We start from the raw sequence: 84,822 nt of genomic DNA on the forward strand, positions 1-84,822 counted from the left end.
CTGTTCCCTGATCATCCCGATAATCTGCGCCTCGGTGAAACGGCTTTTCCTCATGTCGTCTGCTCCTTCTCAGGTTGGGCAGACTCTACATCACAGCGAGGGAACTTCCGGGGGGCAGGTCACTGTGTGGCACAAATTTGCACAAGATGTTCTGGACTCGTTCTTGAGAACGAAGAAGCCCCGTCGCGCGGACTAACGCGAACGGGGCTGAATTCGAAGCGGGGCAGCTTCCAGAGCTCGATAACAGCACGACACAGGACGCCAATCAACGCCGAGCCAGTGTCAAACCGTATCAAGTCTTACCAGCACCCGCGCGCCAGCCCGGTTTCGTTGTGCGCGATTATCTCGCGCAGCCCGTCCGGGTAATTCTCCGCCAGGTACTCCACCGCCTCAGCCGAGAGCGTAATCTTGCACCATCCTGCGCAGTCATTCGGTGCGGCCTTTGACATCACGCACGGCGCCAGCGCGCCTAACCCAGTATGCCATGTGAACCAGCCGAGCTGCGAGATGCTAACCAACCACAGGCGAGACTGACACTGACTAACCCCTATCCGCGCCACGGCCTGCCGCCGGGTTTCGGGCAGAGACAGCCCTTCCATCGTCCAGTCAGCACAATAATTAGGCATATGCGTGAAATCTGACGTCCTTCGCCCCGGATTGTGTTGAAAACTGCTGCCCGACACGGCGGTTCGGTTCAGGTAGCGGTGAACACCTGCAACAGGATGGCCGTTTGACCACCGCCCTGACCATCATCGTCGTCGAGCAAGACCGCGAGCGCGCGCTGATGATCGTTGATGCGCTGCGCGAGGCGGGCGAGCATCGGGTGCAGGTCATCGGCTCTGGTGCCGGTCTGGCGCGCCGGGTTGCCGAACAGTGCCCCGATCTTGTGCTGATCGACGCGGGCGACCCGTCGCGCGATGCGCTGGAGGAACTGACGCTTGCCGCTGGCCCGTTGGAGCGGCCGGTGGCGATGTTCGTGGACCGCGCTGACCAAAGCCTGACCCGCGCCGCGATAGAGGCGGGGGTGTCGGCCTATGTGGTCGATGGGCTGAAAAGCGACCGCATCCGTCCGATTCTGGATGCGGCCATCGTGCGGTTCCATGTCTTTCAACGCATGCGTAGCGAGTTGGCTGCAACCAAGGCCGCGCTGGAGGAACGCAAGATCGTTGACCGCGCCAAGGGCCTTTTGATGCGCGCCAAGGGCATTGGCGAGGAAGAGGCCTACGCCCTGCTGCGCAAGACGGCGATGGATCAGGGCAAGCGGCTGGCCGATCTGGCGCAGGCGCTGGTAACGGCGGCGGACCTCTTGAAATGACCCGCACGCTTTCCCTCGGGTTCATCCCGCTGCTGGATGCCGCCCCCCTGATCGTCGCGCATGAGATGGGCTTTGCCGAGCAGGAAGGGCTGCGGCTGAACCTGCGGCGCGCGGCCAACTGGTCGCAATTGCGCGATATGCTGGATCTGGGCGCGGTGGATGCCGCGCATATGCTATCGGTCATGCCGGTGGCGCGCGCGCTGGGTCTGGGCAGCGGACACGGAGAGATTGACGTTCTGATGGTGCTGTCGCTGAACGGGCAGGTCATCGGGCTGTCAAAGGCACTGGCCGCCTCCACCCGCACCCTGCCCTTTGGCGACCCTCAGATTGGGGCCGCCCTGCCATCGGGCGAAATCTTGCGGTTTGGCGTACCGTTCCCGTTTTCGATGCATGCGCTGCTGCTGCACTACTGGCTGTCGCGCATTGCCCCTGACCTGGAAGTCACGTTGCATTCCATCCACCCCCCCCGCATGGCCGAGGCGCTGGAGGCGGGCGAGATCGACGGGTTTTGTGTCGGTGAACCCTGGGGCACGCGGGCGGTGCAGGTGGCGGGGGCACGGCTGATCCTGCCGGGATCGGCGATCTGGAGCCAATCGCCCGAAAAGGTGCTGGCCACCCGCAAGGGCTGGGCCGAAACCGAACCAGAGGTGGCGGGCGCGCTGATGCGGGCCATCTGGCGCGCCGGGGAATGGGCGGATGCCAACCGCGACAGTCTGGCAGAGCTGCTGGCGCTGCCACGCAACCTTGATACGTCATCTTTGCACATCGAACCGGCCCTGCGCGGACAGGTCTTACCTCTGGCGCGCGGGACAGAGGCCGCCGTGCCCCAGATGCTGGAGTTTCACGCCGGGCTGACCAATTTCCCCTGGCGCAGTCAGGCCGCCTGGATCGGCAACGAACTGGCCCAGCGCCACGGCCTGCCCCCCGGCCCGGCCATTGCAGCCGCGCGTACCACGTTTCGCAGCGACCTTTACCGGGTGCACCTTGGCCCGGCAGGCGCCCCCCTGCCCCGTAGTTCCGACAAGGCCGAGGGGCTGCTGCTGCGCGACGAATCGGTTCCGGCGGTTCTGGGCAGCCTGTCTTTGGCGAGAAATCGTTTCTTCGACGGCGCGGTTTTCGACCCGGCGCGCAGCATCTGACTATTTTTCAGGCACAAAGCTGCATCGCAGCAAAAAGACGACGGATCGCTTTGCATTTGCGGCAAACCGGCTTGACCGAATGGCACGCCTGACCGAATCCTGCCCTCAAGACGGAGCAATGGCGTTCCGTCGGTCCCCCTCCAAATGGACCCCAGGCAAAGCCGCCTGACCGCGTTGCGCACCTTTCGTGCCGATGCTGTCTGCGGCTTTTTTCGTTTTTCCAGCAAGGAACTGCCCATGCCACATCTTCGCAGCCTTCTTCTGACCGCTTCGCTTCTGGCGCTGCCCTTCGCGGCCCATGCCGAAACCCCCGGCATCGAGAAAGACACCCTGACCCTTGGTTTCATCAAGCTGACCGATATGGCCCCCTTGGCCATCGCCAAGGAAAAGGGATTTTTCGAGGATGAGGGCCTGACCGTCACGCTGGAGGCGCAGTCGAACTGGAAGGTTCTGCTGGACCGCGTGATCGCCGGGGAAATTGACGGCGCGCATATGCTGGCCGGGCAATCCTTGGCCTCGACCATCGGTTACGGCACCAAAGGCGCACTGGTCACGCCAATCTCGCTGGACCTGAACGGCAATGCCATCACCGTCTCGAACGCGGTCTGGGAGGAAATGAAGCCAGGCCTCAAGCTGGGGGCCGATGGCAAGCCCGAACATCCCATTGCCGCCTCGGCGCTGAAACCCGCGATCGAGGCTGCGGCAGATGCGGGCAAGCCCTTCTCGATGGGCATGGTGTTTCCGGTCTCGCCCCACAATTACGAACTGCGCTATTGGCTGGCGGCGGGCGGCATCAACCCCGGTTTCTATTCCGCCGATGACAATTCCGGCCAGATCGGGGCCGAGGTTCTGCTGTCGGTCACCCCGCCGCCCCAGATGCCCGCCACGCTGGAGGCAGGCACGATTGACGGCTATTCCGTGGGCGAACCCTGGAACCAGGCCGCCGTCGCCAAGGGCATCGGCGTGCCGGTGATCTCGGATGACGCGATTTTCCACAACAACCCCGAGAAGGTCTTTGGCCTGACCAAAGAGTTTGCCGATGCCAACCCCAACACCGTCATCGCCCTGACCAAGGCCATCATCCGCGCCCAGATGTGGCTGGATGAAAACAACAACGCCAATCGCCCCGAGGCGGTCGAGATTCTGTCGCGCAAGGAATATGTCGGGGCCGATGCGGGCGTAATCGCCAATTCAATGACCGGCACCTTTGAATACGAGGCGGGCGACAAGCGGGCCGAACCTGATTTCAACGTGTTCTTCCGTGGCAATGCGGCCTTCCCCTATTACTCCGATGCAGTCTGGACGCTGACCCAGATGCGCCGCTGGGGCCAGATCACCGAGGCCAAGCCCGATGCCTGGTATGCCGACACCGCAAAGTCGGTCTACCGCCCCGACCTGTTCAAGCAGGCGGCAGAGGCGCTGATCGCCGACGGCAACGCCAAGCCCGAGGACTTTGACTTTGACGCCGACGGCTACCGTGACGCCACCAGCGCCTTCATTGACGGCGTGTCCTTTGATGGCACGAAACCGAACGACTACCTTGCCAGCTTTGCCATTGGTCTCAAGGGCGAGGAAAAGGTCGAGAACGGCGAAGTCGTCAACTGATCCCGCCGGGGCACTCCCGATGCCCTCTGGGCGCCCCATCCTTTCCCAGCCTCCTGCCAGACCCGGACCCAGCCCATGACCTCGCTTGATCCCGCCACCTCTGCCGACCAAGGCGCAACCCGCGCCGCCCGCTCTGCCCGCACGCAGGCCATCATCGCGCGCATCGACAATTGGGCCAAGCTGCTTGGCCTTGCATGGATCGCCCCGCTGCTGCGCCTTGCAACGGGCGAAAACCCGCGTGCGCAGCTAAAAGACATCTGGCGTACGCTGCTGGTGCCTTTGGTTGCGATTGGCGTTTTTCTGACGCTCTGGGCCTGGGCTGCGCCCAAGGTTGAAACCTCGCTTGGCGCCATTCCGGGCCCCATGCAGGTGTGGGATCAGGTCGGCGTTCTGCATCAGGACGCGCTGGCCGAACACGCAAAAGAGGCGGCGTTTTACGAAAAGCAGGCCGCCAAGAACGCCGAGTTGATCGCCGCCGGCAAGGCCGATGAGGTCAAGACCCGCAGCTATGCCGGCAAGCCGACCTTTGCCGACCAGATCCTGACCAGCCTGAAAACGGTGTTCATGGGCTTTGTGCTGGCCACTTTGGTCGCGGTGCCGCTGGGCATCATGGCGGGTCTGTCGCCCACCGCCAATGCCGCCCTGTCGCCCCTTGTGCAATTGTTCAAACCCGTCTCGCCCCTGGCATGGTTGCCCATCGTCACCATGGTCGTCTCGGCGCTTTATGCCGGGGGCGAGGGCGGGCTGCCCAAAAACTTCATCATCTCGGCCGTGACCGTGACCCTGTGTTCGCTGTGGCCGACGCTGATCAACACCGCGCTGGGTGTGGCTACCATCGACAAGGATCTTGTGAACGTCGGTCGCGTGCTGAAGCTGGGCCTCTGGACGCGGATCACCAAACTGGTTCTGCCCTCGGCCCTGCCGTTGATCTTCACCGGGCTGCGGCTGTCCTTGGGCGTCGGCTGGATGGTGCTGATCGCCGCCGAAATGCTGGCCCAAAACCCCGGCCTTGGCAAATTCGTCTGGGATGAGTTCCAGAACGGCAGCAGCGACAGCCTTGCCCGCATCATGGTGGCGGTTCTGACCATCGGCATCATCGGCCTGCTTTTGGATCGCGTGATGCTGGCGCTGCAAACCCTGCTGACCTTTCAGGGCCGGAGGTAACCATGGCAATCCTAGAGTTTCGCAACGTCTTCAAAGGCTTTGGCGAGGGAACCTCTCGGTCCGAGGTGCTGAAGAACATCTCGCTTTCGGTCGAGGAAGGGGAGTTCCTTGCGATCCTGGGGTTTTCCGGCACCGGGAAATCCACCCTGATCAACCTGATGGCGGGCCTGCAAACCCCCGACCGGGGCAGCGTGACCTTCAAGGGTGCCGCCATTACCGGGCCGGGGCCGGAACGCGGGCTGGTGTTTCAGTCCTATTCGCTGATGCCCTGGCTGACGGTGGGCGGCAATGTGGCGCTGGCGGTTGACGCGATCCATGGCGCAAAGCCCAAGGCAGAGCGCGCCGCGATGGTGGCGAAATATGTCGCCATGGTCGGCCTGTCGCACGCCATCGCCCGCCGCCCTGCCGAACTGTCGGGCGGTATGCGGCAAAGGGTTTCCGTCGCCCGCGCCCTGGCGATGGAGCCGGAGGTTCTGTTGATGGATGAACCCCTGTCGGCGCTGGATGCGATGACCCGCGCCGATCTGGCCGATGAGATCGAGGGCATCTGGCGGCGCGACCAGAAGACTGCCGTTCTGATCACCAATGACGTGGATGAGGCCATCGTTCTGGCCGACCGCATTATGATTTTGAACCCCGATGGCACCATGGGGCGCGAATTCGCCGTCACCCTGCCCCGCCCGCGCGACAGGGGTGCCATGAACAACGACGCCACCTTTCAACACCTGCGCGCCACTGTCACGGCAGAGCTGATGGAGGTGGGCATGTCATCCAAGGTCGAGGTCACGCGCAACCTGCCCGCGCTGACCCCGCGCCACGCCCTGCCCCGCGCCTATGCCAAGGCCGCCGCCAGCCCGCTGGACGACCGCTATCTGCAATACTCGCAGCTTTCCAAGGTCTATGACACCGCCAAAGGCCCGCTGACCGTGGTGGAAAACTTCGACCTCAAGCTGAAAAAGGGCGAGTTCATTTCGCTGATCGGCCATTCCGGCTGCGGCAAATCCACCGTCCTGTCCATGACAGCGGGCCTGACCGGTATCTCGGGCGGCGCGATCAAACTGGATGGCTATGCGGTGGAAGGCGCGGACCCCGAACGCGCCGTGGTGTTCCAGTCACCCAGCCTCTTCCCCTGGCTGACCGCACGCGAAAACGTGGCGATCGGCGTGGACCGGGTTTACCCCACCGCCAGCCAGCCAGAGCGGCAAGAGGTGGTGGAATACTATCTGGAGCGCGTGGGTCTGGGCGATGCCATGCACAGGCTTGCCGCCGACATGTCGAACGGCATGCGGCAGCGCGTCGGCATCGCGCGGGCCTTTGCCCTGTCGCCCAAACTCCTCCTCCTCGATGAACCCTTCGGGATGCTCGACAGCCTGACGCGCTGGGAATTGCAGGATGTGCTGATGGAGGTGTGGAGCCGCACGCAAGTGACCGCCGTCTGCGTCACCCATGATGTTGATGAGGCGATCCTCTTGGCCGACCGGGTGGTGATGATGTCGAACGGCCCGCGCGCCACCATCGGCCAGATCACCGAGGTGAACCTGCCCCGCCCGCGTTCGCGCCGCGCGATGCTGGATCACCCCGATTACTGGCACTACCGCGCCGAAATTCTGAACTTCCTGCATGACCATGCGCATGGACCCACGAAACCGAAGGAAGCCGCGTGATGACCAAGAAGAAACTGGTGGTGATCGGGGCCGGGATGGCCTCTGGCCGGATGCTGGAACACCTGTTGGAGGGCGGCGGCCCCGAAAGCAAGAATTGGGATGTCACCCTGTTCAACGGCGAGCCGCGCGGCAACTATAATCGGCTGATGCTGTCGCCGGTGCTGTCGGGCGAAAAGACCTATGAGCAGATCGTCACCCATGACGACGACTGGTATGAGGCACAGGGCATCGCCTGCCGCTTTGGCGAACAGATCACCCAGATAGACCGGGAACGGCAGGTTGTCGTCTCAAAGGGCGGTGAGACGCCCTATGACGCGCTGGTCATCGCCACCGGCTCGGCCCCCTTCATCATTCCGGTGCAGGGCAAGGATCTGCCCGGCGTCTGCACCTACCGCGATCTGGAAGATACCAACGCGATGATCGCGGCCAGCCGCCCCGGTGCCAAGGCCGTGGTGATCGGCGGTGGCCTGCTGGGGCTGGAAGCCGCCGCTGGCATGGCCGCGCGCGGGGCCGAGGTGACGGTCATCCACCTGATGGGTCACCTGATGGAGCGTCAGCTTGACCCCTCGGCTGGCTACCTTTTGCAAAAAGACCTCGAACGGCGGGGCATCCGGGTGCATTGCAAGGGCGCGACCAAGGCCATTCTGGGCAAGGACCGGGTAGAGGCCGTGCTGCTGGACGATGGCACTGTCTATGACGCCGATCTGGTGTGCATGGCCGTGGGCATCCGCCCCGAAGTGCGGCTGGCCAATGATGCCCATCTTGAGGTGGGTCGCGGCATCGTGGTGAACGACCAGATGCAGACCAGCGACCTGGCGATTTATGCGCTGGGGGAATGTGTCGAGCATGAAAAGCAGCTCTTCGGCCTTGTCGCGCCGCTATACGATCAGGCGAAAATCCTTGCTGAAACGTTGAACGGCAATACGGCGGCCTTCCAGCCGGTGCAAACCGCGACCAAGCTGAAGGTGACGGGCGTTGACCTCTTCTCCGCCGGTGATTTCGCCGAGGGGCCGGGGCGCGAGGATATCGTGTTCCGCGATCCGGGCCGCGGTGTCTACAAGCGCCTGATATTGGAGGGCGACCGCCTGCTGGGGGCCGTCATGTATGGCGATACCGCCGACGGCTCGTGGTTTTTCGACCTGATCAAGCAGGGCAAGGATGTGTCCGACATCCGCGACACGCTGATCTTTGGCCCCGCCTTCGCCGCCGGGGGGGCCGCTGCAAACCCTTTGGCCGCCGTTGCAGCCTTGCCGCCTGAGGCAGAGATCTGCGGTTGCAACGGCGTCTGCAAGGGCAAGATCATTCAGGCGGTCGAGGGCGGGGCAACCACGCTGGACGCCGTGCGCGCGACGACCAAGGCCAGCTCTTCCTGTGGCACCTGCACCGGGCTGGTGGAAAAGGTCATGGCGCTGACGCTGGGCGACAGTTTCACCGCCAATGCCAACCCGCCGATGTGCAAATGCACCGACCACACGCATGAAGACGTGCGCCGGATGATCAAGGCGCAGGGGCTGAAATCCATCCCCGCCGTGATGCAGGAACTGGGCTGGAAAACTGTGGGCGGCTGCGCATCTTGCCGTCCGGCGTTGAATTACTACCTGCTGGCCGACTGGCCGCTGGAGTACCGCGACGATCGGCAAAGCCGCTTTGTGAACGAACGCAACCACGCCAACATCCAGAAAGACGGTACTTATTCGGTGGTGCCCCGCATGTGGGGCGGCGTCACCACCCCCGCCGAATTGCGCGCCATCGCCGATGCCGCCGACAAATACAACGTGCCGATGGTCAAGGTGACCGGTGGCCAGCGTATCGACCTGTTGGGCGTGAAGAAAGAAGATCTGCCCGCCATCTGGTCTGATTTCAACGAGGCGGGCATGGTGTCGGGCCACGCCTATGCCAAGGGCCTGCGCACGGTCAAAACCTGTGTCGGCGAACAGTTCTGCCGCTTTGGCACGCAGGATTCCACCGGCCTTGGCATCAAGCTGGAAAAGCTGCTCTGGGGGTCATGGACGCCCGCCAAGGTGAAACTGGGCGTTTCCGGCTGCCCGAGGAACTGCGCCGAGGCGACCTGCAAGGATGTGGGCGTGGTCTGCGTGGACAGCGGTTACCAGATCAGCGTCGCCGGTGCGGCGGGGATGGATGTGAAGGAAACCGAGCTTCTTTGCACCGTTCCGACCGAGGAGGAGGCGCTGGAGGTGATCGCCGCCTTCGCCCAGCTTTACCGCGAAAACGCCCGCTATCTGCACCGCATCTACAAATGGGTCGCCAAGGTCGGCCTTGACTGGTGCAAGGACCAGATCGCCGACCGCGCCACCCGCAAGGCGCTATATGACCGGTTCATGATCAGCCAGTCGGTCTATCAAACCGACCCTTGGGCCGAACTGGCCGAGCGCCCGGCGGATTGGGCCCCGATCAAGACCCTGACGCTGGAGGCTGCGGAATGAACGCCATGACCGGAACCTGGACGCTCGTCGGCCCGCTTGCCGACATTCCCCGCCAAGGGGCGCGGGTGGTGAAAACCCGGAACGGCTGCATCGCGGTGTTCCGCACCGCCGAGGATGAGGTCTTTGCCCTGAACGACAGTTGCCCCCACAAGGGCGGCCCGCTGTCCGAAGGCATCGTCCACGGCACCAGCGTGACCTGCCCGCTGCATGCCTGGGTGTTCGATCTGAACTCTGGCACCGCGCAAGGGGCCGATGTCGGGCAGGTGCCGACCTGGCCCGCGCGGGTCGAGGGCGGGCAGGTCTATCTGGACATCGGGCAGCTGGGGTAAACCATGCAAGAGATCCGCAGCACCTGTCCCTATTGCGGCGTTGGCTGCGGTGTCCTGCTGCGCCCAACGGCGGATGGGGTAGAGGTTCGGGGCGACCCGGATCACCCGGCGAACATGGGGCGGCTTTGCTCCAAAGGGTCGGCTTTAGGCGAAACCGTGGGGCCTGCGGGTCGTTTGGCCACGCCGATGATCGGCGATCAGGCGGTCGCTTGGGATCAGGCGCTGGACCTTGTGGCCACCCGCTTTGCCGACACCATCGCGCAGCATGGGCCGGAGTCGGTGGCGCTCTATGTCTCGGGTCAATTACTGACCGAAGATTACTATGTCGCCAACAAGCTGATGAAAGGTTTCATCGGCAGCGCGAATATCGACACCAATTCAAGGCTTTGCATGGCAAGTGCCGTGGCCGGGCACCGCCGCGCCTTTGGCACCGATACCGTGCCGGGCCTGTATGAAGATTTCGAGAAGGCCGATCTGGTGGTTCTGGTCGGTTCCAACATGGCCTGGTGCCATCCGGTTCTTTTCCAGCGGCTGGAGGCTGCGCGCGCCAGCCGTGGCACCCGCGTGGTGGTGATCGACCCGCGCCGCACCCCCACGGCCGAAGGGGCCGATCTGCACCTGCCCATCGCCCCCGGGGCTGATGCCGCGCTGTTCAACCTTGCGCTGGTCGAGGCCGAACGCCGGGGCCTGCTGGACCGCGCCTATCTGGCGCAGGTTGATGGGCTGGAGGCGACGCTGGAGGCCGCCCGCGCCACGGACCCCGCGATGACCGGGCTGACGCAGGGCCAGTTGCAGCAGTTCTACGACCTGTTCCTTGGCACCGAAAAGGTGATCACCGCCTGGTCCATGGGCATCAACCAGTCCGACAGCGGGTCGGACAAGGTGAATGCCATCCTGAACCTGCACCTTGCCCTTGGCCGTATCGGCAAACCCGGCATGGGGCCGTTTTCCCTGACCGGCCAGCCCAATGCGATGGGGGGGCGCGAGGTTGGCGGCCTTGCCAACATGCTGGCCGCCCATCTGAACATCGAAGATGCCGGGCATCGTGATGCGGTGCAGGGCTTTTGGGCCTCGCCCACCATGGCCGGCAAGCCGGGGCTGAAGGCGGTCGATCTGTTTCGCGCGGTCGAGGCGGGGCGCGTCAAGGCGCTGTGGATCATGTGCACGAACCCCGTCGTCTCGATGCCAGAGGCCGACCGCGTGGCGCGCGCAATCCAGAGCTGCGATTTCGTCGTGGTCAGCGACATGATGGCCGAGACCGACACCATGCGGCTGGCCGATGTGCGGCTGCCCGCGACCGGCTGGGGCGAAAAAGACGGCACGGTCACCAATTCCGAACGCCGGATCAGCCGCCAGCGCCCGTTCCGCAAGCCCGCCGATCTGGCACGCGCTGATTGGTGGCAACTGGCTCAGGTGGCGCGGCGCATGGGGTTTCAGGGCTTCAACTGGGAAACCCCGGCCGAGGTGTTTGCCGAACATGCCGCCCTGTCGGGTGTGGCAGGTGCCTTGGGCAGCGACTTCGACATATCGGACCATGCCGCGATCACCCGCGCCGAGTATGATGCGTTGCAACCTTTCCTCTGGCCCGCCAATGCGCGCAAGCAGGGGGGCCGCTTCTTTGCCGATGGCCGGTTCCACCACAAGGATGGCCGCGCCCGGATGATTGCCGTCACCCCGCGCGTGACCGCCGCCCCGATGATCCTGAACACCGGGCGGGTGCGCGACCATTGGCATACCATGTCGCGCACCGGCCTTGCCCCCCGCCTGAACCAGCACATGGCCGAACCGTTTCTGGAGGTGAACCCCGCTGACGCCACCCGGCTGGGCCTGCAAGCGGACGGTCTGGCCCGTGTGAGCGGCATGGGAGCCAGCGCCCTGCTGCGGGTGACGATCACCGACCGCGTGGCGCCAGGGCAGCCCTTTGCCCCCATCCACTGGACGGGCGAAACCACCAGCGCGGGCCGGGTTGGTGCCGTGGTCGAAGGTTCGTTCGATCCCGTCTCGGGCCAGCCCGCGCTGAAAAGCGGCGCGGTCAGTGTCGAGGCGGCAAAGCCCCTGTGGTTCGGCTATGCGGTGTCGGCCCGTGGCCTAAGCCCCAATTGCGCCTATTGGGCGCGGGCGATTCACGCCAAGGGGATGACCGCCGAGCTTGCCGGTTTTGACGAGCCCGAAGATTGGCAGGCCCACGCCCGCGCGCTGTTTTCCCTGTCTGACGAGGTTTCGGTGCAGATGGTGACCGACACGGCGCGGGGCCGGGTGCGGCTGGCCTTTCTGGCCGAAGGGCGGCTGGTCGCCGCGCTGTTCATCGACCGTAGCCCGGTGGCCCTGTCGCGCGCCCATGTCGCCAGCTTGCTGGGCGAGGAAACCTCCGGCGCGCTTTCGGGTCGCCCCGGCGCCGACCGGCCCGACCCCGGCCCGGTGGTCTGCGCCTGTTTCTCGGTGGGGATGAACACCATCGTCGAGGCCATTGCCACCGGCGCCTGCCTGACGGTGGCCGACCTTGGGGCGGCGCTGAAGGCAGGCACCAACTGTGGCGCCTGCCGCCCAGAACTGGCCGCCCTGATCACCCGCCACCGCCCCCAACTGCAAGAGGCCGCCGAATGAGCCTGCTGCCAGACCCCGCCCGCATGACGCCTCTGCCCCACCCCGGCCATCTGTCTTTGGTCGGGGCAGGTCCGGGGGCCGCTGACCTGATGACTTATCGCGCCGTCCGCCGTCTGCAACAGGCCGATGTCGTGCTCTATGACCGGCTGGTCAGCCCCGAGGTTCTGGACCTTATCCCCGCAACCATCCCGCGGCTGGACGTGGGCAAGGACTGCGGCAACCACCGCTGGACACAGGCCGATATCGACGCCCGCATCGCGGCAGAGCTGCGTCTGGGCCGCCGCGTCGTGCGGCTGAAATCCGGCGATCCGGCCATTTTTGGGCGGGCGGGCGAAGAGATTGCCATCGCCATGGCCGAAGGAGCCACCGTGGAAATTGTTCCGGGCGTCACCGCCGTTTCTGCGGCGGCGGCAAGCCTGTGCCAACCGCTGACTACACGCGGGCTGGCGCAGCGGCTGGTGCTGGCCACCGCCACCGACCATCGCGGCGATCTGGCGGCAACGCTGGCAGATGACTTTGGCCCCGGCACCACGTTGGCCCTTTATATGGCGATGACGCGTCTGGACCAGGTGGAATGCGCCCTGCTGTCCAGCGGCGCAGCACCCGATACGCTGGTTACCATCGTCTGCGCCTGTAGCACGCCACAGGAACAGCGCGCGGCCTTTGCACTGAAAGGACTGGCAAAGGCTGTGGCGCAGGCAGGCGATCTGCGTAACCCGGCCATCGTGCTGTTGACTTGGGGGCTGACGGCGGCGCAAGGCACCGCCCATGCCGCAAGGCTTCCTGCCATCGGCTGCGATCAGACCAAGCGATAAGGCCCCACCCCATCGCAATAAACCGCCCTTGGAAACAGGAGTGATCAGGCGGCTCACCTGTTGCTCGCGGCACCGAGGTGGGGGGCCTAGTGCCGTCCTGTCAACCAATTGCCGAATTTGGCGAAACGCGAGGGCGGAATGCCCAGCCGCGCCTCTCGCCCATCGGCGATACGCAGCAGGGAATACATGCTGTGAACACCCAGCCAGCGGAAGGGTTCCGGTTCCCACGCCCGCACCTTGCGATTGACCCACGGCAACCGCGCAAGTTCGGTATCGCGGTTCAAGACCAGATCGGCCAAGGTCCGGCCCGACAGGTTCGAGGTAGAGACCCCGACCCCGACATACCCCCCGGCCCAGCCGATGCCGGTCGCGGGATCAAGCCCCACGGTCGTACACCAGTCACGCGGCACGCCGATGACACCGCACCAGGCATGATCAATGGCGAAATCGCGGGTCATCGGGAAATGGGTATGCAGGATTTCGGTCAGCCGCCGGATCGTCTCTCCATCCGGCGCGCCGGAGTTGTCGAGTTTTGAGCCATAGCGGTAAGGCACCCCCCGCGCGCCCACGGTGATGCGGCCTTCACGCGTGCGTTGGCAGTAACAATAGGCATTGTTGAAATCACCAAAGATTTCATGCCTTTGCCAGCCTATTTCATCCCAGACATGTTGTGGTAGCGGCTGGGTCGCAATCTGCGCGGAATTGAGCGGCAGCCACTCCCGTTCATGCCCCGGCAGGGTGGCGGTAAAGCCTTCGGTGGCACGCAGGATGAAGCGGGCCTTGACCGTGCCGCAGTCGGTTTTCACCTGACCGGCGCTGAATTCGGTGACGGTCGTGCCCTCGACAATCTGCACGCCCATCCGCTCGACCACATCGGCCAGCCCACGCACCAGTTTCGCGGGCTGCACGCGGGCCACATCGGTCACGATCATGCCGCCAAGGATGCCGGGCACGTTGACCCGCGCCCGCGCCTCTTCGGCCCCGATCCCGAATGTGCGCTGATCTTCGCCCCAATGGCGGCGATGGGCCACCTCGGCCTTCAGCCGGTCCAGTTGCGCGGGGTTGGTGGCCACCATCAGCTCATCGGTGGGCAGGATGTCGGCGTCGATCCCCTCTTCCGCCGCCACGCGGATCACCTCGGCCACGGTGCCGTTCATCGCCTGCACCATCTGGCGCACCGGGCCTTCGCCCTTGTCCGCGGCATAGCGGACATGGCTCCACGCGAACCCGCCCGACAGCCAGCCCCCGTTGCGGCCAGAGGCACCAAAGCCCGCGAATTCCTTTTCAATGACAAGGATGTTCAGGCTGGGATCGGCTTTTTTCAGGTAATAGGCCGACCAGAGGCCGGTATACCCCGCGCCAATGATCGCCACATCCACCGTGGTATCGCCCCCCAGCGCCTTGCGCCGCGTCTTTGGCAGGCCGATGTCGGCATACCAGAAGGAAATATCACCGATCTTCTTGGGCTGGGTCATGTCGCACCTTTTGGGTTGCCCCATGATTGGCGCGGGGTTTGATCAAACGCAAGGATCAGACGGCGATTTCCCCTTCCAGCCATTTGCGAAACGATACCAGCGGCGCGCGGGCGGGCGTTGTGTCGGGCCAGACGAGGTAATACGATCCCAGCGCCTTGACCGCCCCCCCCCAGACCGACACCAACCGCCCCTCGGCCAATTCCCGCGAAATCAGGAACCGCGGCATCAGCACCAGCCCAAGGCCGTGAATCGCCGCCTGCGACATGGTGGAAAACTGATCGAACAGCATCGCAGGCGGGCGGGTTCCCGCCTCGCCATGATAGGCCAGCCAGCGCCCCCAATCGCCGGGGCGGCTTTCCAATTGCAACAGCGGGTGGTGCAGAATGTCGGCCGCGCGGGTCAGGGGCGCGGGCAAGAAACCGGGGGCGGTGACGGCGATCAGCTCTTCATCCATCAGCTTGAGATATTCGACACCGGGCCAGTCTTGTCGGCCATAGTGAATCGCGGCATCAAAGGCGGTGGTTGCGAAATCAAATGGTTTCAGCCGGGTGGACAGGTTCACCGTCACCTCGGCATGGGCTTGTGCGAACCGGGCCAGACGCGGGGCCAGCCAGTTCACGCCAAAGGCAGGCAGGATGGCCAGGTTCAGGCTGCCCCCCGTCGGATTGGCGCGAAGGGTCAGCGAGGCTTGGGACAGCGTCTGCAATGCACGCCGCGCCTCGGCCACGAAATCCAGCGCGGCGGGCGTCAGACGCAGGCGGTGCTTGTCGCGGATCAGCAGCGCCACGCCCAACTGCCCCTCCAGCACTTGCAACTGGCGGCTGATAGCGCCTTGTGTCAGGTTCAACTCTGCCGCCGCAGCCGAAGCAGTGCCCAGCCGCGCCACCGCCTCCAGCGCCAGAAGCGAGGGAACTGAAGGCAGATAGCGGCGCGCGAACATGAGTTTTCCTGATAATCTGTTGCGGTGGTTTCGTTGGATCATGCACCAGAATCGTGCGATACGCATCCCATACCATGACATTTCCACGGCGGAGGCAGAAATGGCCGATAAACCCAAGCTGAAAGCAAAAGACGCCCCCGATCTGGGCCGGTTCGACTGGGAAGACCCCTTCCGCCTTGATGCGCAACTGACCGAGGAAGAGCGCGCCCTGCGCGACGGCGCCCGCGCCTATGCGCAGGAAAAGCTGCAACCCCGCATCATCATGGCCTTTGCCGAGGAATCGACCGACCCGGCGATTTTCCGTGAAATGGGCGAGATGGGCCTTCTGGGCGTGACCGTGCCCGAGGAATACGGCGGCCTTGGCGCCAGCTATGTCGCCTATGGCCTGATCGCGCGCGAGGTTGAGCGGGTCGACTCGGGTTATCGTTCGATGATGTCGGTGCAGTCGTCGCTGGTGATGTATCCGATCTATGCCTATGGCAGCGAGGATCAGCGCAAGAAATACCTGCCCAAACTGGCGAGCGGCGAATGGATCGGCTGCTTTGGCCTGACCGAGCCGGATGCCGGTTCCGACCCCGCCGGGATGAAGACCGTGGCGAAGAAAACCGCCAATGGCTATGTGCTGAACGGGTCCAAGATGTGGATATCGAACGCGCCCATCGCCGATGTGTTCGTGGTCTGGGCCAAGTCTGACGCGCATGGCGGCAAGATCCGTGGCTTTGTGCTGGACAAGGGCACCAAGGGCCTGTCGGCGCCCAAGATCGGCGGCAAGCTGTCGCTGCGCGCCTCGATTACCGGCGAGATCGTGATGGAGAATGTGGAGGTGGGCGAGGACGCCCTGCTGCCCCATGTCGAGGGGCTGAAGGGGCCGTTCGGCTGCCTGAACCGCGCGCGCTATGGCATTTCCTGGGGTGTAATGGGCGCGGCAGAGTTCTGCCTGTCGGCGGCCCGCCAATATGGGTTGGACCGCAAGCAGTTCAACAAGCCCATCGCGCAGACCCAGCTTTTCCAGTTGAAACTGGCCAATATGCTGACCGAGATTTCGCTGGGCCTTCAGGCGTCGCTTCAGGTCGGTCGGCTGCTGGATGATGCCAATGCCGCACCCGAGATGATCTCGATCGTCAAGCGCAACAACTGCGGCAAGGCGCTGGATATTGCCCGCTGGTCGCGCGACATGCACGGCGGCAACGGGATTTCCGAGGAATTCCAGGTGATCCGCCACATGGTGAACCTGGAAACCGTGAACACCTATGAAGGCACGCATGACGTTCATGCGCTGATCCTTGGGCGGGCGATTACCGGGTTGCAGGCGTTTTTCTGACCCAATTTCCTTCGAGGACTTTTGGCCCGCGCCCTTGGTGCGGGCCTTCGCTTATGTGATCCACTCGCCCTTTCCCTTCCCCCTGCCCTCGCCTAGTGTCCGCGCCATGAGTCTGGCCCCTGCCCTTGATGAGATGCGTGCCCTGCTGGGTGACCGGCTGTCCACCGCCCCGGCGGTTTTGGCTCACCACGCCCAAAGCGAAAGCCATATCACCGCCCGCGCGCCCGATGCGGTGGCGTTTCCCCTCACGACCGGGGAAGTGGCCGCACTGGCGCGGATTGCGGCGGCTCACGCTGTGCCGTTGATCGGCTGGGGCGCGGGCACCTCACTGGAGGGGCATGCGCTGGCGGTGACGGGCGGTGTGACGGTTGATTTCCGTGACATGGCGGCGGTCATCGAGGTCAGATCCGAAGACCGGATTGCACGGGTCCAGCCCGGCATCACCCGGATGGCGCTGAACGCCTGGCTGCGCGATACGGGGCTGTTCTTTCCGGTTGATCCGGGGGCCGATGCCAGCCTTGGCGGCATGGCCGCCACGCGGGCCAGCGGCACGGCGGCGGTGGGCTATGGCACCATGCGCGACAATGTGCTGGGGCTGGAAATCGTGCTGGCGGGGGGCGAGGTGATCCGGACCGGATCACAAGCGCCGAAGTCTTCGGCAGGATACGACCTGACCGCGCTGTTTGTCGGGTCCGAAGGCACGCTTGGCCTGATCACCGAACTGACGCTGCATCTGCACGGCCAGCCAGAGGCGGTATCTGCCGCGACCTGCGGCTTTCCCAGCATGGCGGCGGCCGTGGATTGCGTGATTGCCACGATGCAGATGGGCATTCCCATGGCGCGGATCGAGTTTCTTGACAGCGCCACGGTTGCCGCCTGTAACGCCCATTCCAACATGGCCCTGCCCGAAACCCCGCTGCTGGCGGTGGAGTTCCACGGCTCACCCGCCGGAGTGCAGGAACAAGCGGAACGATTTGGCGAAATCGCGGCTGGCTTTGGGGCCGACGGCTTCCGCTGGGCCAAGGCCGAGGAAGACTGCCGCGCCCTGTGGAAAATGCGCCACGCCGCCTATCCGGCGATTCTGGCCAGCCGCCCCGGCGCAAAGGCCGTGATCACCGATGTCTGCGTGCCGATCTCAGCGCTGGCGCAGGCGGTTGAGGAAACGGCAGCGGATATTGCCGGCAGCCCGATTCCCGGCCCCATTCTGGGTCATGTCGGTGACGGAAATTTCCACGCCATTTTGCTGATTGACCCCGCGAACCCCGATGACCTGACAGCCGCCAAGGCGCTGGCCCACCGCATGGCAGAACGCGCGCTGCGGCTGGGCGGAACCATTACCGGCGAACATGGCATCGGCTTGGGCAAGCTGGGCCTGATGGCGGCCGAACATGGCGCGGCCTGGGGCGTGATGGACCGCATCAAGGCCACGCTAGACCCGATGAACCTGATGAATCCCGGAAAGATGGTGCCATGAACGGTGTGAACGAATGACTGGTGAAGAGTTCATCCGCGCCTTTGCGCAAGGCTTTGGGGCGGGCGACGCCGTCGCGCTGTCCACCCTGATGGCCGAGGGCGGCACCGCCCTGACCCTGACCGGCCAATGGGCCGAGGGCAAGGACGAGGTCGCAACCAGTCTGGCGGCCGAATTCGCCGGCATCTTTGCCCGCGCCCGCCTTGTCACCGGCAAGGGCAGCGCGCGGTCGCTGTTTCCCGGCTGTTTTCTGGTGCGCCAGCGGTTCGTGATCACCGGCGCAGTGGATGAGGCCGGGACCGACATTCCCCGGATCGGGGCAGTTCTGGTCGCGGTTCTGGGGCGCGATGGCGTTGAGAACCTGACCTTTTCGGCCCTGAGCTAAGGGTTACATCCCGAAGGCGCGATGACGGAACATGCCCTGTTCGATCATCCGCTCCCGCCGCTCCAGATCGGTGCGCGATACGGATTCGTTCAGATAGGCACGCTCGCGGTCTTCCACGGTTGGCGGAAGAAGGGTGTTAAGAAAAGATTTGACACGGTTCAGCATTGGAACCTCCTGATTTCTGCTCATGGGCTGAAAATAGGATGCCGCGACGCGGCATAGTAGTGCCGCAATTGCGAAATCCGCTATGCGCGCAGTGCAATAATAATACTAATAGCGCATAACTCTCAGGCGGAAAGCAGGGCCCTTGCCGCTTCCCGCGCCGCTTCGGTGATGCGGTCACCGGCCAGCATGCGGGCAATTTCCTCCACCCGCGCCTCTGGCGGCAGGGATGTGACGGTAGAAAGCGTCTGATTTTTCACAACTTTCTTTTCCACCCGCCAGTGATGCCCGCCCAAAGCCGCCACCTGCGGCGAATGGGTCACCACCAGAACCTGCGCCCGCGCGGCCAGCGATTTCAATCGCCGCCCCACGGCATCGGCGGTGGCGCCACCAACCCCCCGGTCAATCTCGTCAAAGATCAGGGTCATGCCGGGCGCCTCGCCGGTCAGGCAGACCTTGAGCGCCAGCAAGAAGCGCGAAAGCTCCCCGCCCGAGGCAATCCGGTTCAACGGGCCAGAGGGCGCGCCGGGATTGGTGGCAACGGTAAAGGTAACCGCATCCACCCCGTCCGGCCCCGGATCGGCGGTGGTGACCTCGGTGGCGAAAACGGCGCGCTCCATCTTCAGCGGCGCGAGTTCCGCCGCCATCGCCGCATCCAGCCGCTTGGCCGCCTCGCGCCGTGCCTTGGTCAGCCGCATCGCCTCGGCGGTGTATGCGCGATCCGCCTCGGCCACAGCGCGTTCCAGTTTCGCAAGCCCCTCAACGCCGCCGTCAATCGCCGCCAGCCTGCCCCGCAGCGTTTCGGCATGGGTGCCCAAATCATCGGGCAGCACGCCATACTTGCGGGCCAGCGCGCGGATGGCAAACAGCCTCTCTTCCAACGCCTCCAGTTCTGAGGGGTTGAAATCAAGGCTGCGCAGGGTGTCCTCCACCCCCGCCTCGGCATCCGAAAGCTCCAAAATCGCCCGGTTCAGCGCCGCAAGCGCCCCATCCAGCCGCCCCTCAGCCTTGTCAGACGCCCCTTCCAGCCAGCGCAAGGCATCGCGCATCGCGCCCCCTGCCCCGTCGGCCAGCGCGCCATGGGCGCGGGCGATGTCGGCGCGAATACGCTCTGCCCCTTGCATCAGGCGGCGGCGGGCATCCAGTGTGGCCTCTTCGCCGGGTTCGGGGTTAAGTTTGTCCAATTCCCCAACAGCATGGCGCAGGAAATCCTCTTCAGCCTGTGCCCGTGACAGGGCCGATTGCGCCGCTTCCAGCGCCGACCGCGCCTCGGACCGGGCGCGCCACAACCGGCGGGCCGGGCCTGTATCAATCTGACCGAAGGTATCCAGCAGCAGCCGATGCCCACGAGGGTTCAGCAGCCCCCGATCATCATGCTGACCGTGCAATTCCACCAGCGTATCAGACAGATCGCGCAACAGTTCCCCCGTGGCGCGACGGCCGTTGACCCAAGCCGTCTTGCGACCATCGGCGGTGTTGACGCGCCGCAGGATCAGTTCTCCCTCGGCCTCTAGCCCCGCCGCGTCCAGCACGGCAAACGCAGGATGCCCCGCAGGCAGCTCGAACACCGCCTCAACTTCACCCTGCGCGGCCCCCTGCCGGACCAGTTCGGCCCGCCCGCGCCAGCCCAGCACGAACCCCAAGGCATCAAGCAGAATCGACTTGCCCGCCCCGGTTTCGCCGGTCAGCACATTCAGCCCCGGCTGAAACGCCAAAGAAAGCCGGTCGATGATCAGCACATCGCGGATATCAAGCGAGACGAGCATTCGCCCCCCGGCTTACAGCCATTCGCCCCGGATCATCTGGCGGTAAACCTTGGCCAGCCAGCCATCGCCCTTGACCTTGGGTTCAAGACCGCGCCCCTTGAGCAGCTTGAAGCTGTCTTCATAGAACGGCGACGACTGGTAGTTATAACCCAGAATCGCCGCAGCGGTCTGCGCCTCATCCGTAAAGCCAAGCGCCAGATAGCATTCGACCAGACGGTGCAGCGCCTCGGCGGTATAGCTGGTGGTTTGGTAATCCTGCACCACGGTGCGGAAGCGGTTGATCGCAGCCGCGTAATTGCCGCGTTTCAGGTAATATCGCCCGATCTCCATTTCCTTCGCCGCAAGCTGGTCAAAGGCCATGTCGAATTTCAGCATCGCCGATTTGGCATATTCGCTGTCGGGATATTGCTCGATCACCACGCGCAGCGCTTGCAGCGCCTGGAAGGTCAGGCCCTGATCGCGGCCAACCTCGTCAATCTGGTCATAATAGGACAGCGCCAGCAGATACTGGGCATAGGCCGCGTCCTCATCGCCCGGATAGAAATCCAGATACCGCTGGGCGGCGTCGCGCGCCTCATCATATTTCTTGGTCTGATGCAGGGTATAGGCCTGCATGATCAGCCCGCGCTTGGCCCATTCGGTATAGGGGTAAAGCCGCTCCACCTCCTGGAAATAGCGAAGCGAGGCCTTGGGGTTCTTTTGAACCTCCAGCTCTTTCTCGCCCATCTCATAGATCTGCTCGGGCGTATAGCTGTCTAGCGGCGCCTCTTTGGTCTGCTTGCCGCCCAGACCGATCACGCTGCATCCGGTCAAAACCGACACAAGCAGCGCAGTGCCCAAGGCCTGCCGCAACGCACCCGACTTTACGACTGCCATCTTCCGCCTATCCATCTGCCTCGGGCGGTTCCATCCTTGAAGGCGGAACCTGCCAGTCACGGCCCTGACTAGCACAGAAAAATTCCGGGCGCAAAACGGGTTTGTTGCCCGAGCGGCGGTTTCGGCACCATGTTCGGGCACTGGGTCAGGCGCAAGCCGGAAGATCGGCGGCATGAACGCCCACGCCGGGCAGTTTTGCCCCGGTCTTGTTCGTCATATCCACCCAGGCCCAAGCGCCGGGCGTGGCAAAAAGCGCACGCAGCAAGCGGTTGGTCAGCGCGTGCCCCGCACGAATGCCGGTGTAACGGCCCAAAATGGGCCCTCCGGCCAGCGACAGGTCGCCCACCGCATCCAGCATCTTGTGGCGCACCGGCTCATCCTTGTGGCGCAGACCGCCGGGCGACAGAATCCGGTCGCCATCAAACACCACGGCATTTTCCAGCGTGCCGCCAAGCGCCAGCCCGCGCTCCTGCATAGCCACCACTTCGGCATTGCGGCAAAAGGTGCGGCTGTCGGACAGTTCGCGCACGAAAGCCCCGTTCGACATGTTCAGCCGCTTGGCCTGCTTGCCGATCGCCGCCTCGGCAAAGTCGATCGCAAAGTCGATTTCCAGCATATCGGCCGGTTCCAGCCGGGCGACGGCCAGACCATCGCGCACCTCAACCGACTTCAGAACGCGCAGCGCGCGCACAGGCTCATCCTGCGCGACGATCCCCGCCGCCAGAATGCCTGCCACGAAAGGCGCGGAAGACCCGTCAAGAATCGGAACCTCGGGGCCATCAATCTCGATCTCGGCGTTGTGAATCGCCGAACCGGCCAAGGCTGCCATGATATGTTCGATCGTCGAAACCGAAACCCCTGCACCATTGGCAATCAGGGTGCACAGCTTTGACGGCACAACCGTGTCCCAGCGGGCCGCGATGCGGGCATCCGCCACCACATCGGTGCGACGGAACCAGATGCCGTGATCCGCCGCGGCGGGTCGCAGAACCATGGTCACCGCAGCCCCCGAATGAAGGCCGGTTCCCTGAAAGATGGCAGCTTGCGCGAGCGTGTTCTGCACGGGCGTCGTTCCTGGTTCCTGCGTCTTGGCCAGCATGAATGCCGGTGCCATTTACCTAAGTTGAGAAGCCGTTTACCTCAACTCACTCTTTGTGACGGAATATGTCAGCGCCGCGGTGCGGCAAGCCATTGATATAAAAGAAAAAGCCCGGCACATGGCCGGGCTTGTTACAGTTTCTTGCGCCTGTATTTCAGTTGGCCTGACGGCGCAGGAAGGCGGGAATCTCGATCCGCTCCTGATCGGCAGACAGTTCCTGCTCATCATCGTAAGAGGTGACAGGGGGTTGCTGACGGGCGGGTGCAGCGGCGCGCTCGCCTTCGCCATGACCACCAGCCATGCGGCTGATCAGCCCGCCGATGCCAAAGCGCGGGCGCGTTTCGGCCGGTTTGGCGGCGGCGGGAGCAGCGGCGCGGGGCGCGGCAGCAGCAGGCGCTGCCGGACGGGCGGCGGCACCGGGATTACGCGAGACGGCGGCCTGCAACCGGGCCAGCGCCTCGGGTGATGGGGTGCCGGGGTTGCGCGGACGCGGGGCAACGAAGGTGCCCGGGTCGGTATCATGGCTGGCCGCCGGGGCCGGACGGGCCGCAGGCTGGGCTGCCGGTTGCGGGCGATAGGCGGGCGGCGGCATATCGTCAGCCGCAACCTCTTGCACGTCAACCTCGGGGCGGAAGGTGGCGGCGGGCATGTCATCAAACAGGCCGGGATCGTCGTTGACCTCAACCTCGATCACCTGCTCTGCCACAACCGGAGGCATCGCGCGTTGCAGCGTCATCGGCGCTTCGCGCTTCGGCTCTGGCTGATGCGCAGGCTTCAGCGGTTCGGCCATCGGGCGGCGGGCCACGGCGGGCTCTGCCCGGTTGGCCTGGCTGACATCGATGCCCGTGGCCACGACCGACACGCGGATCGCGCCTTCCATCGTGGTATCCAAGGTCGAGCCGACGATGATATTCGCCTCGGGATCAACCTTTTCGCGGATGATGTTCGCCGCTTCGTCCAGCTCGAAGAGCGTCAGGTCATGGCCGCCGGTGATGTTGATCAGAACACCCTTGGCACCATTCAGGCTGATCTCATCCAGCAGCGGGTTGGCAATCGCCTTTTCGGCGGCCTGAACCGCGCGGTCATCGCCCGATGCCTCGCCCGTGCCCATCATGGCCTTGCCCATCTCGTCCATCACCGCGCGCACGTCGGCAAAGTCGAGGTTGATCAGGCCGGGGCGCACCATCAGGTCAGTCACACCCTTGACGCCCTGATACAGCACGTCATCGGCCATGGCGAAGGCTTCGGTAAAGGTGGTGCGTTCATTCGCCAGACGGAACAGGTTCTGGTTGGGAATGATGATCAGCGTATCGACGACTTTCTGAAGCGCGGCAATGCCTTCTTCGGCTTGCTTCATGCGCTTGTTGCCTTCGAACTGGAAGGGCTTGGTCACGACGCCGACGGTCAGCACACCCAGCTCTCGCGCGGCCTGCGCGATGATCGGGGCAGCGCCAGTGCCGGTGCCGCCGCCCATGCCGGCGGTGATGAAGCACATATGCGCACCGGCCAGATGATCGACGATTTCCTCGATGGTTTCTTCGGCGGCGGCGGCGCCAACGGTCGGGCGGGCCCCTGCCCCCAGACCTTCGGTTACCTTGACACCCATCTGGATGCGGCTGGCCGATCTGGACTGTTGCAGCGCTTGCGCGTCGGTGTTCGCCACTACGAACTCGACCCCTTCAAGCTGCTTGTCGATCATGTTGTTCACAGCGTTGCCGCCCGCACCGCCAACACCGAATACGGTGATGCGCGGCTTCAGCTCTTCCTGCTGAGAGGTCATGATCAGGTTCAATGCCATCGTCTGTCCGCCTGTCCCTTGCACCCGCGGTCTAAAGCCGCGCCGTTACTGTCCCGCACTCTTGCTCCGGGCCGTCCCCGCCCGTTGCATATGCCGAATTACCAAACAGCTTACCCCGGAGCCGGAGCAAGGTCATCAAAAAAACGCTTCAACGCCACAAAATATGGGTGTTGAAGGTCCAATTTCAGCGGTATTTCGCCAATGGCGCAGGATATGGGGGTTACCAGTTGTCTTTGAACCACCGCATGGCGCGCTTGAGCGAGCGGGCCGGATAGCGCTCGGTCGGGATGTCGAAATCCCACCACTCGTCTTGCGGGTAGGCCGCAAACAGGCACAACCCCACAGCCGAGGAAAACGCAGCACCAGAGGCGGCTTGCGGCAGGCCCTGCACCCGCAACGGGCGTCCCATGCGGACGCGGTTACCAAGGATGCGGCTGGCCAGCCCGTCCAACCCCGGAATCTGGCTGGCCCCGCCCGTCAGAACGATCTGCTGGCTGGGCAGGCTGTCGAAACCGGCGGCATCCAGACGCACGCGCACCTCTTCCAGAATTTCCTCGACGCGCGGGCGCATGATGCCGATCAACTCGGTCCGGCTGACGGTGCGGCGGTCTTTTTCCCAATCGCCGCTGTCGCTGCCGATCTCGATCATCTCGCGGTCGTCCATGCCGGTGGCCTGAATGCCGCCATGCTTGGTCTTGATCCGCTCGGCCACAGCCATCGGCACTTGCAAGCCTTTGGAGATGTCGCTGGTCACATGGTCGCCGCCCATGCGCACGGCATCGGCAAAGATCATGTGCTTTTTCATGAAAATGGAAATGCCGGTCGCCCCGCCGCCCATGTCGATGCAGGCAGCACCCAGTTCCTGTTCATCTTCCACAAGGCTGGCGATGCCAGAGGCATAGGCGGAAGAGGCAATCCCCGCCAGTTCAAGGTCGCAGCGCTTGATGCAATAGACCAGGTTCTGGATCACGGACCCATCCACCGACAAAAGGTGCATATCGGTCGCCAGACGGTTGCCGATCTGGCCGCGCGGATCCCCAAGGCCAGAACGGTGATCCAGCGCAAAGTTCACCGGCTGGGCATGCAGCACCTCGCGCCCGTCGCCCAAGGGGGGAACGTCGCAGGCGGCCAGCACGCGGGCCACATCCTGCTCGGTCACCACGCTGTCCTGCAAATCCCACTCACCCGCCAGCCCATAGCTGCGCGGTTCAGCGCCCGAGAAACAGGCGATCACATGATCAACCCGCACATTGGCCATTTTCTGCGCCGCCTGCACGGCGGTGCGGATGGCGCGCTCGGTTTCATTCATCACCGCAATTTCGCCAAACCGCACGCCGCGCGACCGGGTGGTGGCCGCCCCGATCACCCGGAACGTCGATTGGCCGGCCATCGGGCCAACGCCGTCGCCATCGGCCTGTGTCTCGTACCCGTCGAACCGCAGCACAAGACAGGCGATTTTGGAGGTGCCGACATCCAGGATCGCCACCACACCCCGCTGGATCGCAGCACGACGCAAGGCACGCATGGCACGCTGGGTCTGGTAGAGGTCGGTCATAGGTCGCTCCCCGTCTTTTTCTTCTTGTCGTCGTCAATCAGGCCGCGCGCACGGCGCGCTTCGGTCAAGGCATTGGGTGAAAGGCGAATGGCCGGACGGGCCGCCACACGCAGGTCAATCGTGGTCACATCACGGGTCAAAAGATCATCTGCGGTGTTCATTTCCAGCAAGGCCACCAGCGCCTCGACCGGGCTGTCTTGCGGCAGCAGGATGCGCTGATCACGGTCCAGCACCATGTCCCAGCGCCGCTCTCCGACCCGCACCAGCCCGCGCATCCGGGGCAGCAGCGGACCTGCGGCATCAATCAGCGCCAGCGCCTCGATTGCCGAGGCGTCCGCCCCCTGCCCCGCAATCAGCGGCAAGTCGGGCCGGTCACCACGCGCAGCCAGCGCCGCAACCCGGTGGCCGGTGGCATCCAGCATCTCCAGCCGGTCAGGGGCCACGCGCCAGATCATCATCGGCTCGCGTTCCTTGATCACCACCTGCAGCACACCGCCAGAACGCAACGACAATTCCGCCGAAGCTACGGCGTCCAGTTCCTGCGCCTTGGCCCGCAGCGCCGTCATATCCAGATCAAAACTGGAGGCGGGCAGCTTGACACCCAGCCGCGCCCGCACCGCATCGGCCAGGTCGGGCGAGGCGCCTTCGATCGACATCAGGCCCACGCGAAATTCGGGCCGGGCCTGAAACTGGTCGCGGATATGGGCAAAACCGCCTGAAATCGCATCGCGGCGGCCCTGATCCATCAGGACAAGTCCTGCCACCATCGCAATCGCAAAGGCGGGCAGGCCCACGCGGAACGCCACACGGAACAAGGGCGTCAGCCACAGCCGCTGCATCTTGTAGGCCCAATAGGTGGGCGCCGGATCGCGGCGGAAGGGGGACCGGCCTAGCGGTTGCATGACGCGTCCTTTACCAGCCAGTCGCACAGTTCGGGGAACGTCACGCCACAAATGGCTGCCTGCTCGGGCGCCAGCGAGGTGGGAGTCATCCCCGGCTGGGTGTTGGTTTCCAGCAGGACCAGCCCTTGCAGGCCCCGCGCCTCATCCCAGCGAAAATCGGTGCGGCTCAGCCCCCGGCAGCCAAGGGCGCGGTGGGCGCGCAGGGCATAGTCAAGGCAAGCCTCGGTAATCTCTTGCGGAATTTCTGCGGGCACCACATGGCGCGACCCGCCGGTGGTGTATTTTGCCTCATAATCATACCAGCCGTCGGTGATGATATCGGTCACGCAAAGCGCGCGGTCACCCAAGACTGAGGTCGTCAGCTCCCGCCCCGGCGCATAGGTTTCCACCATCACCTCGGCGGGCATCGTTGCCGCAAGGCGCGGTGCATTGCTGCCCGGATGCACGATATAAACGCCGACGGACGAGCCTTCGCTATTCGGCTTGACCACATAGGGCGGCGGCAGAACGTGCCCCGCCTCCACCGCCTCGCGGCTGGCAATCACGCCTTGCAGGATGGGCAGGCCCGCAGCAGCGAAGGCTTCTTTCGCGCGCGCCTTGCCCATCGCCAAAGCCGAGGCCAGCACGCCCGAATGGGTATAGGGAATGCGCAGCCATTCCAGCAGGCCCTGCACGCAGCCATCCTCGCCCCAACGGCCATGCAGGGCATTAAAGCAGACATCGGGGCGAATTTCAGCCAAGCGCGCAGGCAGATCGGGGCCGCAATCGACCTCGACCACCTCATATCCCGCCACCCTAAGGGCCTGGGCACACTCATGCCCCGACGACAGAGAAACCTCCCGCTCTGCGGAAAGTCCACCCATCAGTACCGCCACTCGGGGGGCAGTCCCGCTCGACTTGCCCGCCATCACTGCCTCGCCCGGACCTTTGCGGCCCGTGATCTTGTTATTAGGGCAGACGTTCGCCTACCCGCATGATTTCCCACTCTAACGTGATACCCGCCTGTTGGAAAACCCTTTTTCGCACCTCTTCGCCCAAATCTTCCAGATCGGCGGAAGTCGCCCCTCCGGTATTGATCAGGAAATTCGAATGCTTGGGCGACATCTGCGCTCCGCCCCTGATGGCGCCCCGCATGCCGGCATCATCGATGACCTTCCAAGCCTTCAGCTCGTGGCTGTCATCGGCGCGCCCGGTGCTGGAATGACCCACAGGGTTGCGAAAGGTGGACCCAGCGCTGCGGTCTTTCGTCGGCTGGCTGGCGTCGCGCTTGGCGATTTGGTCCACCATCCGCGCCTCCAGCTCTGCCGGGTCGCCGGCTTGGGCGCGGAAGGTGGCGCTGACAATCACCGCCCCTTCGGGCAGGTCAGACTGACGATAGCGCAGGTTCAGCTCGGCGGCGGCAATGTCGCGCACCACGCCCTGCCGGGTGACGATGCGAACTGAAACCAGATTGTCGGCGACATAGCTGCCATAGCAGCCCGCATTCATCCGAACGGCCCCGCCAACACTGCCCGGAATGGTGCGCAAAAAGGTCAGGTCCAGCCCGGCCTCTGCCGCTTTCTTCGCCACATGTGCATCCAGCGCAGCCGCCCCTGCGGTCACGGTTTCCCCTGTGGTTTCAATGCCATTGAACCCGCGCCCCAGCCGGATCACCACACCACGAATGCCGCCATCACGCACGATCAGGTTACTGCCAACCCCCATCGGGAACACCGGAATGGCCGGATCAAGCGCGGCAAGAAATTCCGCAAGATCCGCCTCATCCGCGGGCTGGAACAGCCAGTCGGCTGGCCCGCCGCTTCGCAGCCAGGTCAGATCGGCAAGGGAACGGTTCGGCGTCAGCGCGCCGCGTGGGGTGGGAGGCATCGTCATCCTCGCGTTCTGCGGCGCTTTGCCGACCCACGCAAGTGGCTTTACTTCGGTGTGCGCTGCCTGGCACGCCAGCGCTGAAACAAATCAAGGAGCGCCCCCACACAAATGCGACACGACGGAGAGGCCAGCAAAGCCTTAGTTCCGCTCCTGCCAACTGGCAAGCGCCAGCCCCCGCAGCCACCGCCACAACCGGATCAACGGCCAGCGCAAAACACTGGCCCCGCCCACAAGGAAGGCCATCCCCCAAAGCGGGCCGCCCGTCAGTGTGATCCAGCCCAAAAGCGGCACACCCGCCGCAATCAGGGCGTAAGCCGCGCGCCAATGATGGTCACGGCTGGGCAGCATCGCCGTCAGATTTGCCGCGATCAGCCACAAAAAACTGCAAAGGATTGGCGCCATCATGGCTTGCCTGCCCCGAACAGGCGGCGGGCGAAATACCGCAGCGGATTGCGGAACATCGAGACGAAGGCGAATAGGCCGCCAACCGCCCAAGGCCAGCCATGCTCTGCCCCGATCCACAGGATCAGCGCCGGAGCCGCGATCAGCAAAGCGATGCCCGGCGCATATTGCATCCGCATCGGCAACATGGCCACGATGGCAGAGGCGACCACCCAGACGCAGCCAAGGATCAGCGGCAAGCTCATGCGCGCCCCCAAAGTACATTTGTACTAAATTTTTGGTTACCTTTTTTGTACAATAGCTTGAAGGATAAATCGCATAAGATTTCTGCGGAAAAAAATGTCATGCTGCCTGCCCCGCAAGCCGGGTCGGCAAGTTATTCGCCCAAGCCGAAATCGTGCCCGCGCCAAGGCAGACGAAGATATCGCCGGGCCGGGTTTGTTCCTTGAAAAGCCGGGCCAGATCGGCCTCGTCCATCACGGCCCGCGCATGACGGTGGCCATGGGCGATCAGCCCGGCGACCAGATCATCACGGCTGGCACCGGGGATCGGGTCTTCGCCCGCAGCATAAACCTCGGCAATGCCCACCACGTCGGCCTCATTGAAACAGGCGCAGAAATCATTGAAAAGATTAGACAAACGGCTGTAGCGATGCGGCTGATGCACCGCGATCACCCGCGCGCCGGGGGTGCCGGAAACCGCCTGACGGGCGGCCTTCAGCACGGCTGCAATCTCCACCGGGTGGTGGCCATAATCGTCGATGATCGAAACGCCGTTCACCTCGCCTACTTTCGTAAAGCGGCGGTTGACGCCGGCAAAGCCAGCCAGCGCTTCGCGGATTTCTTCCTTCTTCATGCCCAGATGGCGGGCAACAGCAATGGCCGCAAGGCTGTTTGACACGTTGTGATTGCCCGGCATGGGCAGGGTGCAGCCTTCAATAATCGAACCTTCGCCCTCGTTTTGCAGCAGCACATCAAAGTGCGCCTTGCCATTTTCGAACGTCAGGTTCACGGCGCGCACATCGGCCTGCGCGTTGAAGCCAAAGGTCGCCACCCGACGGTCGGCAATCTTGCCGACCAGCGCCTGAACCTCTGGGTGGTCGGTGCAGCACACCGCCAGCCCGTAGAACGGAATGTTCGACACGAAATCGAGGAAGCCCTTGCGCAAGGCTTCAATCGTGCCCCAATGCTCCATATGCTCGGGGTCGATGTTGGTCACGATGGCGATGGTGGCAGGCAAGCGGTTGAATGACCCGTCACTCTCATCGGCCTCAACCACCATCCACTCGCCCTCGCCCGCCCGCGCGTTCGACCCATAGGCATGGATCACCCCGCCGTTGATCACCGTGGGGTCGAACCCGCCCTTGTCCAGAAGGGTCGCCACCATGGTCGTGGTCGTGGTCTTGCCATGCGTTCCGGCCACCGCGATATTCGACCGCAGGCGCATCAGTTCGGCCAACATCTCGGCCCGGCGCACCACGGGCAGCTTTTTGCGGCGCGCCTCTTCCAGCTCGGGGTTGCCCTTTTTGATGGCGGAGGAGATCACCACCACAGCCGCCTCGCCGATATTCTCGGCGCGCTGGCCTTCATGGAACACCGCGCCAAGGCCAACCAGACGGTCGGTGATCTTCGATGCCTTCGAATCCGACCCCTGCACCCGATAGCCAAGGGTCAGCAGCACCTCGGCAATGCCAGACATGCCGATGCCGCCGATGCCGACAAAGTGGATTGGACCGAGTTCCAGCGGCAGTTTCGTGGCATTCATCGCATCACCCTTTATTCAAACCTTCAACCAGCGCGACCAGACGGTCGGTCGCATCCGGGCGGCCCTGCCCCAACGCATTCTGCGACATGTGCAGCGCCGCGCCCGGCTGGCCCAGAACCGAGGCCATGTGGTCCGCCAGCGTGGTGGCGTCAAGCGCCTTTTCCGGAATCAGCACCGCTGCCCCTGCGTCAACCAGCCCACGGGCATTGGCGGTCTGGTGGTCATCCATCGCGGCGGCAAAGGGGATCAGGATTGACGGCCGCCCGATGACCGAGATGTCCGCGACCGATGACGCACCCGAGCGGCTGATGACCAGTTGCGCCTCGGACAGCCGCCTTGGAATGTCGGCGAAGAAGGGCGCAACCTCGGCCACCACACCTGCGGCCTCATAGGCCGCGACCACGCGGTCATGGTCTTCGGGACGGGCTTGTTGGGCGATGCGCAGGTGGTGGCGCAGCCCTTCGGGCAGGCGGGCGATGGCATCGGGCACCACGTCCGACAGGATGCGCGCGCCCTGACTGCCGCCGATGATCACCACCGACATCGGGTAATCACCGGGCGGGATATAGGGTGCCCCTGCCCGTTCCAGCACCGCCGCGCGCACCGGGTTGCCCGTGTGCGTGCCGGTGACGCCAGCAGGCAAGGCGGTGGGCCATGTGCCGCAGGCCACGGCATCGACGCGGGGCGCAAAGCGGGTGTTCACCCGGCCCAGCACGCCGTTCTGTTCGTGGATCATCCGGGGGCGGCGCAAGAGCCACGCCGCCGACAGCGCCGGGATCGACGGATAGCCGCCGAACCCCACCACCACCGCAGGCTTGTCACGCATCATGCCAAGGGTGGCGCCGAAAATGCCGCCCAGAATGCGGAAAGGCACGGCCAGTTTCGCCAGAACGCCACCACGGGCAAAGGTGGCGCTGTCGGTCACCACCACCTCTACCGCCTGCGGAAAGCCCCCGGCATAGCGGGCACCCCGCGCATCGGTGGACAGCTTTACCCGCCAACCGCGCGCCAGCATCGCCTCGGCCAGCGCCTGTGCGGGAAACATGTGGCCGCCGGTTCCCCCGGCGGCGATCAGCAGCAGGGGGCCGGACATCAGCGCCCCCGCCGGCCGAATATATCGCCGAACTGACCCTGCGGGCGCGTGCGAGTCATCGCCAGCAGCATTCCCACCGTGATCCCGGCGGCAATAACCGACGAACCGCCATAGCTGACGAAGGGCAGCGTCATCCCCTTTGCTGGCAACAGTCGCACCGCCACCCCCATGTTGATCATGGCCTGCACACCAAACACGCAGGCCAACCCTGTGCCTGCCAGACGGGTGAACGGATCACGCTCCCGCGTCAGACGGTACAGCGAGCGCACGACGATGGCGGCGTAAAGCGCCAGGATGATCAGCACCAGAATCAGGCCATATTCTTCGGCGGCAACGGCGATGATAAAGTCGGTATGGGCATCGGGCAGCGTCCATTTCACCTGCCCCTCGCCCACGCCAACCCCGAAAAAGCCGCCCTCTTGAATGGCGTTGGTGGCATAGCCGATCTGGCTGCGCGGATCGACCTCTGACGCCAGATAGCCGTTGATCCGGCGCGCAACGTGTTCCGAGGCGTTATAGGCGAACACTCCGCCCATGCTGAATGCCGCGATGACCGAGGCCAGCAGCAGCATCGGCGCGCCGGCCACGAAATAGATGACGCCCCAGCCGAAAAGCACCAGCATCGCCTGACCAAAGTCGGGTTGCAGCGCCAGCATCAGCACGATCGACACGCAAAGCCCGAAGGAAATTGCCTTGCCCGGCGGGCCGTTCAGATCGCCCGAGGCCGCGATCAGCCAGGCCGTGACAACGATGAAACCGGGCTTGAGAAACTCGGAAGGCTGGAACGAGGCGAAGCCCAGCGAAAACCAGCGCACCGCGCCCTTACCGAAGTCGGTGCCGAATGCCGGCAGCAGGACCAGCGACAGGAACGACAGCAGAAAGCCGATCACCCCGATCCGCCGCACCATTTCGGGCGACATCATCGAAAAGGCGACCATGGCGACCATGGCCAGCGCACCGAAAACCGCCTGCCGCTGGACATAGTGATAGGGGTCAAGGCCGTTACGTTCGGCCAGCGGCACCGACGCGGCCAGCCCCAAGAGTAACCCGATGGCAAACAGGACAAGGATCGCCGTCAGCGTCCACTTGTCGATTGTCCGCCACCAGCGTGGAAGCACCGGCTCTGCCACCCGTGCGGGCATAGAGCCATGAACCATTTCCGTCATGGGAACCGCCTGTCTGTCGTCTGCTCTGCCAAACGTCCGGGTTGGCCCCGGATCGTATGGGAATCTTAGCCAAGATGCCCTGCAAAGGCCAGTCAAAACATAGGTGGCCTTTTGGGCCCGATGCACTGAAACGCACCGTCGGCAGCGGGGGTTTCACACCCCCGCACCCCCGTGGAGTATTTGCAGAAGGGCAAATGAATGCGGGCCGCCTTATCCGATCAGGGCGCGCACCCTTGCCGTGAAATCCTCGCCCCGCTTTTCGAAGTTGGGGTATTGGTCGAAGCTGGCGGCGGCGGGGGCCAGCAGAACGACCTCGCCCGCCTCGGCCTCTTCGCCCGCGCGGGCAACGGCGCGGTCCATCGTTTCGCAAATCTCATGCGGAGTGTCGCCCAGTTGCAGGGCGAAATCGCGGGCGGAATGGCCGATCAGATAGGCTTTGACGACCGAGCCGAGGAAGGGTTGCAGCGCGGCGATGCCGCCATCCTTACCCATGCCACCCGCGATCCAGCGGATTTTTCCGAAGGCCTGCAAGGCTTTGGCGGCACTGTCCACATTCGTGGCCTTGGAGTCATTGATGAACCGCACCCCGACCCTTTCGCCCACCAATTGGCTGCGATGGGGCAGGCCCGCAAAGCTGTGAAAGGCGCCCTCGATCAGCCTTGGCGCGATACCAAGGCTGCGGCAGGCAGCATAGGCGGCGCAGGCGTTCTGGTGGTTATGGGCACCCGGCAGGCCCGCCACCCCGCGCAGGTCGATGGAAGCCATCTGCTTGCCCTTGCGCCATTCGGCCAGAAACCCCTTGCGGGCAAAGACCGACCAGCCGAATCCTTCCAGCTTTTGCCCCGAAGAGATGCGGATCACCCGGTCATCCTGCGGCCCTTCGGCCATCTGGTTTGCCAGATACCGCCCCTCGACCTCATCCACACCAATCACGGCGCGGTCCGGCCCGCCTTCGGCGAACAGACGCCGTTTAGCCGCGAAATAGCCGCCCATGCCGTTATGCCGGTCCAGATGATCGGGCGACAGGTTGGTGAAAACCGCGATATCGGGCGTCAAATGCCGAGCAAGGTCGGTCTGATAGCTGGAAAGCTCCAGCACCACCACCTCGCCATCCTGTGGCGGGTCGATGGACAGTACGCCCTTGCCGATGTTGCCCGCCATCTGGGTGGGGCGGCCCGCAACCTCCAGAATATGGTGGATCAGCGCAGTGGTGGTCGATTTGCCGTTTGAGCCGGTGACGCAGATCACCCGCGGCGTGGTCTCATAATCATCCCAGTCGGGGGTGGCATAGCTGCGAAAGAACAGGCCGATGTCGTTATCGACCGGAATGCCCGCCTCCAGCGCGCGGGCGATGACCTTGTTCGGCTGGGGGTAAAGGTGGGGAATACCGGGCGAGGTGACAAGGCAGGCCACGCCCTCAAAAGCGCCGTTGCGGGTAAGATCGGTGCAGGCAAACCCTTCAGCCTCGGCCTTGGCGCGCGCCTCGGGGCTGTCGTCCCACAACAGCGGCTCTGCCCCGCCGGCTTGCAAAGCCCGCGCCGTGGCAAGGCCCGACCGCCCGAGCCCCAGCACCGCCACCTTCGCCCCCTTGAACCCCTGAACCGGAATCATGCCTGCCCCCTTGGCTGTTGCCCAAGGGATAGGAGAGTGGGGCGGAAAGGGGAAGGCTTACGAGGGATCTGGCTGGAACCCGCAAGCTTTCGCATCCACGGTCATGGTCGCATAGGGCGCACCCTTTTGATCCTCGATGTCCATGACGAATGCTGCGCCCGCCTTGACCAGCACAGCGGTAGGCGTTTCTCCGCACATCTTGTTGACCAGCCCCCCGCGAAGCCATTGGGGATACCTGTCGGCAGGGCGGTCCGCGACATAGCGAAAATGCACCGCCTTGTCGCGCAACTCAACAGCGACAACCATCACCCCTTCGCCCTGCTGGCGCGGAAGCTGCACCTTATCGACCACTTTCCTCAGGCGAAAACGCAGGAAATCCCCCTTCAGCTTGTCGTCCACATTCGCCTGTGCCACCCGCTTGGCCTGTTCTTCCTGCACATAATTGTTGAGCGCCACACTCAACACCAACAGAAATCCCCCGACGAATACGCCCATCTCGCCCGTAAGTAGCGATCTGTTTCCGACCCGCCGCAGCGCCGGGTCACCCTTGGACCGCTTGAAGGTCAGGATCAGCGACAAAAGCGGCACCAGACACAGCAGCGCGAGATTGCCGTGCCCGAAGGCATCCCGCGAACGGGCTGCGGCAAGACGAACCGTAATGAAGCCGAATACCAAAAGACCCGCGGCCTGCATCGCCGGGGCGGCCCAATAGTATTCGCCCACCAGCGAGGGAACCGTCACCTGCATAGCGATATGGCCGACCTGAGCCAGCGCCAGCACCAGCGCTGCCTTGATCGCAAAATAGGGCGCGCGCGTGATGCCTGTTGCCCCTTGCGGCATCAGCCACCCCACAACCCCGCCCGCCAAGATGATCAGCCAGGACAGCAGAGCGAGTTGGGTCAGCGACAGATCGAAATATCGCAGCGCGAAATCTTCCAGCAAACCCAAACCCCAGAAAAGATTCAATCTCTCTGGCACCTTGCACGGCCGGGGTGATGGTGAGCAACAAAAAAGGCCGCCCATGGCGGCCCGATTTCAGGAAGGTCTTTGGTGGAGCAGAGGGGGATCGAACCCCTGACCTCGTCATTGCGAACGACGCGCTCTCCCAACTGAGCTACTGCCCCAATGACCTTCTGGGCGCTGATTTGGCGGAAGGCAGGGCGAATGTCAAGGTGGCCACCGGGTGCCGCCTGCGGGTTTCATGCCAAAGACTGGCGCACGAAGGCCAGAATGTCGCGGGCGGGGCGGGCTCCGGCAAGGCGGGCGACCTCTCGGCCGTTGCGGTAAAGGATCAGGGCCGGAATGCCTTGAATACGGGCGCGGGATGCGATTTCGGGGTGGTCTTCGGTGTTCAGCTTGGCCAAGCGCACGGCAGGGGCCAGTTCGGCGGCGGCCTTCTTGAACTCGGGCGCCATAGACCGGCAGGGGCCGCACCAGGGCGCCCAGTAATCGACCAGCAGCGGCAGGTCATCGCCCTGCACCGCCTTGTCATGCGACAGGCGATCCAGCTCGAACACGCGGCCATCGGCCAAGGGGTCGCCGCAATGGCCACATTTCGGCCCCTGCGCCAGACGGTCGGCGGGAACCCGGTTCATCTGGCCACAGGTGGCGCAGCAAAGTTTGACGGCAGATCTGGTCTGGGTGGACATGGCGCCCTCATATTCCGGTTTCGGAATAGATGTGCTGCCGCCCTGTCCGCCACAAGGGGCTAAAGCGCACCATCCTCGATCTCGCTGACGTCATAGCCCATGGCTTCCAGCCCCGCCTCCAGGTTTTCGACCAGATGGGGCATTCCCATCAGGTAATCCTCGGTCGGGGTGGTCGCCTCGGCATAGGCCGTGGCCAGCGCCTCTGCGAAATCCTCGGCTTCGAACGCGCCGCGCCCAACCCAGGCCAGCGCCGTCAGGCTGGCCTTTTCGTCATCGTTCAGGTCGGCGATGAACTGCCGCAGTTGCAGCTTCATCGCATCGCCCTCACGGGCCATGACGATGATTTCACCAACGGTGGACGGGGCAATCTCTAGGTCTTGAACGGGCATGGGAACCTCCTGTGTCCACTGTCGCGCCGTTCGCGCGGCAGGGCAAGGGATCAGGTAAGCGCAAACAGCGCGCCATAGGCGATCGATCCGGCCAAAGTGGCCGCCACAACTGACCGGGTGGCGGCAAAAACGGCCAGAACCGCCACGGTGCCGCCCGCCAAAGGCAGGGGCATGCCGCCCTGCACCATCGGCAGGACCGAGGCGGTGAACAGCGTGGCAATCGCCGCCGGGCCTGTCGCGGCGAGGAAGCGCGACAAGAGGCCCCCTTCGGGCATGGCCGACAGGTCGGCGCGGGTGGGCAGCACGCGGAAAGCCCAGGTGAATGCGCCGACCATCAGCGCAAGGGTCAGGATCTCAGCGCGCATCGGCGGCCTTTCGCGGCGCCAACCCCGTCAGCGCCCCTGCGATCATGCCCGCAAGGATGCCCGCCGTGCCCGACCACACCAGCGTCACGCCCACCGTCGCCAGCACTGCCACCACAATCGCGGGCAGTTGGGCGCGCGACAGGATCGACAAGAGCAACGACAGGAACAGGGCGGGCAGCATGAAACCAAGACCCGCCTCGACCGCGGGCCAGCTTTTCAGCGCCCCACCCCCGGCCCAAGCCCCCAAGGCGGTTCCTGACAGCCACGAGGCATAGGCGACCATGGCAAGGCCGAACATGAAAGGTTCCGAAAACCTGCGCCCACGCGCCAGTTGGCCAAGGGCCGCGCCGAACACCTCATCCGTCAGGCCAAAGGCCCAGACCCACGACCAGCGGCGGCGCGCGTGCGGCCCCGCCCGCTTCATCAGCGAGGGGCCGTAAAGCACATGGCGCAGGTTCATGGCAATCAGCGTGAAGGCGGACACCAGCAGCGGGGCGCCAGAGGTGATCAGCGCCAGCGTCAGAAACTGCGCCGCCCCGGCATAGATAATCAGCGACAGGCCAAACGCTTCGATACCAGACATGCCATGGCCGGTGGCGGCGACACCAAAGGCGAAGGCAATGGGGAAATAGCCAAGGGCGATCGGAATCGCCGCCATCAGGCCATCGGCAACGGTTGAAGAACTATCACGCATGGTCGGGCGACGTTGGCAGAGGTTGCGGGCAACCGCAAGGTCAGGCACCGCCCGAAGGTCCGCGAATAAATTTGGCCCCGGCGACAGGTCGCGCCGGGGCCAGATGGTTACTCCGCCGCCTGCATATAGCTTTCCACCGGCGGGCAGATGCAGGTCAGGTTGCGGTCGCCCCAGACGTTATCGACGCGGCCCACGGGCGGCCAATACTTGTCCACCCGGAAAGCTCCGGGCGGAAAGCAGCCCTGTTCGCGGCTATATTTGCGGTCCCAATCGGCCACCAGATCGTTGACCGTATGGGGCGCGTGGCGCAGCGGGCTGTCCTCGGGCGAAATCTCGCCCGCCTCGACCGATTTGATCTCCTCTCGGATCGCCAGAAGGGCGGTGATGAAGCGGTCGATCTCGGCCTTGGTTTCGCTCTCGGTCGGCTCCACCATCAGGGTTCCCGCAACCGGCCAGCTCATCGTCGGCGCATGGAACCCGTTGTCGATCAGGCGTTTGGCGATGTCATCCACCGTCACGCCGAACTCGGCAAAGGGGCGGGTATCCAGGATACACTCATGCGCGACCCGGCCCTTGTTGCCCATGAACAGGATCGGATAGGCGCCCTTCAACCGGCTGGCGATGTAGTTGGCGTTCAGGATCGCCACGCGCGTCGCCTGCGTCAGCCCCTCGCCGCCCATCATCAGGCAATAGGCCCAAGAAATCAGCAGGATCGAGGCCGAGCCATAGGGCGCCGCCGAAACCGGGCCTTCGATGCCACCCGTCTCGGGGTGGCCGGGCAGGAAGGGTGCCAGATGCGCGCGCACGCCGATGGGGCCCATGCCGGGGCCGCCGCCGCCATGGGGGATGGCAAAGGTCTTGTGCAGGTTCAGGTGGCTGACATCGCCGCCAATCTCACCCGGCTTCACCAGGCCAACCAGCGCATTCATGTTCGCGCCGTCGATATAGACTTGGCCGCCGTATTCATGGGTGATCTTGCAGACATCGCGCACCGTCTCCTCGAAAACCCCATGGGTCGAAGGATAGGTGATCATGCAGGCCGCCAGCTTGTCGCCCGCCTCTGCCGCCCGTGCCCGGAAATCGTCCAGATCCACGTCGCCGTTGGGCGAGGATTTGACGACCACCACCTCCATCCCCGCCATCTGAGCGCTGGCCGGGTTCGTGCCATGGGCCGAAACCGGAATAAGGCAGATGTTGCGATGGGTATCGCCCCGCGCGCGGTGATAGGCCTGAATGGTCAGCAGGCCCGCATATTCCCCCTGCGCGCCGGAATTGGGCTGCATGGAAAAGGCGTCATAGCCGGTGATCTCACATAGCTTCGCCTGCAAATCCTCAATCGCCTCGCGGTAGCCAAGCGCCTGATCCGGCGGCACAAAGGGGTGCAGGCTGCCGAATTCGGGCCAGGTGATCGGCATCATCTCCGCCGCCGCGTTCAGCTTCATCGTGCAAGACCCCAGCGGGATCATGGCGCGGTCCAGCGCAAGGTCACGGTCGGACAGGCGGCGCATATAGCGCATCATCTCGGACTCGGCCCGGTTCATGTGGAAGACCGGATGGGTCAGATAGTCCGAAGTCCGCAGCATCGCCTCGGGGAAGCCGATTTCCGCCTTGGCGGGCGGGGCTGAATGGATGCCAAAGGCGCGCAGCACACGGTGCAGCACGTCTTCGTTGCTGGTTTCATCCAAGCTGATGCCCACATGGTCAAGCCCGACCTTGCGGAAGTTCAAGCCCTCCAGCCGGGCTGCGGCCAGAATGCCCGCCTGCCCGACGCCGACCTCAACCGTGATGGTGTCAAAGAACGCCTTGGGTGGCAGGGTTGCCCCCGCATCGGTCAGCGCCTTGGCCAGACGGACGGTCAGCGAATGCACCCGCTCGGCAATCGCGCGCAGGCCCTTTGGCCCGTGGAAGACCGCATACATGGACGCCATGACGGCCAGCAGCGCCTGCGCCGTGCAGATGTTGCTGGTCGCCTTTTCGCGCCGGATATGCTGCTCGCGGGTCTGCAACGCCAGCCGGTAGGCCTTGTTGCCCCGCGCATCAATCGACACGCCGACAATCCGGCCGGGCATTGACCGCTTATGCTCATCCTTGCAGGCGAAAAACGCAGCATGCGGTCCGCCATAGCCCATCGGCACGCCGAAGCGCTGGCTGGACCCCACGGCCATATCGGCGCCCATCGCGCCCGGTTCCTTCAGCATCGTCAGCGCCAGAAGGTCGGTCGCCACCACCGCCACGGCCTTGGCGGCATGCAGCGCCTCGATCCACGGCGTCAGGTCGCGCACATGGCCCCAGGTGCCGGGATATTGAAAGATCGCGCCAAAGACCGCGCCCGCATCCATTTTGGCCGGATCGCCGACGATCACCTCAATCCCCAAAGGTTCGGCGCGAGTCTTGATCACTGCGGTGGTCTGGGGATGGCAGCTTTCATCGACGAAAAACGCCTTGGCCTTCGATTTCGCCACCCGCTCGGCCATGGTCATCGCCTCGGCCGCCGCCGTCGCCTCATCCAGCAGGCTTGCGTTCGCCACCGGCAGGCCGGTCAGGTCGGCCACCATGGTCTGATAGTTCAGCAGCGCCTCCAGCCGGCCTTGGGCAATCTCGGGCTGATAGGGCGTATAGGCGGTGTACCACGCCGGGTTTTCAAGAATGTTGCGCTGGATCGCAGGCGGGGTGACGGTGCCGTTATAGCCCTGCCCGATCAGGCTGGTCATCACCTTGTTCTTGGCCGCCACCTCGCGCATCCGCGCTAGCAGCTCATGTTCCGACAGGGGCGCCCAGCCCAAGGGCAGCGCCTGGCGGATCGACTGCGGCACCGTCTGGTCGATCAGATCGTCCAGCGAGATGACGCCGGTTGCGACCAGCATCTCCTCCATCTCGGACGGCGAGGGGCCGATGTGGCGGCGGTTGGCGAAATCATAGGGATCATAGTCGGTGGGTGTGAAGGTCATAGCCATACCTCAGGACATGAGTGGGCAAACCCCAAAGGGGGCCTGCAATGCGCTTCCTAGAAAACTGCCCGGAGCCTTGGGCATCCGGGCCGGATCATCAGGCGATGAAATCCTTGTATTCATCCTCGTCCATGAAATCGTCGAGGACCGACAGGTCATCCAGCTTCATCTTGAAGAACCAGGCGGCACCCAGCGGGTCTTCGTTCACCAGACCGGGGTTATCGACCAGCTTTTCGTTCACCGCGACAATCTCGCCATCGACCGGGGCCAGAATATCCGACGCGGCCTTGACGCTTTCGATCACGCTGATCTCATCGCCCGCCGCAACCACGGTTTCGGGTTCCGGCAGTTCGACAAACACCACATCGCCCAGCGCCTCGGACGCATGTTCGGTGATGCCGACAACGACCAGATCGCCCTCGACGCGCAGCCATTCGTGTTCCTTGGTGAATTTCATCGGTTTCCCTCAGCGTTTGTAGGTTGTGGGGTTGAAAGGCATGTCGGCCACAGTGACGGGCAGGCGCTTGGCCCTGACATCGCCCTCCAGCGCGGTGCCGGTTTTTGCTTGGGCCACAGGCACATAGCCCATGGCGATGGGCGCATTGACCGAAGGGCCAAAGCCGCCCGAGGTGATCTGCCCTGCCGGGGCATCGCCTGCGAAAAGCGCGGTCCCTTCGCGCATCGGTGCGCGTCCATCGGGGCGCAGGCCGACGCGGCGACGGCTTGGCCCCTCGGCCAGTTCCTTCAGGATATGCGCCGCACCGGGAAAACCGCCTTCGCGCGCGCCACCGGCCTTGCGCGCTTTTTGAATGGCCCAGACCAACCCCGCCTCAACCGGGCTGGTGGTGGTGTCGATGTCATGGCCGTAAAGGCAAAGCCCGGCCTCCAGCCGCAGACTATCCCGCGCACCAAGACCGATGGGCAGCACCTCTGGCATGTCCATCAGGCGGCGGGCAAAACCCTCGGCCTGCGCCATGGGCAAGGAGATCTCATAGCCATCTTCGCCGGTATAGCCCGACCGGCTGACCCACAGATCGCCGAACATTCCCACATCCATGAACCTCATCGCCGCCACGGCAGGTTCAATCCGCGCCAGCGCCGCCTCGGCCAAGGGGCCTTGCAGGGCCAGCAAAGCACGGTCCTGAATGAACTCCAACTCGGCCACATCGGCCAGATGGGCGCGCATATGGGCCACGTCGGCATGCTTGCAGGCGGCATTGACCACGACGAACAGATGATCGCCCCGGTTGGCGAACATCAGGTCATCCAGAATGCCGCCCGTTTCATTGGTGAACAGCCCATAGCGCTGCCGCCCCGCAGCCACGCCCAGCACGTCCACCGGCATCAGCGCCTCAAACCCCAGGCACAGCGCCTCCATGCCCGCCTTTGGCCGCAGGATCACCTGCCCCATATGCGACACATCGAACAAACCGGCAGCGGCGCGGGTATGCAGGTGCTCTTTCATCACCCCGGCCGGATATTGCACCGCCATCTCATAGCCGGCAAAGGGCACCATCTTGCCCCCCAGTTCGACATGCAGGTCATGCAGACCCAAACGCAGAAGTTCTTCGGCCAAAGCCGCCTCCATCTCTGCCGGTCATTCAGACAGCCCGGCACCGTACAGACAGTTCCCCTGCCCTCGGTGCCCCCTCTGTCCCTGCCCTTTCGGGGCGCCTGAGATCGTTATCCCTTCGGCGGGCGCATCCGCGCCACTCTCCAGAGTCTTTTGCCAGAACGGTCCGTTCGCCTGAGAGTTTACCGGGGCGGTTGCTCCTTCGGCACCGACGCAAGACCCAAAAGGCCCCGCCGGATTCTCCCGATCCTGACGGTCGCAACCTAATCCAGAAGCGTCGCATCTGGCAAGTGCCAGAGTGCAACTGCATACCGAATGGGCAAAGGAAAAGGGCGCCCCGAACCGGACGCCCCTAACTTCCTCTTGGCAAAAATACTCCGGGGTCCGGGGCAGCGCCCCGGCGGCTGATGCCTCACACCACCGGCAGCTTTTGCAGCAAGGGCAGCACATCGGCCATTTCCGGCCCATGCCCCTGCCCCGTCAGCGCCAGACGCAACGGGCGGAACAGATCCTTGCCCTTGCGGCCCGTCGCCTCTTTCACCGCCGCAGTCCATTCGCCCCAGGTCGCAGTGGTCCAGGGCTGGGCGGGCAGCAGGGCGATGGCCTGGCGCACGAAATCGCGGTCAGCGTCGTCTACCACTGGCACTGCGCCGTCGCGGAACAGCACCCACCAGCCCTCCAGATCGGCCAGCACGGTGATGTTGGCCTTGGCCACGTTCCAGAACGCCTCGGCCTTGTCGGCGGGCACGCCTAGATCGGCAATCCGGGTCTGAACGGCCGAAAACGGCAGACTTTGCACATGGTGGCGGGTCAGGGGGAACAGGTCTTCGGCGTCAAACTTGGTGGGGGCTGCGCCAAAGCTGCCGATGTCGAACCCGTCGATCAGCTCTTGCATCGACGACACCAGCTCCACGGGTTTCGACGACCCCAGCCGCGCCATCAGGCTCAAGAGCGCCAGCGGCTCCACCCCCCGCGCCCGCAGGTCGCGCAGCGAGAGAACGCCCAACCGCTTCGACAATTCCTCGCCCTTCGCGCCGGTCAGCAGCGAATGGTGGGCAAAGGTCGGCGGGGTGCCGCCCAGCGCCTGCATGATCTGGATCTGCGTCGCGGTGTTGGTCACATGGTCGGCCCCGCGCACGATATGGGTGACGCCCATATCCACATCATCGACCGACGAGGCGAAGGTATACAGCACCTGCCCGTCGGCCTTGATCAGCACCGGGTCCGACACCGAGGCCGCATCAATCGAGATTGGGCCGATGATGCCATCGGTCCATTCAATCCGTTCCTGATCCAGCCGGAACCGCCAATAACCCTGCCGTCCCTCGGCGCGGAAGGCATCCTTCTCGGCCTCGGTCAGCTTCAGGCTGGCGCGGTCATAGACCGGCGGGCGACCCATGTTCAAAAGCTTCTTGCGCTTCAGGTCCAACTCGGTCGGCGATTCAAAGCATTCGTAAAACCGCCCCGCAGCCTTCAACTGCTCGGCCGCCTCGCGGTAACGGTCTAGCCGTTTCGATTGCTGCTCTACCCGGTCAAACTTGATGCCCAGCCATTCCAGGTCGGCAAACAGACCGTCGATATATTCCTGCTTTGAGCGTTCCTGATCGGTGTCATCCAGCCGCAGAATGAACGTGCCGCCGTTCTTTCGCGCGATCAGATAGTTCATCAGGGCGGTGCGCAGGTTGCCGACATGGATATAGCCGGTGGGCGAAGGCGCAAAGCGGGTGACGGTGGTCATGGGGGAAGGCTCCGTTGAACCCCGGCTGATTGTCACATGGGGGGGCGTTTGTCCAGTTTCACCGCATCGCGCCCCCGCCGGGCAGGCGCGCCAAATTTCTTCGACCGAATTTGGCCGCTTGCCCGCCGCCCCCGCCCCTCTTACCCTGCCCGCATGACCCGCCCCGGCCCCGAAATCATCGCCCCCGATCTGATGATGATCGAACAACTCGCCCATGGTGCGGTTGCGGCCCTGCCCGAACCCTACCGCGCCGCCGCCACCCATGTCGGCCTGCGGGTCGAAGATTTCGCGCCCGACGAAATTCTGGAGGCGATGGGTGTGGACAGCCCCTATGATCTGACCGGCCTTTATGAAGGCACGCCTCTGACGGAAAAGTCGGTCACCGACCAGCCCAACCACCCCGATGTGATCTGGCTGTTCCGCAAGCCCATTCTGGATGAATGGATCAGCCGGGGCGATGTCTCGCTGGCCGAACTGGTGACGCATGTGATGATCCACGAACTGGCGCATCACTTCGGTTGGTCCGATGCCGATATTGCGGCGGTGGACCCGTGGTGGGAATAATCGCGCATCTGTGAGGTGGGATTTCGCGCCATCCGCGCTACCTTTGGTTGACCTCAAAACCAAAGGACACCCCAGATGACCCTGCAAGTCTCGCGCCGCAATGCGCTGATCGCTGGCGCCACCCTGCCCTTTGCGCCGCTGCTTTCCACCCCCGCCCGCGCCGCAGCCCCGCTGCAAGGCCCCGCCCCCCAAGGCTTTTCCCGCCTGAAACTTGGCGGGTTCGAGGTGACGCCCCTGCTGGCCGGCACCCGTGCGATGGACAAGCCCCAGGAAACCTTTGGCACCAATGCCAGCCCCGAACAATTCGCGGCCCTGTCGGCGGAAAACTTCATTCCCAATGACAAGTCGGTCAATTTCTTTACCCCCGTGCTGGTGAATACGGGGGCAGAGCTGATCCTGTTTGATACCGGCCTTGCGCCCGAAGGGGTCACCGCCGCCCTGTCAAAGGCCGGGGTGACGCCCGATCAGGTGGATGTGGTGGTGCTGACCCATATGCACGGCGACCATATCGGCGGGCTGTCGGGCGATGCAGGCGTGACATTCCCGAAGGCACGTTATGTCACCGGGCAGGCCGAATTTGACCATTGGGCGCAGGCCGGGAACGAAGGGTTCGACACCAAGGTCAAACCCTTGGCCGACAAATTCACCTTCCTTGACGATGGCGGCAGCGTCGCCTCGGGTATCACCGCCGTCGCGGCCTTTGGCCATTCGCCGGGGCATATGGCCTTTCATCTGGAAAGCGCGGGCCAGCGGCTGATGCTGACCGCCGATACCGCCAACCACTATGTCTGGTCGCTGCAACGCCCCGACTGGGAGGTACGGTTTGATGCCGACAAGGCCGCCGCCGCCCAGACCCGCAAGGACATTTTCGGCATGATCGCCGCCGACCGCATCCCCTTTATCGGCTATCACATGCCCTTTCCCGCCGCCGGGCATGTCGAGGACAACGGCGAGGGCGGGTTCCGCTTTGTCCCGCTCAGCTATCAGTTGCTGTTTGATGCCTGATCAAACGGCAAAATAGCGGTCTGCCGGAAGGTAGGCCGCCAGCCGCCCCGCCGCGCACCAGTCACGCTCCAGCGGCGCATCGCCCACCAGAACCACCCGGTCGCCGGGGGTCTTGCCCAGAATGTCCCGAATGGCTGCCGCCATGGCCGGGAACGGCAACAGCACATGCGGGGCTGGGTGGGTGGCATCCAACACGGCGTTGCTGGCCAGCAACGATGGCGACAGCGGGGCCACGGCCAGCCCGATGCGCCCGGCCCCCGCAATCGCCGCCAGCTTGGCCACCTCGGCCATGGGGATCACGGGCGACAAGGCCCGCACCCGCAAGGCATTGGAAGAAAACAGAAACGCTACCACATCATGCCCGGTCTGCGCCCGGACCGAGGCATAGGTTTTGTAGTCCAGCCCCAATTCCTTCGCCCGTCGCACCCGGTTCCGCACCACCTCAATCGGCAGGGTCGGCAACAGCACCTCTCGTGCGGCGGTCCAGCAATGCTTGCGCCAAGAGGTGCCGCCCTCCATCGTCGGGCCGTTGTTGTGCCCCATCAGCCCCATTCGCGCAGCCGGGCGACATAACGGGCCATGGTATCCACCTCCAGGTTCACCTTGTCGCCCAGTTTCACCCCGCCCCAGGTGGTCACCTTTTGCGTATGGGGAATGAAGTTGATGCCGAAATCGCGGCCCTCCACCTCATTCACCGTCAGCGAGGTGCCGTTCAGCGCCACCGACCCCTTGGGCGCAATGAACTTCGCCAACTCCTCCGGTGCGCGGAAAGTCACACGCAGGCTGTCGCCCTCGGGGCGCAGGCCCACCACCTCGGCCACGCCATCGACATGGCCCGACACGATATGCCCGCCCAGCTCATCCCCCACCTTCAGCGCGCGTTCAAGGTTCAGCCGCTTGCCAACGCTCCAGCCTGCAAGGTTGGTCTTGGAAACCGTCTCGGCGCTGATTTCCACGTCAAACCAGTTTTTCGGAGCAGACCCCAGCGCCACCACCGTCAGGCAAACCCCCTCACAGGCAATCGAAGCGCCAATATCGATCCCTGCCGGATCATAAGCCGTCGCAATCCGCGTGCGCAGGTCGCCGCGCTGCTCCAGCTCCAGAATCTCGCCCATATCGGTCACAATGCCGGTGAACATCCGCCCGCTCCTATCCGTTTGACCCAGAGGTAACGGCCCTGCCCCTGCCCTGCAAGTCCACAGACCCGCACCATTGGGGCCGCAAATTTGCCGCGCCGCCAAATTAACCGTTAACCCGATGACAGCGCCCCATTGCGAAACCTGCAAGCCTGCGCAAACTGGGGCCGGGTGTGTGAAAGTAACCAAGTGACGGGTAAGGGACGCAACTTTCTTTTCTTGCAAGGGCCGCATGGTCCTTTTTTCGGGCAACTCGCGCGGATGGTCTCTGCTGCGGGGTCAGAGGTGTGGCGCGTCGGGTTCAACCGGGGCGACCGGGTGTTCTGGCCGCTGAAATCGCGCTTTGTCGCCTATCAGGGCAGGCCAGAGGATTGGGCAGCAACCTGCTGCACCCTGCTGGCCGACAAGGGCATCACCGATCTGGTGCTTTATGGCGATACCCGCCCGATTCACGCCCAGGCCGTGGCTGCGGCGCGGGCAGCAGGCATCACCGTGCATGTCTTCGAAGAAGGCTATCTGCGCCCCTATTGGGTGACATATGAACGCGGCGGATCGAACGGCCATTCGCGCCTGATGCAAACCAGCGTTGCCGAGATGCAGGCGGCGCTGGCCAAGGTTGATATGGACCTGCCCGACGCACCCGCCCGCTGGGGCGACATGCGCCAGCATATCTTCTGGGGCGCGCTTTATCACTGGCACGTCCTGACCGGCGGCAAGGAATACCCCGCCTTCCGCCCCCACCGAGACCTGACGGTCGGCCAAGAGTTTCTGATTTATTGCCGCCGCCTTGCGCTGCTGCCCATTCACCGCTGGGAACGGATGCTGGCAAGCTGGCGCATCCGGCATGGCGGCTTTCCCTATCATCTGGTGTTGCTGCAACTGGAACATGACGCCAGCTTTCGGATGCATTCACCCTTCCGCTCGATGACTGATTTTCTTGATGTGGTCCTCGACGGCTTTGCCAAGGGTGCGCCGCCGCACCACCACATCGTTTTCAAGGCCCATCCGCTGGAAGACGGCCGCGTGCCGATGCGGTCCACCCTGCGCCGGCTGGCGCGGGCCTATGGCGTGGCCGACCGGGTGCATTGGGTGCGGGGGGGCAAACTGGCCGGGCTGCTGAACCAGGCACGCAGTGCGGTGACGGTGAATTCCACCGCAGGCCAACAGGTACTGTGGCGCGGCCTGCCGCTGAAAGTGTTCGGCGAAGCGGTCTATGCCAAGCCTGAATTCGTCTCGTCCCAGCCGCTGCCCGACTTTTTCACGCAAGCCAACCGCCCCGACAGCCGCGCTTACCGCGATTATCGCCACTATCTGTTGGAAACCAGCCAGATCCCCGGCGGCTTCTACAGCTCGCGGGCGCGGCGCGATCTGCTGCGACAGGTTGTGGACATGCTACTGCAACCCGAAGACCCCTATGATGCCCTGACCAATGGAAAAGCGGCACCAAGGCAACAGTTGCGCGTCGTCAGCCGGTCGTGAAACGTCGCGCTGGCAATTTGTTCCGCCTTTCTGTAGGTTTGCCGACAAAAGTTGAGACAAACTCCAGATAAGGAGTGCGAGCAGTGCGCATTTTTACCTCAAGGGCGGCGAAAGCCGTGTGCCTTGTCGCGCTTGTCGCGGCAACCGCAAGCTGCGGCCTGCCCCGGTCTGGCCCGACAAAGCGGGAAATCTTTCAAGGCTCCGTGCTGAAAAAGGGCGATGCCTTTATCGTCACGGTGAATTCGCGGGTGACGCGGGTCACCTCGGTCACTCCGGCCTTCGGGTTCTCCTCCGGGTTCCAGACCGCAGGCGTCATCGGGTCGGATGTCATCGCCCCGGGCGACCGGCTGGGTTTGACGATCTTTGAAAACGTCAAGGATGACCCGCTTTTGGGCAATACCGGCCAGCGCGTGTCGCAACTGCAAGAGGTGCAGGTGGATGGGCAGGGCTATATCTTCGTGCCCTATGCCGGCAAGGTGAAGGCGTCGGGGCAAACGCCTGACAGCCTGCGCCAGATCGTTACCCGCAAGCTGGATACGCAAACCCCCGACCCGCAGGTGCAGGTGCAGCGCGTGGCGGGCGATGGTTCGACCGTCACCATGTCCGGCTCGGTCGGCGCGCAGGGGGTGTTCCCGATTGAACGCGGTACGCGCACCCTGTCGGCCATGCTGGCCAAGGCGGGCGGCGTATCGATTGAGCCCGATATCGCGATTGTCCGCGTGACCCGTGGCAACAAGTCGGGCAAAGTCTGGCTGCGCGATCTTTACGCCAACCCGTCGCTCGACATTGCGCTGCGCCCCGGCGATATCGTCACCGTCGAGCCCGACAACCGCGCCTTTGTGGCCTTGGGTGCCACCGGCCAGCAAAGCCGCGTTCCGTTCAAGAACCAGAACCTTTCGGCGCTGGAGGCGCTTGCCATCGTCGGCGGCCTGAATACCGCCACTGCCGACCCGACAGGCGTTTTCGTTCTGCGCAACGAACCAGCCGAGATTGCCAATGCCGTCCTTGGCCGCAAGGATCTGACCGGCGATCAGCGCATGGTCTATGTGCTGGATCTGACCCAGCCGACCGGCCTGTTCGAAGCCCGCGACTTTCTGGTGCGCGACGGCGATACGGTTTATGTGACCGAAGCGCCCTATGTGCAGTGGCAAAAAACCCTTTCCGCGATCACCGGCGCCACGGGCACCGCAAGTTCGCTGGCCAACGCGGGCGGCTAAGTGGCCGATGACCTGATCGAAACAGCCGCCGGGCCGCTACCCCGGCGGCTGTTTTATTATTCCGGTGGCTTTTTGTGGCAACGCCGGGTGCGGCGCATTCTGGAACTAACGGGGCACGACTTGCGCCTTGGCCTGCCCGGTCCGGGTGATGGCGTGGTGGTCTGGGGCCAGTCCCCCCGCGCCGCGCGAGGGCTTACCGTGGCCGCCCGGCGGGGCGTGCCGGTGGTGCGGGTCGAAGATGCCTTCCTGAGGTCCTTGCGTCCCGGCCGGGCGGGCGATGCGCCACTTGGCTTGCTGATCGACGGGCGCGGCGTGCAGTTCGACGGCAGCGCGCCCTCGGATCTGGAGCATTTGCTGGCTACTCACCCCTTGGACGATTCGAACCTTTTGCTGCGGGCAAGGCAGGGGATTGACCGGCTTCGCGCATCTGACCTATCAAAATACAACATTCACACCGAAATGGCGGCCCCGCCGCCCGGCTATGTGCTGCTGGTCGATCAGGTGCACGGCGATGCCTCGGCCCCCGATCCTGCCGCCTTTCCCGCCATGTTGGCGCAGGCGGTCGAGGATCATCCAAACGCCCGCATCGTCATCAAGGCCCACCCGGAAACCGTGCTTGGCCTGCGCCGCAGCCATTTCGCCGCCCCGCTGCCGCCCAATGTCAGCCTGTGCGCCGATCCGGTATCGCCCTGGCGGCTGCTGGAGGGGGCGATTGCGGTCTATACCGTCAGTTCGCAGATGGGATTCGAGGCGATTTTGGCCGGGCACCGCCCCAAGGTGTTCGGCCAGCCCTTTTATGCCGGTTGGGGCCTGACCGACGACCAGTTCCCCATTCCCCGGCGCAAACGCAGCCTGACCCGCGCGCAACTTTTTGCAGCTGCAATGATCCTTGCCCCCCGCTGGTATGACCCCTGCCGCGACCGGCTTTGCAGCTTTGAACAGGCGCTGGACCAGATGGAGGCAGAGGTGCGCGCCTTTCGTCTGGACCGCGCGGGCCATGTGGCCGTGGGGATGCGACTGTGGAAACGCGGGCCGATGCAGGCGGTGTTCGGGCGGCCGAAGCCCCTGATCTTTCAGAACAACCCTGCCAAGGCACAGGCCCGCGCCGCGCAGACGGGCCGCAGCCTGCTGATCTGGGGCGACAAGGCGCCCGATCTGGCGGGCCTGCGGATGGAAGATGGGTTCCTGCGCTCTCGGGGGCTTGGGGCCGAACTGGTGCCCCCCCTGTCGCTGGTGGTCGATGATCTGGGCCTTTATTACGACCCTGCCCGCGAAAGCCGCCTTGAGCGGCTGATCCTGTCGCCCCTGCCACCGGGCGGGGCCACCCGTGCCGAACGGCTGCGGGAGCGGATTGTGGCGCTTGGCCTCAGCAAATACAACCTGACGGGCGATCTGCCCGACCTGCCACAAGGCCACCGCATCCTTGTGCCCGGCCAAGTTGAAGATGACGCCTCAATCCGTTGCGGAACCACAGAAATCCGCACAAACCTTGATCTGCTACGCGTCACCCGTGCCGCCAACCCCGATGCTGTACTTTTGTACAAGCCACATCCCGATGTCGAGGCTGGCCTGCGGCCCGGTGCGATTGATGCAACAGTCTTTGCCGATGCCGTCATGACCGCCGCCGACCCCATCGCACTGATCCTCGCCTGTGATGAGGTCTGGACGATGACCTCGCTTCTGGGGTTTGAGGCGCTGTTGCGCGGCAAACCCGTCACCACCCTTGGCGCGCCCTTCTATGCCGGTTGGGGGCTGACCCGCGATCTGGGAAACCCGCCCCTGCGCCGCAGGCAGGCCACCGATGGCCACCCCCTGCCGCGCCCGACGCTGGACCATCTGGTCCATGCCGCGCTGATCGGTTATCCGCGCTATGCCGATCCGGTCACCCGCCGCCCCTGCCCGCCAGAGGTGGTGGTGGACCGGCTGGCCAGCCCCATATCCCAACCACGCCGCCTGCACATTTTGGCCAAGGCGCAAGGCGCGCTGGCGGGCTGGGCGCATTTGTGGAGGTGACTCACGAAGGCGCGTACGGTGCCACACATACATTGCGCTAATAAGGTGCGTGATTTCACGCACCGTTTCGCCACCAGTCAGTTCCCCGCCGGTGCGACCGCTTCGGCAGGGGCCGTGCCCTCAGGCAGCGGCCCGGTCAGGATGCCAGCCTTCCAGATGCCTTCGCTGACATCGCCGGCTTTGTAGGTCAGCTTGCCCGCGCCCTCGCGCTTGCCCTTGGCAAAGCCGCCGACATAGACGTCACCCGAAGGATAGCTGGCGGTGCCCTGCCCCTCCATCTCGCCGCCCGTCCAGTCGCCGGAATAGGTGAACCCGTCCGGTTGGGTCAGATCGCCTTTGCCTTCGCGCAGACCGGCCTTGAAGCCGCCCGCATAGGTGGTGCCATCGGGCCAGACCGCCTTGCCCATCCCGTCGCGCAGACCCGCTTTCCAGTCGCCGTCATAGCGGTAGCCGTCGGCATAGGTCATCACGCCCTTGCCCTCGGGTTTCCCACCCGCGAAGGCGCCGTCATAGACAGCCCCCCCCTTGTAGGTGGCGCGCCCGGTGCCTGCCATCACCCCGGCCTGCCACTGTCCGTCATAGGTTTCGCCGTCAGGATAGGCGATCTTGCCGCGGCCGTCGGGCAAATCATCCTTGAACCCGCCCTCGTAAACCGAGCCGTCGGCATAGGTCAGCCGCCCCTGCCCCTGCATCCGCCCAGCAACCCAGGCCCCGACATAGGACGACCCGTCCTTGGCGGTAAACGCGCCCTTGCCCTCGCGCTTGTCGGCCTTGAACGTGCCCTGATAAAGCCCTCCCTCGGCATAGGTCACCTTGCCCTCACCATCCCGCAGACCATCAATAAACGGGCCTTCATACACATCGCCCGACGGCTGGGTCAGCTTGCCCATCCCGTTGATCTGCCCGGCTTTCCAGTCGCCGACATAGGTCAACCCGTCTGGCATGATCAGCGTTCCGGTGCCGTCGCGCTCATCCGCTTTCAGCTCGCCCTCATAGGTGGTGCCATCGGGCCATTTGATACGGCCTTTACCTTCCTTGCGCCCGTCGAGCCAGGCCCCCTCGTACCGATAACCGCGATCATCGGTCAGCACGCCCTGCCCGTGGTGCTTGCCATCGGCAAAGGCACCCTCATAGGTGGTGCCATTGGCATAGGTTGCCTTGCCATGGCCGGTCATCTTGCCGCCGGTCCAGTTGCCCTCGTACGTTCCGCCATCGGCAAAGGTAATCTTGCCCTGCCCCTCTGGCTTGCCCGCGACGAACTGCCCCTCATAGACCGACCCGTTTGGATAGCGTGCGCGGCCCTGCCCGGCGATTTCGCCCTTCACCCATTCCCCGGTGTATTCAAAGCCGTTGGGCAGCCGGTAGGTGCCGGTGCCGTCCTGCACCCCGTCCTTGAACGTGCCCTCATAGACCGAACCGTCATCATACTGCTTGGTGATGACCTCTTGCGCCAGCGCACTGCCCGCGCCCAGCGCAATGGCCGCCGCAACCCCGATCTGCAAACGCAAGAAATCCATGGTCCGCCCACTCCTTATGCGGGCGGAACCCTAGCCGCACCAACCTTGACCTGACAAGCGCCCGCTTACCGCTGGGCGGCCTCACAGGCTTTCCCTCGCGCGCGAACCTGATAGAACCACCCCAAGACGCGCAAGAGAGGCCCCGATGACCAACCGCTTCCGACTGACGCTTGTTCAGGCGAACCCGACCGTGGGGGCCATTGCCGCCAATGCCGCCCGCGCGCTGGAATTCTGGGCCGAAGGTCGGGCGGCGGGGTCCGAAATGGTCGCCCTGACAGAGATGTTCCTGACCGGCTATCAGACGCAGGATCTGGTGATGAAACCCGCCTTTGCCGCGCATGCGATGAAGGCGCTGGGGGAATTGGCAGCCAAAATCACAGATGGCCCGGCGCTGGGGATCGGCTGTCCCTGGGTGCAGGACGGCAAACTGTATAACGCCTGGCATGTGCTGGCCGAGGGCAAGATTACGGTCACGGTGCTGAAACACGAATTGCCGAATGACTCGGTATTCGATGAAAAGCGCGTTTTTGCCGCCGCCCCGCTGCAAGGCCCCTACCGCATTGGCCCGCTGCGCATCGGCACGCCCATCTGCGAAGATGCCTGGCACGCCGAAGTCGCCGAAACCCATGCCGAAAGCGGCGCGCAAATTCTGCTGGTGCCCAATGGCTCACCCTATCATCGCGGCAAACCGGCGGTGCGCACCAATCTGATGGTCTACCGCGTCGTCGATACCGGGCTGCCGCTGGTTTATCTGAACATGGTCGGCGGGCAGGATGATCAGGTGTTCGACGGCGCATCCTTTGTGCTGAACCCGGGCGGAGAGCTGGCGGTCCAGATGCCGCAGTTCGATGAATGCGTGACCCATGTCGATTTTGAAGAAACCGCAACCGGCTGGCGCGCCCTGCCCGGCGAAAAGGCGCTGATCCCCAAGGTGGTCGAGGCAGATTACCGCGCCATGGTCATGTCGGTGCAGGATTATTTCGCCAAGACCGGGTTTTCGAAGGCCGTCCTTGGCCTGTCGGGCGGGGTGGATTCCGCGCTGGTCGCCGCCATCGCCGCCGACGCCCTTGGCCCCGAAAACGTGCGCTGCGTCATGCTGCCCTCGCGCTTTACCTCTGCCCATTCGCTGGAGGATGCGGCGGCGGTTGCCACGGCCCTTGGCACCCGGCTGGACACCGTGTCGATCGGGGATCCGCAAGAGGCGGTGGGCTCCGCCCTTGGGGCCCTGTTCGAAGGCACCAAGCCGGGCGTGACGGAAGAAAACATCCAGTCCCGCCTGCGCGGCGTCCTTCTTATGGCGATTTCCAACAAGTTCGGTGAAATGCTGCTGACCACCGGCAACAAATCGGAAATGGCGGTCGGCTATTGCACGATCTATGGCGACATGAACGGCGGCTATAACCCACTGAAAGACCTGTATAAAACCCGCGTCTTCGAAACCTGCCGCTGGCGGAACGAAAACCACCGCCCGTGGATGCAGGGGCCTGCGGGCGTGGTCATTCCCGAGCGCGTCATCGAAAAGCCCCCGTCCGCCGAGTTGCGTGACAACCAGAAAGACGAAGACAGCCTGCCGCCCTACCCCGTCCTTGATGCCATCCTTGACGGTCTCGTGGAACGAGAGGCCAGTGTCGCCGATCTGGTGGCCGAAGGGTTTGAACGCGCCACGGTGAAAAAGGTCGAACACCTCCTTTATATCAGCGAATACAAACGCTTCCAGGCCGCCCCCGGCACAAGGCTGACCAAACGCGCCTTCTGGCTCGACCGCCGCTACCCCATCGCCAACCGCTGGCGGGATGACACCTGACACCTTCCCCTTCTGGAAATATCCCACGGGGGTCCGGGGGTGTGAAACCCCCGGCGCTCGGCCAAAGGAACCGCCCTTGACCTTCGCGCTCTACGCCTTCGCCGCCCTTTTCGAGATCACCGGCTGCTTTGCCGTCTGGCACTGGTGGCGGCAGGGCGCCAGCGCACTCTGGCTGATCCCCGGCGCCCTTGCGCTTGCGGGGTTTGCCTTTCTGCTGGCCCTCACCCCGCCCTCGCATGCGGGTCGCAGCTTTGCGGCCTATGGCGGCGTCTATATCGCCGCCTCGCTGCTCTGGCTGTGGCTGGTTGAAGGCACCCGCCCCGGACTGTCTGACCTGAGCGGCGCGGCGCTGGCCCTGCTGGGTGCGGGCGTAATCCTGTGGGGCGCGCGGGGTTAGACTTCGGTCACTTCGGCCTGTGGCAACAGGCGCTGCACATCTTCGGGGCGGCACAACTGGGTGGCATCGGTGACCACCGCCGCCGCAGCAGCTGCAGAGCCGAAGGCAAGCGCGCGGTCTGCCGCCTCGCCCCGCGCCAGCGACAGAACGAAGGCCGCGACAAAGCTATCACCCGCCCCCACCGCGCTTTTCACCGCCACCTTCGGCGCGGCAGCAAACAGCCGCAAACCGGCATCCACCAGCACATTGCCATCGGCCCCGCGCGCCACGATCACCCGGCCCGCCACGCCTCGCCTGACCAGATCCTGCGCAAAATCAGCCGTCTGCCCACGGGTCCGCAAACTGCGCCCCGCCAGCCCTTCGGCCTCTTCGCCGTCCATGCGCAGCACGGCCAGCCCCGGAATAGGGTGTTCCACGGCCTGCACCAAGGCCGCGCCAGAGGTGTCAAGCACCACCTGCACATCCGGCATCGAACCTGCCAGTTGCGCCGGAAAATCACGCGGCACCCCCGGTGGCTGGCTGCCAGAGATCACGGCAAAACCGCCGGGGCGTGAGGTCGCGCGCAATAGGGTGAACACCCGCGCGCGGTCTTCCTCGGCCCAGGTCGGGCCGGGCAGCAGGAAACGGTATTGCCGCCCGGTCTCGCCCTCGGTCACGGTCAGCGACTGACGTGTTTCGCCGGGGCCGTGGATGGCAAGAAAGGTGATGTCCTCGGCCCTGATCAACCCGGCCAGCCGGTCGCCCGTCAACCCGCCCAAAGCCACCAGCGCCAAACTGTCGCCGCCCAAAGCCTTGATCGCGCGGCTGACGTTCAGCCCGCCTCCGCCGGGGTCAAGCAACGGATCGGTGCAGCGCAGCTTTTCCCCCGGCACCATCCGCGCCACATCGGTCGCCATATCCAGCGCCGGGTTCAGCGTCAGCGTCAGAATGGGAACCTGCGGCGGATGGGTCATGGCCTAGCCGCCCGACTTGGTGGCTTCGGCCGTGAACACCTCATCCGTCACCTCTATCTCGGTCTCGAAACTGCCGGTCTTGGCAGAATTCTTGTCGCGCAACGTGGTGATCAGACGGTATTTTCCCGGCCCCAGCCCCTCAAAGTTATAGGTTACATCGGCGGCAAATTCGCGCACCTTGGCCCGCACGGCATAATCGATCTCAGTGATGCCCGCCATATTGGCCAGCTCTTGCCCGTCCTGTCCCATCACCTGAAGGTCGACGTAAAAGCCCACCTTCACAATGCCCTCGCCGCCATCGCCATACCCAAAACCCTGCGGTTCGGCATAAAGCTGGATCGGCTCTCCTTGCTTATAAAGGGTATTTTCGCGTGGATTATAAAGACCATAGCCGGCAGAGCGTTCTGTGACCGGAAAGGCGTTAAGAAAGGTCAGGCCGGGCAACTGATCCCACAGCGCGGCCTTCATCTCCTCCGCAGCGGCCAAGGCCCCCGCGAAATCGCCGCTTTCGGCCAGTTGATCGGCCTTTGCCGCCTGATCGGCCACCGGCCCGGCATGGGCCAGCCCCGGGGCCAGCAGCGGGCCAAGGGCCAGCAGAACGGCGGCTATCACCCCGGTCATGGATCTGGCAGCAGGCATCCGGCACTCCATCCTTGTTCGGGGCCGATGATAGGGGGCAACGCACCATCCGCCAAGCGCCCGTATGCACATTTGCCGCAGGTACTGGCCTTTCGGGGCGACGGGGGGTAAGCCTTTCGAAACACATCTTGCGGGGCGATCATGACCGATACGCAAACCGACTATTCCGATGCCATCTCCTCTATCGAGGAAATCATCGATGATGCCCGCAACGGGCGCATGTACATTCTGGTGGACCATGAGGACCGCGAGAATGAGGGCGACCTTTGCATTCCCGCCCAATGGTGCACCCCGCAGGCGATCAACTTCATGGCCACCTACGGGCGCGGCCTGATCTGCCTGACCCTGACGGGCGAGCGGGTGGACCAGTTGGGCTTGCCGTTGATGAGTCCCAAGAACTCGTCCCGCCACGAAACTGCCTTTACCCTGTCGATCGAGGCGCGCGACGGCGTTTCCACCGGCATTTCCGCCGCAGACCGCGCGCTGACCGTGGCGGTGGCGATTGATCCGGCCAAAGGGGCCGCCGACATTGCGACCCCCGGCCATATCTTTCCGTTGCGCGCCAAGGATGGCGGTGTGCTGGTGCGCACCGGCCATACCGAGGCGGCGGTGGATGTGTCGCGGCTCGCGGGCCTGAACCCATCGGGTGTGATCTGCGAGGTGATGAACGATGACGGCACCATGGCGCGGCTGCCCGATCTGGTGGTTTTTGCCCGCAAGCACGGGCTGAAGATCGGCACGATCAGCGATCTGATCGCCTATCGTCGCCGGCATGACAATCTGGTGCGCGAAACCTCGGTCCGCGGGGTGCATTCGGCTCATGGCGGCGACTGGCTGATGCGGGTCTTTGCCGATCAGACGCAAGGGGCCGAACATATCGTGCTGTCCAAGGGCGATCTGTCGGGTGATGCGCCGGTTCTGGCGCGGGTGCATTCGCTGAACGCGCTGGAGGATGTGCTGGGCATCGGCGGTACGCATGTCGGCGCGCTGCACGGCGCAATGCAGGTGATTGCCGAGGCCGGACGCGGCGTGGTCGTGCTGCTGCGCGACACCGCGATGCGGCTGGATGATGACGGCACGCCCTCGCCCCAGACGCTGCGGCAATACGGGCTGGGCGCGCAGATCCTCGCCGCCCTCGGGCTGACACAGATCACCCTTGTCACCAACTCCACCACGCCGAAATTCGTCGGACTAGAGGCATATGGCCTGACGATCTGCGGCACCCAATCCATCCCGGAGTAAATCATGGCCGGTTCGGAAAGCCATTACATCCTGCCGCTGCCCACGTTTGACAAGCCGGTACGCCTGCTGATCGTCGTGGCCCCCTGGTACAAGGACATCACCGACAATCTGGTGGCCGGGGCGCAGGCAACGGCGGCAAAATGCGGTACGACGGTAGAGGTGATCGAGGTGCCGGGTGCCTTGGAAATTCCCACCGCCATCGGCATTGCCGAACGCATGGGCGATTTTGATGGCTATGTGGCGCTTGGCTGCGTGATCCGGGGCGAGACGACGCATTACGAAACCGTCTGCAACGATTCGTCGCGCGCCATCACCCTGTTGGGGTTGCAGGGCCTGTGCATCGGTAATGGCGTGCTGACGGTGGAAACCCTTGCCCAGGCCGTGGTGCGCGCCGATCCTGCCGATCAGGACAAGGGCGGCGGTGCTGCCGCTGCGGCCTTGCATCTGGTCGCCCTTTCGCGCAAATGGGCCGGCCAGACCAAGGGGATCGGATTTCGGCCATGACCGGCGCTGACGGCAAGCAAGACAAGAAACAGATGCGCTCTGCCGCGCGGCTTTATGCCGTGCAGGCGTTGTTCCAGATGGAAACCTCTGGTCAGACGGTCAAGGCCGTCTGCCGAGAGTTCGAGGTGCACCGCTTTGGCGCCACCTATGACGAGGGCGAGTTTGCCGAGGGCGACGTCGATCACTTCCGCGAAGTGGTGGAAAAGGCCGTCAACTGGCAGGGCAAGATTGACCAGATGACCGACCGCGCGCTGGTGGCAGCCTGGCCCATTGACCGGATCGACCCGGTGATCCGCGCCCTGTTCCGCGCCGCGGGGGCAGAGCTGGTCGATATGGGCACGCCGCCCAAGGTCACGATCAACGAATATGTCGATGTCGCCAAGGCGTTCTTTCCCGACGGCAAGGAATCGAAATTCGTCAACGCCGTCTTGGACCATATGGCCCGCGAGGCGCGGCCACAGGCTTTTTCGGCCTGAGTTTACCATCTCGTAACCTTGTTGCGCGACAGTCGCACAGGAATGTCGCACAGGATTGAGGAGCCGCCCGATGACCCTTCGTCTTGCTGCGCTTGCCTTTGCGCTGGCCACGCTGGCCCTGCCAGCCCGCGCCGATCTGGCCGGAGAGGTGCCGCAGGTTCTGCGGCTTCAATGGTCGCTGGCAGAGGTGGATGGCCAGCCCGCAGGGTATCCGGCCACCTTCAGCCTTGGCGATGACGGCCGGATTTCGGGTCAGGCCCCCTGCAACCGCTATTTCGGCGGCGTCGATGGCACGTTGCCCGACTTTCGGCCCACCGGGCTGGGGGCCACGCGGATGGCTTGCGATCAACTGGCGCAGGAACAGGCCTATCTGACCCTGCTGCAAGGGGCCGACCGGCTGACATGGTCTGACTGCGAACTACATATCTCTGGCGCGGGCCACTTTCTGGTCTTTCGCCGCCCGCTGGACTGACCTGCGACAAAACGGGCCTTTCCAACGCTGCCCGTGGTGCTAGGCTGCCCGGATCGGAGGACCGCATGCCCAAACTCGTCGCACTTTACATTCGCTCTGTCGCCATCGGTTTCGCCATTTCTGCGGTGTTTCTGACCGTTCTGGTCGGTTTGAACGTGGCGGGATTGCGTGGTCTGATCATGGGATCATCCTCGGGCTGGATCGCAGGAGCGATGCTGTTCATGTCGAATGGCATCATCTTTGCCGGGGTGCAGTTCGGCATCGCGGTTATGGGAATGGCAGAGCCGCCAGAAGGGCCGCGCGGCGGCAACAAAGCGCCCGTCACTTTGGCCACGCTGTCCCCCATCAGATTGGAAAGCCGAATCCCGTCACGCCGCCGCTGACCCGCTGCCCAAAACAGCCGCCAAAGCCCCGCCAAGCGGGGCTTTTTCGTCCGGTACTGTGCTTGAGGTGGCGGGCCCGCAGCGGCCGTGGAGCGCAGGTTTTTCCCGAGAGCCAGAGGTCTCAGGTGGGCGCCAGGTAACAAGACCAGAATCTTGCCAGAGCCAGCCCCCGTTCGGTTGCTTATCGGCCACTGGAAAAGTTGGCTCGCACGAGAAGAGCAGCACCCGCCACCTGTTTATGTAGGCGCAACCGGGGCGCGGGGCAAGGCTTGCAGCGCGTTCACCTTTGGTTCATGATCGCAGGATGGACCAGATGCCTGCCCCCGTGCCAGAAACCCTGCCGCCCATGCCCGGCCAGCGCCTTGCGCGTGGCGTGGCCCGCGCCTTGCGGCAGTTCGATTTTGTCAGCGTGGAAGAGCTGGTGCCCACCCCCGGCCTGCGGGTCGATCTGATGGCTCTGGGGCCAAAGGGTCAGGTCTGGATCATCGAATGCAAATCCAGCCGGACCGATTATCTGACAGACCGCAAGTGGCAGGGCTATCTGGAGTGGTGCGACCGCTTTTTCTGGGCGGTGGACGGCGATTTTCCGACCGACCTACTGCCCGAGGGAACAGGCCTGATTCTGGCCGATGCCTATGATGCCGAGATTCTGCGGATGGGCCCTGACACGCCGCTGCCCGCCGCCCGCCGCAAGGTGATGGTGCAGAAATTCGCGCGCCACGCCGCGATGCGGTTGCAGGGCTACCGCGACCCCGGAGTGGCTGGTCTGGTCGATTTTTGAAGCGCCGGCAGCAGGGGTTCGCCCCCCGCGACCATGGTTTCCCGGACCAATGGCGCAACCATGGTCGCACCCGTGGGATATTTAGGAACAGATGATGATCAGCGCCGTTTTTTCGGCTTGCCACCCGCGCCGATTTCACGCGCGGCTTCGGCGGCGGCGCGCAGTTCCTCGGCGATTTCCTCGGCCTCTTCCGGGTCGAAATCCAGCGGCAGTTCGACGCCGCCCTCGGCCTCGATATAGATCCGCACCATGCCTTGATCGGTCGGCCCGATCTGGATATTCGCCGCGATGTCGCTTTGCTTGTCGATGCTCATGGCTGACCTCCTGTCCTTTTCTCCGGCCCTAACGCGCGACGCGCCTTGTGGCAATCCTCCTCTTGCAATCACCGCCGACCGGGGGTAAACGGCCCGCGAGTGCCGACATAGCTCAGTTGGTTAGAGCACCAGATTGTGGATCTGGGGGTCCCCCGTTCGAGCCGGGGTGTCGGTACCATTCCTCCTTGCACTCATGTCAGACCGCAGCGCCCAATCCGGGCCTTGCCATGGATGCGCCCATGGCTATGGTCGCCCCTCCGACCCGGAGGAATCGCATGACCGACACCAGCACTCGCATCGCCAACACCATCGCCGCCGAGATCGGCGCCCAAGCCCGGCAGGTGATAGCGGCAGTCGATCTGCTGGACGGCGGCGCTACGGTGCCCTTTGTCGCGCGCTATCGCAAAGAGGTGACGGGGGGTCTGGATGATACCCAGTTGCGCAATCTGGCCGACCGCCTGACCTATCTGCGAGAGATGGAGGCGCGCCGCGCGGCTGTGGTGGGGTCAATCACCGAGCAGGGCAAGATGACCGATGCGCTGGCCCTGTCGCTGGCCCGCGCCGTTACCAAGGCCGAGATCGAAGACATCTACCTGCCCTACAAGCCCAAGCGCCGCACCCGCGCGATGATTGCGCGCGAAAACGGGCTGGGGCCGCTGACCGATGCCATTCTGGCCGACCGCATGGCCGACCCTGCCGCACTTGCGGCGGGCTATATCACCGAGGCCGTGCCGGATGTGAAAGCCGCGCTGGAAGGTGCCCGTGACATCGTGGCTGAAGGGCTGGCCGAAAACGCCACCCTGCTGGGCCGGTTGCGCGGGCATATGAAGCAAGCCGGCCGGCTGGCGGCCAAGGTGGCTGAGGGCAAAGAGGCCGAAGGCGCCAAATTCTCGGATTACTTCGCCCATAACGAGGCCTGGGCCACCGCCCCCAGCCACCGCGTTCTGGCCATGCTGCGCGGCCAGAAAGAGGGGTTCCTGTCGATTGACCTAGAGGTGGACCCCGACGCCCCGCGCGGCGACAGCCCCAGCGAACGGGCCTGCGGTGCCGAATTGCAGGCCGCAGGGCGTGGCCCCGGCGATGCCTGGCTGCGAGAGGCCGCCGCCTGGGCATGGCGGGTGAAGCTGAAAACCAGCCTGACGCTAGACCTGATGGGAGAAATGCGCGACCGCGCCGAGGCCGAGGCGATCAACGTCTTTGCAAGGAACCTCAAGGACTTGCTGCTGGCCGCCCCGGCGGGCGGCAAGGCGACGATGGGGCTGGACCCCGGCATCCGCACCGGCGTGAAGGTGGCAGTGGTCGATGCCACGGGCAAGGTTCTGGGCACGGATACGGTCTATCCGTTCCAGCCCAAGAACGATTTGCGCGGCGCGCAGGTGGCGATTGCGCAACTGATCGCGCGCCATGGGGTCAAGCTGATCGCCATCGGCAATGGCACCGCCAGCCGCGAGACGGAAAAGATGGTGGCAGAGTTGCTGGCCCATCTGCCGGGCGAAAAGCCGGTCAAGGTGATTGTCAGCGAAGCCGGTGCCTCGGTCTATTCCGCCAGCGAACTCGCAGCGCGGGAGTTTCCCGATCTGGATGTGAGCTTGCGCGGCGCGGTTTCCATCGCCCGCCGTCTGCAAGACCCCTTGGCGGAGCTGGTGAAGATCGAACCCAAAAGCATCGGCGTCGGCCAGTATCAGCATGATGTGGACCAGTCGCGCCTTGGCCGCAGTCTGGAGGCGGTGGTCGAGGATGCGGTGAACGCCGTGGGGGTGGACCTGAACACCGCCTCGGCCCCGCTGCTGGCGCGGGTGTCGGGGGTTGGCGCGTCGCTGGCCGATGCCATCGTGGCGCACCGCGATGCGAACGGCCCCTTTGCTACCCGGCGCGAGTTGCTGAAGGTCGCCCGCCTTGGGCCAAAGGCGTTTGAACAAGCGGCCGGGTTCCTCCGGATCACCGGGGGGAAAGAGCCGCTCGATGCGTCCTCGGTCCACCCCGAAGCCTATGATGTGGCGCGCAAGATCGTGGCCGCCTGCGGGCGCGACATCCGCACCCTGATGGGCGACAGCGCCGCGCTGCAAAAGGTCAGCCCCGCCGCCTTTGTCGATGACAAATTCGGCCTGCCCACGGTGCGCGACATTCTGGCCGAGCTGGAAAAGCCCGGCCGCGACCCGCGCCCGACCTTCAAGACCGCGACCTTTGCCGAGGGGGTCGATGACATCAAAGACCTGAAACCCGGCATGGTTCTGGAAGGCACCGTGACCAACGTGGCCGCCTTTGGCGCGTTCGTGGATATCGGAGTACATCAGGACGGGCTGGTCCATGTCAGTCAGTTGTCGGACCGCTTTGTCAAAGACCCGCATGAGGTGGTGAAGGCGGGGGATGTGGTCAGGGTGCGGGTGACCGAGGTGGATGTGCCAAGAAAACGCATCGGCCTGACGATGAAATCCGATGGCGGGGCTTCGGCCAAGGATGCGCAACGTGAACGCGGGGCACCGCCGCCGCAAAAGGGCCGCGCGCCCGCTCAGATGAGCAGCGCACCCAAGGCCGATGGCGGGAACGCCTTTGCCGATGCGCTCAAGGGCAAGTTCGGGCGGTAACGCCCCCCTCACCCTACCCTCTCCCCCAAGGGGAGAGGGGGTCTGCATCGGCCACGCAGCACAACGCGACAAAAGGGGCGCCTTCCCTCTCCCCTTGGGGGAGAGGGTCAGGGTGAGGGAAGAGGGGTCAGCCCTGCCCTCCCACCGTCAGCCCGCCGATCAGCAGCGTCGGTTGCCCCACGCCCACCGGCACCCATTGCCCGGCTTTGCCGCAATTGCCGATGCCGGGGTCCATCGCCATGTCATTGCCGATGGCGCGGATCTGTTTCAGTGCGGTGGCCCCGTCGCCGATCAGCGTGGCACCCTTGACCGCCTCGCCCACCACACCGTTCCGCACGCGATACGCCTCGGTGCAAGAGAACACGAACTTGCCGTTGGTGATGTCAACCTGCCCGCCGCCAAAGCCCACGGCCCAGATGCCATCCTTCAGGCTGGCCAGCATGCCCGCCGGGTCATCCTGCCCGCCCAGCATATAGGTGTTGGTCATGCGCGGCATCGGGATATGGGCGAAACTTTCGCGCCGCCCGTTGCCGGTGGGGGCGACGCCCATCAGGCGGGCATTCTGGCGGTCCTGCATGTAACCCACCAGAACGCCATCCTCGATCAGCACATTCTTACCCGAAGGTGTGCCCTCATCATCCACCGAAATGCTGCCGCGCCGGTCGGGGATCGTGCCGTCATCCAGCACTATCACACCCTTGGCCGCAATCTGCTGGCCCATCAGCCCGGCAAAGGCCGAGGTTTTCTTGCGGTTGAAATCGCCCTCAAGCCCGTGGCCGATGGCCTCATGCAGCAAGATACCCGGCCAGCCCGGCCCCAGCACCACATCCATCACGCCCGCAGGCGCGGCAACCGCCCCCAGATTGACCAGCGCGATCCGCAGCGCCTCGCGCAGCATGGGCTGCCAATGCGCCGGGTCGATCAGCCGCGCCAGACCGTAACGCCCGCCGCCACCCGTGCTGCCCTGTTCGCGCCGCCCATTCTCCTCGACGATGACCGAGACATTAAGTCGCGCCATGGGGCGCACATCGGTCAGCCGCAGCCCCTCGGGGCGCAGGATTTCCACCTCTTGCAGCCCCGCGCTGATGGTGGCCGACACCTGCACCACCCGCTTGTCCAGTGCGCGGGCATAGGCGTCGATCTCTTTCAGCACATCGATCTTGCCGGCAAAACTGGCGTCCGCCATCGGGTCCGCATCGGTGTAAAGCCGCAGGTTGGTGCCCACGGGCGGCGTGGCCAGAACCCCACCCCCGGCCCCCACTGCAAGGCGGGCGGTTTCCACCGCGCGGCGCAGGGCGGATTCGGAAATTTCCGTGGAATGGGCGTAACCTGCAACCTCTCCGACCACCGCGCGCAACCCGAATCCCTCGGACGCATCATAGCTGGCGGTGCGGATCCGGCGGTCATCCAGCACGATCCCCTCGGACCGGCGGCGTTCAAAAAACAGCTCGCCATCATCGGCGCCATGCGTTGCCTGTCGCAACAGATCAAGGGCGCGCGCCTCATCGATCAGGGTTTCAAAGGGTCGGAAGGGGGCGTCGCTCATCAGGGGCCTTTCGCATGCGCAGCATTGATCTGGATCAAGCCCGCCATTTTGTCGCACGTTTCTCTTGTTCTGCACGGACTAATATGGTTTCACCAGCCTAGCAAACAACGGGATTCCGCCACGAGGGGGGCGGTATTCCCACGGGGCGGGCAAACCGCCGCACAGAACGGGAAAAGAAAATGCGTCAACAGACACTTCGCAGCGGTCTTCTTGCCTCGGCCATGGCCTTTGTGGCGGGCGGCGCCTGGGCGCAAGCCCTGGAAACCGTGGGTCAGCCCCTGCCAGATGGCATCGGCTTTCAACCCGCCGCGACCGAGATTGCCCGAGACCTTCAGTGGCTGGACCACGCGATCCTGATCATCATCTCGGTGATCACAGTCTTTGTGACGCTGCTCTTGGTCTATGTCATGGTGCGCTTCAACCGCCGCGCCAACCCGACCCCGCGCAGCTTCACGCACAACACGCCGCTGGAAATCGTCTGGACGTTGGTTCCCGTCCTTGTGCTGGTTGCCATTGGTTCCTTCTCGCTGCCCGCGCTGTTCAAGCAACAGACCATCCCCGCCGCCGATGTGACCATCAAGGTCACCGGCAACCAGTGGTACTGGTCCTATGAATACCCCGAAGACGGCATCTCGTTCGATGCCTTCCTGCTGGCCAAGGACCAGCTTGCCGCCAATGGCTACACGCCAGAACAGTATCTTCTGGCGACCGACAATGCCGTTGTGATTCCGGTGGGCAAGACCATCGTCATGCAGGTAACGGGCGCCGACGTGATCCATTCGTGGAAGATCCCCGCCTTTGGTGTGATGCAAGACGGTGTTCCGGGCCGCATCGCCCAGCTTTGGTTCAAGGCAGAGCGTGAGGGTATTTATTTCGGCCAATGCTCGGAACTGTGCGGCAAAGACCACGCCTACATGCCGATCACGGTCAAAGTCGTCTCGGAAGAGGCCTACAAGAAGTGGGTCGAAGGTGCCAAGCAGGGCAATCTGCAACTGGCGTCGAACTGAAACGATTGACGGAACGGGGCAAGGCTGGGGCCTTTGGGCCCCGCCTGCCGGGGAGAGCGCAGCATGACCGACATCCGGTCTTTTGACGACACGGGAGAGGCGCAGTTCGGCGACTACGTGCAGCTTTTGAAGCCGCGCGTCATGTCGCTGGTCGTCTTTACCGCGCTTGTCGGCCTGCTGGTTGCCCCCGTGCATCTGCACCCGGTCGAATCCTTTTGCGCCGTTTTGTTCATCGCGTTGGGCGGCGGGGCCTCTGGCGCGCTGAACATGTGGTGGGATGCCGACATCGACGCGATCATGCGCCGCACCAAGGGCCGCCCGATCCCCTCGGGCCGGGTACAGCCCGGCGAGGCGCTGGCGATTGGCCTTGCGCTGTCGGGCATTTCGGTGGTGATGCTGGCCCTGGCCACCAATGTGCTGGCGGGTGCGCTGCTGGCCTTTACCATCTTCTTTTATGCCGTCGTCTATTCGATGTGGCTGAAACGCTCGACCCCGCAGAACATCGTGATCGGCGGGGCCGCCGGGGCCTTTCCGCCCATGATCGGCTGGGTTGCCGCAACCGGGTCGTTCTCGGTCGAGGCGGCGCTGATGTTCATGCTGATCTTCATGTGGACGCCCCCGCATTTCTGGGCGCTGGCGCTGTTCATGAAGTCGGATTACGGCGACGCCAAGGTGCCGATGCTGACCGAAACCCATGGCCGCAAGGTCACGCGGGCGCATGTGTGGTGGTACACCGTGGCACTTGTGCCTTTCGCGCTCGCGCTTGGCTTTACCTCGATCGGCGGGCCGGTTTATCTGGCAACCTCTGCCGTGCTGAACCTGGAGTCCCTGCGCGGCGCCTGGCGCATCTGGCGCCGGGATGAGAGCGTGGCCGAAGCCGATGGCTACAAGGTTGAAAAGCAGGTCTTCAAATTCTCGCTGCTGTACCTCTTTGCCCATTTCTGCGCGCTCTTGGCCGATGCGGCCTTGCGCGGCTGGCATCTGGGGGGCTGGTAAGATGTCGTTTCGCCCTGAACACGAAATTCACCGCCGCCGTCTGGGCCGCAACATTGGCGTGGGCGTTTTGCTGGGGGCCTTTGTGGTCCTGATGTTCGCGCTGTCGATCGTCAAGGTCACCCAGGGCGACCTGATGCACGGCAATGGCAAAGCCCAGGCTGGAACCGCCCTGCCCCAGACCGAAGCATCTCAGGGGGCCGCGCCATGACCCCGCAACGCACCGCCCTGTCGTTGGTGGGCATTGCCGCCGTTATGCTGTCGGCCTCTTTCGCGGCCGTGCCGTTTTATGACTGGTTCTGCCGCACCACCGGCTATGCCGGAACCACCGGCCAGGCAGAGGCGGCACCGGGCGAAGACAAGGTGCTGGAGCGCACCATGGTCATCCGTTTCGATGCCTCGCTGGAATCGGGGATGCCGTGGCAGTTCAAGCCACAGCAAACCCAGATGACCGTGAAAATCGGCGAACAGGCCCTGGCCTTTTATGAGGCATATAACCCGACCGACCGCACCGTCGCGGGCACCGCCAGCTTCAATGTGCAGCCAGACCAGTCGGGCGGCTATTTCACCAAGATCGATTGCTTTTGCTTTACCGAACAGGTGCTGAAGCCGCATGAACGCGCGGTCCTGCCGGTGTCGTTCTTTGTTGACCCCGAGATCGTGAACGACCCCGAGGCCGGGGATATTCAGGAAATCACCCTGTCCTATACCTTCCACGAAACGCCGCTGACGCCCGAACAGATTTCGGCGACCAGCCCAACGAACTGATAAGAAACACGAGGGAAAGATGGCCCACGCGAAGAACCACGATTACCACATCCTGCCCCCGTCGATCTGGCCGTTCCTCGGCTCGGTCTCGGCCTTTGTCATGCTGTTCGGCGCCGTGCTGTGGATGCACGGCTCTGGCCCATGGATGGGGCTGATCGGCTTTGTAGGCGTGCTTTACACCATGTTCGGCTGGTGGTCGGACGTCGTGGCCGAAGGCCAGATCGGCGATCACACCCCGGTGGTGCAGATCGGCCTGCGCTATGGCTTCATCCTGTTCATCATGTCGGAAGTCATGTTCTTCTCGGCCTGGTTCTGGACCTTTTTCAAGCACGCCATTTTCCCGATGGGGCCCCTCAGCCCGCTGAAGGATGGCGTCTGGCCGCCCGAAGGCATCGCGACCTTTGATCCCTGGCACCTGCCCCTGATCAACACGCTGATCCTGCTTTGCTCGGGCTGCGCTGCCACCTGGGCGCACCATGCACTGGTGCATGAAAACAACCGCAAAGATCTGAAGAACGGTCTGGTTCTGGCCATTCTGCTGGGCCTCTTGTTCACCTTCTTTCAGGCCTATGAATACAGCCACGCGGCCTTTGGCTTTGCAGGCAACATCTATGGCGCGTCGTTCTTCATGGCGACGGGCTTTCACGGCTTTCATGTCATCATCGGCACGATCTTCCTGTTCGTGTGCCTGATCCGCGCGCTGAAGGGCCATTTCACCCCTACCCAGCATGTGGGGTTTGAGGCTGCCGCCTGGTACTGGCACTTTGTTGACGTGGTCTGGCTGTTCCTCTTCGCCTCGATCTACGTCTGGGGCCGCTGATCCACCCTTGCAACTTTCTCCAACGCGGGCCATCTGGCCCGCGTTGTGCGTTCAGGAGACTGCGATGCTGCGCCGGATGATCTTTCCCTTGTTTCTGGGGGTGGCGGGCTGCGCCGTGCTGATCGGCCTTGGCATCTGGCAAGTCAGCCGCATGTATGAAAAGCGCGCGCAGCTAGAGGCGATGACGGCGGGAATTTCAGAACCCGCCGTGCCCGTGCCTGCAAACTTGCAGCCCGAAAAGGACCGCTTTCGCCCGGTTACGGCCACGGGCCGCTTTACCGGCGAAACCCTGTATGTCCTGTCTGGCAAGCCGATGATCGGGGCCGGGGTGCAGGTGATCTCGGTTCTGCAAATGGCCGATGGGCGGCGGCTGCTGGTGGATCGTGGCTTTCTGCCCGATGATGAAAAGCACAAGGACCTGCTAGTCACCGATGTCACCGTGCAGGGCAACCTGATGTGGCCGCGCGATTCCAATGCCTATACCCCCCCGCCCGATGCCAAGACCGGCCTGTGGTTCGCCCGCGATGCGCAGGCGATGGCGGCGGCCCTGCATACAGAGCCGACATTTATTGTCGCTCGTACGACAACCGGTGACGGGATAGAAGCGATGCCCGTGGATACTTCGTCTATTCCCAATGACCATTGGGGCTATGCCATCACCTGGTTTTCGCTGGCCGCCGTCTGGGCGGTGATGACAGCGGCGCTGGTGTGGCGTATCAGGCGGCGGACGGTTTGAGGATGACGATGCGCTATATCTCGACGCGGGGCACCGCCCCGGTTCTTTCCTTCGGCGAAGCGATGATGACGGGGCTGGCCCGGGACGGTGGGCTTTATGTGCCCGAAACCGTGCCAACCCTGACAGCGGACGAGATCGCCACGCTGGCGGGCCTGCCGTATGAGGAAGTTGCCTTCCGCGTGATGAAGCCCTTCCTTGGCGGGTTTTTCGCGGATGACGAGTTCAAGGGCCTGATCGCCAAGGCCTATTCCGGTTTTGGCCATGCCGCCCGGGCGCCGCTGAAACAGCTTGGTGCGAACCATTTCCTCCTGGAACTGTTTCACGGCCCGACGCTGGCGTTCAAAGACTTTGCCATGCAGCTTATCGGCCAGATGATGCAGGCCGCCCTTGCCAAGACCGGCCAGCGCATCACCATCGTGGGGGCCACCAGCGGCGATACCGGCAGCGCTGCGATCGAGGCGTTCCGCGGCCTTTCCAACGTCGATGTCTTCATCCTGTTCCCGCATGGCCGCGTGTCCGAGGTGCAGCGCCGTCAGATGACGACGCCCACCGAAGCCAACGTGCATGCGCTGGCGATGGATGGCGATTTCGATGATTGTCAGGCCCGCGTGAAGGATATGTTCAACGACTTTGCCTTCCGCGACGGCGTGCGACTGGCGGGGGTCAACAGCATCAACTGGGCGCGGGTTCTGGCGCAGGTGGTCTACTATTTCTCCTCCGCCGTCAGTCTGGGCGCCCCCCACCGCAAGGTCAGCTTTACCGTCCCCACCGGCAATTTCGGCGACATCTTTGCAGGCTACATCGCGCGCAAGATGGGCCTGCCGATTGAAGAACTGGTCATCGCCACCAACCAGAATGACATTCTGGACCGCGCGCTGAAATCCGGCGCGTATGAGACGAATGGCGTGAAGCCCTCGATCAGCCCGTCGATGGATATTCAGGTCTCGTCCAACTTTGAACGCGCCCTGTTTGACGCCTATGGCCGCGATGGCGCCGCGATTGCGCAACTGATGGCAGAGATGAAATCGGGCGGCTTCCGCATTTCGCAAGGGGCACTGGAAACCCTGCGCGCCACCTTCGCCTCTGGCCGCTGTTCCGAGGATGAAACCCGCGCCACCATCGCGGCCACGCTTGCCGCGACCGGCGAACTCCTCTGCCCGCATTCTGCCGTCGGCGTGAAGGTGGCCGAGGAACATCTGGGCGCGGCCCCGATGATCACCCTTGCCACCGCCCATCCGGCCAAATTCCCCGATGCGGTTCAGGCCGCCAGCGGCATCCACCCTGCCCTGCCCCCGCGCATGGCCGACCTGTTCGCCCGGCCCGAACGCGTGACCCGCGTGCCGAATGATCTGGCGGCGCTGCAATCCCTTGTCCGTGAAAGGCTTGCCTCTTGACCACACGCCTGACGACGCTGCCCAACGGTTTCCGCATCGTGACCGAACATATGCCCGGCCTGGAATCGGCCAGCGCGGGCATCTGGGTCACCGCCGGGGGCCGGCATGAGCGCGAACAGCAAAACGGCATCGCCCATTTCCTTGAACACATGGCCTTCAAGGGCACCGCGCGCCGCAGCGCCCTGCAAATCGCCGAGGAAATCGAAGATGTGGGCGGTTATATCAACGCCTATACCAGCCGCGAGATGACCGCCTATTACGCCCGCATCCTCAAGGAGGATGTGGCCCTGTCACTGGATGTGATCGGCGACATCCTTCTGAACCCGGCCTTCCACGAGGCGGATATTGAAACCGAGCGCCATGTGATCTTGCAAGAAATCGGGCAGGCGCTGGATACCCCAGACGACATCATCTTTGATTGGCTGCAAGAGGCGTCCTATCCCGCGCAGGCCTTTGGGCGCACCATTCTTGGGCCCTCAGAACGGGTGTCGTCCTTCGGACGCACCGACTTGCAGGGGTTTGTTGCCGAACATTACGGCCCGGGCCAGATGATCCTTGCTGCCGCCGGGGCGGTGGATCACGACGCCATCGTCCGGCAGGCCGAGGGGATTTTTGGCCATATGACCGCCCATCCGCAAAAGCTGTTCCAGCCCGCCACCTTCAAGGGCGCGGAACGGCGTGAGATCAAGGATCTGGAGCAAGTGCATTTTGCCATGGCGTTCGAGGCGCCTGGCTATCGCGATCCGTCGGTCTATACCTCTCAGGTCTATGCCACGGCGATGGGTGGCGGCATGTCATCCCGTCTGTTCCAGAAAATCCGGGAAGAGCGGGGCCTCTGCTATTCCATCTTCGCCCAGTCCGGCGCCTATGACGACACCGGCCAGATCACGCTTTACGCAGGCACCAGCGCCGAGGAAATCGCCGACCTGACCACCCTGACGATTGACGAGCTGAAACGCGCCGCCGACGATATGTCCGAGGCAGAGGTGGCCCGCGCCAAGGCCCAGATGCGCGCCGGAATGTTGATGGGGCTGGAAAGCCCCTCGTCCCGCGCCGAACGCATCGCGCGCCTCTTGCAGATGCACGGCCGCGTGCCCCCGGTGGAAGAGGCGGTGGCCAAGATCAACGCCGTCACCGTGGCCGATGTGCGCGCCTATGCCGAAGGGCTGACCCAGGCGGGCGCGGCCCTTGCGCTCTACGGCCCGGTTGATGACGCTCCGGGACTGGAGGCTATTCGCGACAGGCTTGCCGCCTGATGCTGGGGGTCCGCCGCAGGCCCAAGGTCGAAAGCGAGCGGATGACGCTGCGGCTGCCCCAACACCCCGATTGGCGGGCCTGGGCGAACTTGCGCGAGGCCTCTACCGCCCATCTGACCCCGTGGGAGCCGGTCTGGGCGCATGACCACCTGTCACGCCGCGCCTTTACCAACCGGGTCTATTGGGCGCAGCGGGCGGAAACCCAAGGCACCGCCCTGCCCTTCCTGCTGATCCGCCGCAGCGACCAACAATTGCTGGGCGCGATCACGCTCGACAACATCCGCCGTGGCCCCGTGCAGGCCGGAACCCTTGGCTACTGGATCGGCGCGCCCTTTGCCCGCCAGGGCTATATGAGAGAGGCGATACAGGCGGTGGTGCACCACGCCTTTGCCCAGCTTGACCTTTCCCGGATCGACGCCGCCTGCCTGCCGGAAAACACTGCCTCGCGCGGGGTTCTGGAAAAGTCTGGCTTCAAATACGAAGGGGTGGCGCAAAGCTATCTGCAAATCAACGGGCGCTGGCGCAACCATGTGCTTTACGCCAACCTGCGGGGCGACCGGCGCGGGCGCACCGATGCCGGCTGAATGACCCGCCGCATCCTGCTGTTGCGCGGGGTGAATGTCGGCGGCGCAAACCGCCTGCCGATGGCCGATTTTCGCGGCCTGCTGGCAAGCCTCGGCCTTGGCAATCCGCGCACCCTGATCGCCAGCGGCAATGCGGTGTTTGACGATCCGGGCCTGCCCAACCTGTCCGGCAAGATTGCCAAAGCCATCGCCGCCCGTTTCGGCTTTGCCCCCGATCTGTTTCTTTACACAGCCGAGACCTTCGCCGCGATCATCGCCGCCAACCCTTATGCGGCTGAGGCTGCGGCAGACGGGGCAAAGGTCCACGCCTTCTTTCTCGCCACCCCGACGCAGCTTGACGAGGCCAAGGTCAAAGCCCTTGCCACCACCGAACGCCTGCACCTGACATCGGCCGCCCTGTACCTGCACGCCCCCGATGGCCTTGGCCGCTCCAAACTGGCCGAGCGCCTGCCGCGCCTGCTGGCCACCCCCAGCACCGCCCGCAACTGGAACACGGTCGAGTCGCTGGCAGCCCTCGCTGCGGCCTGAGCATTTGCACCTGTCCAAATACTCTCTTGGGGGTACGGGTGGTGAAGTGCCCCCGCTGCTGACAGAAGCAATCCGCGCTGGACCCATGGCCAATCCGCGCTACCATTTGCCAATGTGCCGCTGGATTACCCTACTCGCCCTGTTTGCCTCGCCCGCGCTGGGGCAAGAGCCTTCTGCATGCATCGCACTGGCACAGAATGGCGCGCAGGTGGTGCGGGTGGCCTTCGGTGATCCTCTGCCACAAAGCACCGTGCGGCTGCGGTTCCTGAACCACGCCAGTTTCGCGCTGGAAACACCGGGCGGCATCACGGTGATCACCGATTACACCGGGCAGATCGGCAACCCCGATGTGGTGCCCGATGTCGTCACCATGAACAACGCCCACGACAGCCATTTCACCAACAGCCCAGACCCGCGCATTCCCCATGTGCTGCGCGGCTGGGGACCGCCCGGCCTGCCCGCGCGGATTGACGAAACGGTGGGCGACCTGCGCATCCGCAACGTGACAACCGACACGCGCGGCCCCTTTGGCGAAGGGGCGCGCGCGAACGGCAATTCGATCTTTCTGTTCGAGGTGGCGGGCTTGTGCATTGCCCATCTGGGGCACCTGCATCAGATGCTGTCTGCCGATCAGCGCGCGCGGATCGGGCGGGTTGATGTGGTGATGGTGCCGGTCGATGGCGGCTATACCATGGACCAGCGCGCCATGGCCGAGGTGGTCAAGGATCTGCACGCCCGGCTGATCATTCCGATGCACTGGTTCGGGCCAAAGACGCTGGCGGCCTTTCTGGCGCAATCGGCGGGCAGGCTGGATATTGTCACGGCAGGCGGGCCGGAGGTTGAGATTTCCCGCGCCACCCTGCCCCGGCGTCCGACCATCCTGCTGCTTGATCCGGCCTTGATCCCCTGACGCCGCCACCGGGGGTTTTCCACCCCCGGACCCCCGGAGGATATTTATGAACAGATGATGGAGCGGGGTTTTCGCAGGCATGGCGGGGGGATAAGTCTGGGGCGAAGGAGATGCCCATGCTGAACCCTGCCGACCCCGCCTTTCTGTCCGCGCTGGAGGGCCAGCTTGCCCCCGGCACCCTGCGCGCGCCTGAACCGCGCGATCTGGAGGAGCCGCGCGGCCGCTGGCAGGGCCGCGCCGGGGCCGTGGCGCTGCCGCGGACCGTGGCAGAGGTGGCGGTGATCGTGCGGACCTGTGCAGCGGCACGGGTGGGCATTGTACCGATGGGCGGCGGCACCGGGTTGGTGGGCGGGCAGATCATGGCGGATGGGCCGCTGCCGCTGATCCTGTCGCTGGAACGCATGGCCGGATTGCGGGGTATATGGCCGCAGGAAAATGCCATGACGGTCGAGGCGGGGATGGTTCTGGCCGTCGCGCATGATCATGCCGCAGGGGTTGGCCGGATCTTTCCGCTGACGCTCGCCTCGGAAGGGTCGGCGCGGATCGGAGGGCTTTTGTCCACCAATGCGGGCGGCGTCAATGTGCTGCGCTATGGCAATGCCCGCGATCTGGTGCTGGGGATCGAGGCGGTTCTGCCCGATGGCAGCATTTTCAACGGGCTGAAGCGGTTGCGGAAGGACAACACAGGCTATGACCTGCGGCACCTGTTGATCGGGGCCGAGGGCACGTTGGGCATTATCACCGCCGCCAGCCTGCGGCTGTTCCCGGCCCCCGCCTCAACCGCGACGGCGCTGCTGGATGTGGCCGACCCTGCGACCGCGCTGCGCCTGCTGGACCTAGCCAATACCCATGCGGCGGGCCTGATTTCGGCGTTCGAGCTGATCCACCGGCAGGGGCTGGATTTCCTGTCCGAAACCCTGCCCAACGTGGCGCAGCCCTTCCGCCCCCAAGGCGACTGGATGGTGCTGCTGGAACTGGCGCTGCCCGCAGGCCTTGGCGGGGCCGAGGCGGTGATGGCCGGTGTTCTGGAAGCCGCCTTTGAGGCTGGTCTGGCCCGCGACGGCGCGGTGGCGGCCAGTGACAGCCAAAGGAAGGCGATCTGGACCCTGCGGGAAAGCATCCCGCTCGCCAACCGCAAGGTTGGGGCAATTTCCAGCCACGACATCTCGCTGCCGCTGTCCGCCATCCCCGATTTCATTCCGCGCGCCAATACCCTTTTGGCAGCAATGGGCGATTTCCGGGTGAATTGCTTTGGCCATCTGGGCGACGGCAACCTGCATTACAACGTCTTTCCCGCCAGGGGCCGGACCAAGGCCGACTATCTAAACCAGCGCGAGACGGTAAAGGACACCGTGCATGATCTGGTCCACCAGATGGGCGGGTCGGTTTCGGCCGAACATGGCATCGGGCGGCTGAAGGTGGGCGATCTGGTGCGCTATGGCGATCCGGCCAAGCTGGCGGCGATGCGGGCGATCAAGGCCGCCCTTGATCCCCTTGGCATCCTGAACCCCGGTGCGGTGATCAGCGCGGCTTAGGTGCCCTGGCCCAGAACCGCCACATCATCGAGGCGGCGGCGCAAACCAGCCCCACCGTCAGGCCCAGCCACAGCCCCTGCCCGCCAAGCCCGGCCCGAAACGCCAACAGATAGGCCGCCGGAATCCCGATCAGCCAATAGCTGATGGCGGCGGCGATCATCGGCACGCGGGTATCGCGGATGCCGCGCAACAGGCCCAGCGCCATGACCTGCATCGCATCAGCCATCTGAAACAGCGCCGCCATGGCCAGAAGCGCCGTGCCAAACGCCACGATGCCAGCGGCCTCGGGCTTGGCCTCGTCCAGAAACAGCAAGATGATCGGCTGCGGCAACAGCAGAAACACCGTGATCATGCACAGGCCGAACAAAACCGAAAGGCCAATCGCCACCCTCGCCCCATCGCGCAGGCCCTGCGCATCGCCCGAACCCTCGGCCCGGCCCGCCCGCACCGTGGCGGCGTTCGACAGGCCCAGATGCACCATGAAGGCCAGCGCCGCCACCTCCATCGCAATGCCATGCGCGGCCAGTTCCACCGTGCCGATCCACCCCATCATCAGGGCCGAGGCCTGAAACAACCCGCTTTCGGCCAGCCCGGTCACGCCAATCGGCCAGCCAAGGCGAAACACCAGCCCCATCGCGTGCCAGTCAGGCCGCCAAAAGCGCTGAAACAGGTGGAACCGCCGCAGGTCAGGCAGCCAGGCAGCATACACCGCCATCGCCCCACAGGTCAGCCCCTGCACCAGAACCGAAGCCAGTGCCGCGCCGCGCACCCCCATTTGCGGGAACGGCCCATGGCCGAAGATCAGCGCCCAGCCGACCACAAGGTTCACCAGAACCCCCGTCAGCGTGACCCACAGCACCACCTGCGTCCGCTCCAGCGCGGCCAGATAGCTTTTCAATCCCATCACCAGCAGCGCAGGAATCATCCCCAGCCCGGCAATGCGCAGGAAATCCTGCGCCAGCCCGGCCACAACCTCGGCCTGGCCCAGCGTCAGAAAGATCGCCTTGGCCCACCAAAACAATGGATAGGTCATCAGGCCGAACCCGATCGACAACCACAGGCCCATCCGCGTATCGCGCCGCACCTGCGCCTCATCCCCGCGCCCCAGGGCCGAGGCGACCATCGGCATGATCGCCTGCGCGAACCCTGACCCGAAGATGAATACCACGAAAAACGACGAAGCCCCCAGCACCACCGCCGCAAGCTCATTCACCCCATACCAGCCCATCAGCACAGTATCGGTGACATGCAGCGCCATTTGCGCCAGATGAGAGCCGACCAGCGGCAAGCCCAGCGCAAGGATCGCCCGCGCATGGCTGGAAAGGGGCAGTCTTTCGGTCATGCCCAAAGCCATATCTGCCCAAAAATGCGGCGACAAGTGAAGATTGCGTGGCAGCGCAGCGGGTGCCGCTTCGCACGGCTGCCCGAAGCGGGGTTGCGGTTGTGATTGGTCAGGCCGCCCGCCCCGCCGTATACTGTTTCCGCAGCACTCTACCGAGGTGCGGACCATGCCAACGCCCAGCCAGATGTTTGACGATGGAACCGCCTATGAGCGGATGATGGGCCGGTGGAGCCAGCAGGTCGGCGAGCCGTTTCTGGACTGGCTGGCCCTGCCATCGGGGTTGCGCTGGCTGGATGTCGGCTGCGGCAACGGTGCTTTTACCGAGGTGGTCCGACGCCATGACCCCACCGCCACTCTGACCGGAATTGACCCTGCCCCCGGCCAGATCGCCTATGCCCACCAGCGCGCCGGAACCGAGGGCATCACCTTCCTGACCGGTGATGCGCAAGACCTGCCCTTTGCCGATGGCAGCTTTGATGTGTCGGTCATGGCGTTGGTCATCGCCTTTGTCCCTGACCCCGTGCAAGCCCTGCACGAGATGACCCGCGCCACCCGTCCGGGTGGCATGGTTGCAACCTATATGTGGGATCTGCCGCATGGGGTTCCGCTGGCCCCGCTGCATCGCGCACTGGCAGAGCTTGGCCATCCCGCGCCGCAGCCGCCCAGCGCAGGGCGGGTCGGGCCAGCAGGGCTTGCTGACCTGTGGCAAAGCGCGGGGCTGGTCGAGATCGCGGCCAAGCAGATCACCATTCCCGTCACCTTCGAAGATCTGGACGATTTCTGGCAATCGAACGTCCAGTTCATCGGCCCGCTGGGAGAGGTATTGCGCCACCTGCCCCAAGGCGGACGCGATGCCCTGCGCGCCCGACTTGGCATGATATTGCCCATCGACGCACAGGGCCGCATTACCTATCGCGCCGTCGCCAACGCAATCCGGGGGCGACGCCCGGCGACTGGCCGACCCTAGACCCGGCGAATGGCCGGATGGGTCGCGCGGTCAAGGATATGCCCGCTTCCGCCCAGAACCTGACTGGCACGCCCCACGATCAGCGGATCGGGTTGGCCCACCACAGCCGCGTCTTTGCCGGGATAATCGATGGTGGACAGAAAGTGGCGCATACAGTTCAGCCGGGCGCGTTTCTTGTCATTCGACTTGACGATGACCCAGGGCGCATCGGCGGTGTCGGTATAGAAAAACATCGCCTCTTTCGCCTCGGTGTAATCATCCCACTTGTCCAGACTGGCCTTGTCGATGGGCGACAGCTTCCACATTTTCAGCGGATCGGTTTCGCGCGCCTTGAACCGGATGCGCTGTTCTTCACGGGTGACCGAGAACCAGTATTTGTAAAGCCGGATACCGGAACGAACCAGCATCCGCTCCATCTCTGGTGCCTCGCGCATGAATTCCAAGTATTCAGCCGGGCTGCAAAAGCCCATCACACGCTCTACGCCCGCGCGGTTGTACCAACTGCGGTCATAAAACACCATTTCGCCCGCCGTCGGCAGATGGGCGATATAGCGTTGAAAGAACCACTGGCCCTTTTCCACATCCGATGGCTTGGTAAGCGCGCAGACCCGGGCATAGCGCGGGTTCAGATGCTCCATATACCGCTTGATCGTGCCGCCCTTGCCTGCTGCATCGCGGCCTTCCATCAGGATCACGAACTTCTGGCCGGTCTCCTGCGCCCAGATCTGCACCTTCAGCAATTCCGCCTGCAACCGGGCCTTTTCAGCTTCATAGGGCGCGCGGCCCAACAGGCGGCCATAGGGATAGCGACCGCTTTCAAACACCTCGCGGATCGCATCCGTGGTGACGGCGGGAAAGTGCTGCGGGCCGGTCACACCCTCACCGCTGCCGGGGTTCGGATCAGTCGCGGCTTTGGGGCCGAGGATGGGGCTGGGGACATCAAGGGGCGGGCTGTCGATCTCCATTCGGAACTCCTTTTCTGCAATCCGGGCAGAGTTCGTCGCGCGCCGTTCTGTCACCTTGATCCGTGTCAAAACCGGCGCGCTGCGCTGGCGACCTTTGCAGGAATGTCACAGAAATACCGCCCCAAGCTGCGGCAATAACGAGACAGTACAGCCTGCACGCGAATCGCTTGCCTTGTTGCAGACCCCATGCCCCACTTGGGCCGATTACCGCCCTGTTCTATTGCTGCCCCCTGCATAAATGGAGTGCCTCATGCGCAAGCTGCTTGTCACCACCTCGATTCTGGGAATGCTGTCCGCCTCTTCGGCCTTTGCCGGGGGTGTCACCGAACCCATCATGCAATCTGATGAGGTTCAGCAGAAAACCTCGTCCTCGTCCGGCGGCATTCTGCTTCCGCTGTTGTTGCTGGTTGTGGTGGCAGCGGCCATCGCCTCGTCCGGCGGCGATGACGCGGTGGTCTCGCCCAGCGATGCGCGGCTGAAAACCGGGCTGTGGCCAGTCGGTTTGGCCGACAATGGCCTGCCGATCTATCGCTATCGCTATCTGGGTCAGACGGGCGAATACGAAGGCGTCATGGCGCAGGATGTCGCCGTGCGGTTTCCCGATGCGGTCACTCATTTGCCCGGCGGCTATATGGCCGTGAATTATTCCAAGCTGGGTCTGACGCTGAAAACCCTGCACTCAATGCAAAAGCGGCGGGCCCCAGGCACCGCCGCTCTTTTTGCAACACCGAACTGAAAAGGCAGGGGGGAGAAATGTATTGGTCTTCCCCCTCAACCTAGCGCCGCGGCCCGGAACCGACATACCCCAAATGCGGTAAACCTGCCGATTTCCTTAATTTTGCGCGATCAGCGCCTCCAGCCGGTCCAGCACCTGCGGCCATTCGGCAAAGAACAAAAGCTGCCCGGTATCTGGCAGGAACGTCACCTCCAGATGCGGAAAATCCCCCATCAGCTCTCGGATCGACTGCACCGGCGTCTGTGGGTCCTGGTCGCCTTGCAGCAGCACAACCGGCACCTTTGCGGCCTCAACCAGCGCAGACCAGTCGCGTTCCGAACTGATACATTCGCGGGTAAAAGCCTCATAGGCCGACACCTTGGCGCCCAGACAGACCTCTGATCCTTCCAGAATCGCCTCGCGTACCTCGGGCCGGGCAAACGTGGCCATGTCGGCAGAGCTGCCGCCATTGACCTGAGCGAAGAACTTTTCCTTGCCCAGCTTGCGCGCCAGCGAAAACCCGGCCTGCACCAGAAACGGCAGCACCTTGGGGGCGTAACGGGCATTGGCCAGAATGAAGCGCTGCCACTTGTCCATCCGGTCATACTGCGCCGCCGTCCGCAGCGGCAATTGCGCCGCACAACCCAAGACCGCCTGCACCATCGCGGGGCGGTCCTGCGCCAGCCGCAGCGCAAAGCGCAGGTCGGCCCCCAGGCAAATCACCGCACAGCGCCGGATACCCAGATGGTCCAGCACGGCGGCATAATCCTGCGCCACGCCGGCAACATGATCGGCCCGCTTGGGGTGCAGCTCGGTCTGGCCATAGCCCGCGCGCACCGGCACGATGATGCGCAACCCTCGCAGCCGCGCCGCCCGCTCGGCGCTGGCGGGCCAGCGGATCAGGCCATAATCAAGGTGCATGTACAAAATCGGCGCGCCGCCCGGATGGCCGAATTCGATAAACTCCATCCGCCGCCCGTCGGGGCCGCGCAAGGTCTGGAACGCCACCGCCTGCAACCCATGGCTGCGCGGCAGCGGCACCGCGCCCCCCGTGGGCATCTGGGCCACATCCATCAGCCCCAAGACCACCCGAACCAGCTCTGACTGGCTGTGGGTTTCGGTCTTGGACAGGATAGACCGCAGTTGCGTGCGCACCGTTTCAGGCGACCGGCCCCGCGCCTCGGCAATGTCCTTGACCGGCAGGCCAAGAGTGATGCCTTGCACAATCTCCACCTCGGCAACCGTCAGACCGAACGCCTCTTGCACGGTCTGGGCAAAACCCTCGGGCCAGACAAGTTCGGTGGACATCACCAGCGCCAGCGGCTTTGCGCGGTCGCTGTCCACCGGGCCTACTCGCACGATCACCGGCCCCCCGGTGATGCGCGACCGGATGCGCAGCGTCACCACCTTTTCCGCCTGCCCACCCGCCACCTTGCGGATCTGGGCCCGCAAGACCTCGGTATCCTCAGCCTCAAACGGCAGATCGGCCAGCCGCGCGCCCGGTTTCAGACCAAAGGCCACAGCCGCCGCCCGGTTGAACCCCGCAAGCACGCTGCCCCCATCCGACAGAAACGCGGCAGAGCGCGGGATATCCTCTAGCACAGACCGCCCCGCAGCCTGCGGGCGCGTCGCCTCGAACCGATCCAGAAAAACCGCTGCCCGCGCCAGATGCGCCTCGATCTCGGCATCTTCCAGAGGCAGCGCGCCATCGGCTTGCCCCGCGCGGTGCGGGGCCAGATGGCCTTCCCACACCTCCAGCAGGTCTTCCAGACGCACAGGGTCCAACGCAACTTCGTACAGGCGGTCAACAATCTGCGCCCGCCCTTCCGGGTCAAGCGGGCTGATCACATCGCGCGTCGGGCCTGTGTCTTGCATGGGGTTTGTTTGGCGCAAGCCCCGGCAGCGGGCAACAGTTTTCGCGCAGCCAGCCCGGCTTTGAAACGCAAGGCTTGCCACAGCATGAAAAAGAGGCCGCCGATCCCCTTCAATCCTGCCCCGGCGCTGCCTAAACTCTTCCCACACCAGCGGAGGATTTCCCTTGATCACCCTTTACGGCGTCTATCGCTCGCGCGCTTCGCGGCCCCTGTGGCTTTTGGCAGAAACCGGCACGCCCTTTACCCATGTGCCGGTGATACAGGCCTACCGGCTGGCGGATGCAGCGGCGGCGGATGCACCGTTGAACACCGCCTCGCCCGCGTTTCTTGGCATCAACCCGCAGGGCCAGATTCCCGCGCTGGTGGACGGCGATCTGACCCTGACCGAGTCTCTGGCGATCACGCAATATCTGGCGCGCAAGCATGGCGGCACGCTTGGCCCGGCGACGGACGCCGATGCTGCCCTGATGGAACAATGGGCGCTGTTCGCAGCCACTGCGGTCGAAGGCCCGGCGCTGGAAATTCTATACACCCAAGGGGCTGGCGGCGACAAAACCCCCGAAGGTCAGGCCGCCATTGCCGTGAACGCCGAAAAGCTACGCCGCCCGCTGCGCCGGTTGCAGGGCCATCTTTCCCGGCAGGACTGGCTGGTCGCCGACCGCTTCACCGTGGCCGACATCAACACGGCGGAATGCCTGCGCTATGCCCAAGGCCATCCGAGCCTTCTGGCCGAATTTCCCGCCGTAAAAGCATGGCTGGAACGCTGCCAGGCCCGCCCGGCGTTTCAGGCAATGTGGGCGGCACGGCTAGCCGAACCGGAGTAAGGGCTGACCCGTCGCAGCGGGGGTTTCACACCCCCGCACCCCCGTGGGATATTTAGAGAAGGGGAAGATGAAAGAGTCGGGCATCCCCCACCGGCAACCGGCGTAAGGATGCCTTCCCCTTCACGGTCATCGGCGTCCCCGCCTGTCCCGTGCAATCAGCTTCGGTCGATTCTGGTTAAGAGCGGGTTAAACCGCTTCCCCTTCTGCAAATATCCTCGGGGGTGAATTGGCCGACAGGCCAAGAGGGGGCCGACAGCCCCCTTCCCTTTGTTTGCCCACCTTGCGCACCTGCGCGCCGCACTGTCTAATGCCCCACCCATAACAAGAACCGAGCAGCCATGTCCTCCGATCTTCTTTCCGGCCAAGGCCCGACCTATGACGCCAGCAGCATTGAGGTGCTGGAGGGGCTAGAGCCGGTGCGCGTGCGCCCCGGCATGTATATCGGCGGCACGGATGAACGCGCACTCCACCATCTTGTCGCCGAAATCCTCGATAACTCGATGGACGAGGCGGTGGCAGGCCACGCCACCCGGATCGAGGTGGAGCTGCATGAGGATTACAGCGTCACCGTGCGTGACAACGGGCGCGGCATTCCGGTAGACCCCCACCCGAAATTCCCCGGCAAATCGGCGCTGGAGGTCATCCTTTGCACCCTGCATGCGGGCGGCAAGTTCAACGGTGATGCCTATGCCACCTCGGGCGGGTTGCACGGCGTCGGCGCCTCGGTGGTGAACGCCCTGTCCGATGTGATGCGGGTTGAGGTGGCGCGGAACCGTGAGCTGTTCGTGCAGGAGTTTTCGCGCGGCAAACCCCTTGGCCCGGTGGAAAAGGTGGGCGCGGCGCCAAACCGGCGCGGCACCTCGGTAACCTTCCACGCCGATGCGCAGATTTTCGGCAGCCAGACCTTCAAACCCCACCGTTTGCTGAAGATGGTGCGATCGAAGGCCTATCTGTTTTCGGGCGTGGAGATTCGCTGGAAAACCGCGATCCCCGATGGCGATACGCCGATGGAGGCCACGTTCCATTTTCCCGGTGGCCTCGCGGATTATCTGTCGGATCAGCTTGAGAAAACCACCACCTATGCCGACAAGCCCTTTGCCGGAAAGGTCAGCTTCGTCGAAAAATACAACGTGCCGGGGTCGGTTGAATGGGCGATCAACTGGACGCCGATCCGCGATGGTTTCCTGCAATCCTATTGCAACACCGTGCCCACGCCCGAAGGCGGCACGCATGAGGCCGGTTTCTGGGCCGCGATCCTGAAAGGCATCCGCGCCTATGGGGAACTGGCCAAGAACCGCAAGGCCGACCAGATCACGCGGGATGACCTGACTTCGGGCGGTTGCGCGCTGGTGTCTTGCTTCATCCGCGAACCGCAGTTTGTGGGCCAGACCAAGGACCGGCTGTCCACCGAAGAAGCCGCGAAATGGGTCGAAGGTGCTGTGCGCGACCATTTCGACAACTGGCTGGCCGCCGACCCCAAATCTGCCGGCGCGATCCTTGATTTTCTGGTGCTGCGCGCCGAAGAGCGCCTGCGCCGCCGTCAGGAAAAGGAAACCCAGAGGAAGACCGCGACCAAGCGGCTGCGCCTGCCGGGAAAGCTGGCCGATTGTTCCGCCAAGAACCGCGAGGGGACCGAGCTTTTCCTCGTCGAAGGCGACAGCGCCGGCGGGTCCGCCAAGGCGGCCCGCAACCGCGAGACCCAGGCCCTGCTGCCGCTGCGCGGCAAGGTGCTGAACGTGCTGGGTGCCGCCAGTTCCAAGCTGAACGACAATGCCGAAATCCGCGACATTTGCGAGGCTTTGGGCGTGCAGATGGGCACCAAGTTCAAGGTCGATGACCTGCGCTATGACAAGATCATCATCATGACCGACGCCGACGTGGACGGCGCGCATATCGCCAGCCTGCTGATGACCTTTTTCTTTTCCCAGATGCGCCCGCTGATCGACAAGGGGCATCTCTACCTGGCCTGCCCGCCTTTGTACCGGCTGACCCAAGGGGCCAAGCGGCTATATGTGGCGAATGATGCCGAGAAAGAGAAATGGCTGGCCAAGGGTCTGGGCGGCAAGGGAAAAATTGACGTGCAACGCTTCAAGGGTCTGGGCGAGATGGACGCGAAAGACCTGAAGGAAACCACGATGGACCCGAAGGTGCGCAAGTTGATCCGCGTGACGATTCACGAGGATGAGCCGGGCGATACCGGCGATCTGGTGGAGCGGCTGATGGGGAAAAAGCCGGAATTGCGGTTCCAGTATATTCAGGAGAATGCGCGGTTTGTGGAAGAGCTGGATGTGTAAATGAAGCTCGCATCTCGCTTACTACTGTATGTAGGCTGTAAAATCGCTTCCCGACATAAAGTTCCAGAGCGTGACCTGCCCCCCGGTCGTCCCTCGTTCATAACGAGAGTCCTTGGGGTTGATAGTGGTCGGTTTCGGGTTGGGCAAGCGCGCCGGGCGCGGAGCCCTCAGATTGCTCAAGCGCCCGGCGCGC

78 protein-coding genes, 2 tRNA genes and 1 riboswitch are annotated in these 84,822 nt (G+C 64.1%); of the genes, 43 read left to right on the forward strand and 37 right to left on the reverse strand.

Features of this window, described 5'->3' with window-relative positions; all coding sequences use genetic code 11:
* The first annotated feature begins 730 nt into the window (after positions 1–730).
* From JI744_RS17570 to cobA, 9 genes are all read left to right on the forward strand, one after another.
* Positions 731–1,315, forward strand: a complete 585-nt coding sequence (locus tag JI744_RS17570; RefSeq protein WP_202662485.1) for an ANTAR domain-containing response regulator — start codon at positions 731–733, stop codon at positions 1,313–1,315.
* Positions 1,312–2,454, forward strand: a complete 1,143-nt coding sequence (locus JI744_RS17575; protein WP_202662486.1) for a CmpA/NrtA family ABC transporter substrate-binding protein — start codon at positions 1,312–1,314, stop codon at positions 2,452–2,454. The genes JI744_RS17570 and JI744_RS17575 overlap by 4 nt, the downstream gene beginning before the upstream one ends.
* A 237-nt stretch (positions 2,455–2,691) precedes the next feature.
* Positions 2,692–4,059, forward strand: coding sequence for a CmpA/NrtA family ABC transporter substrate-binding protein (locus JI744_RS17580; RefSeq protein WP_202662487.1), 1,368 nt, complete (start codon positions 2,692–2,694; stop codon positions 4,057–4,059).
* Positions 4,060–4,134: 75 nt separating this feature from the next.
* Positions 4,135–5,223, forward strand: a complete 1,089-nt coding sequence (locus JI744_RS17585; RefSeq protein WP_202662488.1) for an ABC transporter permease — start codon at positions 4,135–4,137, stop codon at positions 5,221–5,223.
* 2 nt (positions 5,224–5,225) lie between these two features.
* The gene (locus JI744_RS17590; protein ID WP_202662489.1) at positions 5,226–6,887 is read left to right on the forward strand and encodes an ABC transporter ATP-binding protein; all 1,662 of its coding nucleotides are present in this window, start codon (positions 5,226–5,228) and stop codon (positions 6,885–6,887) included.
* Positions 6,887–9,331, forward strand: coding sequence for a nitrite reductase large subunit NirB (gene nirB / locus JI744_RS17595; RefSeq protein WP_202662490.1), 2,445 nt, complete (start codon positions 6,887–6,889; stop codon positions 9,329–9,331). The genes JI744_RS17590 and nirB overlap by 1 nt, the downstream gene beginning before the upstream one ends.
* On the forward strand, positions 9,328–9,660 hold the full coding sequence (gene nirD / locus JI744_RS17600) for a nitrite reductase small subunit NirD (protein ID WP_407927610.1): 333 nt from the start codon (positions 9,328–9,330) through the stop codon (positions 9,658–9,660). Before nirB ends, nirD begins: the two co-directional genes overlap by 4 nt.
* A 3-nt stretch (positions 9,661–9,663) precedes the next feature.
* Positions 9,664–12,264, forward strand: a complete 2,601-nt coding sequence (locus JI744_RS17605) for a nitrate reductase (protein WP_202662491.1) — start codon at positions 9,664–9,666, stop codon at positions 12,262–12,264.
* On the forward strand, positions 12,261–13,079 hold the full coding sequence (cobA, locus tag JI744_RS17610) for a uroporphyrinogen-III C-methyltransferase (protein WP_202662492.1): 819 nt from the start codon (positions 12,261–12,263) through the stop codon (positions 13,077–13,079). The genes JI744_RS17605 and cobA overlap by 4 nt, the downstream gene beginning before the upstream one ends.
* Positions 13,080–13,165: 86 nt before the next feature.
* On the opposite strand, the gene JI744_RS17615 is transcribed toward cobA, so the two are convergent.
* Together JI744_RS17615 and JI744_RS17620 are read right to left on the reverse strand one after the other, a co-directional pair.
* Entirely contained in the window at positions 13,166–14,554 is a 1,389-nt protein-coding gene (locus JI744_RS17615) for an NAD(P)/FAD-dependent oxidoreductase (RefSeq protein ID WP_202662493.1), read from the reverse strand.
* 55 nt (positions 14,555–14,609) lie between these two features.
* Positions 14,610–15,494 carry a LysR family transcriptional regulator gene (locus JI744_RS17620; protein ID WP_236019527.1) on the reverse strand — a complete coding sequence of 295 codons (885 nt, stop codon included), beginning with the start codon at positions 15,492–15,494 and terminating at the stop codon, positions 14,610–14,612.
* Between the two features lie 100 nt (positions 15,495–15,594).
* Here JI744_RS17620 and JI744_RS17625 point away from each other — a divergent pair, with 100 nt between their 5' ends.
* From JI744_RS17625 to JI744_RS17635, 3 genes are all read left to right on the forward strand, one after another.
* A complete protein-coding gene (locus tag JI744_RS17625; RefSeq protein ID WP_202662495.1) occupies positions 15,595–16,815 on the forward strand; it encodes an acyl-CoA dehydrogenase in 1,221 nt (406 codons plus the stop codon).
* Positions 16,816–16,921: 106 nt separating this feature from the next.
* Positions 16,922–18,289 (forward strand): FAD-binding oxidoreductase, encoded by a 1,368-nt coding sequence (locus tag JI744_RS17630; protein WP_202662496.1) that lies wholly within the window; start codon positions 16,922–16,924, stop codon positions 18,287–18,289.
* 13 nt (positions 18,290–18,302) lie between these two features.
* Positions 18,303–18,671 (forward strand): nuclear transport factor 2 family protein, encoded by a 369-nt coding sequence (locus JI744_RS17635; protein WP_202662497.1) that lies wholly within the window; start codon positions 18,303–18,305, stop codon positions 18,669–18,671.
* Positions 18,672–18,674: 3 nt separating this feature from the next.
* Here JI744_RS17635 and JI744_RS17640 read toward each other — a convergent pair whose 3' ends face one another.
* The 25 genes from JI744_RS17640 to gltX all read right to left on the reverse strand — a co-directional run bounded on the left by JI744_RS17640 (position 18,675) and on the right by gltX (position 44,090).
* Complete coding sequence (locus JI744_RS17640) at positions 18,675–18,836, reverse strand: DUF3563 family protein (RefSeq protein ID WP_202662498.1); 162 nt, start codon at positions 18,834–18,836, stop codon at positions 18,675–18,677.
* Positions 18,837–18,958: 122 nt separating this feature from the next.
* A complete protein-coding gene (recN, locus tag JI744_RS17645) occupies positions 18,959–20,599 on the reverse strand; it encodes a DNA repair protein RecN (protein ID WP_202662499.1) in 1,641 nt (546 codons plus the stop codon).
* A gap of 12 nt (positions 20,600–20,611) precedes the next feature.
* Entirely contained in the window at positions 20,612–21,475 is an 864-nt protein-coding gene (locus JI744_RS17650) for an outer membrane protein assembly factor BamD (RefSeq protein ID WP_202662500.1), read from the reverse strand.
* A gap of 145 nt (positions 21,476–21,620) precedes the next feature.
* Positions 21,621–22,538, reverse strand: coding sequence for a UDP-3-O-acyl-N-acetylglucosamine deacetylase (gene lpxC, locus JI744_RS17655; RefSeq protein WP_202662557.1), 918 nt, complete (start codon positions 22,536–22,538; stop codon positions 21,621–21,623).
* A 190-nt stretch (positions 22,539–22,728) separates the two neighbouring features.
* Entirely contained in the window at positions 22,729–24,372 is a 1,644-nt protein-coding gene (gene ftsZ, locus JI744_RS17660; protein ID WP_202662501.1) for a cell division protein FtsZ, read from the reverse strand.
* 220 nt (positions 24,373–24,592) lie between these two features.
* Positions 24,593–25,927 carry a cell division protein FtsA gene (gene ftsA, locus JI744_RS17665; protein ID WP_202662502.1) on the reverse strand — a complete coding sequence of 445 codons (1,335 nt, stop codon included), beginning with the start codon at positions 25,925–25,927 and terminating at the stop codon, positions 24,593–24,595.
* The gene (locus tag JI744_RS17670; RefSeq protein ID WP_202662503.1) at positions 25,924–26,829 is read right to left on the reverse strand and encodes a cell division protein FtsQ/DivIB; all 906 of its coding nucleotides are present in this window, start codon (positions 26,827–26,829) and stop codon (positions 25,924–25,926) included. The genes ftsA and JI744_RS17670 overlap by 4 nt, the downstream gene beginning before the upstream one ends.
* Entirely contained in the window at positions 26,817–27,737 is a 921-nt protein-coding gene (locus JI744_RS17675) for a D-alanine--D-alanine ligase (RefSeq protein WP_202662504.1), read from the reverse strand. The genes JI744_RS17670 and JI744_RS17675 overlap by 13 nt, the downstream gene beginning before the upstream one ends.
* Positions 27,738–27,777: 40 nt before the next feature.
* Positions 27,778–28,701 carry a UDP-N-acetylmuramate dehydrogenase gene (gene murB / locus JI744_RS17680; RefSeq protein ID WP_407927611.1) on the reverse strand — a complete coding sequence of 308 codons (924 nt, stop codon included), beginning with the start codon at positions 28,699–28,701 and terminating at the stop codon, positions 27,778–27,780.
* A 135-nt stretch (positions 28,702–28,836) separates the two neighbouring features.
* A complete protein-coding gene (locus tag JI744_RS17685) occupies positions 28,837–29,100 on the reverse strand; it encodes a DUF2484 family protein (protein WP_328757541.1) in 264 nt (87 codons plus the stop codon).
* Positions 29,100–29,345, reverse strand: coding sequence for a DUF2484 family protein (locus JI744_RS17690; protein WP_202662506.1), 246 nt, complete (start codon positions 29,343–29,345; stop codon positions 29,100–29,102). Before JI744_RS17690 ends, JI744_RS17685 begins: the two co-directional genes overlap by 1 nt.
* 97 nt (positions 29,346–29,442) lie before the next feature.
* A complete protein-coding gene (murC, locus tag JI744_RS17695) occupies positions 29,443–30,864 on the reverse strand; it encodes a UDP-N-acetylmuramate--L-alanine ligase (RefSeq protein WP_202662507.1) in 1,422 nt (473 codons plus the stop codon).
* A 4-nt stretch (positions 30,865–30,868) separates the two neighbouring features.
* Entirely contained in the window at positions 30,869–31,957 is a 1,089-nt protein-coding gene (locus JI744_RS17700) for a UDP-N-acetylglucosamine--N-acetylmuramyl-(pentapeptide) pyrophosphoryl-undecaprenol N-acetylglucosamine transferase (protein ID WP_202662508.1), read from the reverse strand.
* Positions 31,957–33,123 carry a peptidoglycan glycosyltransferase FtsW gene (locus JI744_RS17705; protein WP_202662509.1) on the reverse strand — a complete coding sequence of 389 codons (1,167 nt, stop codon included), beginning with the start codon at positions 33,121–33,123 and terminating at the stop codon, positions 31,957–31,959. Before JI744_RS17705 ends, JI744_RS17700 begins: the two co-directional genes overlap by 1 nt.
* A gap of 210 nt (positions 33,124–33,333) precedes the next feature.
* Complete coding sequence (gene murD, locus JI744_RS17710) at positions 33,334–34,734, reverse strand: UDP-N-acetylmuramoyl-L-alanine--D-glutamate ligase (protein WP_202662510.1); 1,401 nt, start codon at positions 34,732–34,734, stop codon at positions 33,334–33,336.
* A 57-nt stretch (positions 34,735–34,791) separates the two neighbouring features.
* On the reverse strand, positions 34,792–35,676 hold the full coding sequence (locus JI744_RS17715) for a hypothetical protein (protein ID WP_202662511.1): 885 nt from the start codon (positions 35,674–35,676) through the stop codon (positions 34,792–34,794).
* A 106-nt stretch (positions 35,677–35,782) separates the two neighbouring features.
* Positions 35,783–35,858: transfer RNA gene (locus JI744_RS17720), tRNA-Ala, on the reverse strand.
* Between the two features lie 75 nt (positions 35,859–35,933).
* A complete protein-coding gene (trxC, locus tag JI744_RS17725; protein ID WP_202662512.1) occupies positions 35,934–36,383 on the reverse strand; it encodes a thioredoxin TrxC in 450 nt (149 codons plus the stop codon).
* 59 nt (positions 36,384–36,442) lie between these two features.
* Complete coding sequence (locus tag JI744_RS17730) at positions 36,443–36,772, reverse strand: DUF3775 domain-containing protein (protein WP_202662513.1); 330 nt, start codon at positions 36,770–36,772, stop codon at positions 36,443–36,445.
* A 50-nt stretch (positions 36,773–36,822) separates the two neighbouring features.
* Entirely contained in the window at positions 36,823–37,137 is a 315-nt protein-coding gene (locus JI744_RS17735) for an AzlD domain-containing protein (RefSeq protein WP_202662514.1), read from the reverse strand.
* Positions 37,127–37,831, reverse strand: coding sequence for an AzlC family ABC transporter permease (locus JI744_RS17740; RefSeq protein ID WP_202662515.1), 705 nt, complete (start codon positions 37,829–37,831; stop codon positions 37,127–37,129). Before JI744_RS17740 ends, JI744_RS17735 begins: the two co-directional genes overlap by 11 nt.
* A 107-nt stretch (positions 37,832–37,938) precedes the next feature.
* A complete protein-coding gene (gene gcvP / locus JI744_RS17745; RefSeq protein WP_202662516.1) occupies positions 37,939–40,779 on the reverse strand; it encodes an aminomethyl-transferring glycine dehydrogenase in 2,841 nt (946 codons plus the stop codon).
* A 97-nt stretch (positions 40,780–40,876) separates the two neighbouring features.
* Positions 40,877–41,236, reverse strand: a complete 360-nt coding sequence (gene gcvH / locus JI744_RS17750) for a glycine cleavage system protein GcvH (protein ID WP_202662517.1) — start codon at positions 41,234–41,236, stop codon at positions 40,877–40,879.
* 9 nt (positions 41,237–41,245) lie between these two features.
* A complete protein-coding gene (gene gcvT, locus JI744_RS17755; RefSeq protein WP_202662518.1) occupies positions 41,246–42,355 on the reverse strand; it encodes a glycine cleavage system aminomethyltransferase GcvT in 1,110 nt (369 codons plus the stop codon).
* Positions 42,356–42,504: 149 nt separating this feature from the next.
* A riboswitch (glycine riboswitch) is annotated at positions 42,505–42,608 on the reverse strand.
* A gap of 156 nt (positions 42,609–42,764) precedes the next feature.
* Positions 42,765–44,090 (reverse strand): glutamate--tRNA ligase, encoded by a 1,326-nt coding sequence (gltX, locus tag JI744_RS17760; RefSeq protein WP_202662519.1) that lies wholly within the window; start codon positions 44,088–44,090, stop codon positions 42,765–42,767.
* A 153-nt stretch (positions 44,091–44,243) separates the two neighbouring features.
* On the opposite strand from gltX, the gene JI744_RS17765 reads away from it, so the two are divergent.
* Together JI744_RS17765 and JI744_RS17770 are read left to right on the forward strand one after the other, a co-directional pair.
* A complete protein-coding gene (locus tag JI744_RS17765; protein ID WP_202662520.1) occupies positions 44,244–44,654 on the forward strand; it encodes a metallopeptidase family protein in 411 nt (136 codons plus the stop codon).
* A 75-nt stretch (positions 44,655–44,729) separates the two neighbouring features.
* On the forward strand, positions 44,730–45,659 hold the full coding sequence (locus tag JI744_RS17770; protein ID WP_202662521.1) for an MBL fold metallo-hydrolase: 930 nt from the start codon (positions 44,730–44,732) through the stop codon (positions 45,657–45,659).
* On the opposite strand, the gene JI744_RS17775 is transcribed toward JI744_RS17770, so the two are convergent.
* Together JI744_RS17775 and JI744_RS17780 are read right to left on the reverse strand one after the other, a co-directional pair.
* A complete protein-coding gene (locus JI744_RS17775) occupies positions 45,660–46,202 on the reverse strand; it encodes a hypothetical protein (RefSeq protein ID WP_236019529.1) in 543 nt (180 codons plus the stop codon).
* Positions 46,202–46,798: a riboflavin synthase gene (locus JI744_RS17780; RefSeq protein WP_202662523.1), complete on the reverse strand. Its 597-nt coding sequence runs from the start codon at positions 46,796–46,798 to the stop codon at positions 46,202–46,204. The genes JI744_RS17775 and JI744_RS17780 overlap by 1 nt, the downstream gene beginning before the upstream one ends.
* Before the next feature lie 258 nt (positions 46,799–47,056).
* Here JI744_RS17780 and JI744_RS17785 point away from each other — a divergent pair, with 258 nt between their 5' ends.
* The 3 genes from JI744_RS17785 to JI744_RS17795 all read left to right on the forward strand — a co-directional run bounded on the left by JI744_RS17785 (position 47,057) and on the right by JI744_RS17795 (position 51,504).
* Positions 47,057–48,274, forward strand: coding sequence for a capsule biosynthesis protein (locus JI744_RS17785; RefSeq protein ID WP_202662524.1), 1,218 nt, complete (start codon positions 47,057–47,059; stop codon positions 48,272–48,274).
* Between the two features lie 83 nt (positions 48,275–48,357).
* Positions 48,358–49,491: a polysaccharide biosynthesis/export family protein gene (locus JI744_RS17790; protein ID WP_202662525.1), complete on the forward strand. Its 1,134-nt coding sequence runs from the start codon at positions 48,358–48,360 to the stop codon at positions 49,489–49,491.
* Positions 49,492–51,504, forward strand: coding sequence for a capsular polysaccharide biosynthesis protein (locus tag JI744_RS17795; protein WP_202662526.1), 2,013 nt, complete (start codon positions 49,492–49,494; stop codon positions 51,502–51,504).
* A gap of 77 nt (positions 51,505–51,581) precedes the next feature.
* On the opposite strand, the gene JI744_RS17800 is transcribed toward JI744_RS17795, so the two are convergent.
* Positions 51,582–53,021, reverse strand: coding sequence for an MORN repeat-containing protein (locus JI744_RS17800; protein ID WP_202662527.1), 1,440 nt, complete (start codon positions 53,019–53,021; stop codon positions 51,582–51,584).
* Between the two features lie 145 nt (positions 53,022–53,166).
* On the opposite strand from JI744_RS17800, the gene JI744_RS17805 reads away from it, so the two are divergent.
* Positions 53,167–54,825: an NAD+ synthase gene (locus tag JI744_RS17805; RefSeq protein WP_202662528.1), complete on the forward strand. Its 1,659-nt coding sequence runs from the start codon at positions 53,167–53,169 to the stop codon at positions 54,823–54,825.
* A 76-nt stretch (positions 54,826–54,901) separates the two neighbouring features.
* Positions 54,902–55,222 carry a YnfA family protein gene (locus JI744_RS17810; protein WP_236019530.1) on the forward strand — a complete coding sequence of 107 codons (321 nt, stop codon included), beginning with the start codon at positions 54,902–54,904 and terminating at the stop codon, positions 55,220–55,222.
* Here JI744_RS17810 and JI744_RS17815 read toward each other — a convergent pair.
* Both JI744_RS17815 and JI744_RS17820 read right to left on the reverse strand, forming a co-directional pair.
* Entirely contained in the window at positions 55,219–56,175 is a 957-nt protein-coding gene (locus JI744_RS17815; RefSeq protein WP_202662530.1) for a 1-phosphofructokinase family hexose kinase, read from the reverse strand. The genes JI744_RS17810 and JI744_RS17815 overlap by 4 nt on opposite strands.
* Positions 56,176–56,178: 3 nt before the next feature.
* A complete protein-coding gene (locus JI744_RS17820) occupies positions 56,179–56,796 on the reverse strand; it encodes a hypothetical protein (protein WP_202662531.1) in 618 nt (205 codons plus the stop codon).
* A gap of 159 nt (positions 56,797–56,955) precedes the next feature.
* On the opposite strand from JI744_RS17820, the gene ribB reads away from it, so the two are divergent.
* From ribB to JI744_RS17850, 6 genes are all read left to right on the forward strand, one after another.
* On the forward strand, positions 56,956–58,056 hold the full coding sequence (gene ribB / locus JI744_RS17825; RefSeq protein WP_202662532.1) for a 3,4-dihydroxy-2-butanone-4-phosphate synthase: 1,101 nt from the start codon (positions 56,956–56,958) through the stop codon (positions 58,054–58,056).
* A gap of 3 nt (positions 58,057–58,059) precedes the next feature.
* Positions 58,060–58,560, forward strand: coding sequence for a 6,7-dimethyl-8-ribityllumazine synthase (locus tag JI744_RS17830; RefSeq protein WP_202662533.1), 501 nt, complete (start codon positions 58,060–58,062; stop codon positions 58,558–58,560).
* A complete protein-coding gene (gene nusB, locus JI744_RS17835) occupies positions 58,557–59,036 on the forward strand; it encodes a transcription antitermination factor NusB (RefSeq protein ID WP_236019531.1) in 480 nt (159 codons plus the stop codon). The genes JI744_RS17830 and nusB overlap by 4 nt, the downstream gene beginning before the upstream one ends.
* Before the next feature lie 70 nt (positions 59,037–59,106).
* Positions 59,107–59,508, forward strand: a complete 402-nt coding sequence (locus JI744_RS17840; RefSeq protein WP_202662534.1) for an META domain-containing protein — start codon at positions 59,107–59,109, stop codon at positions 59,506–59,508.
* 65 nt (positions 59,509–59,573) lie between these two features.
* On the forward strand, positions 59,574–59,891 hold the full coding sequence (locus JI744_RS17845; RefSeq protein ID WP_202662535.1) for a hypothetical protein: 318 nt from the start codon (positions 59,574–59,576) through the stop codon (positions 59,889–59,891).
* Between the two features lie 304 nt (positions 59,892–60,195).
* Entirely contained in the window at positions 60,196–60,672 is a 477-nt protein-coding gene (locus tag JI744_RS17850) for an MmcB family DNA repair protein (RefSeq protein ID WP_236019532.1), read from the forward strand.
* Between the two features lie 98 nt (positions 60,673–60,770).
* Here JI744_RS17850 and JI744_RS17855 read toward each other — a convergent pair whose 3' ends face one another.
* Positions 60,771–60,986, reverse strand: coding sequence for a DUF6324 family protein (locus JI744_RS17855; protein WP_202662536.1), 216 nt, complete (start codon positions 60,984–60,986; stop codon positions 60,771–60,773).
* 101 nt (positions 60,987–61,087) lie between these two features.
* On the opposite strand from JI744_RS17855, the gene JI744_RS17860 reads away from it, so the two are divergent.
* Both JI744_RS17860 and JI744_RS17865 read left to right on the forward strand, forming a co-directional pair.
* Positions 61,088–61,164, forward strand: a tRNA-His gene (locus JI744_RS17860).
* Positions 61,165–61,261: 97 nt separating this feature from the next.
* On the forward strand, positions 61,262–63,571 hold the full coding sequence (locus JI744_RS17865; RefSeq protein ID WP_202662537.1) for a Tex family protein: 2,310 nt from the start codon (positions 61,262–61,264) through the stop codon (positions 63,569–63,571).
* Positions 63,572–63,698: 127 nt separating this feature from the next.
* Here the strand turns inward: JI744_RS17865 and tldD are convergent, their stop codons facing one another.
* Complete coding sequence (gene tldD / locus JI744_RS17870; protein ID WP_202662538.1) at positions 63,699–65,117, reverse strand: metalloprotease TldD; 1,419 nt, start codon at positions 65,115–65,117, stop codon at positions 63,699–63,701.
* A 179-nt stretch (positions 65,118–65,296) separates the two neighbouring features.
* Between tldD and coxB the strand changes: the two genes are divergently transcribed.
* From coxB to JI744_RS17930, 12 genes are all read left to right on the forward strand, one after another.
* Positions 65,297–66,124: a cytochrome c oxidase subunit II gene (coxB, locus tag JI744_RS17875; RefSeq protein WP_202662539.1), complete on the forward strand. Its 828-nt coding sequence runs from the start codon at positions 65,297–65,299 to the stop codon at positions 66,122–66,124.
* 63 nt (positions 66,125–66,187) lie between these two features.
* A complete protein-coding gene (cyoE, locus tag JI744_RS17880) occupies positions 66,188–67,120 on the forward strand; it encodes a heme o synthase (RefSeq protein WP_202662540.1) in 933 nt (310 codons plus the stop codon).
* Position 67,121: 1 nt separating this feature from the next.
* Positions 67,122–67,328 carry a cytochrome C oxidase assembly protein gene (locus JI744_RS17885; RefSeq protein WP_202662541.1) on the forward strand — a complete coding sequence of 69 codons (207 nt, stop codon included), beginning with the start codon at positions 67,122–67,124 and terminating at the stop codon, positions 67,326–67,328.
* Entirely contained in the window at positions 67,325–67,885 is a 561-nt protein-coding gene (locus JI744_RS17890; RefSeq protein WP_202662542.1) for a cytochrome c oxidase assembly protein, read from the forward strand. Before JI744_RS17885 ends, JI744_RS17890 begins: the two co-directional genes overlap by 4 nt.
* A gap of 19 nt (positions 67,886–67,904) precedes the next feature.
* A complete protein-coding gene (locus JI744_RS17895) occupies positions 67,905–68,705 on the forward strand; it encodes a cytochrome c oxidase subunit 3 (protein WP_202662543.1) in 801 nt (266 codons plus the stop codon).
* 64 nt (positions 68,706–68,769) lie between these two features.
* Positions 68,770–69,441, forward strand: coding sequence for an SURF1 family protein (locus tag JI744_RS17900; RefSeq protein WP_202662544.1), 672 nt, complete (start codon positions 68,770–68,772; stop codon positions 69,439–69,441).
* A gap of 8 nt (positions 69,442–69,449) precedes the next feature.
* A complete protein-coding gene (thrC, locus tag JI744_RS17905; protein ID WP_202662561.1) occupies positions 69,450–70,835 on the forward strand; it encodes a threonine synthase in 1,386 nt (461 codons plus the stop codon).
* The gene (locus JI744_RS17910) at positions 70,832–72,091 is read left to right on the forward strand and encodes a M16 family metallopeptidase (protein ID WP_202662545.1); all 1,260 of its coding nucleotides are present in this window, start codon (positions 70,832–70,834) and stop codon (positions 72,089–72,091) included. Before thrC ends, JI744_RS17910 begins: the two co-directional genes overlap by 4 nt.
* Entirely contained in the window at positions 72,091–72,675 is a 585-nt protein-coding gene (locus tag JI744_RS17915) for a GNAT family N-acetyltransferase (RefSeq protein ID WP_202662546.1), read from the forward strand. The genes JI744_RS17910 and JI744_RS17915 overlap by 1 nt, the downstream gene beginning before the upstream one ends.
* Entirely contained in the window at positions 72,676–73,203 is a 528-nt protein-coding gene (locus JI744_RS17920) for a DUF1697 domain-containing protein (protein WP_202662547.1), read from the forward strand.
* Positions 73,204–73,315: 112 nt separating this feature from the next.
* Positions 73,316–74,113 carry an MBL fold metallo-hydrolase gene (locus tag JI744_RS17925; protein WP_202662548.1) on the forward strand — a complete coding sequence of 266 codons (798 nt, stop codon included), beginning with the start codon at positions 73,316–73,318 and terminating at the stop codon, positions 74,111–74,113.
* 116 nt (positions 74,114–74,229) lie between these two features.
* Positions 74,230–75,648: an FAD-binding oxidoreductase gene (locus JI744_RS17930; RefSeq protein ID WP_202662549.1), complete on the forward strand. Its 1,419-nt coding sequence runs from the start codon at positions 74,230–74,232 to the stop codon at positions 75,646–75,648.
* Here JI744_RS17930 and JI744_RS17935 read toward each other — a convergent pair.
* Entirely contained in the window at positions 75,635–76,990 is a 1,356-nt protein-coding gene (locus JI744_RS17935; protein ID WP_202662550.1) for an MATE family efflux transporter, read from the reverse strand. The genes JI744_RS17930 and JI744_RS17935 overlap by 14 nt on opposite strands.
* Before the next feature lie 166 nt (positions 76,991–77,156).
* Between JI744_RS17935 and JI744_RS17940 the strand changes: the two genes are divergently transcribed.
* Positions 77,157–77,957 (forward strand): class I SAM-dependent methyltransferase, encoded by an 801-nt coding sequence (locus JI744_RS17940; RefSeq protein ID WP_202662551.1) that lies wholly within the window; start codon positions 77,157–77,159, stop codon positions 77,955–77,957.
* On the opposite strand, the gene ppk2 is transcribed toward JI744_RS17940, so the two are convergent.
* Entirely contained in the window at positions 77,954–78,922 is a 969-nt protein-coding gene (ppk2, locus tag JI744_RS17945; protein ID WP_202662552.1) for a polyphosphate kinase 2, read from the reverse strand. The two genes, JI744_RS17940 and ppk2, sit on opposite strands and share 4 nt — an antisense overlap.
* Positions 78,923–79,172: 250 nt before the next feature.
* Between ppk2 and JI744_RS19165 the strand changes: the two genes are divergently transcribed.
* Complete coding sequence (locus JI744_RS19165; protein WP_236019533.1) at positions 79,173–79,658, forward strand: tail fiber domain-containing protein; 486 nt, start codon at positions 79,173–79,175, stop codon at positions 79,656–79,658.
* A gap of 96 nt (positions 79,659–79,754) precedes the next feature.
* Here JI744_RS19165 and JI744_RS17955 read toward each other — a convergent pair whose 3' ends face one another.
* Positions 79,755–81,512 (reverse strand): LuxR C-terminal-related transcriptional regulator, encoded by a 1,758-nt coding sequence (locus JI744_RS17955; protein ID WP_202662553.1) that lies wholly within the window; start codon positions 81,510–81,512, stop codon positions 79,755–79,757.
* Between the two features lie 163 nt (positions 81,513–81,675).
* Here JI744_RS17955 and JI744_RS17960 point away from each other — a divergent pair, with 163 nt between their 5' ends.
* Entirely contained in the window at positions 81,676–82,335 is a 660-nt protein-coding gene (locus tag JI744_RS17960) for a glutathione S-transferase family protein (protein WP_202662554.1), read from the forward strand.
* A 338-nt stretch (positions 82,336–82,673) separates the two neighbouring features.
* Positions 82,674–84,629, forward strand: a complete 1,956-nt coding sequence (gene parE, locus JI744_RS17965) for a DNA topoisomerase IV subunit B (protein ID WP_202662555.1) — start codon at positions 82,674–82,676, stop codon at positions 84,627–84,629.
* The last annotated feature ends 193 nt before the right edge of the window (positions 84,630–84,822 follow it).

It is taken from the genome of Fuscibacter oryzae (assembly GCF_016765795.1).
Classification (GTDB): domain Bacteria; phylum Pseudomonadota; class Alphaproteobacteria; order Rhodobacterales; family Rhodobacteraceae; genus Fuscibacter; species Fuscibacter oryzae.

Excerpts from the sequence above, each read along its gene's own strand:
- JI744_RS17955 (WP_202662553.1), bottom strand. The coding sequence starts at position 81,512 with ATGCAAGACACAGGCCCGACGCGCGATGTGATCAGCCCGCTTGACCCG.
- JI744_RS17635 (WP_202662497.1), top strand. The coding sequence starts at position 18,303 with ATGACTGGTGAAGAGTTCATCCGCGCCTTTGCGCAAGGCTTTGGGGCG.
- JI744_RS17920 (WP_202662547.1), top strand. The coding sequence starts at position 72,676 with ATGACCCGCCGCATCCTGCTGTTGCGCGGGGTGAATGTCGGCGGCGCA.
- gcvP (WP_202662516.1), bottom strand. The coding sequence starts at position 40,779 with ATGACCTTCACACCCACCGACTATGATCCCTATGATTTCGCCAACCGC.
- trxC (WP_202662512.1), bottom strand. The coding sequence starts at position 36,383 with ATGTCCACCCAGACCAGATCTGCCGTCAAACTTTGCTGCGCCACCTGT.
- JI744_RS17850 (WP_236019532.1), top strand. The coding sequence starts at position 60,196 with ATGGACCAGATGCCTGCCCCCGTGCCAGAAACCCTGCCGCCCATGCCC.
- coxB (WP_202662539.1), top strand. The coding sequence starts at position 65,297 with ATGCGTCAACAGACACTTCGCAGCGGTCTTCTTGCCTCGGCCATGGCC.
- JI744_RS17615 (WP_202662493.1), bottom strand. The coding sequence starts at position 14,554 with ATGACCCAGCCCAAGAAGATCGGTGATATTTCCTTCTGGTATGCCGAC.
- recN (WP_202662499.1), bottom strand. The coding sequence starts at position 20,599 with ATGCTCGTCTCGCTTGATATCCGCGATGTGCTGATCATCGACCGGCTT.
- nirD (WP_407927610.1), top strand. The coding sequence starts at position 9,328 with ATGAACGCCATGACCGGAACCTGGACGCTCGTCGGCCCGCTTGCCGAC.
- JI744_RS17620 (WP_236019527.1), bottom strand. The coding sequence starts at position 15,494 with ATGTTCGCGCGCCGCTATCTGCCTTCAGTTCCCTCGCTTCTGGCGCTG.
- JI744_RS17705 (WP_202662509.1), bottom strand. The coding sequence starts at position 33,123 with ATGACGGAAATGGTTCATGGCTCTATGCCCGCACGGGTGGCAGAGCCG.
- JI744_RS17815 (WP_202662530.1), bottom strand. The coding sequence starts at position 56,175 with ATGACCCATCCGCCGCAGGTTCCCATTCTGACGCTGACGCTGAACCCG.
- nirB (WP_202662490.1), top strand. The coding sequence starts at position 6,887 with ATGACCAAGAAGAAACTGGTGGTGATCGGGGCCGGGATGGCCTCTGGC.
- JI744_RS17700 (WP_202662508.1), bottom strand. The coding sequence starts at position 31,957 with ATGTCCGGCCCCCTGCTGCTGATCGCCGCCGGGGGAACCGGCGGCCAC.
- JI744_RS17925 (WP_202662548.1), top strand. The coding sequence starts at position 73,316 with ATGTGCCGCTGGATTACCCTACTCGCCCTGTTTGCCTCGCCCGCGCTG.
- gltX (WP_202662519.1), bottom strand. The coding sequence starts at position 44,090 with ATGACCACCGTCACCCGCTTTGCGCCTTCGCCCACCGGCTATATCCAT.
- JI744_RS17650 (WP_202662500.1), bottom strand. The coding sequence starts at position 21,475 with ATGGCAGTCGTAAAGTCGGGTGCGTTGCGGCAGGCCTTGGGCACTGCG.
- JI744_RS17890 (WP_202662542.1), top strand. The coding sequence starts at position 67,325 with ATGACCCCGCAACGCACCGCCCTGTCGTTGGTGGGCATTGCCGCCGTT.
- murB (WP_407927611.1), bottom strand. The coding sequence starts at position 28,701 with ATGACGATGCCTCCCACCCCACGCGGCGCGCTGACGCCGAACCGTTCC.
- cyoE (WP_202662540.1), top strand. The coding sequence starts at position 66,188 with ATGACCGACATCCGGTCTTTTGACGACACGGGAGAGGCGCAGTTCGGC.
- murC (WP_202662507.1), bottom strand. The coding sequence starts at position 30,864 with ATGAATGCCACGAAACTGCCGCTGGAACTCGGTCCAATCCACTTTGTC.
- JI744_RS17940 (WP_202662551.1), top strand. The coding sequence starts at position 77,157 with ATGCCAACGCCCAGCCAGATGTTTGACGATGGAACCGCCTATGAGCGG.
- JI744_RS17930 (WP_202662549.1), top strand. The coding sequence starts at position 74,230 with ATGCTGAACCCTGCCGACCCCGCCTTTCTGTCCGCGCTGGAGGGCCAG.
- JI744_RS17580 (WP_202662487.1), top strand. The coding sequence starts at position 2,692 with ATGCCACATCTTCGCAGCCTTCTTCTGACCGCTTCGCTTCTGGCGCTG.
- JI744_RS17740 (WP_202662515.1), bottom strand. The coding sequence starts at position 37,831 with ATGCGTGATAGTTCTTCAACCGTTGCCGATGGCCTGATGGCGGCGATT.
- JI744_RS17780 (WP_202662523.1), bottom strand. The coding sequence starts at position 46,798 with ATGTTCACCGGCATTGTGACCGATATGGGCGAGATTCTGGAGCTGGAG.
- gcvH (WP_202662517.1), bottom strand. The coding sequence starts at position 41,236 with ATGAAATTCACCAAGGAACACGAATGGCTGCGCGTCGAGGGCGATCTG.
- JI744_RS19165 (WP_236019533.1), top strand. The coding sequence starts at position 79,173 with ATGCGCAAGCTGCTTGTCACCACCTCGATTCTGGGAATGCTGTCCGCC.
- ftsA (WP_202662502.1), bottom strand. The coding sequence starts at position 25,927 with ATGACCGACCTCTACCAGACCCAGCGTGCCATGCGTGCCTTGCGTCGT.
- murD (WP_202662510.1), bottom strand. The coding sequence starts at position 34,734 with ATGATTCCGGTTCAGGGGTTCAAGGGGGCGAAGGTGGCGGTGCTGGGG.
- JI744_RS17575 (WP_202662486.1), top strand. The coding sequence starts at position 1,312 with ATGACCCGCACGCTTTCCCTCGGGTTCATCCCGCTGCTGGATGCCGCC.
- tldD (WP_202662538.1), bottom strand. The coding sequence starts at position 65,117 with ATGAGCGACGCCCCCTTCCGACCCTTTGAAACCCTGATCGATGAGGCG.
- JI744_RS17765 (WP_202662520.1), top strand. The coding sequence starts at position 44,244 with ATGACCCGCCCCGGCCCCGAAATCATCGCCCCCGATCTGATGATGATC.
- JI744_RS17935 (WP_202662550.1), bottom strand. The coding sequence starts at position 76,990 with ATGACCGAAAGACTGCCCCTTTCCAGCCATGCGCGGGCGATCCTTGCG.
- JI744_RS17770 (WP_202662521.1), top strand. The coding sequence starts at position 44,730 with ATGACCCTGCAAGTCTCGCGCCGCAATGCGCTGATCGCTGGCGCCACC.
- JI744_RS17895 (WP_202662543.1), top strand. The coding sequence starts at position 67,905 with ATGGCCCACGCGAAGAACCACGATTACCACATCCTGCCCCCGTCGATC.
- JI744_RS17855 (WP_202662536.1), bottom strand. The coding sequence starts at position 60,986 with ATGAGCATCGACAAGCAAAGCGACATCGCGGCGAATATCCAGATCGGG.
- JI744_RS17785 (WP_202662524.1), top strand. The coding sequence starts at position 47,057 with ATGGTCTCTGCTGCGGGGTCAGAGGTGTGGCGCGTCGGGTTCAACCGG.
- JI744_RS17775 (WP_236019529.1), bottom strand. The coding sequence starts at position 46,202 with ATGGGGCACAACAACGGCCCGACGATGGAGGGCGGCACCTCTTGGCGC.
- JI744_RS17590 (WP_202662489.1), top strand. The coding sequence starts at position 5,226 with ATGGCAATCCTAGAGTTTCGCAACGTCTTCAAAGGCTTTGGCGAGGGA.
- ribB (WP_202662532.1), top strand. The coding sequence starts at position 56,956 with ATGACCGATACGCAAACCGACTATTCCGATGCCATCTCCTCTATCGAG.
- nusB (WP_236019531.1), top strand. The coding sequence starts at position 58,557 with ATGACCGGCGCTGACGGCAAGCAAGACAAGAAACAGATGCGCTCTGCC.
- JI744_RS17830 (WP_202662533.1), top strand. The coding sequence starts at position 58,060 with ATGGCCGGTTCGGAAAGCCATTACATCCTGCCGCTGCCCACGTTTGAC.
- JI744_RS17675 (WP_202662504.1), bottom strand. The coding sequence starts at position 27,737 with ATGGCGGGCAAGTCGAGCGGGACTGCCCCCCGAGTGGCGGTACTGATG.
- cobA (WP_202662492.1), top strand. The coding sequence starts at position 12,261 with ATGAGCCTGCTGCCAGACCCCGCCCGCATGACGCCTCTGCCCCACCCC.
- parE (WP_202662555.1), top strand. The coding sequence starts at position 82,674 with ATGTCCTCCGATCTTCTTTCCGGCCAAGGCCCGACCTATGACGCCAGC.
- JI744_RS17865 (WP_202662537.1), top strand. The coding sequence starts at position 61,262 with ATGACCGACACCAGCACTCGCATCGCCAACACCATCGCCGCCGAGATC.
- JI744_RS17690 (WP_202662506.1), bottom strand. The coding sequence starts at position 29,345 with ATGAGCTTGCCGCTGATCCTTGGCTGCGTCTGGGTGGTCGCCTCTGCC.
- JI744_RS17805 (WP_202662528.1), top strand. The coding sequence starts at position 53,167 with ATGACCAACCGCTTCCGACTGACGCTTGTTCAGGCGAACCCGACCGTG.
- JI744_RS17845 (WP_202662535.1), top strand. The coding sequence starts at position 59,574 with ATGCCCAAACTCGTCGCACTTTACATTCGCTCTGTCGCCATCGGTTTC.
- JI744_RS17605 (WP_202662491.1), top strand. The coding sequence starts at position 9,664 with ATGCAAGAGATCCGCAGCACCTGTCCCTATTGCGGCGTTGGCTGCGGT.
- ftsZ (WP_202662501.1), bottom strand. The coding sequence starts at position 24,372 with ATGGCATTGAACCTGATCATGACCTCTCAGCAGGAAGAGCTGAAGCCG.
- JI744_RS17640 (WP_202662498.1), bottom strand. The coding sequence starts at position 18,836 with ATGCTGAACCGTGTCAAATCTTTTCTTAACACCCTTCTTCCGCCAACC.
- JI744_RS17820 (WP_202662531.1), bottom strand. The coding sequence starts at position 56,796 with ATGACCGGGGTGATAGCCGCCGTTCTGCTGGCCCTTGGCCCGCTGCTG.
- JI744_RS17630 (WP_202662496.1), top strand. The coding sequence starts at position 16,922 with ATGAGTCTGGCCCCTGCCCTTGATGAGATGCGTGCCCTGCTGGGTGAC.
- thrC (WP_202662561.1), top strand. The coding sequence starts at position 69,450 with ATGCGCTATATCTCGACGCGGGGCACCGCCCCGGTTCTTTCCTTCGGC.
- JI744_RS17735 (WP_202662514.1), bottom strand. The coding sequence starts at position 37,137 with ATGCGCGCTGAGATCCTGACCCTTGCGCTGATGGTCGGCGCATTCACC.
- JI744_RS17625 (WP_202662495.1), top strand. The coding sequence starts at position 15,595 with ATGGCCGATAAACCCAAGCTGAAAGCAAAAGACGCCCCCGATCTGGGC.
- JI744_RS17840 (WP_202662534.1), top strand. The coding sequence starts at position 59,107 with ATGACCCTTCGTCTTGCTGCGCTTGCCTTTGCGCTGGCCACGCTGGCC.
- JI744_RS17885 (WP_202662541.1), top strand. The coding sequence starts at position 67,122 with ATGTCGTTTCGCCCTGAACACGAAATTCACCGCCGCCGTCTGGGCCGC.
- JI744_RS17685 (WP_328757541.1), bottom strand. The coding sequence starts at position 29,100 with ATGGCGCCAATCCTTTGCAGTTTTTTGTGGCTGATCGCGGCAAATCTG.
- JI744_RS17915 (WP_202662546.1), top strand. The coding sequence starts at position 72,091 with ATGCTGGGGGTCCGCCGCAGGCCCAAGGTCGAAAGCGAGCGGATGACG.
- ppk2 (WP_202662552.1), bottom strand. The coding sequence starts at position 78,922 with ATGGAGATCGACAGCCCGCCCCTTGATGTCCCCAGCCCCATCCTCGGC.
- JI744_RS17730 (WP_202662513.1), bottom strand. The coding sequence starts at position 36,772 with ATGCCCGTTCAAGACCTAGAGATTGCCCCGTCCACCGTTGGTGAAATC.
- JI744_RS17585 (WP_202662488.1), top strand. The coding sequence starts at position 4,135 with ATGACCTCGCTTGATCCCGCCACCTCTGCCGACCAAGGCGCAACCCGC.
- JI744_RS17900 (WP_202662544.1), top strand. The coding sequence starts at position 68,770 with ATGCTGCGCCGGATGATCTTTCCCTTGTTTCTGGGGGTGGCGGGCTGC.
- JI744_RS17800 (WP_202662527.1), bottom strand. The coding sequence starts at position 53,021 with ATGGATTTCTTGCGTTTGCAGATCGGGGTTGCGGCGGCCATTGCGCTG.
- JI744_RS17670 (WP_202662503.1), bottom strand. The coding sequence starts at position 26,829 with ATGCAACCGCTAGGCCGGTCCCCCTTCCGCCGCGATCCGGCGCCCACC.